This is a genomic window from Streptomyces sp. I05A-00742, assembly GCF_013055795.1.
In the GTDB taxonomy this organism is placed as follows: Bacteria; Actinomycetota; Actinomycetes; order Streptomycetales; family Streptomycetaceae; genus Streptomyces.
Genome location: NZ_JABETO010000010.1, coordinates 56,220 through 169,111 on the forward strand (window position 1 = coordinate 56,220; position 112,892 = coordinate 169,111).

Sequence of the window (112,892 nt, forward strand, 5' to 3'; positions counted from 1 at the left end):
TTGCCGCAGGTGTCGTCCAGGACCGCGACGGTGACCGGGCCCATCTCCTGCGGCTCCTGGGTGAAGCGGACCCCGAGCCCGCGCAGCCGGTCGAACTCCGCCCGTACGTCGTCCACGGCGAAGGAGGCGGCCGGGATGCCGTCCGCGACCAGCGCCTCCTTGTACGGCTTCACCGCGGGGTGGCCGGAGGGCTCAAGCAGCAGTTCGGGCCCGTCGGGGTCCTCCGGCGAGACGACGGTCAGCCACCGGTCCGGGCCCGCCGGGACGTCGTGCTTCGTGACGAAGCCCAGCACGTCGGTGTAGAAGCGCTGGGCCTTGGCCTGGTCATCGACGAAGACGCTGGTCAGGTGGATCTTCATGGGTTGTTCTCCCGGTGGGTCGGGCTCGGCTCCAGGCGTATGCCGTGCTGAGGGAGGGGCGGCTGCCCCTCCCTCTCCGGCGTCCCTCGCGTCACATGTGGACGTCGACGCAGGTCTTGCCGATGGCCCGCTTGACGGCACCGGAGGAGTCGTTCTCGAAGCCCTCGGCACAGATCTTGGTGTGGTTGTTCACGCCGTGGCCCACCGCGACGCCGTACCGCGAGCCCTTGTGCCAGTGCTGTACCGCGCTCTGGCCGCTGATGCCGGGGCCGGAGAGGCGGAAGTGGCCGTAGAACTGGGAGCCGGGCGCCGGGGTGACCGTGAGCCGTGCCACGTACAGCCCCGAGCCCTCGACCTCCAGACAGGTCTGGCCCGCGCACCCTCCCCAGTTCGCGGACGCCGGGCCCGCCGTGAAGGTGAACATGGCCGCGGCTCCCACCGTCGCGACGGCTGCCCGGAGGGCCCAGCGAATCTTTGCAGCGATGTGGTTCATCTACTCCACTTTCTTCCGATTCGTCCGCCGCGTCTAACGATTGGAACGTGGACGGGTCACATGAACCGGGGGGCCGGGTCCGGCTCCGCGCGTGCGTGTTCCGGTGGGGCGGGTGGGTGTCACCGCCGTGAGCTGGGCGTTCGACTCAACTTCCGGCTGTCGGGGCCGGGTTCCCGCTCGACCGCCTCACCAAGAGGCAGGATTCGGGCGCACCACCTCCGCACTGCCCGCCACTTTCACCGTACTGCCGGGAGGGGGAGTTGCCGCAAGGCCCTGTCGAGGGTTCAGAATCGGGTCCTGACCTGCACGGTTGTGGCACGTCCGAGGCTGGTTCCAGGGGGAGTTCTGATGCGTGTGCTGCTGTCGACCATCGGATCGCGGGGCGAAGTACAGCCCATGGTGGGGCTGGCGATGCGGTTGAGGGAGCTCGGGCAGGAGGTACGCCTGTGTGTACCGCCGGACTTCGCCGAGTGGATCGAGGGACTCGGGTTCCCGGTGGTGCCCATCGGGCCGGAGTTGGACGCAGTTCGCCACGGTTCCGGAGGCGGCCCGGGACTGTGACGTCGTCGTGGCGGGCGGGGGCCTCCAGATCGCCGCCCGCTCGGTGGCCGAGCTGCGGGGGGTCCCGTACGTCCACGTCAGCTACTGCCCCACCGTCCTGCCGTCCCCGCACCACGCGCCGCCCCCACTGTCGCTGCCGGGACAGAAGCCGGCGCCGGAGCCGACGGACAACCGCGCCCTCTGGGACGAGGACGCGCGGCGTCTGAACGCCACGTTCGGCGCCGCCCTCAACTCCCACCGCGCGGCGGCCGGTCTGGACCCGGTCGCCGATGTGCGGAGCCACATCGTGACCGGCCTGCCCTGGCTGGCCGCCGATCCGACGCTGGGGCCGTGGCCCGGCCCGGACGACCCGGACGGGCGGACCGTGTTCCGGACGGGCGCCTGGCTCGTGCCGGACGACCGTCCGCTCGCCCCCGAGTTGGAGGCGTTCCTCGCCGCCGGCGAACCGCCCGTCTTCTTCGGTTTCGGCAGCATGCGCGCGACGCCGGACCTCGGCCGGGTGATGACCCGGGCGGCCCGCGCCCTCGGGCGCCGCGCGGTCGTCTCGCGCGGGTGGGCCGGTCTGTCCCCGGTGGACGACGCGCCGGACTGCCTGGCCCTCGGCGAGGTCAACCAACAGGCGCTCTTCCGGCGGGTGGCGGCCGTCGTCCACCACGGCGGCGCGGGCACCACCACCACGGCCGCGCTGGCCGGGGCTCCCCAAGTCGTCGTCCCGCAGATGTACGACCAGCACTACTGGGCCGGGCGCGTCCACGGCCTCGGCATCGGCACCGCCCACCCGCCCGTTCCCCCGACCACCGACTCCCTCACCGACGCCCTCCGCCGCACCCTCCACCCGGACACGACCGCCCGCGCCCGCTCCGTCGCCGCCGCCGTCCGCACGGACGGCACCCTGGTGGCCGCCCGGCGACTTCTGGCGATGGCAGAGTAAGTCGACCGCATGCCTTCGGTACTTGTCATCGGATACGACCCGCACAAGCTGCCCGGCATCGACGGGGACGCGCTCCGCGCGGTGCTCGACAAGGAGCCGGCCCGATTCGGCGAGCACGGCATCGACGCGGCCATCACGCTGGTCGTGTTCGACGACACGGCCGAGCCCGCCATCGTCGCGTCGCTCACCGAGCGGCCGTGGGACGTGGTCGTCATCGGCGGCGGGATCCGCAGGACGGAGGCGCTGTTCCCGCTCTTCGAGCAGACCGTGAACCTGGTCCACCGGCACGCGCCGCAGGCCGCCATCGCGTTCGACACCAGCGGCGGCGACAGCGTTGAAGCGGCACTGCGCCGGCTCCGGGACGCCATGAACCCACTGCCCGCATCGCCCGCACTGCCCGCATCGCCCGCACTGCCCGCACTGCCCGCGCTGTCGGCCGCGGAGATCATTACGGACCGGCTCCGGCTGCGCAAAGCACACGACAGCGACAGCGACCGCGACGGACTCATCGAGCTGCAGACGGATCCGCGGGTCCGGCTGTACCTCGGCGGCCCGAGGCCCCGGAGCGCTGTCGAACAGCGTCTCGACGCGATCGGCACGGCCAACGCGACCAGCAATCCGGGCACGTTCGTCATCGCCGACAGGATGACCGACCGGCTCGTCGGGACGCTCGTGCTCGACCGACGCTCCGCCTCCCTCCCCGGGCACGTCACCGCGGAGGGCGAGGAGCTCGAACTGACCTACCTGCTACGGCGCAGCGCCTGGGGCGCGGGGCTGGCGTTCGAGGCCGCCACGGCCGCGTTGCGCACCGCCGCCGCGGAGCTTCCCGACCAGCCGGTGCTGGTCGTGACCCAGACGGCCAACGAGCGTTCGCTCGCGCTGGCCGCCCGCCTCGGCTTCCGGCGCGTGAGCACCTTCCGAGCGCATGACGCGGAGCAGGCTCTCGCCGTGGCCAACCTGCATACGTTCAAGGCCTCATAGCCGTCCGCGTGCCCGAACCGGGTTCAGGGGCTCCCCGTTGCCCGGCCGGTCCGTACAAGGTTCCGTGCGGCATGCACCAGCGCGGCGTTGCCGCCGGCAGGAGAGCCGTCGGGCAGCACCAGGACGTCCTCCAGGCCGATCCGGCAGTCCAGGCCCTGCCGTGCGGCGGCCCGCAGCACCGGCCATGCTCCGCCCTCCTCCCCGTGCAGCAGCACGGGCACCGTCACCCCTTCGCCCAGCTCCTTCATCAGGTCCGCGGCCGTGGCCTCCGCCGTCCCGGGGTCGGTGTCGGTGACCTCGGCGAGCACTCTCAACACCCGGGCCGCCAGCGGCGAGGCGAGGAACGCGCGGGCCGCTCCGGTACCGGAGTAGATGCCCGCCTCGACACCGACCCCGAGGTCCAGCAGCACACCGGCCACCGTCTCGGCACCCTCCTCGTGCCAGTTGACCGACGCGTGATCGGGCAGCACCGGCCAGGAGCGGATGAGGTCGGCCCGGCGCCGCGGATCCGGGACCGTCCACGCCCCGGTGGTCACCCCGATCCGCACCTCCTTCGGCACGGCAGCACGCACCGCCGTGACCGCCTCGGCCACCAGCTCGGGAGCCAGGGAATCGTGGCCCTCGCCGTCCTTGGGGTGGAGATGGATGTCCTCGGCGCCGGCCTCGACAGCTCGTCTCGCCTCGGCGGCCAGCTCCTCGGCCGTCACCGGAAAGGCCGTTATGGGGAGGGCGCGGAACTCGGTCCGGTCGCGGGCCCCGTTCAAGCACGCTTGCAGCATGGGGAAACCCTGCCATGCGCCACTGACATTCGCCCTGGCGAGCGCCGCCCGGGTCCGCGCCCGTCCTTGTCACGGCCGGGCGTCGGGCGGTGTGGTCTCCACCAGGCGCGGGGCGGCGAAGCACCAGCGCAGCCACAGCACCGATTCGATGTCCCAGAAGGGCGCCGCGGCCAGGCCGCCGGCCACCGGGATGCGAAACCCCTGGGCGGCGACGATCGCGCGCAGGGTCATGTGCACCCCGGCGAAGTCCCGGGCGGCCTTCGTCCAGTCGGGGTAGACGTCGTCGCCGCGGACCAGCGGGTAGCGCCCGAGGAAAGCCGCCCAGTCGACCGCGCCGCCGATGCCGAGGACTTCGGCGGTGGGGTCGGTGACCGACAGCTCCCAGGTCTGCCAGGGCCGGGGGTGGAGACTCGACCCCAGGTCGAGATACATCCGCCACATGCACGGCCCGTCGCGCCGCGCCGTGGACGTGTAGAGCCCCAGGTGGAACGGCTTCGTGCTCGGCGGTTGGCCGGGATCCCCGCCGGGCGGGACGAACCGCTCCCGGTCCAGGGCGGACCGCCGGTGCGGCACCAGCTCGTGCGGGCCGGTGCCGATCCAGTGCTGTCGCGTCCGGTCGAGCGGCCCTCGGACAAGGCACTCCTGGTCACGGGCGAGCCTGCCCAGCAGCAGGCAGCTGTCGGCCATCTCGTCCGCCTCCGCCGCCTCGGACGGGGCGAGGACGGCCGGACCGCCCGCCAGGGCCGTCGTTTCGGGCTCGGTCCACCCGGTCATGACGGAGGTGAAGTGGCGCAGCCCGGCGTCCGCGCCGGCGGTCGGGTCCGCCACCGCGTCGAGCTGTGCCACGCGCCGGCGCAGGATCCGGGCAGGGGTGGGGTGCACACCGTGATCCTCCCCCGGTGGCGTCCTCCTGCAACAGGGTGCCGTCCCGTCCTTCCGGCGCCCGCGGCTCAGCAGGAGATGGGAACCTCCTGGCCGAGACCGTTGGCGGAGCCGGTCGGCGGGTTGTAGCCGGGCGGGAAGACGACCTTGAAGTACATCCAGCCCCGGTACTTGCCGGGGCTGCACCGCACGGCCGCGTTGTTCTGGGCGCCGCGGGTGTTCCTCTGCGTCCTCAGCGCCGACTGATTGACGAGCTGCCCGTTCTTGTACAGGGCCGCGCGGGTGGTGATCTCCGGCACCGCGGCCGAGCACGAGACCGTCACGACGACGTTGACGGTCCCGGGCACATGGGTGGAGTTGTGCGGGCGCTGCACCTGGCCCTGGCATCGGATCACCGCGGACGCGTCGGCGTCCGAACCAGCCTTGCCGGCTTCCACACTGCCGCCGGGGTCGTCGGCGCGCCCCTGCGGCGCAGTGGCAGGGGCGGACGGGTCACCGGCCGTTCCTCCCGCCGCGACGGGAGAGGTGCCGCCGACGAATGCCAGGGCTGCCATCGACGCGGCGGCGACCGCCGTCCTCCATGCGCGCATATCTGCTCCTCCAGGTGTGCCGGCTCCGGGATTGGGTGTGAGCACACCAAGAAGAGACTGTATAAAAGGTAATCGATTCATCACCTACGGTGACATTTGTTCGAGTGCCGATACCCCGGGGCGGCAGGACGGGCGGAGCGCCGGCTATCCGATGAGGCCGAGCCAGTGCCGGTACACCGAGGTGAAGGGTTCGACGCCGTCACCTTCGCGACGGCCGGCCTCCATCAACCAGTCGCAGGCCTGCCGGGCCTTGTCGACGACGCCGTCGGGGTAGCCGTAGCGCACCCGGTGTTCGGCGAACTCGTCCTCGTCCTCGACGTGGGCCTCGCCGCCGCGCGGCCGCACGACGTCGAGATCGAGGTCCACCGTGCGCAGGACGGTCCCGTCCGCGTCCCACTCGGGCACCGTGCACACGTCGCAGTACATCTCGGGGCCCGGGTCCGCGCAGAACGTGGCCGTCCACCACTCACCGCGCGGAACCAGCATCACGTACGCGTACCGGCTCGTCCGGCCGCCCTTGGCCGAGTCGACGGAAACCCCCCGCGGGGTGCCCAGCCACACGCCGTACCCGTCCTCACCGAGCCGGGTGGCGGTCCACCGCGCGCTGAGGGTGCCGTCGTACTTCCGGATGTCGACCAGCACGGAGGTGCTCTCTGTGGTCATGCCAAGACGGTAGCCCGGCGGAGCCCGGGTTTTCAGGACCCGGACCGCCGCACCCGGTCGAGGAACGACACGACGGTCCCGGTGAAGTGGCCGGGGTCGTCGAGCCACGGGAAGTGGCCCGCTCCCGGCTGGACGGCCACCTCGCTTCCCGGGACCGACTCCGCGACGGCGGAGGCGATCCGCGGGAGCGGGCCGCTGTCCAGTTCCCCGGCGAGGATCAGGATCCGCTCCCCCAGCGGGGCCAGGGCCGCGCGGGTCGCGGCCGGGTCGAACCCGCCTGCCGCCGCGTACACCTCCGCCGCCTCCTCGTTGCTCTGCCCCGCCTCGGCCGCGGCGTGCGCCTGCGCCTCCGCGTCCCACCTGCCGTAGAAGAAGGGCACCACGGCGTCCCAGTCGGCGTCGGTTGCCGTCCCCTCCTCCCACGCGGCCCGCCAGGAGGGGAACACCGCTTCGAACCACGGTTCGTCCGCCCGCAGCGCCGCCACCTCCATGCGGTGCTCCCCGGTGAACCGGACGCCGACGGCCCGCGCCCTGGGCGTCACCAGGACGAGGCCCCGGACGCGGTCCGGGTACCGGGCCGCGTGCAGCAGCGCCAAGTCGCCCGCCGCGGAGTGCGCCAGGGCGTCCGCCCGCTCCAGGCCGAGGTGATCCCACAGCGCCTCGACGTCCTCCACCTGCCGGTCGGGGCGGTACGTGGCCGGGTCGTCCGGCGTACCTGAGTCACCCGTGCCCCGCAGGTCCAGCTTGATCAGCCGACGGTGCTTCGCCAGTCCGCCGAGGTCGCCGAGGTAGACGGACGCCCGCATGGGCCCGCCGGGCAGGCAGAGCAGCGGCTCGCCCTCGCCGAGGGAGTGGTAGGCGAGGGTGGTTCCGTCGTGGGCTGTGAAGGTGGGCATGGGGCATCCTTGTGAGGTTGTGACGGCTGCGGCAAGCGGATTTTCTTTGCACGCAGGCCGGTTGAGCGTTCAGTGCGTCCATTGCCGCGCCCGAATCCACCACTTCGCGCCCTTCCGCGCGTACGCTCGGCAGCGGTCACTGCTGTGACCTGTGGCTTTGCCGAGCATGACCCGGCGGGCGCGCGGCAATCGGTGGATCCGGGCGCGGGGCCGCTCCCGTCACGGCCACCGTACGAACACGTACTTCCGGCGCCGCCCGTCAAAGCTCAGCACGCCGGTCCCGGTCGCGGACGCCGTCGGGCCCACCTCCGCCGGTCCGGGCACCTCGCGCCACAGCGCCCCGTACGCGGTGAAGCGGCGCACCCCGCAGCGGCAGCAGGTCGCCACCCCGCCCCGGGTGACCACCCAGGCCCCGGGCGCATGCCCGCACCCCATCAGTGCACCCACCGGTGGTGCCGGCCCATCGCCGCGATCCACTGCTGCGCCTCGGTGCGGTTCCCTGCGCGGGAGGCGGCGTAGTAGGCCTCCTTGATGCGGCGGCACTCCGCGCAGGGGGCTGGGCGGGGGGTGGGGGCCTTGGGCGGGAGGGCGGCCGAGGGCATGCGGGTACCTCTTCCGGTGGGCAATTACCTGGTGTGCTCCCAGCGTTGCGGTCCGCGAGTACGCTCAGGAAGAGGGGAGCCCATAACCCTGCGGAAGTTATGGATGGAAGGACGCCCACCGTGGCCGCCGAGACCGACTCACCGCCCGACCCCAACTCGTCGCTGCTTGCCTTCTTCGGATCCGAGCTGCGCCGCGTGCGCACGGAGGCGGGCAAGTCCCAGCGGGAGACGGCCGCGCTCGCCCACTCGACGCAGGCGATGATCTCCTACGTGGAGGCGGCGAAGAGGGTGCCGTCGGAGGATCTGGCGCGGGATCTGGACACGGGGTTCGGGACGGGTGGGCACTTCGGGCGGTTGTACCCGCTGGTGATCAAGTTCGCGTATCCGAGTTGGTTCCTGCCGTTCGTGGAACTGGAACGGGAGGCATCTTCCATGCGAGTCTTCGAGAGCCAAGTCATCCCGGGGCTGCTACAGACCGAGAGTTATGCAAGAGCCATGCTGAGTTCCGTACGGCCGGAAAACCTCGAAGACTTGGTCGCCGCGCGGATGACGCGCCGCGACCTCCTTGAGCAGGACTCCCCTCCACGCACTTGGTTCGTCATTGACGAGCAGGCACTGCTCCGGCACATCGGTGGGCCGGGTGTCATGCGGCCCCAGTTGGAAGCGCTGCTGCTGGCAGGCCGACGCCCCCGAACGGTGATCCAGGTCATCCCCCGAGCGGTGGCGTCCCACCCCGGTCTCGCAGGGCCCTTCACGGTCCTCAGCTTCGACAAAGGACAGGATGTGCTGTTCGTGGACGGTTTCTCCCAAGGCCGCATCGCTCTTGATGCAAACGAGGTGGCAGCAGCCGAACACGCATACGATCTGCTACGGGCGCTAGCCCTGTCACCGGAAGCGTCCGCCGAATTGATCAGCACCCACTTGAAGGAGCTAGGTCCGTGATCAGCTCTACCAAACTTCCCGTGCTCACATGGCGGAAGAGTAGCTACAGCACCAATGGCGGAAACTGCTTGGAGGTGGGCGACCTCCTGCGCACCGCCTGGAGTAAGTCCAGCTACAGCAGTAGCAACGGCGGGAACTGTCTTGAGGTCGGTGACCTCATACATGCTGGCTGGACGAAATCCAGTTACAGCGGGCCAAACGGCGGCCAGTGCCTGGAGTGGCAACCTTCGGCCACAGGAGCCGGCGCCGTCCCCATAAGGGACAGCAAACGGCCCGCCGGCGCAGCCCTCCTCTTCCCCGCCGCCGCATGGCGATCCTTCGTCGCCGCCGTCAACGGTGCGCGACTGGCGGACCGCTGAGGCCGCAGACAGGCCTACCGGTACGACGAGAAGCCCGGCTCGACCCCCAGGGACTTCAACCAGCGCATCTCGCCGAAGTGCACGATTTCCGTGCCGTTGGCGGCCAGCAGGTCCAGGACGTCGTCCCCGTCCGCGCCGCCGAGCGCGGTGACGACCAGGGGGATCTCGTCCGGCTTGACGGAGAGCATGTACTCGTATTCTCCCCGGCTGAGGTCCTGCCCCTCGATGTGCAGCCTGCCGTCGGCGTCAAGGCGTGCGTTCACGTACAGGCGGTTCGCCGCGTACAGGCTGACCCGTCGGTCGTTTGCGGTCATGGCAGCTCCTCACGTCGGCGGCCGATGCATCTCGTCATGCAACGGATCATGTACTGGGCACGACGGTGAGCGCGGCGCTTCCGGTTCCCGGCCGACGGGGCACGTGATCGGGTTCACGGCGGCCCTCCGCCCCCATGGGGGACGGGCAAGTGCGAGGGCGGAGGGACGGCGCGACCGGGGGGACTCGGGGGAAGCGGACTTCCGGCCATCCTCATCCGTTGACGGTGGCCCCTCAACTCCTGCGCGTGTTACCGCTGGTGCGTTGTCGGCCACTCCCGTGATCCGCGCGCCAGTCGATCCGATTCACCAACGGATGTCCCGATCGGTCAGGGATTGAGAAGCGCGGTGCAGGAGCCGCCTCTAGCCTGCTCACCATGGACATCACCATTCACACGACTTCTCTCCCGCACGACGACGCGGACGCGTCGCTCGCCTTCTACCGCGACGTCCTCGGCTTCGAGGTCCGCAGCGATGTCGGGCAGGGCAGGATGCGCTGGATCACGGTCGGCCCGCCCGGTCAGCCGGGCACGTCGATCCTTCTGGCGCCGCCTGCCGCCGATCCCGGGATCACCGAGGACGAGCGCCGCACGATCACCGAGATGATGGCCAAGGGCACCTACGGCTGGATCCTGCTGGCCACCTCGGACCTCGACGCCACGTTCGAGAAGGTGCAGGCCGGTGACACCGAGGTCGTCCAGGAGCCGACCGAGCAGCCGTACGGCGTCCGCGACTGCGCGTTCCGCGACCCCGCGGGCAACCTGATCCGGATCCAGGAGCTGCGCTGAGCTGTGCGGGTATCGGTGCGGCCGTGCGCGCCGACATCGCGACCACCCCGGCGGGCCGCTCGAAGACGTCGAGGGACAGGGAAGACGAAAGGCGAAGGGGAGAGTTCCCATGTGTAAGCCCGAATGGCGGCGTGCACGCGTCCAGGCGCAGCGTCTGGCCGACCTCGCGCGGCTGCGCCGCGTCCGCGACCGGATCGACAGGGAGTACGCGCGGCCGCTGAACGTGGAGGCGCTCGCCCGCGATGTGAACATGTCCGCCGGGCATCTGAGTCGGCAGTTCCGGGCCGCCTACGGTGAGTCGCCGTACGCGTACCTGATGACGCGTCGCATCGAACGGGCGGCGGCGCTGCTGCGGCGGGGCGACCTCAGCGTCACCGAGGTCTGCTTCGAGGTCGGCTGCGCGTCGCTGGGAACGTTCACCACCCGCTTCACCGAGCTGGTCGGCATGCCGCCCGGGGCCTTCCGGCGCCGGGCGGCGGATGCGGCGTCCGACGATGCCGAAGCCGCGGGTAGGGCCGGCGATGCGGGGCCGGCGATCAAGGTGGAGGGGATGCCGGCGTGCGTGGCGAAGCAGGTCTCAAGACCGGTCAGGAATCGAGAAGCCCCGCCGCCGCGCAGCCCCTAGCGTGATGGTCATGGCAACCAGCACACGCGCCGATGTGACAGCCGGGCCCTGGCCCGGATGTCCGGCACATATACCTCCGCAGTGCAAGGAGCAAGGCATGAAAGCGCACGTCAGCTCGATCCTCCTCGGTGTCCGGGACATGGACCGGGCCAAGCGGTTCTATACCGAGGGGCTCGGCTGGAAGATCCGGAACGACTACGGCATCTCGGTGTTCTTCGACTCGGACGGCGCCTCGCCGATCGGCTTCTACGGTCGCGAGGGTCTGGCCGGCCAGGTGGGCACGGACCCGGAAGGCAGTGGCTTCAGCGGGCTGGTTCTGACCTACGTCGTCCGCAGCGAGGCACGGGTCGACGAGATCATGGCGGAGGCCCGGAAGGCCGGCGCCACGATTCTCAAGCCCGCCGATGCTCTGCCGTGGGGCGGGTACGGCGGCACCTTCGCCGACCCGGACGGCTACGTCTGGAGCCTCGGCTACAGCGCCCAGGGAACCGACCAGCCCTACGCCGAGTAGCCGCGATCCCTTGCCTCACAGCCGTCCAGGACACGGCGACGGCCCCGGTGTGGAATGTGGGAGCGGCTATCGGAGCCGGGCGGGCAAGCACCGCCGCGAGGAGCGCTTCCTCTTCGATGCCCGTCCCCCCTGAACCCGGCTCATTCGTCTGGTGCCGCTGGTGACCTGCCCGGCCTCTGCGGGCCGGCGCGTCAGCCCGTCTCGTCCACGTCCTTCGGCACGCTCACCTTCACCGGTGCGCCGAAGTCCTTGAGGACCGTGACCCTGCGCAATCCGTCGGGCGTCCGCTGCTCCGCCCGCACGACGCGGCCCGCCTTGTTGATCCAGACGTCGCAGTCGATCCACTTCTTCTTCGTGACCGACATCTGGAGGTGCAGGAATTGGTCGGCCGGACGGACCCGTTCCAGGGTGAGGGTGCCGGAAAGCCGGTAGGCGGGCTCGCCGCCCTGCTGCTCGACGCCCTTACGGACGCTGGGGCCCATGCCCAGCAGCGTGTGCGTGTAACTGTCGACATCCTGGCTGCCGAAATCACTGACGCCGGGCGGGACCTTCCGCCACCGGCCACCGGAACCCTTGGAGCCGGGCTGGTAGAGCATGTAGTCCGCGTCGGAGGTCACGACCTCCTGGTAATCCACCGGGGACTTGCCTACGAGATGCCGTATCCGCAACGTGCCGGCCTTCGGGGCGTTGTAGTTGACCCGGCCTGTCATGGTCGACCACGGCTGACCGATGAACGTCTGGATTTCGACCTGCGCCGAGTACGGCGCCTTGTCCGCCTTGCGGACCGCATCCTCGACGTCGAACGACGGCGCGGAGTCGTCCGACCCACAGCCGCCGAGGACGGCGACGGCCGCAGCCGCCACGACGACGCCACCGGGACGGCGCATGCGCATGAGCGTTTCCCCCCACAGGAAAGACAAGGCCGTCATCCTTTCCTGGGAAACCCCCTACGGGCAACGGGATTTGGTGCCGGTGGAAGAAGACATGCGATCCCTTGGCCGAAGGCCATCCTCGGCTCAGCACCGCCGCGCCCAGGGCGCTCCCCCGCGCCGCCGACCGCGCCGCCATCACAGCGGCGGTCGCCCCGGCGCGGGGGTCACTGAGAAACGATCAGCGATGAAACGTCACTGCGCGCCGAAGACCTGCGTCCAACGGGGGCCGCCCGGCGCGTTGTTGATGCCGACACCTATCTCCTTGAAGGAGCAGTTGAGTATGTTCGCGCGGTGGCCGGAGCTGTTCATCCAGGTGTCCATCACGGAGGCGGGGGTCTGCTGCCCGTAGGCGATGTTCTCGCCGTAGGTGCTCCACCGGTAGCCGGCGGCGGTGACGCGGTCGCCGGGGCCCTTGCCGTCGGGGTTGGTGTGGTCGAAGAAGTTGCGGGCGGCCATGTCGTCGGAGTGGCCCTGGGCGGCCTGGGTGAGCTGGGAGTTGGCCCGCACGGGCGAGCAGCCGGCCTTGGCGCGCTCGGCGTTGACGAGGGCGGTGACCTGCTGCTGGAGCGATCCGCCGGGGTTGCCGGCGGCGGGGGCGGGGACCTTGGCGGACCGCTTGGCGGGGGTGCGGGAGGCGGCGCCGGACTGACGGGTCTCCTGGGAGCGGCTCTCCGCCCGGGTACTGGTCGTGGACTGCGAGCCGGAGCCGGATGCGGAGGAGGAACGTTCCTTCTTCGCCTCGCCCTTCCCGGAGGCGGACTCGGAGGCGTCGCCCTTCTTGGCGGACTTCTCCCCCTTGCCGTCCTTGCCGTCCTTGTCGGCCTTGTTCTTGGCGTCCTTCGTCGCCTTCGCGGAGGCGGACGGGCGGGCGCTCGGCGTGGGGTCCGCGGTCGTCGCCCGGTCGCCGAGCGGGGCCGCGTCCCCGCCGGTGGTGACCTTGGAGCTCGCCTCGGTCCCGGAGGACGAGTCGGAGAAGAGGTCCGAGCCGCCGATCACGGCGCCTCCGGCCACCACGGCGAGGACGGCCGCGCCGATCGCGGCCCGCTTGCCCTTCGTGCCGTGCTTCGACTTCGCCCTGGGGTTGGTCCGCTTCGCGTTCGTCACGCCGTGCTTCCCTTTCGTCGTCTTCGCTGAGTGCATCGTGTGGGTGGGTGAGGTGGGGTGTGTGGGGTGTGTGGGGTGCGTGTGGTGCATGGGGTCCGCTGTAGCGCCCGAGGTTCCCGAGGTTTCGGGACCGCCCGGTGGCGGGGCCGTCACCGCCACCGCCGACTCCGTCCGCAGCACCGTGGCGCTGCCCCACCAGCCCAGCAGCGCCCCCGCGACGGGGACGAGGCCGAAGCCGACGAGCAGCCCCTCGGCGGGGACGAGCGCCGACCAGGCCCCGTCGCAGCGGCCGCAGCCGCGCGCGTGGCGGGCGACGCGCTTGCGCCAGAGGGCGGAGGGGACGCCGTCCCAGGGGGCGACGAGCCCGGCGAGGGCGGGACAGCGCGGGGTGGCGGAGAGGGCGCGGACGACGCCGCGGGCCGTGTCGAGCCGGTCCTTGATGCGCTGGACGCGGACGGCGGTGTGCTGCGGGGTGAGGCCGAGCGCCCCGGCGACCTCGGCGCGGGTCAGCTCGCCCGCGGCCTCCAGCCACCAGAGCGAGAGCACTTCGCGCTCCCCCGCGTCGAGCCAGCGCGTGGCCTCGGCGACCTCCTTGCGCTGGCCCTCCAGGCCGAGCCGGACGATGGTGACGGCGACGAAGTCGGCCGCGGGGTCGGGTACGTCCGCGCCGGTCCCGGGCAGCCCTTCGAGGGGGGTTTCGGGGCGGCGCTCCCGCCAGTGGGTGCGTATCTGGTTGGTGGTGATCGCGACCAGCCACGAACGGAAGCCGGCCGGGTCGCGCAGTTCCCCCAGTCCGTTGATGACGCGCAGCATCGTCTCCTGGACGACGTCGTCGACGTCGGCGTGGCCGTTGAGGGCCCGTCCGACGATGTTGTAGACGAGCGGCAGGCAGTCGGCGACGAGCTCGTCCTGTGCCGCCGTGTCACCGGCCCGCGCCGCCTCGACCAGCGCAGCGTTATCGGTACTCACGCCCCACGCACCTCTCTCCGTTCGCTTCCGACACTTGGGAGACGGAGGGCTCCCGGCCGGATAACAAAAATTGCAAGATTCTTGCATCACGCCGACGGGCGCGTCGGCGGGGGCCGAATCGCGGCCTCCGCGCGAGCCTCGGCAGGAGGGTGGGGAAGGGTGCGCGCAGGAGGAAGGACGGGCAGGCCGGCTGCCCTGGCTTCGGTGCCGGTGGTGGCCGCGCTGGTGCTGACCAGCTGTGGCGGAGGGGACTCCGGTGAGGGGGCCCGGAGCGAGAAGGACACCGCCGGGGCCTACGTCGCGGCGCTCAACGCCCGAGACGTGGACGCCCTGGTGCGGCTGGGGCCCTCGGGGCACGAGGGGGCGGCGGAGGACGCCCGGCGGATCGTCGCGGAGAAGGGCGGGCGGGGGCTCAGCGTCACGTCGGTGGACGTCAGTCACGAGTTCGGGCCCGACACCGCCGACGCGGTCGTCTCGGCGACGGACGGCGGGGGAACCGTCCGGCGGGAGACCGTGACGCTGGTCCGGGACGGGGAGCGGTGGTGCGTGCCGCTCGGCCGGAAGGAGGGGGCCGCTCCCAAGCAGACGTCGGGCGTGGGGCGGTAGCGGAGGAGGGAGTTGGAGGGTGGGGGTGCGCCGGGTTCCGGTGGATCGGGGCGGTTTTTCGGCCCGACACGCCGTAGTGGGCGCCCCGATCCACCGGTTCCGCCACGGGGCGGGCAGCCGGGGTGCCCCGGTCCCTCCACCGGAGGGCTCCCCCAACGAGCTGAACAGCCTGGGACAGAGACCGGTGATGGCCCGGCTCCGGGTCCGTGTCGGCGGGACCGGCAAGTGGCCCGGCCCGCCGGGCCGCCGCACCCCCGTGGCGGCGGCCCGGTCCCGGCTCAGCGCAGCCGAGTCGAGGCGTACGCCTCGATGGCGGCCCGCTGGTATGCGGCCAGGCCCGGCGCGATCGCCTCGTACGCCGCGCGCCAGTGCTCGTTCTCCACGCAGGTACGCCCGATCGCGCGGTACTCCCCGGCGGTGGCTGCCCGGATCCGGGCCAGCGTCCGGTACTGGGTGTCGACCTCGGCCTGCACCGCGTCGGCGTCGGCGGGCAGGCCGGCGGCCAGCAGCTCGGCCAGGCGGACCAGCTGCGCCGTGCGCTCGCGCTCGTCGGCCTCGCTCTCGGCCTCGCTCATCGTGGAGGCGTGCCGTCCGGCGGCTTCGACCAGCTCCGGGAAGCCGTGCAGGACCTTCAGGCAATGGGTGGACCGGATGCCCTCGAAGAGGTTCTCCGGCCGGCTGATGGTGATCACGTCGGTGCCGTCCTTCCTGGACTGTTCCAGTTCGGCGATCGTGCGGGCGACGGTGGCGGCCAGGGCGTCGAGCCGGTCGCGCTCGGCGAGCAGCCGGCGGTGGTGGCCGCGGAGGGCGTCCAGCTCGTCGACCTGGGCGGCCAGGATCCGGCCGATGTCGGGCAGTCCCAGGCCCAGCGCCCGCAGCACGAGGATCTGCTGCAGCCGCAGCAGTTGGCGGTCCTCGTAGTAGCGGTGGCCGTTGGCCCCGGTCCGGGCCGGCGGCAGCAGGCCGATCTCGTCGTAGTGCCGCAGGGTCCGGGCCGTCACACCCGACATCCGGGCGACCTCCGCGATCGGCCAGGCCATCGCCGCCTCCCTCTCTCACATGCTTCACCGGGCCGGGATTTCCGGCTCTGTTCAGGACGGTAGGGGCTTCCGCTGCGGCAGCTTCAAGCCCCATTCCCCGCTTCTCGCGCGCCGATCGGCGGCCGCACGGGCGGTGATCACGATCGGCCTGCCTGCACACCCGTCGGCCCGCCTGCACAACCCGTCGGCCTGCCTGCGCATCCCGGCGGACTCCCTTGGAGGGAGCACCCACCCCACCCCTCACCCCCGCACCAGGAACTCCCCCACCATCCCCGGCGTCACCGCCTCCGCGAGCGCCGCCGCCTCGTCGGCCGCCATGTCCCGGACGCGGTACGCCTCTTCGCCCGCCGCGACGGCGGCCGTGGCGGTGATGACGCCGGCGCGACGGGAGAACGGGGTCCGGGTGAACGTCCAGGCGAGGACCGCGCTCCGGTCCAGGAGGACGGTGTCCTGGGTGAGGGCGCCGGATCGGATGACGAGGTGGCGGCCGCGGACGGCATGGCCGAGGGCGCGGTAGGCGCGGTCGGCGAGGACGTACGCGACGGGGGCGGCGAGCAGCAGCCAGCCGGCCGCGCAGTACAGCAGCACCGGGGTGAGCAGGGCGCCGAGCACCGCGAGGACGACGGCCGGCGGGAGGACGCCCCAGACCACCGCGCGGACCATGCGCCGCCGCCGGGCCGCCCGGGGGTGGGCGCGGAGCCCGTCCAGGTCCGGGGCCCCGCCGAGGACCCCGGCGCAGACGCGCAGCGCCTCGGAGCGCGGGGCGGGCGGGAGGAGGGTGCTGCGTTTGCGGTTCTCCTCGCGGTTGCCGAGGCCACTGGCGACGGCCCGCACCGTGGCGCCGCCGCCCGAGCGGAGCAGCAGGGGCTCGCGGAGGACGACGCCGCGCAGGCGGGAGCGTTCGAGGGAGACGGACCGGGTGGTGAACAGGCCGTGCCGGACGCGCAACGTCGTCGCGTCCGTCCATTCCAGCCGGTACCGCCACCACGTCTCGGCGTAGAGGGCGACGGCGCCGACCGAGCCCACGGCGGTGACCGCGAGGAGGGCGAGGGGGATGGTGATCCAGAGGGCGCTGTTGCCGAACTCGTCGAAGGAGCGGCGGACGAGGCCGATGCGCCAGGGCTTGATGCCCATGCCGTCGAGCGCCCGCCAGACCGCGCCGGCGACGGCGAGGACGCCGCCGAACACCCAGAAGGTGAGCGGCGCGTAGCGCAGCCAGCGGGGGTCGGCGGTGGACAGCAGCGGGTCGTCGGCGTCCACTCCGCCCGCGCGGGCGAGGAGTTCGGCCCGCAGCCGCTCCGCGTCGGGGCGGGACAGGGCGTCCAGCGACACCTCGCCGTGGCCGCCCGTGCCGGCCCGGAGGACGACGAGGCGCAGGACGCGCTGGACGGGGTTGGCGGTGAGGTCGACGTTGCGGACGCGGTGCAGGGGGACGGACGTGGTGCGCCGGAGGAGCAGGCCGGTGCGGAGTTCGAGGGCGTCGGGTGTGACGCGGTAGCGGGTGCGGTACCAGGTGACGGCACCGGCGGCGGTGAGGGCCGCGAAGACGGCGGCGATGATCCCGAGGGTGATCCACACCCGGGCGTCCGGCCTGCCGCCGGTGGCGAGGACGGCCAGGGCGAGCGAGCCGAGGGGTGCGCCGAGCCAGGAGCAGTGGGCGAGCAGGGTGCGGGGGGCGAGGCGGCGCCAGCCGCGTGCGGTGGTCATGCGGCGTCCTCCCGGACGTACCGGGCGGCCCGGCCGACGCGTTCCGCCATCCGCCGGGCGTCGTCCAGGGCCAGGCCCGAGATCTTCACCGCGCCGGCGGTGGAGGCGGTGGTGACGACGACGGTGGCGAGTCCGTAGCGGCGCTGGAGCGGGCCGATCGTGGTGTCGACGGTCTGGACCCGGGAGAGCGGGGCGATGCGGTTCCGCTGCCGGAACCAGCCGTGCGCGGTGTGGACGGCGACCTCTCCCACCTCCCAGGCGTGGACCCGGTAGCGCAGGGCGGGCATGGCCAGTTGGTAGGCGACCGCCGGGGCGACCAGGGTCACCGCGACGAGGGGGGCGAGCCAGGGCAGGGCGCCGGGGAAGAACAGGGCGGACAGCACGAGCAGCGCCGCCGCCGTCAGCAGCAGCGGGCCGCTGACGGTCAGCACCGCCTGGACCGCCCACCAGCGGCGGGCCCGGGGGGCGACGCGGTGGCGCGGCGGCCGGAGCGTGATGTGTGTGCCGGATATGCCGTGTACGCCGGCGGATGTGCCGGGTGTGCCCGGTGTGCCGGTGGTCATGAGGTGCCCCCTGAAGGCCTTTCCCGACCTTTCCAGGTCAGTCGTATTGCTACACCATGGGTAAGGTATAGCAATACGAACGACTTGCAAAACGGGAAGGTGACCGCCACAGTGCCCAAGCGCGTGGACCACGGGGAACGCCGCCGCCTGATCGCCGAGGCGCTGTGGCGCCTCGCGAGCACCCGCGGCCTGGAGGGCGTGAGCCTGCGGGACGTCGCCGCCGAGGCGGGCATCTCGCTCGGGCAGTTGCAGCACTACTTCTCGGACAAGGACGAGATGCTCGTCTTCGCCTTGGAGCACATCAACGGCCTCGCCGAGAACCGCATCCGCAACCGCATCCTGGCCCTCTCCGACGACCCCGCGCCGCGCACGGTGCTGCGCGAGTGCGCCGCCGAGATGCTGCCCCTGGACGCCGAGACCCGCACCGGCCTCCTCGTCGGCATCGCCTACTTCGTCCGGGCCCTCAACGACGAGCGCGTCCGCCGCCACGTCCAGGAGGGCCTGCCCGCACTGCGGGCCTTCTTCGCCGACCAGTTCCGGCGGGCCGTCGAACGCGGTGAGGCCGTGTCCGGCCTCGACCCCGACATGGAGGCCGTGCTGCTCATCGCCCTGACGGACGGTCTGACGTCCTCCGCCCTGCTGGACGTGATCACGCCGGAGGAGGCGATGGGCTGGGTCGACCGGCATCTGGACCGGTTGTTCACGGCGTGAGGGCGCCGGGGCGTGGGGCCCGGACGCCGGGCTCCGCTCAAGAAGCCCGGCGCGTCGCCCTGTTCCGGCCGCCCGGCCCCGGCGACAGGGCCGCCTCCAGCTCGTCGAGGGCGTCCGCCAGCAGCTCCGCGCCGCGGACCGCCACGCCCGTGTCGCCCTCCGCGGCGGTCCAGTCGGTGAGCTTCTTCCGCAGCGGGGTCCAGTCGGGCGGGCGGCGGTCGCGCACCGCCTCGACGGCGTCCGGGAGGGTGTCGCGCAGGGCGGTGGCGAACTCGCCCGCGCCCGGGGAGGGTTCGGCCCCGGCGTCCGGGAGGTGGGCCTCCATCAGCATCGTCACGCGGCCCATGGTGGCGAGCGCGGCCTCCGCCGCGCGCTCCGCGCTGCGGGAGAGGCCGCGGTGGCGGACGGGCTCCTTCTGGGCCCGCTCGGCGGTGTCCTCCCACTCCCGCCGGGCCGCGCGCGAGTCGAGCAGGGCCTCGCGGACGCGGCGGGAGCGGGGCTCGTCGGGACGGGCGTAGGCGCCGAGGACGGCGAGGCTGTACTCGCCGTTGGCGCGCAGCCACTCCGCGAGGCGGTCGCGCAGCCGGCGCGTCTCCCAGACCGGGAAGAGGGCGTAGGCGGCCATCGCCAGCAGCCCGCCCAGGAGGGTCAGCGCCACGCGGGCCTGCACGGTCTGGGACCAGCCCTCGCCGACGACCCCGAGCAGGAACACGACGTACCCGCCGATGCAGGCGGACGCCACGATGTAGCCGGTGCCGGTCAGCAGGTAGAGCAGCCCGACGCAGGCCACCGCCAGCGCCGCGCACACGTACGGGTCCGGGTGCAGCAGCGCGGTGACGGCCGCGCCGAGGAGGACGCCCACGACGGTGCCCACGAAGCGGGCGACGCCGCGCGAGTAGGTCTGCGCGAAGTCCGGCCGCATGACCATCACCGAGGCCATCGGCGCCCAGTAGCCGTGCCCGAGCGGCAGCGCGGTGCCCAGCACGTAACCGACGCTCGCCACGGCCGAGACGCGCACCGCGTGCCGGCCGATCGGGGACGACCAGCGGGCCTCGCGCCGGACCGCCCGCAGGGCGACCGGGACCAGGCGGTAGACCGTGGGCCGCAGCAGATGGCGGTACTCGCCCGACGACCGGCCGCCGGCCTTCACCGGCTCGTCGCTGCCCTCGACCGCGTCGCCGAGCAGGGCGATCAGCCGGTACGCGGAACGGCGCGCCGGGCCGCTGAGCATCGGGCCGGACTCCGGCACCTGCAGGACGTCCAGCGCCTCCGACGGCAGCCGTACCGGCCCGCCCCTGCGGACCGAGCGGGCGACCGCGTCCAGCACCGTCGCCGCGGCGCCCAGCAGGTCGCGGACGCGGTCCCGTTCGGGGCCCTCGGCGGGCGCCCCGACCACCGGGTCGGCGAGCGCCGCCAGTACCGGCCGCAGCCGCTCGGCCAGGCCGCGCGGGCCGCCCAGTTGGCGGGGGCGGCTGCGGGCCTGACGGGGTGTGAGCTCGGCCGCGCTGCGCGCCTCCATCAGCGGCTGCGGGTCGAAGTGCGCCACCGGGTCGTGCCGCAGCCTGCGCGCGTAGTCCGCCTCAGCGGCCAGCGCGTCCGCGAGCACGTCCCGTTGTCTGCCCCACGGTCTGATCGGGAGCACCACGATGAGCAGGGCCTGTACCAGGCCGCCGAAGGCGATGAGGCCGGCGTGCTCCGCCGCTCCCGCGACGGACGTCGGCAGCGTCACGGTGATCAGCATCACCGCCACGGTCTGGGTGGCGACGAGGCCCGAGACCGGGCCCACCGCCCAGGCCATGCCCGCCAGGAGGGTCCAGGCGGCCAGCAGCACGACGAACAGGACGTGGCTGGAGGCCGCCAGATAGCCCAGGAACGTGCTGACGCCCAGGCCGACCGCCACGCCCAGGGCGAGGACCGGGCGGGGGCGCCAGCTGCGCTGGAAGGTGGCGAGGCCGGCGGCGAAGGCGCCGAAGGCGGAGGAGACGGCGAGGGCGGGGCTGCCGTAGGTGAGCATGAGCGTCATGACGACGGCCACGCCGGCTGTACTGCGTACGGCTACGAGGGGTTCGAGGGTGGGGCGTTCGATGGCCAGCCCGGCGCGGGTGGTTTCTTTGAGGGCGCTCAACCAGGGCATGGCTTTGAGCTTACGTTCCGGAGGGGCCGGTTCCGGGGGTGGGTTTGCCCCGGTCCCACCCTTTCACCGTTTCTTGCGGGGGCAAGCCCCCGCACCCCCGAAAGCGGCTTCGCCGCTTGTCCTCAAACGCCGGACGGGCTACTTGTGGCTCGGGAATCCCAGATCCACCCCGCCGTCCTCCGGGTCCGGCCAGCGCGTCGTCACGACCTTCCCCCGCGTGTAGAAGTGGATGCCGTCGTTGCCGTAGATGTGGTGGTCCCCGAAGAGGGAGTCCTTCCAGCCGCCGAAGGAGTGGTAGCCCACCGGCACGGGGATCGGGACGTTCACGCCCACCATCCCGGCCTGCACCTCCAGCTGGAAGCGGCGCGCGGCACCCCCGTCGCGGGTGAAGACGGCCGTGCCGTTGCCCCACGGAGAGGCGTTGATGAGGGCCACGCCGTCCTCGTAGGTCTCCGCGCGCAGCACGCACAGCACCGGGCCGAAGATCTCGTCGCGGTAGGCGTCCGAGTCCGTGGAGACCTTGTCGAGCAGGGACAGACCGATCCAGTGGCCCTTCTCGTGACCCTCGACCGTGAAGCCGGTGCCGTCCAGAACCACCTCGGCGCCCTGCGCGGCCGCGCCCGTCACGTACGAGGCGACGCGGTCGCGGTGCTCGGCGGTGATCAGCGGGCCCATCTCGGACGTGGGGTCGGAGCCCGGGCCGATCTTGATCTTCTCGGCGCGGTCGCGGATCTTGGCAACGAGGGCGTCGGCCGTGTCCCCGACCGCCACCACCGCCGAGACGGCCATGCAGCGCTCCCCCGCCGAGCCGTAGGCGGCGGACACCGCGGCGTCGGCGGCGGCGTCGAGGTCGGCGTCGGGCAGGACGAGCATATGGTTCTTGGCGCCGCCGAGGGCCTGGACGCGCTTGCCGTGGGCGGAGGCGGTGGCGTGGATGTGGCGGGCGATGGGGGTGGAGCCGACGAAGGAGACGGCGGCGATGTCAGGGTGCTCCAGCAGCCGCTCGACCGCCACGCGGTCGCCGTTGACGACGTTGAGGACGCCGGCCGGAAGTCCGGCCTCCGCGGCGAGTTCCGCCAGCAACAGCGCCGCCGAGGGGTCCTTCTCGCTCGGCTTCAGCACGAACGTGTTGCCGCAGGCGATCGCCAGCGGGAACATCCACATCGGCACCATCGCCGGGAAGTTGAAGGGCGTGATGCCCGCCACCACGCCCAGCGGCTGCCGGATCGCCGACACGTCCACCCGGTTGGAGACCTGGGTGGAGAGCTCGCCCTTGAGCTGGGTGGTGATGCCGCAGGCGAGTTCGACGATCTCCAGGCCGCGGGCGACCTCGCCGAGCGCGTCGGCGTGCACCTTGCCGTGCTCGGCGGTGATCAGCCGGGCCAGGTCCTCGCGGCGGGCGTCGAGCAGTGCCCGGTAGGCGAAGAGGACGGACGTGCGGGCGGCGAGCGAGGAGGTGCCCCAGTCGGCGTACGCGGCCTTCGCCGCCGCCACGGCGGTGTCCACCTCCTCCGCCGACGCCAGCGCGACCCGCGTCGTCACCTCGCCCGTCGCCGGGTCGGTGACCGGGCCGTACGCGCCGGACGTGCCCTCGACGGTCCGGCCGCCGATCCAGTGGTTGACGGTCTTCATCTCTTCAGCGCCTCTCTCGCGTCAGAGGCAGCGGCGGCGGGCCGCGGCCCTGCGGTCGTACTCCTCCCGGGCCCTGACGGCGGCCGGGCGGGTCGCGGTGCGGGCGACGGGCACATCCCACCACGCCTGGGCGGGGGGCGCGCCCGGCACACTGTCGGGCGTTGCGGTCTCGACGTGGACACATGTGGGCCGGGTGGCGGCCCGGGCGGCGGCCAGCGCCTCGTCCAGTTCGCCGGCCTCGCGGACGCGGAGGACGTCCAGGCCGAGGGAGGCCGCGTTGGCGGCGAGGTCGACGGGGAGCGGGTCGCCGGTGTACGTGCCGTCGGGCGCCCGGAACCGGTAGGCGGTGCCGAAGCCCTCGGCGCCGACCGCCTCGGAGAGGCCGCCGATGGAGGCGTAGCCGTGGTTCTGGAGGATCACCACCTTGATGTCCAGGCCCTCCTGCACCGCCGTCACCAGTTCCGTCGGCATCATCAGGTACGTGCCGTCGCCGACCAGCGCCCACACCGGGCCGCGGCCCGCCAGCCGGACGCCGATCGCGGCCGGGATCTCGTAGCCCATGCAGGAGTAGCCGTACTCGACGTGGTAGTCGCCGCCGCGCGAGCGCCACAGCTTGTGCAGGTCGCCCGGGAGCGAACCCGCCGCGTTGACGAGCACGTCGGTGCCGTCGTCCGCGACGAGCCGGTCGAGCGCGCCGAGCACCTGCGTCTGGGTCGGGCGGGCGGCCGGGTCGGGGTGGGGCGCGAAGGCGCGGGTGACCGTCCGGTCCCACTCCTCCCGGCCCGCCGCGTACTCGCGCGCGTACTCCTCCGGCACCCGGTACCCGGCCAGTTCGCCCGCCAGCGCCTCCAGGCCGGCGCGCGCGTCGGCCGTCACGGCGAGGCCGGCGAGCTTGTGGGCGTCCGCGGCCGAGATGTTGAGGTTGACGAAGCGGACGCCGGGGGCGGCGAAGAGGGTGGAGGAGGCGGTGGTGAAGTCGGTGTAGCGGGTGCCGACGCCGACGACCACGTCCGCCGTGCGGGCCAGCCGGTCGGCGACGGCCGTACCGGTGTGGCCGACGCCGCCGACGTCCGTGGGCGTCGAGTGGTGCACGGCGCCCTTGCCCGCCTGGGTGAAGGCCATCGGGATGCCCGTGGCCTCCGCGAGGGACCGCAGCGCCTCCTGGGCGCCGCTGTGCCGTACGCCGCCGCCGCAGACCAGCAGCGGGCGGCGGGCCGCCCGGATCAGCTCCGCCGCCTCGGTCACGGCCGCCGGGTCGGGGGCGGGGCGGCGGACGTGCCAGACGCGGTCGGCGAAGAACTCCTCCGGCCAGTCGAACGCCTCGGTCTGAACGTCCTGCGGCAGGGCGAGGGTCACGGCGCCCGTCTCGGCCGGGTCGGCCAGCACCCGCATCGCCTGGAGCGCGGCGGGGATCAGCGCCTCCGGGCGGGTGATCCGGTCGAAATAGCGCGAGACCGGGCGGAGGCAGTCGTTCACCGACACGTCGCCCGCGCCCGGGTGTTCGAGCTGTTGCAGTACGGGGTCGGCGGGGCGGGTGGCGAAGGTGTCGCCGGGGAGCAGCAGGACGGGCAGGTGGTTGACGGTGGCGAGGGCGGCGCCGGTGACGAGGTTGGTGGCGCCGGGGCCGATGGACGTGGTGACGGCGTGCGCGGACATCCGGTCCGCCGTCCGGGCGTAGCCGACGGCCGCGTGCACCATGGCCTGTTCGTTGCGCCCCTGGTGGAACGGCATGGCGTCGCGGCCGGTCTCCAGGAGCGCCTGGCCGATCCCGGCGACGTTGCCGTGGCCGAAGATGCCCCAGCAGGCGGCGATCAGGCGCCGCCGCCGTCCGTCGCGCTCGGTGTGCTGGTGCGCCAGGAACTCCACCAGGGCCTGGGCGACGGTGAGCCGTCGGGTCATCGGGCGTCTCCCGCGGGGTAGAGCGGCAGCCGGGGGTCGGCCGGCTGCCGGGGCCAGGTGGTGCGGATCCAGGCGTGGTCGGGGTGGTCGCGGATCAGCCACTCCCGGGGGCCGGGGCCCGCCATGACGTTGAGGTAGTACATGGCGTGGCCCGGCGCGGCGACCGACGGGCCGTGCCAGCCGTCGGGGATCAGCACCGCGTCCCCGGTGCGGACCTCCGCGAGGACATCGGTTCCCCGCTCGCGGGAGGGCGACACCCGCTGGTAGCCGAGACCGGGTTCACCCCCGGGCGCCGCGGCGATCTCGAAGTAGTAGATCTCCTCCAGTTCCGACTCCTCCCCCGGCCGGTGCTCGTCGTGCTTGTGGGGCGGGTACGAGGACCAGTTGCCGCCGGGGGTGAGGACTTCGACGGCGATGAGCCGGTCGCAGTCGAACACGTCCGCCGCGGCGAAGTTGTTGACCTGCCGTGAGCAGGTGCCCGCGCCGCGCAGTTCGACGGGGACGGCGGGGGCCGGGCCGTACCGGGCGGGGAGGCGGCGCTCGCAGCGGGCACCGGCGAGGGCGAAGCGGCCCCCGGCGGGCGCGGTGACGGTGACGTGCGCGTCGCGCGGGGCGTAGGCGAAGTCCGTGACGGCGGTGAAGACGCTGTCCCTGCCGTGCAGTTCGAAGACCCCGCCGCCACTGCCACTGCCACTCCCGCCGTCGGCGACGGCGACCGTGCAGCCGCCCGCCAGCGGCAGCACGATCCATTCGCTGTCCCCGGTGGGGAAGGTGTGGGTGCCGCCGGGGGGCAGGGCGAGGACGCGGAGGGACGAGCGGTCCCATCCGGCGCGGGCGGGGCCGATGTCCACGGCGTAGGGGCCGTGGGCGGTGGTTCCGGCCGGGAGGTGGGTCATGGGGTGTGCGCTCCTTGGTCGCGAGGGGGCGTGGCCGAGGTGTTCCCGTGGGCCGGCCCGGCCCTCCGCCGTCTCCTCACAGCAGTCCCACCACCCGGTCCACCGCCCCCGCCACGTCCCCGTCCGGCGGGTACAGCAGCGCCCGTCCCACCACCATCCCCCGCACCCCGGGCAACCGCAGCACCGCGCCCCACCGTTCGTACGCCCGTTCCGCGTCCTCGGGGGCCGTTCCGGCGTCGCCGCCCAGCAGCACCACGGGCAGCGTCGTGGCCCGCAGCACCCGTTCCATGGCGCCGGCGTCCTCGGTCACCGGCACCTTGAGCCAGGTGTACGCGGAGGTGGCGCCGAGGCCGGACGCGATGGCGAGGGAGGCGGTGACGGCCTCCGCGCCCAGGTCGTTGCGGAGGAGGCCGCCGTCCCTGCGGCAGAGGAACGGCTCGACGAAGACGGGCAGCCGCTGGGCGGCCATGGCGTCGACGGCCCGGGCGGCGGACTCCAGGGTGCGCAGCGAACCCGGGTCCTCGGGGTCGATGCGCAGCAGCAGCTTGCCCGCGTCGAAGCCGCGCCGGGCCAGGTCCCCGGCGCTCGGGCCGGTGAAGCGGTCGTCCAGCTCGAAGGAGGCGCCGAGGAGCCCGCCGCGGTTCATGGACCCCATGACGACCTTGTTCTCCAGCGCGCCGAGCAGCAGCAGGTCGTCGAGGATATCGGCGGTGGCCAGCACGCCGTCCACGCCGGGCCGGGAGAGCGCGGCGCAGAGCCGTTCCAGCAGGTCGGCGCGGTCGGCCATGGCGAGGCGGCGGCCTCCGGCGTCGAGGGCGCCGCGCGCGGTGTGGTCGGCGGCGACGACCAGCAGCCGGCCGGAGGGGCCGAGCAGCGGGCGGCGGGCCCGGCGCGCGGCGGCCTCGGCGATGGCCTCCGGGTGGCGGCTGCGGACACCGGTGAGGTCGGAGATGCGCATGGTCACGACCGGCTGCCCGCCGCCGCGAGCAGCGCCTCGACCTCGTCCGGCCCGGGCATGGCCGACGAGCAGGCGAGCCGTGAGGCGACGAGCGCGCCCGCGGCGTTGGCGTAGCGGAGGACGTCCGTCAGGTCCCGGCCGGCGAGCAGCCCGTGGCAGAGGGCGCCGCCGAACGCGTCGCCCGCGCCGAGGCCGTTGAGGACCTCGACCCGCACGGGCGGCACCTCCGCGCGCCTGCCGTCGCGGTGCAGGGCGAGGACGCCGTCCGGTCCGCGCTTCACGACGGCGAGTTCGACACCGGCGTCGAGCAACGCCCGGGCGGCGGCTTCGGGTTCGCGCTCGCCGGTGGCGACCTCGCACTCGTCCGCGTTGCCGACGGCCACCGTCGCGTGCCGGAGCGCCGCCGCGTAGTGCGGGCGGGCGGCGGCCGTCGCGGCGGGGCCCGTCCGGCCGCCCGCGCCGGAGGCGCCGCCCTCGCCGCCCCAGAAGAGCGGCCGCCAGTCGAGGTCGAAGACGGTGATGCCGCGCTTCCCGCGCGCCGCGAGCGCGGCGAGCGTCGCGCCGCGGCTCGGCTCCTCGCACAGGCCCGTGCCGGTGACCCACAGGACCCGCGCGGCGCGGATCGCCGCCAGGTCCAGCTCCTCCGTACGGATCTCCAGGTCGGGCGCCTTGGGGCGGCGGTAGAAGTACAGCGGGAAGTCGTCGGGCGGGAAGATCTCGCAGAAGGTGATGGGCGTCGGGTACGCGGCCACGGGCGTCACCCAGCGGTCGTCGACGCCGAAGCGGCGGAGCTCCGCGTGCAGGTAGTCGCCGAACGGGTCGGCACCGGTGCGGCTGACCAGTGCCGCGCGGCGGCCCAGCCGGGCGGCGGCGACGGTGACGTTGGCGGCCGACCCGCCGAGGAACTTCCCGAAGGTCTCGGCCTCCGCCAGCGGCACCCCGGCCCGGAGCGGATAGAGGTCCACACCCAGCCGGCCCAGGGCGATCAGGTCGTACGGTCCGTCCGGCTCGCTCATGGCTCAGGTCTAACGGGGGCCGGCCGGGACTGTCAAGGAATTGTCCTTACATATTGACGTCATCGCCGGGTGCTTGACGTTACGTCCGTATGTCCTGTCGAAGTCTTGACACCCCTTCACCGGGCCTGGAAGCTACGGGCATCCCCCCTCGTCGAGAGGAGAGCCGCATGCTCGACCGCATCCGCATCGGTTCCGCGCCCGACTCCTGGGGCGTCTGGTTCGCCGACGATCCCGCACAGGTGCCGTGGCGGCGCTTCCTCGACGAGGTCGCCGAGGCGGGCTACGCGTGGATCGAGCTGGGCCCCTACGGCTATCTGCCCACCGATCCCGCCCGGCTGCGAGACGAGACCGAACGGCGCGGCCTCCGCGTCTCCGCCGGGACCGTCTTCACCGCCCTCCACCGCGGGCCCGCCGTCTGGGACGCCACCTGGGACCACGTCTCCCGCGTCGCCGCCCTCGCCCGCGACACCGGCGCCCGCCACCTCGTCGTCATCCCCTCCTTCTGGCGCGACGACCGCACCGCCGAGGCCGTCGAGGACCCCGAACTCACCGCCGAGCAGTGGCACCACCTCGCCGCCGGCACCGAACGGCTCGCCCGCTCGGTCCGCGACGCGTACGGGCTGGAGATCGTCGTCCATCCCCACGCCGACACCCATATCGACACCGAGGAGCACGTCGCCCGCTTCCTCGACGCGACCGATCCCTCGCTGGTGCGGCTCTGTCTGGACACCGGGCACTACGCCTACTGCGGCGGCGACAGCGTCAAGCTGATCGAGACCTACGGGGAGCGGATCGGGTACCTCCACCTCAAGCAGGTGGATCCGGATGTGCTCGCCGACGTCGTCGCCCGGGGGACGCCCTTCGGGCCTGCCGTCCGGCAGGGGGTGATGTGTGAGCCGCCGCTCGGGGTGCCCGCGCTGGAGCCCGTTCTTGCGGCGGCCTCGCGGCTCGATGCCGATCTGTTCGCCATCGTCGAGCAGGATATGTATCCGTGTGCGCCGGATGTGCCGTTGCCGATCGCTCGGCGGACGCGGGCGTTCTTGCGGTCGTGCGGGGCTTAGGCCCGCGTTGAGTTCGCCCCGGTCCCTCCCCCAGAGGGGGCACCCCCATTTCACCGCTTCTTGCGGGGGCAAGCCCCCGCACCCCCAACAGACGGGCTGATTCAGCCCGTCCGGCGTTTGAGGACGCCGCGCGCAGCGCGGCTCGGGGGCGCGGGGCCCTCCCCGCAGAAACGGTGAAAGGGAGGGACCGGGGCACCTCCCCCTCCCACAAGGAAAGCACCATGACAGACCTCCGCATCGCCCTCCTCGGCGCAGGCCGCATCGGCTCCCTCCACGCCGCCACCCTCACCACCACCCCCGGCGTAGCCGACCTCCTCATCGCCGACGCCGACCCCACCCGCGCAGCGGCCCTCGCCGCCCGCGTGCACGCGAAGGCCCTCGACGCCCCCGAGGACGCGTTCACGGCGGGCGTCGACGCCGTCGTCATCGCGACGGCGACAGCGGCCCACGCCGACCTGATCGTCCGAGCAGCCCACGCCGGCGTCCCCGCGTTCTGCGAGAAGCCGATCGCCCTGGACCTCCCCGGCACGGCCCGCGCGCTGGCGGAGGTGGAAAAAGCCGGGACGCTGCTGCAGATCGGCTTCCAGCGGCGCTTCGACGCGGGCTACCGGAGAGCGCGCGAGGCGCTCAGGGCGGGGCGGCTGGGACGGGTGCACACGATCAGGGCCGTCACCTCGGACCCGGCGCCGCCGCCGGCGGAGTTCCTGCCGCTGTCGGGCGGGCTGTTCAGGGACTGCATGGTGCATGACTTCGACACGGTGCGGTGGCTGACGGGGCGCGAGGTGGTGGAGGTCTATGCGCGGGGGTCGGACGCGGGGGCGGCGGTGTTCCGGGAGCAGGGGGACGTGGACACGGCGTGCGCGCTGCTCACGCTGGACGACGGGACGCTGGTCTCGGCGACGGCGACCCGGTACAACGGCGCGGGCTACGACGTCCGTACGGAGCTGTGCGGCGAGCGTGACCAGTGGGTGGTGGGGCTGGACGGGCGAGCGCCGCTGACGTCGGCCGAGCCGGGCGGGCCGGGGGCGCCGGAGCGGCCGTGGCCCGGGTTCCTGGAACGGTTCGAGGGCGCGTACCGCGCGGAGCTGGACGCCTTCGTGCGCGCCGTGCGCGGCGCGCTGGACAGCCCCTGCCCCGGCCGCGAGGGTCTGAACGCCCTGCTGATCGCCGAGGCGTGCGAGCTCTCGCGCGCGCGGAACCGGCCGGTGGGGCCGGCGGAGGCGGCCGCGGCGGCGGGGCTCGGCTGATCCACCGGACGGCATCCGTCCGAACACCACGTCGCCGGCGGGTTACGAGCGTCACGACCCGGTCAGCCTTCCTCGACAGCCGTTCGACAGCCCGCCCGCCCGGCTCCCGTGCGCCGTTCGCCGGGCGAGGCTGCTCGATCAAGAACGGCAGCGCCGCGGGCCCCCCGACGGAACCCCCTCCGTGGCCGCGGCGCAGCGGAGAGGCGCGAGAGATGACCGACCGTCGACTCTGGTCCTACAAGGAGATCGCCGCGCATATCGGGGTACAGACCGACACCGTGCGGTCGTACCGCAAGCACGGCCTGCTGCCGGTTCCCGACCTGACCGAGGACGGGAAACCGTACTGGTTCGCCGACACCATCCGGCTCTGGGTCGCCGAGCGCCCCGGCAACCGGGCGCGGCGCGATCGCAGGGGGTGACGGTGACGGCATACCCCCTGGGGGTACTATGAGGTCGCAGTCGCCAACCGGTCCACCTTCACCGAGGAGCACAGCATGACGCACGGAACGACCGCCGGGACCACCACCGTCTACCGGGTGACCGGTATGACCTGCGGCCACTGCGAGAGCGCGGTCGGCAGCGAGCTCTCCGCCCTCCCCGGGGTGACCTCCGTCCGGGCCGACGCGTCCGCCGGACAGGTCACCGTCGTCTCCGGGGGCCCGCTGGACGACGAGGCCGTACGGGCCGCCGTCGACGAGGCGGGGTACGAGCTGGTCGGCCGCGCCTGATCCGGCGCCGCCGGGCGGACTGACGGCCTGACGGTCCGACGGCCGCCATTACCCCTCGGGCAAGGACCTTGATTTCCGTTCAGGGTCCTTGCCCTTTTACGTCCCTGTTTGGCGGACGAAAACAAGAGACCTAGATCACAGCAATTTGGGGGTAACCATTCCGGGCCTCGATTGGTCTAACCATGCAGTGCTGGATCGTCTTGGGGGACGGGCCGGCCACGCGTGGCCGGGACACGTACCCGGGGAGCTTTGAGCGGCCCTCCCGTCCGTACGTTGTCCCGGCAGATCGCGTCCGAAGGCGGCCCGTCGCACGGGCCGCCGGCACAGTGAGCGCATGGCGCGCATTTGAGCTCCCGGACGGATCCCGTGGGGGGAATCCGTTTCGGGACGGAAAGCGTCCCGCTCCGACCCGTGGGGGGATCGGAGCCGGGGCGCTTTTCATTGATGCCCTGCACAACTAAGTCGGATGCCCTGTACACGTGTCACGTACACGCTTATTAGGGGTCCGTTCTCCGGACACCATGCCCCGAACAAGCCCCGGACCACACGAAGGCGCCCCCGCCGCCCCTCGTGGAGGGGTGGCGGGGGCGCCGTGACGCAGAAGGGTCAGCGGGCCTCGACGGGCACGAAGTCGCGCTCGACGACGCCGGTGTAGATCTGGCGCGGGCGGCCGATGCGGGAGCCCGGCTCCTTGATCATCTCGTGCCACTGGGCGATCCAGCCGGGCAGCCGGCCGAGCGCGAAGAGCACGGTGAACATCTCGGTCGGGAAGCCCATGGCCCGGTAGATGAGACCGGTGTAGAAGTCGACGTTCGGGTAGAGCTTGCGCTCGACGAAGTAGTCGTCGGCCAGCGCGTGCTCCTCCAGCTTGAGGGCGATGTCGAGGAGCTCGTCGTCCTTGCCCAGGGCGGAGAGGACATCGTGCGCCGCGGCCTTGATGATCTTCGCCCGGGGGTCGAAGTTCTTGTAGACGCGGTGCCCGAAGCCCATGAGCTTCACGCCGTCTTCCTTGTTCTTCACCTTGCGGATGAAGGTGTCGACGTCGCCGCCGGAGTTCTTGATGGACTCCAGCATCTCCAGCACCGACTGGTTGGCGCCGCCGTGCAGCGGGCCCCACAGGGCGTTGATGCCCGCGGAGATCGACGCGAAGAGGTTGGCCTGCGAGGAGCCCACCAGGCGCACGGTCGAGGTGGAGCAGTTCTGCTCGTGGTCGGCGTGCAGGATGAGCAGCTTGTCCAGGGCGCTGACGACGACCGGGTCCAGGTCGTACTCGGCGGCCGGCACCGAGAAGGTCATCCGCAGGAAGTTCTCGACGTAGCCGAGGTCGTTACGCGGGTAGACCACCGGGTGGCCGACGGACTTCTTGTACGCGTAGGCCGCGATCGTCGGCAGCTTGGCGAGCAGCCGGATGGTGGAGAGGTCGCGCTGCTTGGCGTCGAAGGGGTTGTGGCTGTCCTGGTAGAACGTGGACAGGGCGCTGACCACGGAGGACAGCATCGCCATCGGGTGGGCGTCGCGCGGGAAGCCGTCGTAGAACCGCTTGACGTCCTCGTGCAGCAGGGTGTGGCGGGTGATCTCGTCCTGGAAGCGCGACAGCTCGTCGACGGTCGGCAGCTCACCGTTGATCAGCAGGTACGCCGTCTCCAGGAAGGTGCTGCGCTCGGCCAGCTGCTCGATGGGGTAGCCGCGGTAGCGCAGGATGCCCTGCTCGCCGTCCAGGTAGGTGATGGCGGACTTGTAGGCGGCGGTGTTGCCGTAACCGGAGTCCAGGGTCACCAGACCGGTCTGGGCACGCAGCTTGCCGATATCGAAGCCCTTGTCGCCGACGGTGCTGTCGACCACCGGGTAGGTGTACTCGCCGTCCCCGTAACGCACTACTACAGAGTTGTCGCTCACGTCATCCCTCACCGACGTTGTGCCTCTTCTTCGAGGTGCCCTGACTACCCCTACCTTCCCCCATTTGGACGCGGTACGTGCACTCGGGGTCGGCCATAGGGCCCAAGAGCGGCACTGAGTGCCGTCCAGCTGGCCATCCTGCCCCCTTCGCCCCGATTGGTAAACCGCTCAGAGACGAACACCACCTCCCATGACGAGCCGGTGATCGAGGGCGGTACAGCGACGGCCGGCCCCCACCGTACGGACCGCCTGACCCAGGGCGCGCCGCGAGCCGACCAGGACGACGAGGCGCTTTGCCCGGGTTACGGCCGTATAGAGGAGATTGCGCTGGAGCATCATCCAGGCGCCGGTGGTCACCGGGATCACCACGGCCGGGTACTCGCTGCCCTGGGAGCGGTGGATCGTGACCGCGTAGGCGTGCGCCAGTTCGTCGAGTTCGTCGAAGTCATAGCCCACTTCCTCGTCCTCGTCGGTGCGCACGGTCAGCCGCTGCTCGACCGGGTCCAGCGCGGTGACCACCCCGACCGTGCCGTTGAAGACGCCGTTCTCGCCCTTCTCGTAGTTGTTGCGGATCTGTGTCACCTTGTCGCCGACCCGGAAGACGCGGCCGCCGAAGCGGCGCTCGGGCAGGTCGGGCCGGGCGGGGGTGACGGCCTGCTGGAGCAGGCCGTTGAGGGCGGCCGCGCCGGCCGGGCCGCGGTGCATCGGGGCGAGCACCTGGACGTCCCGGCGGGGGTCGAGCCCGAACTTGGCGGGGATCCGCCGGGCCGCCACGTCCACGGTGAGCCGGCCGGCCTCCTCGGTGTCCTCCTCGGCGAAGAGGAAGAAGTCGGCGAGGCCCGTGGTGATGGGCGGGACACCGGAGTTGATGCGGTGGGCGTTGGTGACGACGCCGGACTGCTGGGCCTGCCGGAAGATACGGGTGAGCCGCACGGCGGGGACGGGGCTCCCGGGGGCCAGGAGGTCGCGCAGCACCTCGCCGGCGCCCACGGAGGGCAGCTGGTCCACATCCCCGACGAGCAGCAGGTGGGCGCCCGGCGCCACGGCCTTGGCCAGCTTGTTGGCCAGCAACAGGTCCAGCATGGACGCCTCGTCGACGACGACCAGGTCGGCGTCGAGCGGCCGGTCCCGGTCGTACGCGGCGTCGCCGCCGGGCTTGAGCTCCAGCAGCCGGTGGACGGTGGACGCCTCGGCGCCGGTGAGCTCCGACAGACGCTTGGCGGCGCGGCCGGTGGGGGCGGCGAGCACCACCTTCGCCCGCTTGGCCCGGGCCAGCTCGACCACCGACCGGACGGTGAAGGACTTGCCGCAGCCGGGCCCGCCGGTGAGGACGGCGACCTTGCTCGTCAGCGCCAGCCGGACGGCGTCCCGCTGCTCGGGGGCGAGCTCCGCGCCGGTCCGCCCGGCCAGCCAGGTCAGGGCCTTGTCCCAGTCGACGTCCGCGAAGGCCGACAGCCGGTCCTCCCCGGCCCGCAGCAGCCGGGACAGCTGTCCGGACAGGGAGAGTTCGGCCCGGTGGAAGGGGACGAGGTAGACGGCGGTGACGGGCTGCCCGTCCTCCGGTCCCGGTACGGTCTCCCGGACCACCCCCTCGTCGTCCGCGGCGAGTTCGGCCAGGCACTCGATCACCAGGCCGGTGTCGACCTGGAGGAGCTTCACCGCGTCGGCGATCAGCCGCTCCTCGGGCAGGAAGCAGTGCCCCTGGTCGGACGACTGCGAAAGGGCGTACTGGAGGCCCGCCTTGACCCGCTCGGGGCTGTCGTGCGGGATGCCGACGGACTGGGCGATCCGGTCGGCGGTGAGGAAGCCGATGCCCCAGACGTCGGCCGCCAGCCGGTACGGCTCGTTCTTCACCACGGAGATGGAGGCGTCCCCGTACTTCTTGTAGATGCGCACGGCGATGGAGGTGGAGACCTCGACGGTCTGGAGGAAGAGCATCACTTCCTTGATCGCCTTCTGTTCCTCCCATGCCTCGGCGATCTTCTTGGTGCGTTTGGGGCCGAGTCCCGGCACCTCGATCAGCCGCTTCGGCTCCTCCTCGATGATCTGCAGGGTGTCGACGCCGAAGTGCTGGGTGATCCGGTCGGCGAACACCGGGCCGATGCCCTTGACCAGGCCGGAGCCGAGGTAGCGGCGGATGCCCTGGATGGTGGCGGGCAGCACCGTCGTGTAGTTCTCCACCGTGAACTGCCGTCCGTACTGCGGGTGCGAGCCCCAACGGCCCTCCATCCGCAGCGACTCACCGGCCTGGGCGCCGAGGAGCGAACCGACGACCGTGAGCAGATCGCCGGAGCCGCGGCCGGTGTCCACCCGCGCGACCGTGTACCCGTTCTCCTCGTTGGCGTAGGTGATGCGTTCGAGCACCCCTTCGACCACTGCCAGTTGCGCCATGGGCCGACAGTACCGCCGGGGTCCGACAGCCCCGCCCCGGACGCGATTCGAGGGGCCCGGTCCGCGACCGAGCCCCTCGCTTCCCCCCGGCCGGCCTCCCCTTGATCCCCCCGGATACCTCCCCCGGGAAGCCGGATGCCACATACGACAGCCGGGGGCGCCGAGAGGTTGCAGCCGACTCGAAGCGTTATCGATCCGTTACCCAAGGTGGCGAGAAGTCCGTTACGCACGGGGAAGCCGGTTCACTGTGAAACTGGCTTTCTCCACTCTCGGTGTCCCTGGTCTCCCGATCCCCGACGTCACCCGGCTGGCCGCCGCCCACGGCTGGGACGGCGTCGAGCTCCGCGCCCACCCCGAGGAGCCGCTCCACCCGGGCAGCGGACCCGCCGAACGGGCGGCCGCGGTACGGCGGTTCGACGCCGACGGGGTACGGATCCTCGCGGTGGCCGGATACGTCCGGGCCGCCTCCCCCGGCCCCGACGAGCCGGTGCTGACGGAGCTGGACGCGCTCGTCCGGCTCGCCGCCGACCTCGGGGCGCCGTTCGTGCGGGTGTTCCCGGGCGCCGGGGAGCAGCCGGCGGAGGAGAGCGACGCCACCGCCGCGCGCCGCCTCGCGTGGGTCGCGCCGCTCGCCGCCGACCTCGGCGTCCGGGTCCTGCTGGAGACCCACGACTCGCACCCCCGCGCCCAGGACACGGCCCGGGTGCTGGGCCCGGTGGGCCACCGGAACGTCGGCGCGCTGTGGGACGTCCTGCACACCTGGCGCAACGGCGAGCCCCCCTCCGTCACCCTGCCCACGCTCGCCCCGCATCTGGGCTATGTCCAGGTCAAGGACGTCGTCTCGGAACACGACACCGCGCCCCTGACGCTGGGCGCGGGCGCGGTGCCGCTCGCGGCGTGTGTGCGGGAGCTCGCCGCGGCCGGGTGGGACGGCTGGCTGTGCTGGGAGTACGAGAAGCGCTGGCACCCCGAGGCGCCGGACTTCGCGGGCGTGTCCGCGGCGGGCCGGGAGTTCCTGCGGGACCTGCTCGACCGGTCCGCCTGACGCGCGTCAGTCCACGGCCACGGTCACGGCGATGCCCGCGAGGGCCGTCCCCATCACATACCGCTGGGTGCGCAGCCACCGGGGGCGCCCCCGGAGGAACGTCGAGACGGATCCGGCGGACACGGCGATCAGGCCGTTCACGGTGACCGCCACGACGATCTGGGTGAGTCCGATGAGGAGGCTCTGGAGCGGCACGGAGCCCCGGTCGGGGTCGACGAACTGCGGCAGCACCGAGACGTAGAGGATCGCGATCTTCGGGTTGAGCAGATTGGTGACCAGCCCCATGGTGAAGAGCTTGCGCGGCGGGTCCGGGGGCAGCGGCTTGGGGTCGAAGGCCGAGGTCCCGCCGGGCCGCAGGGCCTGCCAGGCGAGCCAGGCCAGGTAGGCCGCGCCGGCCAGCTTCACGGTGGTGTAGACGGCCGGCACCAGGGCGAAGAGGGTGGCGATGCCCGCCACCGCCGCCAGCAGGTAGACGAAGAAGCCCACGGCGACGCCCAGCAGGGAGATCAGCCCGGCCCGCCGCCCCTGGGTCACCGATCTGGACACCAGGTACATCATGTTCGGACCGGGGGTGAGCACCAGCCCCAGCGCCACGAGCGCCATACCGGCGACATCGTGCAGGGTGACCACGGGGAACTCCTTGGGGAAGCGTCAGGGGAAAGCAGGGGACAGAGGGGGTTTCCGGGGAGGCCCCGGGCGTCACCGGGAAACGGGCGACGGCTCGGCCGCCCGTACCTCGGGCCCGGCGGCGGGCCCGGCCGCCGCGGACACCGCCCGCCGCCGCGTTCCCGACAGCGACGCCAGCGCGATACCACCGACCAGCAGCACCGCCGCGCACCAGCGCAGCGGGCTCACGCCCTCGCCCAGCAGCAGCGCCGCGGACGACATCCCGAAGACGGGCACGAGGAGCGCGTAGGGGGCGACGGCCGAGGCGTCGTACGTGCGCAGCAGGTGGCCCCAGATGCCGAAGCCGAGCAGCGTGCTGATCCAGGCGACGAACAGCAGCGCCCCGACGCCGCTCATGTCGAGCGAGCCCAGCGCCTCCGCGTCGGCGCCCGGGCCCTCCAGGACGAGGGAGAGCAGCAGCAGCGGCAGGACCGGGACGGCGCTCACCCAGACGATGAACCGGAAGGCGTCCGGTGCGGCGGCCTTGCGGGTGAGGATGTTGGAGACGCCCCAGAAGGCGGCCGCGACCACGACGAGGACGAAGCCGAGGAACGGCCCGGACATCCCTTCGTCGACCGCCGCGACCACGATCCCGGCGACCGCCACGGCCATGCCCACCGCCCGGGCCCCGCGGACCCGCTCGCCCAGCGCGAGGATGGCGAAGAGGGCGGTGAACACCGCCTGGACCTGGATGACCAGCGAGGACAGCCCGGCGGGCATCCCGGAGTGCATACCGACGAACAGCAGCCCGAACTTGCCCACGCCCAGCGTCAGCCCGACGCCGATGATCCAGCGCCACTTCACCGGCGGCCGGCCGATGAAGAAGAGGGCGGGCACCGCCGCCGCGAGGAAGCGCAGGGCACCGAAGAACAGGGGCGGGAAGTGGTCGAGTCCGACGTCGATGACGACGAAGTTGACGCCCCACAGAGCGGCGACGAAGACGGCGAGGAGAAGGTGGTGCGGACGCATGCGACCAGCATCACGGCACCGGACCATGTAGCACCAGTTCATCTTTCTTCAGTATGTGATTGAGCAATGCTTCAATGAGCAGGGCTTCGACGTAAGGCTTCGCCGTAGGGCTTCGACGAATGGAGGTGATCACGTGCTGGACCTGTCCCGGATGCGCGCCCTGCACGCCGTGTCCGTGCACGGCTCGGTCAGCGCGGCGGCGATCGCCCTGGGCTACACGCCGTCCGCCGTGTCCCAGGCGATCACCAAGCTGGAGCGGGAGACCCGCACCCCCCTGCTGGAACGGCGCGGCCGGGGCGTGGCGCTCACCGACGCCGCCGTACGGCTCGCGGAGACCGCGCGGGAGCTGCTGGTGCTGGTCGAGCGGGCCGAGACCGAGCTCGACGAGCGCCGCGGGCTGCCCACCGGGCGGCTGACCATCGGCGCGTTCCCCACGGCCGCCCGGGACCTGCTCCCCGGCGTCCTGGCCCGGCTCGCCCGGGAGCACCCCACCGTGGACGCCCGGCTGTCGGAGATCGACCCGCACCTGTCGATGGGGCTGGTCGCCCAGGGGGCGATCGACCTGGCCGTGGCCCACGACTGGGACATCAACCCGCTGCCCGCGCCGGAGGGCATGGAACGGGTGACGCTGGGCGAGGACCGGTGCGAGGTGCTCGTCCCCGAGGGCCATCCGCTGACCGGACGCGACGCGATCGCGGCGACGGACCTGGTGGACGAGCGCTGGATCTGCCAGCCGCCCGGCACGGTCTGCCACGACTGGCTGGTGCGGACCCTGCGCGAGACCGGCCACGAGCCGAACCTCGCGCACCAGGTGGCCGAGTACCAGACCCAACTGGCCCTGGTCGAGGCGGGGCTGGGCGTCGCCCTGATCCCCCGGCTGGGCCGCGGGCCGCTGCCGCCCGGCGTGGCGGTCCTGCGGCTCGAACCGGTGCCCGTACGGCGGCTGTTCGCCTACTGGCGGATCGGCGCGGCGCGGCGGCCCGCGATCACCGAGACCGTGCGGCTGCTGCGGGCGGCGGCCAGGGAAGGCTGTGCGGCCGAGGAACCGGCGGACGGCGTCCTCCGTCCAAGGGCCGTGCCGTCGGCGAGTCCCCGCGGTGCGGTGCCGGGACCGTCGCACGCCGCGTAGCCCGGCCTCCCTCTCCACCGTCCGCGGCCGTCGGCACGCCGCCGCCTGTGCGCGCCCTCCCGGGCACCGGCGGCGGCTCTCCGCCGCCCGGCCGGGGGCGTGCGGCACGGGACGCACACCCCGGGGAACACCCCGCGCTCCTGGCGCACGCCGGGCCCCTCCGGTAACTCTGGACGGAATCCGTGGGGTTGCGGACATCGAGGGGGTTCCATGCGTCAACCGGCGCTGCGTGCGGCGCTGTTCGCGGTGGCCGTGCTCTCCGGGCCGCTCGCGCTCACCGCGTGTCACGCGCCGGACAGCCCGGATCCGGGGGCCGCGGGCCGGACCGGTACGGCCGGCGGCCGGGACGGGACCGCCGCCCCGGCCCGCCCGGTGACCGCCGCGCGGTTCCTCGGCCGGGGCTCCTGCGCGGACCGGGGGCCGGGCTACGACGAGGTGGACTGCGCGGGCGCCCGGGCCGCCGCCCGGGTCCTCGCCCGCTGGAACGGCCCGCAGGCGTCAGGACCCCGCTGCCCCTCCCTCACCGACTTCGTCCTGCACCTCTCCGCCGTCGACACCGGCAGCTCGGAGGAGGAGAGCGCGCCGGAGGGGTACGCCTGTATGCGCAACCTGCGCCCGCCGCACCCCGGCGACCCGGGCCGGGGCGGCGGCCCGCTGACGGTCGTCGGCGACTGCGTCCGCACCACCGCGCGGCCGGGCGTGGTGAAGGAGACCGCCTGCGACGGCTCCCGGCCCGAGGCCCCGGAGTACGAGGTGACGCACGAGGCCGCCACCCGCGCCGGCTGCCCCGCCGGCACCGACCTCTACGTACAGCTCGGCGGCGGGGCACCCGTCGGGTGCGCCCGCCGCCTCGGCTGAACTCCGGTACTCCCGCGCCCTACGGACGCAGGGCGGTCTGCCGGTCGATCCTGGCGCGGTCGAGCTTCGCGTCGAACGTGGCCAGCGGCTTGGCCGCCTTCTCGTCCCGCTGGACGGCCTGCGGCGCCACACCGGCCCACTTCAGGACCTCGGCCGTGGCCTTGGCCCGCTCGTCGGCCACGAGCTGCGAGATATTCGAACCGTGGTTGCCGCCCGGCGCGTAGAAGCGGAAGTCGTGCCGCGCCGCGGCGCCCCGGCCCAGGCGGAACGGCTCACCGCTCCACGGGTCGTTCTGCCCGTAGACGAACAGCATGTTCCGGCTGTCCTCGCGCACCCAGCGGTCGACGTCCGCCATCGCGCCGTTCCGGAACGTCATGGGGATGTCCCGCGGCACGTACGAGCGCGGCTGGTTGATCCCGGGGTACCGCAACAGGCCCTTGAGGTGCGGGTTCCTCACCGTGGGGGCGCCCAGCTCGGTGCCCGCCTGGTAGTAGTACGGCGTGTACCGCTCCAGGCCCTGGTCGGTGTAGGCGTCGAAGCCCGAGATGTCGTCGACGAACTTGTACAGGTCGTCGGTGGACGCCTTGGTGGCGGGGACGGAGGCGCAGTCGCTCTGCAGGTGGTACTGCCAGAAGGACCAGACGAGGTCCAGCACGACGTTCTCGTACGCCTTGTCGGCGCTGCCGACGACCTTGAACGTCTTGCCGTTCTCCTTCGCCCACTTCTCGTACCGGGCCACGATCTCGTCGCGCCGGACCAGCGCCTCGCGCTGCACCGAGTTGAGCTGGGTGCGGCAGGCCTTGTCGCCGACGCCCGCGAAGAAGCGGTCGTAGGCCACGTCCTCCTTGTCGTTCACGTCGTTGGGCGCGACGTAGGCGACCGTGCCGTTCATGTCGTTCGGGTAGAAACGGCGGAAGTAGGTGGCCGTCATACCGCCCTTGCTGCCGCCCGTGGCCAGCCAGTTCTTGTTGTAGACGGGCTTGAGGGCCGCGAAGAGGCGGTGCTGGTCGCTCGCCGCCTGCCAGATGTCCAGCTTGGACCAGTCGGCGGGCTGCGGACGGGACGGGGTGAAGAAGCGGTACTCCATCGACACCTGGTTGCCGTCGACGATGCGCGTGGGCTCGCTGCGGCTGGGGTTGGTGGAGACGTTGTAGCCCGAGGTGAAGAAGACCGTGGGACGGTCGGTGTCCTTGTGCAGCAGGGTGAAACGCTGCTCGAAGGTGCCCTTCTTGGGATTCCGGTGGTCGACCGGCTGCCGGTACGTCATCACGAGGTAGCGGTAGCCCGCGTAGGGCTTCTCCTCGACGAACTTCATCCCGGGAATCCTCAGGATGCGGTCCTTGATGTCGGCCTGCGGGGCGGTGGTCGCCGCCCCTGCCGTGGCGCTGCCGGCGCCGATCGCTCCTATGAGCATCGTCGCCGCCAGCAGCGATCTGAGAGCCTTGCGCATGCGCCCTCCCCTGGGTTCGCAAAGGTCGCCGCGAACCTACCGGGGGTGACATGCGTTGCGCCAGACCCTTTGTCCCCGCACTTCACATCACTTCACAGCCCGTGCCGCCTTGTCCGGGACGGCCCGCATTCGGCCGGTCCGCCCCGGGCCGGGGCTCAGCGGCCGGTCAACCGCCGCATGATCGCCATCAGTTCGTCGGGCGGCGCGATCCCGAACTCCTTGGTCTCGTGGTCGATCACGGTCAGCGAGGTGAGGACGCCGTCCCGCCACCAGTAGAGCCGGGGCGAGATATGGGTGTCGGGGTTGTCCTGGTACGCGCCGAGGCCGAACATGGCCAGCTCGTTGACGGCACTGACGACCGTGGCGTCCACGACCGGATGGAAGGCGAGGTTGTGCCGGCTCGGCACGGTCACCAGCACGCCCTCGGCCGGGGGCTCCTGACCGGTCGTCGCCCGGATCAGCTCCCCCAGTACCAGGACCTTGCTCGCCGCGTGGATCGAGCCGCCGCCGACGATGTGCAGGACCGTGCCGTCGGGCCGGTCCACCGTGTCGTGCTCCATGGGCAGCTCGACGAGGTTGGCGCGCGCCGCCGCCCACAGGGCCGCCGGGTCGCCGGCCTCCGCCACGCCCCCGTCGTCCAGGAGCAGCACCGCGTCGGGGGTGTCGAGGGCGATGCCCGCCAGCAGCCCCTCGGCCACCGGGCGGAGGTAGCCGAAGCGGTCGGCCACCTCGGCCGGGATGTGATCGTCGGGTATGAGGCGCAGGACGGGCATGTTCTGAGGGTTCGAGAGATCAGGTGTCACCCGGCCACCCTATGATCAGAGCGCCGCCCCGAGCGGCTCCCCCTTGTCGCTCCCACCGGCTCCCCCGCCCACGAACGTCCGCCACAGCGCCGCGTACCGCCCGTCCAGGGCCAGCAGTTCCGTGTGCGTCCCGTCCTCCACGACGCGGCCCGCGTCGAGCACGACCACCCGGTCCGCCCGGGCCGCCGTGGTCAGCCGGTGCGCCACGACGAGCGTCGTCCGCCGGCCGGCCAGCCGGTCCGTGGCCTCGTTGACGAGGGCCTCGGTGGCGAGGTCGAGCGCCGCCGTGGCCTCGTCGAGCAGCAGGACGTCCGGGTCGACGAGCTCCGCGCGCGCCAGGGCGATCAACTGCCGCTGTCCCGCGGACAGATTGCGGCCGCGCTCGGTCACCGGGTGCAGATAGCCCCCGTCGAGCGTGGCGATCATGGCGTGCGCGCCCACCGCCCGCGCGGCCGCCTCGACCTCGGCGTCGCTCGCGTCCGGACGGCCGTACGCGATGGCGTCGCGTACCGTGCCCGGGAAGAGGTACGGCTCCTGCGGGACCACGCCGAGCCGGTGCCGGTACTCGACCGGGTCCAGGGTGCGCAGGTCCCGCCCGTCCACCAGGACCGCGCCGCCGGTCGGGTCGTAGAACCGGGCGACCATCTTGACCAGCGTGGACTTGCCCGCGCCGGTCTCGCCGACGAAGGCGACCGTCTGCCCGGCCGGAATGGTCAGCCGGACCCCGGACAGGGCCTGCGCCCGGCCGCCGGCCGCACCCTCGGGGGCCTCGGCGCCCGCGATGCCCTTGGCGGCCTCGGCGTCCGCCCCGCCGTACCGGAAGTGCACGTCGTCGAAGACGATCTCGCCCCGCAGCGCGGGCACCGGGCGCGGGTCCGCCGCCACCGGGGTGGACGTCCGCTCGCGCAGCAGCGACTGGATCCGGCCGAGGGAGACCGCCGCCTGCTGGTAGCCGTCGAAGACCTGGGAGAGCTGCTGCACCGGGGCGAAGAACAGGTCGATGTAGAGCAGGTAGGCCACCAGCGCGCCGGCGGTGAGCGTGCCGTCGTCCACCCGGCCCGCGCCCACGATCAGCACGGCGGCCGCGGCCACCGACGACAGCAGCTGGACGAACGGGAAGTACACGGATATCAGCCACTGGCCGCGCACCCGCGCCCGCCGGTAGTCGTCGCTCCGCTCGGCGAACCGGTCGGCGCCCGCCTCCTCGCGGCGGAACGCCTGCACGATCCGCAGCCCCGCCACGCTCTCCTGGAGGTCGGCGTTGACCAGGCCGACCCGCTCCCGGGCGAGCTCGTACGCCTTGACGCTCTGCCGCCGGAAGAAGAACGTCCCGACGACCAGCAGCGGCAGCGTCGCGAAGACCACCAGGGCCAGCTGGACGTCGATGACCAGCAGGGCCACGAGGATGCCGAGGAAGGTGAGGACCGAGACGAAGGCGGTGACCAGGCCCGTCTGGAGGAACGTCGACAGGGCGTCGACGTCGGTGGTCATCCGGGTCATGATCTTGCCGGTGAGCTCGCGCTCGTAGTAGTCGAGCCCGAGCCGCTGGAGCTGGGCGAAGATCTTCAACCGGAGCGCGTAGAGGACGCGTTCACCGGTCCGCCCGGTCACCCGGGTCTCACCGATCTGGGCCGCCCACTGGACGACGACCACCAGCAGCGCCAGCCCGGACGCGGCCCACACCGCGCCGAGCGCCAGCCGCTCCACGCCCTGGTCGATGCCGTGCCGGATCAGGACGGGCAGCAGCAGCCCGGCGACCGCGTCGACGGCCACCAGCAGCAGGCTCACCGCGAGCGGCGCGCCGAAGCCGCGCAGCAACTGGCGCAGGCCGTAGGCCCGTTCGGGGCGGGCGGCCTGCTCCTCGTCGATCGCGGGGGTGTCGGTGGCGGGCGGCAGGGCGTCGACCTGTGCGAGGAGTTCGGGGGTGGCGGGCATCCCGGTGAGGGAGCCGTGCGGGTCGGCGGGCGCCTTGTCCGCGTCACGGACCCAGAGCGCGGGGGTGACACCATCCGCCTGCTCCGCCTCGTCCGCCACGGTGTCCACGGGCGGTTCCGTGGCACCCGCCGGATCCCTGGGCACCCCGCCCAGCTCGTCGGGGTCGGTCAGCAGCCGCCGGTAGAGCGCGGACCGCTCCTGGAGCTCGTCCGCCGTGCCGACGTCCGCCAGCCGGCCGCCGTCCAGCACGGCGATCCGGTCCGCGAGCCCCAGCGTGGAGGCCCGGTGGGCGATGAGGAGCGTCGTCCGGCCCGCCATGACCCCGCGCAGCGCCTCGTGGATCTCGTGCTCGACGCGGGCGTCGACCGCCGAGGTCGCGTCGTCGAGGAGCAGCAGCCGGGGATCGGCGAGGATCGCTCGGGCCAGGGCGATGCGCTGGCGCTGGCCGCCGGAGAGGGTGAGGCCCTGCTCGCCGACCTTGGTGTCGTACCCCTCGGGCAGCGCCGAGATGAAGCCGTCGGCCTGCGCGGCCCGCGCGGCGGTGCGCACCTGCTCGTCGGTCGCTCCCGGCATGCCGTAGGCGATGTTGTCACGGACGCTGTCGGAGAAGAGGAAGCTGTCCTCGGGCACCAGCCCGATCGCGGCCCGCAGCGAGGCATGGGTGAGGTCGCGGACGTCGTGCCCGCCGATCCGGACGGCGCCGGACGTCACGTCGTAGAAGCGCGGGAGCAGCAGCGACAGCGTCGACTTGCCGCTGCCCGAGGCGCCGACGACGGCGACCGTCTCGCCGGGCTCGATCCGCAGCGAGACCCCGTCGAGGACGGGCCGCTCGGGGTCGTAGCCGAAGGAGACGTCGTCGAACTCGACGGTCGCGGGGGCGTCGGCGGGCAGTTCGTGGGCGTCGGGGCGCTCGTCGATCACCGGCTCGGTGTCGATCAGTTCGAGGACCCGCTCGACGCCGGCGCGGGCCTGCTGCCCGACCGTGAGGATCATGGTGAGCATCCGGACCGGGCCGACGAGCTGCGCCAGGTAGGTGGAGAAGGCGACGAACGTGCCGAGGGTGATCTGCCCGCGGGTGGCCATCCAGCCGCCCAGCGCCAGCATGGCCACCTGGCCGAGCGCGGGGACGGCCTGGAGCGCCGGGGTGTAGCGCGCGTTGAGGCGGACGGTGCGCAGCCGTCCCGCGAACAGCCTGCGGCTGACCTCGCGGAGCTTGCCGGCCTCCTGGGCCTCCTGCCCGAAGCCCTTGACGACCCGGACGCCGGTGACCGCCCCGTCCACGACCCCCGCGACGGCGGCGGCCTGCCCCTGGGCGTACCAGGTGGCGGGGAAGAGCTTGGTGCGGCTGCGGGAGGCGAGGAACCAGAGGGCGGGGGCGACAGCGAGGGCGACGACGGTCAGCAGCGGGGAGAGGACCGCCATCACGACCAGGGATATCAGGAAGAGGAGGATGTTGCCGATCATCATCGGCAGCATGAACAGCAGCCCCTGGATCAGCTGGAGGTCGCTGGTGGCGCGGCCCACCACCTGGCCGGTGGAGAGCTCGTCCTGCCGCTTGCCGTCGAGGCGCGCTATGGACGCGTACATCTCGGTCCGCAGGTCGTGCTGGACGTCGAGCGCGAGCCGGCCGCCGTAGTAGCGGCGGACGTAGGTGAGGCCGTAGACGACGACCGCGGCGACGATCAGGAGGGTCGCCCAGGGGGCGAGCGGGCGGGCGTGACCACCGATGACGTCATCGATGATCACCTTGGGTATCAGCGGGACGAGGGCCGTCACCGCCATGCCCCCGAGCGAGGACCCCAGGGCGAGCAGCACGGCCCGCCGGTACCGCCAGCAATAGCCCGTGAGCCGCCTGGCCCACCCCTGTCCGTCCGCTGCCTTCGCCGCCACCCCGGTCCTCCCGCCTCATATGCCTACCGGAAGGACCGAACGTTCGGAACGGCGGATTTCATCCCGCCGCAACAAACGGGGGTGGGTCAGCCCTGGGACCGCGCCGCCGCGCTGTGCCTACTGACCCGACCTGGCGGCCGCGATCTGCCGCGACATGATCGTCGTCAGCTCGTACGCGGTGTGGGAGGCGGCCACGGCCGTGATCTCGGCGTGGTCGTAGGCGGGGGCGACCTCGACGACGTCCGCGGAGACCAGGTTGCAGGAGGCGAGCCCGCGCAGGATCTCCAGGAGCTCGCGCGAGGTCATGCCGCCGGCCTCGGGGGTGCCGGTGCCGGGGGCGTGGGCCGGGTCGAGGCAGTCGATGTCGATCGATATGTAGAGCGGGCGGTCGCCGATGCGCTGGCGCAGCTGGTCGGCGACCTCGTCGGCGCCGCGGCGGTAGACGTCCGCGGAGGTGACGATGCCGAAGCCCATCTTCTCGTCGTCGGTCAGGTCCTGCTTGCCGTACAGCGGGCCGCGGGTGCCGACGTGGGAGAGGGCGGAGGTGTCGAGGATGCCCTCCTCGACGGCCCGGCGGAACGGCGTGCCGTGGGTGTACTCGGCGCCGAAGTAGGTGTCCCAGGTGTCCAGGTGGGCGTCGAAGTGCAGCAGGGCGACCGGGCCGTGCTTCTTGGCGACCGAGCGGAGCAGCGGCAGCGCGATGGTGTGGTCGCCGCCCAGGGTCATCATGCGGGCGCCGGTGCCGAGGAGGTCGTCGGCCGCGGCCTCGATCGTCTCGACGGCCTCGTCGATGTTGAACGGGTTCGCGGCGATGTCCCCGGCGTCCGCGACCTGCGCGAGGGCGAAGGGCGACGCGTCCTGGGCCGGGTTGTAGGGGCGCAGCAGGCGGGAGGCCTCGCGGATGGCGTTGCCGCCGAAGCGGGCGCCGGGGCGGTAGGAGACGCCGGTGTCGAAGGGCACGCCGACGACGGCGACGTCGGTGGTGCCGACCTCGTCGAGGCGGGGCAGCCGGGCGAAGGTCGCGGGGCCCGCGTAGCGCGGGATGCGGGACGAGTCGACGGGGCCGCGCGGTTCACGGGGGGCGTCGGTGGTCATGCGGGGAGCCTCTCGGATCGCTGCCTGGGACGTACCCGAGGGTAGGCAGGGGAGGGTGTTCCGCACATGTACGGAACTGTGCGTCCGGGCTCCTCTTATGGACATGCCGTCCATCGCGCGCCCGCCCTGGGGGAGAATGACCGCATGCCCACGCCGCAGCGCATACCCAGCCGTGCCGAGCTCATCGACCATCTGGTCCGGACCCGGATCGCGGGGGCCGTCGCGACGCCCCGGCAGAACAGCCTGGACCACTACCGCAAACTCGCGCACGGCGACCGGCTGTACTGGCTGGGCGTGGAGCTGGGTGACCGCTGGCGGGACGAGCAGGACGTGCTGGCCGTGATGGCCGAGCGGTGCGGGGTCAGCGACGACCCCGGGCTGCGCACCGGGCAGGACTCCATCGACCCCGGCCTGACCGTGGCCGCGCTGGAGCGCGCGGCCGTCCTCCTGCGCAAGGCGGCGGACGCCCGGCAGCGGGTGCTGTTCGCCACCGGCCACCCCGGCGGCCTGCTCGACGTGCACCGGACGACGGCCGCGGCCCTGCGCGCCGTCGGCTGCGAGATCGTCTCGGTGCCGAGCGGGACCGGAGCGGACGAGGGCATGGTGTACCAGGTCGCGGACGTGGCCGTGTTCGAGCGCGGGGCCACGCTGTGGCACACCCACTCCCCCGCCCCGATGGCGGCGGTCCTGGACGGCCTGGCCCGGGAGGGCCGCCCGCTGCCCGACCTGGTGGTCGCCGACCACGGCTGGGCGGGGTGCGCGGCGCAGCGCGGTATCGACACCGTCGGGTACGCGGACTGCAACGACCCGGCGCTGTTCCTGGCGGAGGCCGAGGGGCTGCTGCGGGTGGCGGTGCCGCTCGACGACCATGTCGTCGACCCGCGGTTCTACGAGCCGATGACGGCGTACCTGCTGGAGGCGGCGGGGCTGCCGGCGGCGGGCTGAGCCGCCGGCAGGCCCCGGTCCAAGGCGGTGGCTCAGGCCGTCCGCCGCCCGTTCCATCCCCGGACGCACAGCCAGGTGCCTCCGTACAGCACGGCGCCCTCCGCGACGCGCCAACCGAGCCCGGACATCAACCGGGCGTCCCCGGTGAGGTCCACGAGGTGCCGGTGCCAGAGGAACAGCAGCAGGGCCCCGAGGACGATGACGACGGCCCCACCGGCCATCAGCAGTATGTTGCGCATGAGTTCTCCCCTCCTCCGCCGAAGCGTACGGGGAAGATCACCGTGTTTCAGTCCCGCGGGCGGGGCACCCGTACCAGCCCCTCCTGGATCACCGACACCGCCAACTGCCCGTCCTGGGTGAAGATCCGGCCCCGGGCCAGCGCCCGGCCGCCCTGGGAGGTCGGGCTCTCCTGGTCGTAGAGCAGCCATTCGTCCGCGCGGAAGGGCCGGTGGAACCACATGGCGTGGTCGAGGCTGGCGCCGACGACGTCGCCGACCGCCCAGCCGCCGCGCCCGTGGGCGAGCAGGACGGAGTCCAGGAGCGTCATGTCGGAGACGTAGGTGGCCAGGCAGACGTGGAGCAGCGGGTCGTCGGCGAGTTTGCCGTTGGTCCGGAACCACACCTGCGACTTCGGCTCGCGCGGCTCGCCGAACCGGGCGAACGGCGGGTCGTCCACGTACCGCAGGTCGACCGCCGCCCGGGCCTCCAGCAGCCGGTCCACGACGTCCGGGCTCGCGAACCGGTCCGCGTAACGCGGCAGCATCTCGGCGGCCGTCGGCAGGGTGAGCGGATCGGGCGCGTACGGTGCCCGCTCCTGGTGCTCCAGACCCTCCTCGTGGGTCTGGAAGGACGCCGAGAGGTGGAAGATCGGGCGGCCGCGCTGGACGGCGACCACCCGCCGGGTGGTGAAGGAGCGGCCGTCGCGGATGCGGTCCACCGTGTAGACGATGGGGGCACCGGGGTCGCCGGGCCGCAGGAAGTAGGCGTGCAGGGAGTGCGGGAGCCGGTCGCCCGGGACCGTCCGGCCGGCCGCGACCAGCGCCTGCGCGGCGACCTGGCCGCCGAAGACGCGCGGGATCAGCGCGGGCCGGCTGGTGCCGCGGAAGATGTCCTCCTCGACGCGTTCGAGGTCGAGCAGGAGGAGGAGGTCCTGCAGCGGGGTGATCGGCTCGCTCACGTGCTGTTCCGGTCCGTTCCTCAGAGGCCCATGGACTTGGCGACGATGGAGCGCATGACCTCGCTCGTGCCGCCGTAGATCCTGCTGACCCGGGTGTCCGCGTACAGCCGGGCGATGGGGTACTCCATCATGTAGCCGTAACCGCCGTGCAGCTGGAGGCACTTGTCGATGACCACGGCGGCCCGCTCGGTGGTGAAGAGCTTGGCGGAGGCCGCGTCGGCGGCGCTCAGCTCGCCCGCGTCGTGCGCGTCCAGCGCCCGGTCGACGACGGCCTGCATGGCGTCGACCTCGGACTTGCAGTCGGCGAGGACGAACTTGGTGTTCTGGAACGCGGCCACCGGCTGCCCGAAGACGCTGCGGTCGCGCACGTACTGCTTGGCGAACTCCAGCGCGGCGGCGGACTGCGCGTACGCCCCCACGGCGATGCCCAGCCGCTCCTGCGGCAGGTTGTGGGCGAGGTAGGAGAACGCCTTGCCCTCCTCGCCGAGCAGGTCCTCGACGGGCACCTTGACGTCGGCGAAGGAGAGTTCGGCGGTGTCGGAGGTCTTCAGGCCCAGCTTCTCCAGCTTGCGGCCGACCGCGTACCCCTCGGACCGGGTGTCCACGACGAGCAGCGAGATGCCGCCGCGGCGGTCCTCGGGGGTGGGCGGCGCGGTGCGGGCGCAGACGATCACCCGGTCGGCGAGGACGCCGCCGGTAATGAAGGTCTTGGCGCCGTTGAGGACGTAGTGGGTGCCGTCCGCGGAAAGCTTGGCGGTGGTCTTCATTCCGGCCAGGTCGGAGCCGGTGCCGGGCTCGGTCATGGCGATGGCGGTCATCATGTCGCCGGTGACGAAGGACGGCAGCCAGCGCCGCTTCTGCTCCTCGTTCGCGTACGCGAGGAGGTACGGGAGGCAGAGCGCGGTGTGCACATTGCTGCCGCCGAAGCTGACGGCCGCCCGGGCGCACTCCTCGATGATGACGGCCTGGTACTTGAAGCCGGACTCGCCCGCGCCGCCGTACTCCTCGGGGACCTCGATGCCGAAGACGCCCAGCTCACCGAGCTTCTTGTAGAAGTCGCGCGGGGCCTGCCCGGCCTCGCGCCACTCGTCGTAGTACGGCACGACCTCCGCGGCGATGAAGTCGCGGATGGTCCCACGGAACGCCTCGTGGTCCTCGTTGAACACCGTCCGACGCACAACTACCCCCTCAACGGGGCCGGTTCCACCGTTCCCCCGGTCGGCTAAGCGCTTGCTCAGCGAAAGTTACCCGGCGGTCTCCTCGGCTGTCCAGATCCCGCCGGGCCCGGATGCCACCGGGCCGGGATGCCACCGGGCCCGGATCCCGTCCACCGCCCGTCCGGCCGGCTCACGCCCGCCCGGGGTCCGACAGCGCCCCGAGCGCGCCGTGCGCCAGCCGCCGCAGCAGCGCCGCGGTGGCCTCGCGGCCGGGCAGCCCGCCGGGGCGGCCGAGGTGCGGGGTGGAGTTGAGCAGGCCGAAGACCGCGTGCACGGCGGCCCGGGTGTCCGTCTCGGCGGCGCCGGGGTGGAGCGCGCGCACCACCTCGACCCACAGCTCGACGTACTGCCGCTGGAGCGAGCGCACCAGCTTGCGGTCCTCGTCGCGGAGCTGACCCAGCTCCCGGTCGTGGAGGATGATCAGCGCCCGGTCGTCCAGCGCGAAGTCGATGTGCCCGTCGATCAGCGAGCCCAGCACGACGGCCGGTCCCGCCCCCGCCACCTCGGCACCCGCCCGGCGCTCGCGCCCGCTCGCCAGGAGCCGGCCGCTGATGCCCACCAGCAACTCGGCGAGCATCGCGTCCTTCCCCGCGAAGTGGCGGTAGAGCCCCGGGCCGCTGATGCCGACCGCGGCCCCTATCTCGTCCACCCCGACCCCGTGGAACCCGCGCTCGGCGAAGAGCCGCGCGGCCTCCCGGAGGATCTGCTCACGGCGGGTGGGAGCGGGGACGGGCGCCCTGACGGCGGCGCCCTCTGCTGCTGCGGCGGGGCCGGCCGCCGCACGGGCCTGGTTGACGGGGTTCGCGCGGTTCACGAACCAAATTGTAGACAGCGCCGTTAGCGGGCGTTAACCTGAAGAAGATCTGTTAACGCTTATTAACAGCACGTGGAAACGGGCAAGGGAGCTTCGAGTCCATGCAGCAGGCACCGGCGCTGGTCAGCGCCGCAGATCCGGCGTCCGACGGCTGGCGCGGCAATGAGGCCGCGCACCACCGGCTGGTGACGGAGTTGCGCGAGAAACTCGCGACGGCCCGGCTGGGCGGCGGCGAGCGGGCGCGCGCCCGGCACACCGCCCGCGGCAAGCTCCTGCCGCGCGACCGGGTGGACACCCTGCTGGATCCCGGTTCGCCGTTCCTGGAGATCGCCCCGCTGGCGGCCGAGGGGATGTACGGCGGGGCCGCCCCCGCCGCCGGGGTGATCGCCGGCATCGGCCGGGTCTCGGGCCGCGAGGTGGTGATCGTCGCCAACGACGCGACGGTCAAGGGCGGCACGTACTACCCGATGACGGTGAAGAAGCACCTCCGCGCACAGGAGATCGCGCTGGAGAACCGGCTCCCCTGCCTCTACCTGGTGGACTCGGGCGGTGCCTTCCTGCCGATGCAGGACGAGGTCTTCCCCGACCGCGAGCACTTCGGCCGGATCTTCTACAACCAGGCCCGGATGTCCGGCGCGGGCATCCCGCAGATCGCCGCCGTCCTGGGCTCCTGCACCGCCGGCGGGGCGTACGTCCCCGCGATGAGCGACGAGGCGGTCATCGTGCGCGGCCAGGGCACGATCTTCCTCGGCGGGCCGCCGCTGGTGAAGGCGGCCACCGGCGAGGTCGTCACCGCGGAGGAACTGGGCGGCGGCGAGGTGCACTCCAAGGTGTCGGGCGTCACCGACCACCTCGCGGAGGACGACGCGCACGCCCTGCGGATCGTCCGCACGATCGTCTCGACGCTCGGCGACCGCGGCCCGCTGCCCTGGCGGGTGGAGCCCGTGGAGGAGCCCAAGGCCGACCCTGCCGGGCTCTACGGCGCCGTCCCCGTCGACTCCCGTACCCCCTACGACGTCCGCGAGGTCATCGCGCGGGTGGTGGACGGCTCCCGGTTCGCCGAGTTCAAGGCCGAGTTCGGGCAGACGCTGGTGACCGGCTTCGCCCGGATCCACGGCCACCCGGTCGGCATCGTCGCCAACAACGGCATCCTGTTCTCCGAATCCGCCCAGAAGGGCGCCCACTTCATCGAGCTGTGCGACCAGCGCGGCATACCCCTGGTCTTCCTCCAGAACATCTCCGGCTTCATGGTCGGCCGGCAGTACGAGGCCGGCGGCATCGCCAAGCACGGCGCCAAGATGGTGACGGCCGTGGCCTGCACGCGCGTCCCCAAGCTGACGGTGGTGATCGGCGGCTCGTACGGCGCCGGCAACTACTCGATGTGCGGCCGGGCCTACTCGCCCCGCTTCCTGTGGATGTGGCCCAACGCCAAGATCTCCGTCATGGGCGGCGAACAGGCCGCCTCCGTCCTCGCGACCGTCAAACGCGACCAGCTGGAGGCGCGCGGCGAGGAGTGGAGCGCCGAGGACGAGGAGGCGTTCAAGTCCCCGGTCCGCGAGCAGTACGAGACCCAGGGCAACGCCTACTACGCGACCGCCCGGCTGTGGGACGACGGCGTCATCGACCCGCTGGAGACCCGCCGGGTCCTCGGCCTCGCCCTCACCGCCTGTGCCAACTCCCCCCTGCCCGAACGCGACCCGAACGCGCCCGGCTACGGCGTCTTCAGGATGTGAGAGGAGACGTGACGATGTTCGAGAGTGTCCTGGTCGCCAACCGCGGCGAGATCGCCGTCCGGGTCATCCGCACCCTGCGGGAACTGGGCGTCCGCTCGGTCGCCGTGTACAGCGACGCGGACGCCGACGCCCGGCACGTGCGCGAGGCCGACACGGCCGTCCGCATCGGCCCGGCCGCCGCCGCGGAGAGCTACCTGTCCGCCGAGCGCCTGCTGGAGGCCGCCGCGCGCTCCGGCGCGCAGGCCGTCCACCCCGGCTACGGCTTCCTCGCCGAGAACGCCGCCTTCGCCCGCGCCTGCGAGGCCGCCGGGCTGGTCTTCATCGGCCCGCCCGCCGACGCCATCGACCTCATGGGCGACAAGATCCGCGCCAAGGCGACGGTCCGGGCCGCGGGCGTCCCGGTCGTCCCCGGCTCCTCGGGAAGCGGCCTGTCCGACGCCGAACTCATCGACGCCGCACGGGAGATCGGCACGCCCGTGCTGCTCAAGCCGTCGGCCGGCGGCGGCGGCAAGGGCATGCGGCTGGTCCGCGACGAGGCGCTGCTCGCGGAGGAGATCGCGGCCGCCCGGCGCGAGGCGCGCGGTTCCTTCGGCGACGACACGCTCCTCGTCGAGCGCTGGATCGACCGCCCCCGCCATATCGAGATCCAGGTCCTGGCCGACGGCCACGGCACCGTCCTCCACCTCGGCGAGCGCGAGTGCTCGCTCCAGCGCCGCCACCAGAAGATCATCGAAGAGGCGCCGAGCGTCCTGCTGGACGAGGCCACCCGGGCCGCGATGGGCGCCGCCGCCGTCCAGGCCGCCCGTTCCTGCGGCTACACGGGCGCCGGCACGGTGGAGTTCATCGTCCCCGGCGACGACCCGTCCGCCTACTACTTCATGGAGATGAACACCCGCCTCCAGGTCGAGCACCCGGTGACGGAGCTGATCACCGGCCTGGACCTGGTGGAATGGCAGCTCCGCGTGGCGGCGGGCGAGCACCTGGCCTTCACCCAGGAGGACGTCACCCTCACCGGCCACGCCATGGAGGCCCGCATCTGCGCCGAGGTCCCGGCCCGCGGCTTCCTCCCCTCCGCCGGCACCGTCCTCGCCCTCCACGAGCCGGAGGGCCCCGGCGTCCGCGTCGATTCCGGACTCACCGTCGGCACCGAGGTCGGCACCCACTACGACCCCATGCTCGCCAAGGTCATCGCCCACGGCCCCGACCGCCCCACGGCCCTCCGCCGCCTCCGCGCCGCCCTCGCCGAGACCACCGTCCTCGGCCTCGACACCAACACCGGCTTCCTCCGCCGCCTCCTCGCCCACCCCTCGGTCGTCTCCGGCAACCTCGACACCGGCCTCGTCGACCGCGACGGCCCGTCCCTCCTCGCGGACACAGTCCCCGACGAGGTCTACACCGCCGCCGCCCTCACCCGCCAGGCATCCCTCCAGCCCGCCCTCCCCCCGAACACCTGGACCGACCCCTTCTCCGTCCCCGACGGCTGGCGCCAGGGCGGCGAACCGGCCTGGACCCACCACCACCTGCGGGTGCCTGGGCAGGAGCCGGTGACGGTACGGGTGCGGGGGGCCGCGTCGGACGCGGAGGTGGTGCTGGACGCCGCATCCGCGCCGGGGGCGCAGGCCGCCCCTCCGGGCGGGGGCGGTGACGAGCCCTCGGGCGGCACGCCGCCCGGAGCCGGCGCGGAGCAGCCGGGCGGGACGGTCCCGGGGCGGCCGGGCCTCGTCGCTTCGACAGCCCCTCACGGCGGAGGCCCGAGCGCCTCCGGCGCGGAGCAGCCGGGCGGTGCCGCCGTCCCGTCCGCCGGCACCCGGCCCGAGGGCCGGGACCTCCCCGGCGACGGGCGGGAGCGGCCCGGCCCGGCGCCGTCCGCGAGCGGCCACGGCCGAGGAACGGCGCAGCCGGAACCGGCCGGAGCACCCGGAGCACCCGGAGCACCCGGAGCACCCGGAGCACCCGGAGCACCCGGAGCACCCGGAGCACCCGGAGCGAACGCCGTGCCCGCGCAGCAGGACACCGCCGCCCAGGCCGGTGCGGACGCCGGCGCTCCCGCCGCCGCCCGTCCCGGGGCCGCGGGTACCCCCGGCGCGGAGCGGTCGGCCGGTACGGTCCCGGCGCAGCCGGGTACCGCCGGGGCGGCCGCCCCGCCGCCCGCGCAGCAGGGCGGTCCCGGGGGCTCCGGGGGCTTGCCCCCGGTTTCGGGAAGGGGTGGGGCTGGGGAGCAAGCCGCCGCAGGCACCCCCCGCAAGGCCCGCCTCGTCCGTACCGCCCCGCACCGCCTCACCCTCCACCTCGACGGCCGCACCATCCCCTTCACCACCGGCCCCACCGAAGCCCCGCCCGGCGCCGGAACGTGGCTCGCCCACGAAGGCGACACCTGGCACATCGCCGACCACGACCCCATAGGACCCCGCGGCGCCGGAGCCGACGCACACGCCGGCGCGCTCACGGCGCCGATGCCGGGCACGGTCACCGTCGTCAAGGCGTCCGTCGGCGACAAGGTCACCGCGGGCCAGAGCCTGCTCGTCGTGGAGGCGATGAAGATGGAGCACGTCATCGCCGCCCCCCACGACGGCACGGTCACGGAGCTCGACGTCACCCCCGGCAGCACGGTCGCCATGGACCAGGTCCTCGCCGTGGTCACCCCGGACCTGCCCGCCCAGGAGGAAGCATGACGGCCGACGGCCTGCCCATGCCCGTACGGGACCCCGCCCTCCCGGAGCACGTCCGCATCCACGAGGTCGGCCCCCGCGACGGCCTGCAGAACGAGAAGGCGATCGTCCCGGTGGAGGTCAAGGCGGACTTCATCCGCCGCCTCGCCGCCGCGGGCCTGGGCACGATCGAGGCGACGAGCTTCGTCCGCCCGGAGTGGGTGCCGCAGCTCGCCGACGCCGAGCAGCTCCTGCCGCTCGTCGAGGACGTCGCCGCAGGCGTCCGGCTCCCCGTCCTCGTCCCCAACGAGCGCGGCCTCGACCGCGCCCTCGCCCTGGGCGCGCGGGAGGTCGCGGTCTTCGCCAGCGCCACCGAGTCGTTCGCCAAGGCCAACCTCAACCGGACGGTCGACGCGTCGCTGGCCATGTTCGAGCCGGTGGTGCGGCGGGCGAAGGACGAGGGCGCCCGCGTCCGCGGCTATCTGTCGATGTGCTTCGGGGACCCCTGGGAAGGCCCGGTGCCGGTCGAACGGGTCGCGGACGTCGGCCGCCGCCTGTACGAGATGGGCTGCGACGAGCTGAGCCTCGGCGACACCATCGGCGTGGGCACCCCCGGCCACGTCTCCGCCCTGCTGCGGGCCGTCAACGAGGCGGGCGTCCCCACCGACCGCCTCGCCGTGCACTTCCACGACACCTACGGCCAAGCGCTGGCCAACACCCTCGCGGCGCTGCACCACGGCGTGACCACCGTCGACTCCTCGGCGGGCGGCCTCGGCGGCTGCCCGTACGCGAAGAGCGCCACCGGCAACCTCGCCACGGAAGACCTCGTCTGGATGCTCCACGGCCTCGGCGTCGAAACCGGGGTCGACCTCGGCCGGCTCACCGCCACAAGCGTGTGGATGGCCGCCCACCTGGGACGGCCGAGCCCGTCCCGCACCGTTCGCGCCATCTCCCACCAGGAGTCATGAGCCATGCTGGACCACCGCCTCACCCCAGAGCACGAAGAACTCCGGCGCACCGTCGAGGAGTTCGCCCATGACGTGATCGCCCCGAAGATCGGGGAGTTCTACGAGCACCACGAGTTCCCCTACGAGATCGTCCGCGACATGGGCCGCATGGGCCTGTTCGGGCTGCCGTTCCCCGAGGAGTACGGCGGGATGGGCGGCGACTACCTGGCCCTGGGCATCGTCCTGGAGGAGCTGGCCCGCGTCGACTCCTCGGTGGCGATCACCCTGGAGGCGGGCGTCTCCCTCGGCGCCATGCCGATCTACCACTTCGGGACCGAGGAGCAGAAGCGGGAGTGGCTGCCCCGGCTGTGCTCCGGCGAGATACTGGGCGGCTTCGGGCTGACGGAGCCCGACTGCGGCTCGGACGCCGGCGGCACCCGCACCACCGCCCGGCTGGACGAGGCCACGGACGAGTGGGTCATCAACGGCACCAAGTGCTTCATCACCAACTCGGGCACCGACATCACCGCCCTGGTCACCGTCACCGCGGTCACCGGCCGCACCGCGGAGGGCAAGCCGCTGATCTCCTCGATCATCGTGCCGTCCGGCACGCCCGGCTTCACGGTCGCGGCCCCCTACTCCAAGGTCGGCTGGAACGCCTCGGACACCCGCGAGCTGTCCTTCTCCGACGTCCGGGTGCCGCGCGCCAACCTGCTGGGCGAGGAGGGCCGCGGGTACGCCCAGTTCCTGCGCATCCTCGACGAGGGCCGGATCGCCATCTCGGCGCTGGCGACGGGCCTCGCACAGGGCTGCGTCGACGAGTCGCTGGCGTACGCGAAGGAGCGGCGCGCCTTCGGCCGGCCGATCGGCGCCAACCAGGCCATCCAGTTCAAGATCGCGGACATGGAGATGCGGGCCCACACCGCCCGGCTCGCCTGGCGCGACGCGGCGTCCCGGCTGGTGCACGGCGAGCCCTTCAAGAAGCAGGCGGCGCTGGCCAAGCTCTACTCGTCGGAGATCGCGGTGGACAACGCCCGGGAGGCCACCCAGATCCACGGCGGCTACGGCTTTATGAACGAGTACCCGGTGGCCCGTATGTGGCGCGACGCCAAGATCCTGGAGATCGGCGAGGGCACCAGCGAGGTCCAGCGGATGCTGATCGCCCGGGAGCTGGGGCTCGCGGGCTGACCCGCGCGGCGGGCCGGACGAATCGGAGGTCACCCCTCCGTCCGGCCTGCCGCAACCCCCTTCCGGCCTGCGAGAATTCACCCATGGCAGAGATCTTCCAGAAGGACGGCACCTGGACCTTCGACGGCAGCGCGATACGCGTCGTGCCGGGCGGGGAGCGCGGGGTGCACCTGGTCCGCCGGACGCTGGGTGAACTGACCGTGCCGCTGGAGGCCGTGGCCGGCATCGCCTTCGAGCCGGGCCGCAAGAACGGCCGGCTGCGGCTGCGGCTGCGCGAGGGGGCCGACCCCCTCTCCCAGGTCACCCGCGGCCGGATGTCCGACGCGATCGACCCGTACCAGCTGCGGACCGAACCGGACCGGTCCGGGGTCGCCGAGTATTTCGCGGAAGAGGTGCGCACCGCCCTGCTGCTGGAACAGGTGCCGGACGGGCCCGCCGACCGCTACCTGCTGTCCGGCCCGGCCGTCCCGATGGCGGTCGGCGCCGGGGACGGCACCGCCTCCTTCGACGGCGAGCGCGTCCGCCTGGACTGGAACTGGGTCACCGACGAGGGCAAGGCCTCGGGCGGCCCGCGCGAGCTCGCGCTGTCCGACATCCGCGCCGTGGAGTGGCTGCCGAGCATCGGCCTGGAGAACGGCTATCTGCGGTTCGTCGTCCCCGGCGCGCCCGCGAAGGGAGCCGCCAAGTACGACCCGAACGCCATCGAGCTCTTCGGCTTCAAGAAGGACGGGCTGATGGCCCTGCTGGGCGCCGCCGTCGCGGCCCGCCTGCCGCACCCGTCCGCCCCGGCCCACGAGACGCCCGCGCCTCCCGCGCTCCCCCGGGCGGCGGCCGATACCTCCCCCGCCTCCCCCGCGGACCCGGCCGACGATCACGACACCCTGCTCCGCCGGCTCCGCGAGCTGGGCGAGCTCCACCGGTCGGGGATCCTCACCGACGAGGAGTTCACCGCGGCGAAACAGGCGATTCTCCAGCGTTTCTAGGCAAAACGATCATCGATTCGCATCCTTCCTGCCCGAAATCGGGCAGGATTCTTGCGAAACACTCCGATACCCCTCAGTATCAACGGGTGCTCGAACGCCGTACGTCCCATGACGACCTGGTGGATCACCTGGTGCGCAGCACGCCGCTCCAGCGCGGCGAGGCCGCCCGGGTGGTCCTGGACGTCCTGGCGTACTTCGACGAGACGACCGAGGAGTTCGTCCGCCGCCGCCACCGTGAGCTCCAGTCCGGCGGCCTGGCCAACGCGGAGATCTTCGAGCGGATCGCGGCCGAGCTGCCGCACCGCGCGGTCGCACCGCCCCGGCTCTCGCTGCGCCAGCTCCGGCGCATCGTCTACGGCTGAGGCACCGGCGCCGGGACGGCGTCCACGGCGGAACGGCGGCTGCTGCCGCCCGCGGGCATCATCGATCGTTTGTCTGGGAGGGTCATCACCATGTGCGGAATCGTCGGTTACATCGGCAAGCGGGACGTCGCCCCGCTGCTGCTGGAGGGGCTCCAGCGCCTGGAGTACCGCGGCTACGACTCGGCCGGCATCGCCCTGCACGCGAGCGGCAAGGCCGGCGGCCTGAAGACCGCCAAGGCCAAGGGCCGCGTCCGTGAGCTGGAGGCCCGGCTGCCCAAGCGCTTCAACGGCACCACCGGCATCGCGCACACCCGCTGGGCCACCCACGGCGCCCCCAACGACGTCAACGCGCACCCGCACGTGGACGCCGAGGAGAAGGTCGCGGTCGTCCACAACGGCATCATCGACAACGCCTCCGAGCTGCGCGCCAAGCTGACCGCCGACGGCGTGACGTTCCTCTCCGACACCGACACCGAGGTGCTCGCCCACCTCATCGGGCGCTCGCAGGCCGCCACCCTGGAGGAGAAGGTCCGCGAGGCCGTCCGGCACATCGAGGGCACATACGGCATCGCCGTGCTGCACGCCGACTTCCCCGACCGCATCGTCGTCGCCCGCAACGGCTCGCCGGTCGTCCTCGGCATAGGCGAGAAGGAGATGTTCGTCTCCTCCGACGTCGCCGCGCTGGTCAGCCACACCCGTCAGGTCGTCACCCTGGACGACGGCGAGATGGCCACCCTCAAGGCGGACGACTACCGCACCTACACCACCGAGGGCTCCACCACCTCGTCGCAGCCCACCACCGTGGAGTGGGAGGCCGAGTCGTACGACATGGGCGGCCACGACACGTATATGCACAAGGAGATCCACGAGCAGGCCGACGCCGTGGACCGCGCGCTGCGCGGCCGCATCGACGACCGCTTCTCCACCGTGCACCTGGGCGGCCTCAACCTCGACGCCCGCGACGCCCGCGCCGTGCGCCGGGTGAAGATCCTGGGCTGCGGCACCTCGTACCACGCCGGTCAGATCGGCGCCCAGATGATCGAGGAGTTGGCCCGCATCCCCGCCGATGCCGAGCCCGCCTCCGAGTTCCGCTACCGCAACCCGGTCGTGGACCCCGACACCCTCTACATCGCGGTGTCCCAGTCCGGCGAGACCTACGACGTCCTCGCCGCCGTCCAGGAGCTCAAGCGCAAGGGCGCCCGCGTCCTCGGCCTGGTCAACGTGGTCGGCTCCGCGATCGCCCGCGAGACCGACGGCGGCATCTACGTGCACGCCGGTCCCGAGGTCTGCGTCGTCTCCACCAAGTGCTTCACCAACATGGTGGTCTCCTTCGGCCTGCTCGCCCTGCACCTGGGCCGCACCCGCGACCTGTCCGTCGCCGACGGCAAGCGGATCATCGCGGGCCTGCGCAGGCTGCCCGGCCAGATCGAGGAGATCCTGGCGAACGAGGCGCAGATCGAGAAGCTGGCGGGCGAGTACGCCGACGCCAAGTCGATGATGTTCATCGGCCGCGTCCGGGGCTACCCGGTGGCCCGCGAGGCCTCGCTCAAGCTGAAGGAGGTCTCGTACATCCACGCCGAGGCCTACCCGGCGTCGGAGCTCAAGCACGGCCCGCTGGCCCTGATCGAGCCCGCCATGCCGACCGTCGCGATCGTCCCCGACGACGAGCTGCTGGAGAAGAACCGCGCCGCGCTGGAGGAGATCAAGGCCCGCAGCGGCCGTATCCTCGCCGTCGCGCACCAGGAGCAGGAGAAGGCCGACCACACGATCGTGGTGCCGAAGAACGAGGACGAGCTGGACCCGATCCTCATGGGCATCCCGCTCCAGCTCCTCGCGTACTACACGGCCAAGGCGATGGGCCGCGACATCGACAAGCCGCGCAACCTCGCCAAGTCGGTCACGGTCGAGTAGTCCTCCGGGCCGACGGTCTCCCGGCGACGACGGCTCTCCCCGCACGTGTCACCCGCGTGCGGGGAGAGCCGTTTTCCGGTGCCGGCGTCGCCCTCGCGCCGGCGGCGGTGCCACCGGTCCCCGGGAGCCGTCACCTCCCGCCCGGCGGCACGTCACTCACCGGTGTGATACCCGGAGCGGAAGCCCTGTGCACATGTGTTCGCGGGGAGATGGCGCCAAAAGCTCCGCGGGCAGCGGAAGTTGATCCTTCGGACGGCAGACGCGGGCGCGGCAGACGCGGGCGCCCGCCACGGGGTGACGGGCGCTGCGGAACGACGGGCGCTACGGGATGACGAACGTTTACGGGATCACGACGACGGGCCGCTGCGCCCGGCGGGCCAGCCGCCCGGCCACCGAGCCGAAGATCCGGCCCACGATCCCATGGGTGGACCCCACCACGATGGCGTCGGCCGCGTACTCCCGCCCGACCTCCTCCAGCTCATGGCAGATGTCGCCGCCCCGCTCGACGAGGATCCAGGGCACCTCGGAGAGGTGGTCGGCACAGGCCAGCTCCAGGCCCAGAACCTCGGTGCGGTGATCGGGGACGTCCACGAAGACCGGCGGCTCGCAGCCCGCCCAGACGGTCGTCGGCAGCCGGTTGGCCACATGGACGATGATCAGGCCCGAGCCGGAGCGCCGGGCCATGCCGATTGCATAAGCAAGCGCCCGTTCGCTCGACATGGAGCCGTCGAATCCCACCACGACGCCGTGCCGGAACGCGGGATCGCAGGAGTGACGTGGTTCTTCCACCGCTTCGGGAAGCGCCGTCTGATCGGCGATCCGCTTGCGGTCCGCGGGTTCGGAGAATTCGTGACCGGCCATCGGTGTCTCGGCGAAGGAAGTCCTCTTGCGGAGGGTCGGCGGTGGGCTGGTGGGACATTTCCCGCCGTACAGGACACCGCGCGGGCGCATGGATGTCAGTACGGCGACAAAAATCCGTCCGGGATTCATCTTTTCAAGGACTTACCCCCCAGGGTACGGCCCCATGCGCCGGGTGCCCAGAGGCCGGCCCGCCGAACGGGGCCGGAAGACGCCGGCGGTCACCGGCCGGTGCGGTCCGGCCCCTGCGGGCGGACGTCCGGACGACGGGTGCGGCACGCGGTGTCCCCTCGACGGGTGTGGCGGCTGACGGGTGAGCGTTCCCCGGAGCATGCACGAGGGCAGCCCCCAGCGCAATGCCCCGTGTGTTCCCGCCTACCCGCTCCGTGTGTTCCCGCCCGCCCGCTCCGGCTGTTCCCGCCCGGCCGCCCGGCGGGCCCCGCTCCCGCCCGTCCGGCGAGTGACCCACACGCCCGGCCCGCGTTGTACTACCGCCAGCAGCCGCCATCAGGGAGCCGCTCCAGTGCCCGGAACCCACGAGGACGCCCACGCCGCCGACACCGACCGGGAATCGCCCGATCCGGTGAGCGACGTGGTGCGCTGGGCGGCGTTCAGCTGCGCCCTGGTCCCCGTCGTGCTGCTGATGTGCGGTCAGTCCTTCGGCGGCGCGGCCGGCAGCGCCGCCGGCCTCGTGGCGGTCACCTGTGCCTGCCGCGCCCTGCTCCGCCGCTCCGAGCGCACTCCCGACGAACGTCCCGGCCGGGGCGTCAGGGCCCTCGAAGGAGCCGTCGAACCGGTCTCCCCCCATCGCGGCCGGCACGGCCGTACGGGCACCGGTACGCACCGCGGCTCCCGCCATCCGGGCACCAGTACGCACGTCGACTGATTTTTTGTACGACGACACCCGTAGGTTTTCGGCCAACTTCAGGCCGAAGGCCTTCGCTTGGCCTGACCAGCCCCCAACAGCCGGGCGACCAGCAAGGAAGGGACCGCTGAGGGCGGTTGATCCCTACGGCGATGGGGCAGTGGCGAGAGGCGTACTTTTCAGCGGGGCCTGCAAGTGCAACGCTTCGTGATCGAACGCTTCGCGCCAAGTTGTCATGTCGACATAGAGCCGGATGGTGAACTGGTCACCGCGACTTCATCCGACACAGTAGATTCGATCTTGGCCATGACCGGCGGGGGAACCGTTCAGGACCGAGGGGAAACGTGCAGGACCGAGAGGACTCGACCGCCGAGGGGGGCTTAGCGCCATGAGCCAGGACTCCACGACCGTACCGGAGACCGTGCGCAAGCTCTCCGGACGCCGCCGCCGGGAGATCGTCGCCGTACTGCTCTTCAGCGGCGGCCCGATCTTCGAAAGCTCCATTCCGCTCTCCGTATTCGGGATCGACCGGCAGGACGCCGGGGTCCCCCGTTATCGCCTGCTCGTCTGCGCGGGCGAAGATGTGCCATTGCGAACGACCGGCGGCCTGGAACTGACCGCACCGTACGGCCTGGAGGCACTCTCCAGGGCCGGCACCGTCGTCGTACCGGCCTGGCGGTCCATCACCCAGCCACCGCCACCGGCCGCTCTCGACGCACTGCGCCGGGCCCACGAGGAGGGCGCCCGCATCGTCGGGCTGTGCACCGGGGCCTTCGTACTGGCCGCCGCGGGGCTGCTCGACGGCAGACCCGCCACCACCCACTGGATGTACGCGCCGACGCTCGCCAAGCGCTATCCCTCGGTCCATGTGGACCCGCGGGAGCTCTTCGTGGACGACGGTGACGTCCTGACCTCCGCGGGCACCGCCGCGGGCATCGATCTGTGCCTGCACATCGTCCGCACCGACCACGGCGCGGACGCCGCCGGGGCGCTCGCCCGACGCCTCGTCGTACCACCGCGCCGCAGTGGCGGGCAGGAGCGCTATCTCGACCGGTCTTTACCGGAGGAGATCGGCGCCGACCCGCTCGCCGAGGTCGTCGCCTGGGCGCTGGAGCATCTCCACGAGCAGTTCGATGTGGAGACCCTGGCCGCCCGCGCCTATATGAGCCGCCGCACCTTCGACCGCAGGTTCCGTTCGCTCACCGGCAGCGCACCGCTCCAGTGGCTGATCACCCAGCGGGTGCTCCAGGCGCAGCGGCTGCTGGAGACCTCGGACTACTCCGTGGACGAGGTCGCCGGACGCTGTGGTTTCCGTTCTCCCGTCGCCCTGCGCGGCCACTTCCGGCGGCAGCTGGGGTCCTCCCCGGCCGCCTACCGGGCGGCCTACCGGGCGCGGCGGCCGCAGGGCGGTCCCGACGGCCGGCCGGACCGCCCCGAGCGGCCCGACCGGGACGGACGGGGCGACCGCTTCGGCGGTCCCGAGCCGGTGGAACCCCGGTCCGGGGAACCGTCGGTCGTGGGCCTCAGACGCACGGCCCTGGCCGCCGCCCATGCCGCGCCCGGTCCGCTCGGCGGTCCGGCGCACCACGGGCACGGCGGGCATCCCGGGCACGGGATGTCCCTCGGGCACGGACCGGGGAATCCCGGGTTCGGCCACGGCCCGGGCGCCGTGGAACCGGGCAAGCCGGAGTCCGACCTGTACAGCCCGCACCTGCCCGGCCAGCGGGAACGCCCCGTAGGGTGACGTCCATGAACGATCGCATGGTGTGGATCGACTGCGAGATGACCGGGCTCTCGCTGTCGACCGACGCGCTCATCGAGGTGGCCGCCCTGGTCACCGACTCCGAGCTGAACATCCTCGGCGACGGTGTGGACATCGTCGTCCGGCCGCCCGCCGAGGCCCTGACCACCATGCCCGAGGTGGTGCGCCAGATGCACACGGCCTCCGGGCTGCTCGACGAGCTGGACGGCGGGACGACGCTCCAGGAAGCGGAGCGGCAGGTCCTGGCGTACATCCGTGAGTACGTCCCGGAGCCGGGCAAGGCCCCGCTGTGCGGAAACTCGGTCGGCACCGACCGCGGCTTCCTGCTGCGGGACATGCCGGAGCTGGAGAAGCACCTGCACTACCGCATCGTCGACGTCTCGTCGGTGAAGGAGCTGTCCCGGCGCTGGTTCCCGCGGGCCTACTTCGCCAGCCCGAAGAAGACCGGCAACCACCGGGCCCTCTCCGACATCCGCGAGTCGATCGCCGAGCTCCGCTACTACCGCGAGGCGATCTTCGTGCCGCAGCCCGGCCCGGACTCCGACACGGCGAAGACGATCGCGGCCAAGCACGTCCTTCCTGCTCAGCCATAGTTCCGTCCCTGGTTCGGATGGAGTGACGCAGCTCGCTCCCGGCCCGGCGAAAGCCGGGAGCGAGCACCCCTCCGGACCCTGTACACTTTTTCTCGGCCGGTGGGAAACACGGAAACGAACGCCGGACGTGGTGGGTATAGCTCAGCTGGTAGAGCACCTGGTTGTGGTCCAGGATGTCGCGGGTTCGAGTCCCGTTACTCACCCTCAGAGGTGAAGGCCCTGATCTGGGAAACCAGATCGGGGCCTTCGTCGTTTCCGCCCCCATGGGCACCACCGGTTCCACCCGACGGGCCGTCAGCCCCGCCGCGACACGCCGAACGATCGTCCCTTCCTCGGTCGCCCTCAGAACCCGTCACGCACCGCATCCTTGACACTACGCCAGGTTGCGGCGAGTCTCGGGGCTGTTCCGAAGCCCCAATGCTCCACGCCGCCGCGCCCCTTGGGCGGGCCGGCGCGTCAGAAGGCATCACGAGACACCAGGACGCTTCAGGAGGAGCGCATGCGGAGGGCACGGGCGGCACTGGCGGCCGGGGTCCTCCTGTGCGCGGCGCTCACCGGCTGCACGGCGGACGACGGTGCCGGGCGGACCACGCTCTCCGTCGGCACCTTCGGGGTCTTCGGCTACCGGCAGGCCGGTCTCTACGCGGAGTACGAGCGGCTGCACCCGGAGATCCGGATCAAGGAGAGCGTGATCGAGCGGAACGACACCTACTTCCCGCAGTTCCTGACGCACCTGGTGACCGGCAGCGGTCTGGCGGACGTCCAGGCCGTCGAGGTCGGCACCGTCCACGACCTGGCGGCGGGCCAGGGCCACCGGCTGGAGGACCTGTCCCGGGCGCCGGGCGTGCGCCGGCAGGACTGGCTCGGGTGGAAGTGGGCGCAGGCCACCACCGCCGACGGCCGGACGGTCGGGCTCGGCACGGACATCGGGCCGATCGCCGTCTGCTACCGCAAGGACCTCTTCCGCCGGGCCGGACTGCCCACCGGCCGGGAGGCCGTCGGCCGGCTGTGGGCCGGCGACTGGCGGAAGTACCTGGACGTCGGCCGGGCCTACCGGAAGCGGGCCCCGGAGGGGACGGTCTTCACCGACTCGGCGGCCGGGGTCTACAACGCCGCGATCCACGGCCATCCGGAGCGCTACTACGACCGGGCCGGCCGCCGGCTCTGGACCGGCGGCCCGGCCGTCCGGGAGGCGTGGGACCTGGCGGTGCGGGCGGCGCGCGAGGGGCTGACCGCGCGGCTGAAGCAGTTCGAGAAGCCCTGGGACCAGGCGTACGCGAACGGCCGCTTCGCGACCGTCGCCTGTCCGCCGTGGATGCTCGGCTACATCAAGGAGAAGTCGGGGGACGCGGCCCGGGGGCAGTGGGACGTGGCGACGGCACCCCGGCCCGCCAGCTGGGGCGGCTCCTTCCTCACCGTGCCGAAGGCGGCCCGGCACCGGGCGGCCGCCGTGGCACTCGCGGCCTGGCTGACGGCGCCCGAGCAGCAGGCCAAGCTCTTCGCGCGGCAGTCGAGCTTCCCCTCCACCCCGGCCTCGTACGGCATGCCGGAGCTCAGGAACGCGCGGAACCCCTACTTCGGCGGGGCCCCGGTCGGGGAGATCTTCGCCCGGGCGGCCCGGGGCGCTCCGACGCTGGTGATCGGGGACCGGGAGCAGCAGATCGGTACCGCCTTCACGGACGTCGGCATCCCCCAGGTCGAACAGCAGGGCAGGGCTCCGGAGGCGGCCTGGAAGGCGGCGCAGAAGGAGATCCGGAACGCGGTGGACGAATGACGGCCGCGCCGCCCGCCACCACCGTCGGCGACCCGGCCACCGGGCCGGAGCCGGGCCCGGGCCGGAGGCCCCGCCCGCCCGGGCCCCGCTCCGCCTGGCGGACCCGCCGCCACCGGTGGGACGTGCGCTGGAGCCCGTACGCCTTCGTGGCGCCGTTCTTCCTCTTCTTCGCCGCATTCGGGATCTTCCCCCTCCTCTGGACCGGCTGGGCGTCGCTCCACCGGCTGGAGCTCACGGACCCGGACCGCATGGAGTGGACCGGGCTGCACAACTACGTCCGGCTGCTGGACGACGAGTTCTTCTGGAACGCCCTGCGCAACACCGTCACCATCGGGATCCTCTCGACCGTCCCCCAGCTCCTCATGGCCCTCGGCCTGGCCCATCTGCTGCACCACCGGATGCGGGCGGCGACCTTCTGGCGCGTCGCGCTGCTCACCCCGTACGCCACCTCGGTCGCGGCGGCCACGCTCGTCTTCGTCCTCCTCTACGGCCGCGACTACGGGATGATCAACTGGGCGCTGGGGCTGGTCGGTGCCGACCCGGTGGACTGGCAGAACGGCACCTGGAGCGCGCAGCTGGCCGTCTCGTCGATCGTGGTCTGGCGGTGGACGGGCTACAACGCGCTGATCTATCTGGCGGCCATGCAGGCGATCCCGGACGAGCTGTACGAGTCGGCGGCGCTGGACGGCGCCTCGCGCTTCCGGCAGTTCCGGCACGTCACCGTCCCGTCGCTGCGGCCGACGATCCTCTTCACGGTCGTCGTCTCGACGATCGGGGCCACGCAACTGTTCGGCGAGCCACTGCTGTTCGGCGGGGCGGCCGGGCAGAAGGGCGGGGCCTCGCACCAGTTCCAGACCCTGGGTCTCTATCTGTACGAACAGGGCTGGTTCAGCTTCCACTTGGGTCGCGCGTCCGCCGTGGCCTGGGCCATGTTCCTGATCCTGCTGCTGGTCGCCGCCGTGGGCGGGCTGCTCGCCCGCCGGCTGCGCGCGGACCGGTGAGGAGCCGCCGTGACGACCACCGTGAGGCCCGACGGGGAGGTACCCGTACCCGTCCCTGTACTGTCGGCGGCCCGCCCGGTCCCGCGTCCGGGCCGCCGCCGGGGCGCCCGACGGCAACTGCGCGCCGGGCCCGTCGCGTACGCCGTGCTCGTGCTCTTCACCGCGGGCTCGGTCCTGCCCCTGGTGTGGACGGCCGTGGCCGCCTCGCGCGACAACACCCGGCTGGCGCACACGCCCCCGCCGCTCTGGTTCGGCGGCAACCTGCCGCGCAACCTCGGCGCGGCGTGGACCGACGCCAACCTGGGCCTGGCCCTGCTGAACACGACGCTGGTCGCCGGGAGCGTCGCCCTGGGCACGGTGTTCTTCTGCACGCTGGCCGGGTTCGCCTTCGCCAAGCTGCGGTTCCGGGGGAAGAACGTGCTGCTGACGCTGACCGTCGGCACGATGATGGTGCCCGCGCAGCTCTCCGTCGTCCCCCTCTTCATGCTGATCGCCGAGCTGGGCTGGACCGACCGGCTCCAGACGGTGGTACTGCCCACCCTGGTCAGCGCGTTCGGCGTGTTCTTCATGCGGCAGTACCTCGTGGAGGCGCTGCCCACCGAGCTGATCGAGGCCGCCCGCGTCGACGGCGCGAACAGCCTGCGCGTCGTACGGCACGTGGTCGTTCCGGTCGCGCGGCCCGCGATGGCCGTGCTGGGCATGCTCTCCTTCGTCCAGGCCTGGAACGACTTCTTCTGGCCGGTCATCGCGCTGACCCAGGACAACCCGACCGTCCAGGTGGCCCTCACCGGCCTCGGCCGCGGCTACGTCCCCGACCAGGCCGTCGTCATGGCCGGGGCACTGCTCGGCACCCTGCCGCTGCTGCTGGTCCTCGCCCTCTTCGGCCGGCACATCGTCGGCGGCATCATGCGCGGCGCGGTGAAGGGCTGACGCCGGCCCGTGCGACCCTCCCATCCACCTCTCCTCCCCCTGGAGCGCTTCCATGCCCACCTCCTTCCCGCCCGGTTTCGTCTGGGGTGCCGCGACCGCCGCGTACCAGGTGGAGGGGGCGGTCCACGAGGACGGCCGCACCCCCTCCATCTGGGACACCTTCTGCCGCACGCCCGGCAAGGTCCTGAACGGTGACACCGGCGACACGGCCACCGACCACTACCACCGCCGCGCCGAGGACGTGCGCCTGATGTCCGAACTCGGCCTCGGCGCCTATCGCTTCTCCGTCTCCTGGCCCCGCGTCCAGCCCACCGGCAAGGGCGCCGCCTCCCGGAGCGGCCTCGACTTCTACCGCCGCCTCGTCGACGACCTCCTCGCCCACGGCATCAAGCCCGTGCTCACCCTCTACCACTGGGACCTCCCCCAGGAGCTGGAGACGGCGGGCGGCTGGCCCGCCCGCGACACCGCCCACCGCTTCGCCGACTACGCCGAGCTCGTCGCCCGGGCCCTGGGCGACCGCGTCGACTCCTGGGCCACCCTCAACGAGCCCTGGTGCAGCGCCTTCCTCGGCTACGCGGCCGGTATCCACGCCCCGGGCCGCACCGACGACGCCGCCGCCCTGCGCGCCGCCCACCACCTCAACCTCGCCCACGGCCTCGGCGCCCGGGCGCTCCGCGCCACCCTGCCGAGAGGCGCGCGGATCGCCGTCGTCCTCAACCCGAACGCCGTCCGCGCCCGCACCACGTCACCCGGCGACCTCGACGCCCAGCGGCGCATCGACGCCCTCTCCACCCGTATCTTCACCGGCCCCATGCTCCGCGGCGCGTACCCCGCCGACCTGATCGCCGACACCGCCGGGATCACGGACTGGTCCTTCGTCCACGACGGCGACACCTCCGTCATCAAGCACCCCCTCGACTGGCTGGGCATCAACTACTACGCACCCTCAGTGGTATCAGCCACCACTGACAACCACCCCTCACCTGCACCTTCCCCCTACCCCGGCGCCCAGTCCGTCACCTTCCACCAGCCCCCCGGCCCCCGCACCGCCATGGACTGGACCGTCGACCCCACCGGCCTCCACGACCTCCTCATGCGCTTCACCCACGAGGCGCCCGGTCTGCCCCTCGCCGTCTCCGAGAACGGCGCCGCCTATGACGACACGGTCGATGCGCGGGGGGCCGTGCGCGATCCCGATCGCATCGCTTATCTGCACGGCCACTTCGACGCCGTGCTGCGAGCGCTGGGGGACGGTGCGGATGTGTGGGGGTACTTCGTGTGGTCACTGATGGACAACTTCGAGTGGGCGTACGGGTACAGCAAGCGGTTCGGGATCGTGTACGTGGATTACTCGACGCTGGCGCGGACGCCGAAGGCCAGCGCCGGGTGGTACCGGGATGTGATCCGGGCGGGGCGGGTGCTGCCGGTGCCCACGGGGTGAGTTTGCCCCGGTCCCGCCCTTTCACCGTTTCTTGCGGGGGCAAGCCCCCGCACCCCCTGAGCGCGCCTGCGGCGCGCGTCCTCAATCGCCGGACGGGCTGTCTCAGCCCGTCCGGCGTTTGAGGACAACCGCGCGGAGCGCGGTTTCAAGGGGGTTGCGGGGGCACCCCCCGCAGAAACGGTGAAAGGGCGGGACCGGGGCACCCTCACCGAAACACCGACGGCGGCGGCTCCGGCGAAGGCNGTCTCAGCCCGTCCGGCGTTTGAGGACAACCGCGCGGAGCGCGGTTTCAAGGGGGTTGCGGGGGCACCCCCCGCAGAAACGGTGAAAGGGCGGGACCGGGGCACCCTCACCGAAACACCGACGGCGGCGGCTCCGGCGAAGGCCGCGCACTCGCGTCCGTCACGGCCGCGGCCCCGCCGCAGAAGTCGTCCAAGGACGAGCCGTGCTCAACACGCCCCTGCTGCGGATCCGTCGCACAGCGGCGCGTCAACTCGGCCACCGGAAGCGGAACATCCGACGCCACAAGAATCGCGTTGCCGAACCGCCGCCCCCGCAGAACAGCCGGCTCCGCCGCCAGGCACAGCTCGGGAAAGACCGTCCGCACGGTCGCCACCTGCGACTTGACGAAGGCGAGGGGCGAACCGTCGGCCAGATTGGCCGCGTAGCAGCCGCCGGGCCGCAAGACCCGCCGCACATCGGCGACGAACTCGGCGCTGGTGAGATGGGCGGGGGTGCGGGCGCCGGCGAAGACGTCGGCGATGATGAGGTCGGCCCAGGCGTCGGGCACCTTGGCGAGTACCGAGCGCGCGTCGCCGCCGCGGACGCGGATCCGCCAGGCGGGGTCGAGGGGCAGTTCGCGCCGGACGAAGGCGACGAGGGGTGCGTCGATCTCGACGACCTGCTGGGTGGAGCGCGGCCGGGTGGCGGCGACGTAGCGGGCGAGGGTGAAGGCGCCGCCGCCGAGGTGGAGGGCGTGGACCGGGCGGCCGGGCGGGGCCACGAGGTCGGCGACGTGGCCGAGCCGCCGCTGGTAGGAGAAGTCGAGGTGGGTGGGATCGTCGGGGTCCACGTGGGACTGGGGGGCGCCGTCGATCAGCAGGGTCCGGGCGCGCGGCCGGTCACGGTCCGGCTCCAGCTCCGCGAGACCACCCGCCACCTGCGCGGTGACCGGTTCCGCGGCGCGTCCGCGCCCTGTTCTCTGCTTGCCCTTTGCCACCCGGCAAGTATCGCCCGACGGCCGGCAGCGGAGGTCAGCGGCAGCGGTCCACGGCCTCGATGGTGCGGGCCGCCTCCCCGAGCGCGGCCCGCAGCACGACCGGGTCGGTGGCCTCGGAGAGCGCCGCGTCCGGGGCGACGAGCCAGCCGCTGCCGGTGACGGGCGGTTCCTGGCGGCCGGCGCGCAGGCCGCGCCCGTACGTCTGGGTGCAGGCGCTGCCGGGGACGTCCCAGCCGGCCGCGGTACCGGCGGGGACGAGGAAGCCGAGGGTGTGGCACTCGCCGTCGTGCAGCACGGGCCCGACGCCGTCGCGGAGCCGGAGGATGTCGACCGCCTCCAGGCCCTGTCGGGCGGGCACGGTGACCAGGTCGCACGGGGTGACCTCGCCCGGCCCCCGGGCGGGGCGCGCGGCCGGGCCGTGTCCGGGGCGCGCCTGGTGCGGGGGCGCCGTCCGCGAGCCGCCGATGTTCACTCCGGCTTCCGCCAAGGGGAACGCCTCCTCCGCACGTTTCGCTGACCTGTCGCTGCCGCTCCGAGCCGGGTCGGCCACCGCCTGGCACGGTCGGCCGGCACACGCTCGTACTGTTCAACTCCCCTGGCCTGTCAACGGCTACGGCGCCACGCCGCCATAAAGGATGGCAGTTCATGGCGGATCGCGAGTGGGATATCCGTTTTGTAGGCAAACCGGACGTACCGGCTGTCGGGGAGCCGGTACGGTCATCTCCGCCGCACGGCAGCACCACCGTCCGTCCCGGGTGTCGGCGGGACGGTACTCGCCAGGAGAGGGCCCGGCCATGGCGTCGCCCCACGCGTCCCCTTCACCTCGTCCCCCCCGCCCGAACACCGCCTTCCGGGAGCTGCGCGGACCGCGCTCACCTGGGGAGTTCGCGGCCGCGGTCCGGCGTGCGGCACGCGAGATCGGGGAACAAGTGGCGTGCGACGCCCGCTACATCGGACGCGTCGAATCCGGCGAGATCCGATGCCCCAACTACGCCTACGAGCGGGTATTCCGTCATATGTTCCCCGGTCTCGAACCGGCCGACATGGGCTTCCCGCCCCGCGAGACCGTGCGGGGACGGGGGGCGCGCAAGAAGGGCGGCGCGCCGTCCGCACACACCGAAAGCCCCGCCGACGCCTGTGACGACGCGGGTCCCGGCACGTCCGGCCCCGGGTACGTCGGCACCTCCGACACCGGCGGCATCAGCGACGAGGAGAGCGACGTGTTGCGTCGCGCGTTCATGACCCATGGCACGGCCGCGGTGGCCGTCGTCTCGCTGGGGGGCGTCGCGGGCGCCCGCCCGCAGCGCCACGCCGGGGAGGCGGAGGCCGCCGCGGTGGAACAGGCCGTCCGGCGGATCCGGCTGCTCGACGACCGGCACGGCGCGGACAGCCTCTACCGGCGCGCGGGACGGCCCCTGCGGGCGGCGTACGACCTGCTCGACGCCGAGACGCGGCGGCAGTCGGTCGCCGACCGGCTGCACACGGGCGCCGGTGAACTGGCGATCTCGGTGGGCTGGCTGGCGCACGATTCCGGCCGCTTCTCCGACGCCCGCTCGCACTACGCGGAGGCCCTGGCGACCGCCCGGGTCGCCGGGGACCCGGCGCTGGAGGCGCACGCCTTCTGCAACACCGCGTTCCTGGCCCGGGACGCGGGCCGGCCCCGGGAGGCGGTACGGGCCGCGCAGGCCGCGCAGCACGCCGGCCGGCGGCTGGGCTCGGCGCGGCTGATGTCCCTGCTGGCCCTGCGGGAGGCGGGCGGCTGGGCCCGGCTGGGCGACCGGGCGGCGTGCGAGGGGGCCCTGCTGCGGGCCCGGACGCTCTTCGGGCGGGGTGCGGGCGACGCCGACCCCGAGTGGATGACGTTTTTCGGCGAGGCGGAGCTGGAGGGCCTGGAGGCCCAGTGCTGGTCCGCCCTCGGCGACCGGACCCGGGCGGCCGAGCACGGCGAGCGGGCCGTGGCCCTGGCAGATCCGCACTTCGCGCGGAACATCGCGCTCTACACCGCGCAGCTCGCGGACGACCTCGCGGGAGGCGGGGCACCGGACGCCGCCGCGGCGGCGGCGGGCCGGGTGCTGGACCTGCTGACCCAGGTCCAGTCCAGCCGTATCCGGGCGATGCTCGCCGCCACCGCCCGGACCCTCCGTCCGCGTACGGACGCCCCGGGGGTGGCGTCGTTCCTCGAACGGCACGACGCGGCGCGGCTGTCCGCCTGACGGGTCCCGGGGGCCGCGTCAGCCCAGGTGGCCGGTGTCGTTCCACCGCTCGATCGCGGGCTCGCCGTACGCCCAGCCCAGGATCGACAGCGAGGTCGGCTCCAGCCGGACGCGCGCCGCGAACGACGCGTCGTAGCCGAGCCAGCGGGCGCCGAGGACGCGCAGGATGTGGCCGTGGGCGAAGACCAGGACGTCGCGGTCGGCCGAGCGCGCCCAGGCGACGACCTCGTCGGCGCGGGCGGAGACCTCGGCGAGCGTCTCGCCCCCGGGGACGCCGTCGCGCCAGATCAGCCAGCCGGGGCGGCGCTCCTTGATCTCGGCGGGGGTCATGCCCTCGTAGGCGCCGTAGTCGAACTCCATGAGCGCGTCCCAGTCGGCGGCCCGCTCGCCGAAGCCCGCGAGCTCACAGGTCTCCCTGGCGCGGACGAGGGGACTGGTGCGGACCTCGACGTCCGGCAGTCCGTCCCAGGGCGCGCGGTGCAGGCGCTCGCCCAGGAGCTTCGCCCCGCGCCGGCCCTCGTCGAGGAGCGGGATGTCCGTGCGGCCGGTGTGCTTGCCGGACAGCGACCACTCGGTCTGTCCGTGCCGGGCCAGCAGGATGCGCGGTGCCATGGAGCGGGCTCCCTCGGATGTCTCGGTGAATTGCGCCACAAAGGTGGCTTCGATCGGCGATTCCACGGCGTACACGGTGTATCGGCGTGGATCGTGCGGAGCCCTTTCGGACCCGACGGAACTATCATCACTCACTTGCGCCACAGGCAACCCAGGGCCCGGTGAGGACGTCTTCCTCCTCACGCGCCGGACCCCAGAACCGAACACGGGATGACCGCGGTCTTTCCGGGGAGCCACGGGGCGGTGTGCGACACATGCGGCGTACACCGTACGGTTGCATGCGCGCTTGTTGGCCGCCTGAACACATGGAGAGCGTCCGGATGTACCGCACCGCACCACTCGGTAAGCGGCCGCGCTGGTGGACCGAACTGCCGCTGATCGCCGCCGTCTACGCGATGTACTCGGCAGGCCGCCTGCTCGTCCGGGGTGACGAGGCATCCGCAGTCGATCACGGTCTGTCCATACTCGACTTCGAGAAGCAGTTCCGAATAAATTTCGAGAGCCCGCTCAACCGGCTGTTCACGGAGCACGCGAGCCTCGGCGTCCCCGCGGACTTCGCGTACGCCTCCCTGCACTACATCCTCACCCCGGCCGTCCTCGTCTGGATGTTCCGGCGCCGCCCGGAGCACTACCGCCGGGTCAGGACCTGGCTGATGACCTCCACACTCATCGGCCTGGTGGGCTTCACCCTCCTGCCCACCTGCCCGCCCCGCCTCCTCGACGACGTGTACGGCTTTCGCGACACCATGGAGCAGTACTCCGCGTACGGCTGGTGGGGCGGCGAGGCCAGCGCGCCGCGCGGCCTCGGCGGGCTCACCAACCAGTTCGCGGCCATGCCGAGCCTGCATGTCGGCTGGGCCCTGTGGTGCGGCGTCGTGCTGTGGCGGTACGGGCGCGGCCCGTTGTCGAAGATCATCGGCGTGGCGTACCCGCTCGCCATCACGCTCGTGGTCATGGGCACCGCCAACCACTACTTCCTGGACGCCGTCGCCGGTGTCGCCGTCATGGGCGTCGGCCTCCTGCTGACCCGGCCCGCGCTGCGGCTCGGCGAGCGGATCCGCGGCCGGTCCCCCCGGTCCCTGCCGTCCCTCGACACCGTCCGGCCGGCGGAATCGCCGGAGACCCCGGCGATTGTCAGTGGCGGATGCGAGACTTCGCCAGGTACTGCGCGCCCGCGCCGGACCGCTCCCGGCACGCCCGTCGGGGCCGGCCTGCCGGGTGCGCCGGAGAGACAGCGCGAGGCGGACGGCAGTGACCACATCCCTTCGGAACTCCCCCGGCAGGCGACCCGCGAAGGAGCCGGCGACAGCCGGCCCGACGGCGCTCCGGCAGCGGCTCACTGAGCTGCGCGGCCCGGCCGTCGCGGCGCGCCCGCTCGACGCGCGCGCCCTGGCGGCCCTGGCCGCCAACCCCGGCTGCCGCCGCCGCGCCCTGCTCGACGGCGCCGGGGTCGACAAGGCGGCGCTCGCCCAGGCCCTCGGCACGCCGGCCGCGTTCGGCCAGTCGCAGTTCGCCATCGCCCGCGGCAACGCCTTCGAGGCCCGCGTCAAGGCCGACGGCGGTGCCGAGCTCGTCCGGCTGCTGCGCGCGGCGCTCCCCGCCGAAGAGGCGGCCGAACCCCCGGAGTCCGTCGGCGCCCCCGACCTCTCCGCCGCCGGCCCCGAGGGCCGCACCGCCCGCACCGCCCTGGCCCTGCGCGACGCCACGGCGGCCGGGCGCTGGACGGTGCTCGACCACCCCCTGCTGGCGCTCACCGTCGCCGGCACCCCGGCCTACCTGGAGCCGGACGCCGTCGTCGTCCACCCGGACGGCACCTGGACCGTGGTCGAGATCAAGTCCTTCGCCATGATCGACGGCTCGGCCGACGCCGCGAAGGCCGGGGCCGCGGCCCGCCAGGCGGCGGTCTACGCGCTCGCCCTGGAGACGGTCGCCGACCGGCTGCCGGGGCCCGCCCCCGAAGGCGGCCGGGTGCGCCACCGGGCGCTGCTCGTCTGCCCGAAGGACTTCTCCAACCTGCCGGCCGGCGCGCTCCTCGACCTCCGCAAGCAGCGGGCCACCACCCGCCGCCAGCTCGGCCGGCTGACCCGCGTCGAGGAGATCGCCGCCGCCCTCCCGCCCGGCACCACGTTCGACCCGGACCGCCCCGCGGCGGAGCTGACCGCCGCCGTCGAGGCGGTCGACGCCGCGTACGCGCCGGACTGCCTCGCCGCCTGCGAGCTTGCCTTCCACTGCCGCGACCGGGCCCGGGAGGCGGGCGAGGTCGGGCACCTGGGCCGGGCGGTCCGCTCCGGGCTGGGCGGGCTCACCACGGTCGGGGAGGTCCTCGCCGCGGCCCAAGGGCAGGACGCCTCCGACGACCCCGCCGTCGCCGCCCTCCGCCGGGCCGCCGCCCTGCGGGCCGAGGCCCTGGCGTGCGCGGGCGGGCAACGGCCCGGGAGCGGGGCGGCATGTCGCTGATCACCTCGCTCGCCCGGCTGGAGGCGCTGCACGCCGGCCGCGCCCGCCCCCTCGCCACCGTCCGCCACCGGCACCTCTCCGAGCGGCCGCTCGTCCTCGTCCCCCTGACCACCTCCGGCGAGACGGGCGCGCCGCTCGGCGCCCTCGTCGGCACCGACCGGGACGCGCCGCGCCTGCTGACCGTCCCCCAGCCGCGCGACCGCACCCTGCGGTTCACCTTCCTCGCGGAGCTCGCCGAGGCGGTGCTGCCGTATGTGGAGGGGTATGCGGACGACACGGTGACCGAGGAGCGCAAGGAGACCGACCCGGCGACCGGCCGCAGGACGACCGTCGAGGCCGAGCTGTGCGCGGACGCCCCGCAACTGCTCGTCCCCGGCCCGGCGGCGGTGGAGTACGTGCGGCTGCTCGGCCGGTCCATGCGCTTCCGGCGCACCGCCGAGGAGGACCCGTCCGCCGACTGGCCCGCGCCGCCCCGCGTCCCGCTGCTCGGCCGCTGGTTCACCCACTACGGGGAGCGGGCCCACATCCCCGGCACCTCCCTGCTGCTCCCCGTGACCCAGCTGCTGTCCCGGCACTGGGCCACCGGCCAGAGCCACCTGGAGGACCAGCACCTGGGTGCCCTGCTGGCCTGGATCGACCCGCCCGAGGGCAGCACCGGCCAGGAGGCGGCCCGGCAGGCCGAGACGGCGCGCGACACCGACGGGCTGCTGCTCCACCCTCCCGCCGGGCCCGCCACCGACCCGGCGTTCGACAACAAGCTGCTGGCACCCGCCATCGCCCGCTACGACCGCGCCCGCACCGCGGTACTGGAGACCGGTCGCGGAAACGCCGCGCTGCGCGCCGCCGACACCGGCATACGCGCCCTGCTCGAAGCGCAGCTGCGCCCGACCTGGGACGCCGTGTGGCGCGGCGTCGACCTGCTGCGCGCCCTCCCCGAGGCGGCCTCGGTCCCCGAGCGGTGGAAGCGCGACCGCTGGTCGTACACCGGCCACCGCGACCGGCTGCGGGCCGGCGAGCCGCCGCAGCCGCGCCGGGACGACGCGGTCACCGCTGCGCGCAAGCTCGCCGCCCGGGAGACCGCCCAGGCCCGGCTGGACGCGCGGGAGGCACTGGACGATCCGCTGGTCATGGCCGGGCGGCGGCTGGCGGGCGAGGCGTTCGCCGGGGAGGTCGCCGAGGTGGTCATGGCGTACTCGGAGGCGAAGGTCCCGCGCCCGCGCCCGCTCGTCACCGTCCGCACGGAGGACACGCCGCTGCTGGAGGACGGCGTCCGGGTGCACCGCGTACTGGCCGACGGCCGGGCGCAGACCGGTGAGTTCGTGGCGGCCGGTCCGGACGGGCTCACCGTCCGGCTGACCGGCGGCATGGGCCGCGGCAAGGTCCCCGACGAGGGGTCGGTGCCCGCGCCCGGTGATCATGTGTGCTGGACCCTGTTCGACCCCGTGCCCAGGGGCGGCCCGGAGCTGCCCGACCCCGAGCGGACGCCTTGGACCCACGGCGGCCCGCCGGGCGCCCCGGCCGAGGAGCCCGACCCGGTGACCGCGGAGGACTACCTGTGAGCCAGGACATCGCCCCGCGCGGGCCGGCGCCGGAGCCGCCCGCCTTCGACCCGCCCTCGTTCGATCCGTCCGCCTTCGATCCGTCCGCCGCCGCGGCCGCCGCCACGGACGCGATCCTGCGCGACACCCTCGACGGCCGCCACCGCGGCGTCGTCGTCGACTCGCCGCCCGGCGCCGGCAAGTCGACGCTGGTCGTCCGGGCCGCCCTGGAGCTCGCCCGGGCCGGCCGCCCGCTGATGGTCGTCGCCCAGACCAACGCCCAGGTGGACGACCTGGTGCTGCGCCTCGCCGAGCAGGACCCCGAGCTCCCGGTCGGCCGGCTGCACAGCAGCGACCCGCAGCCGTACGACCCGGCGCTGGACGGCCTGGACCGGGTGATGACCTCCACGAAGGCCGCGGAGCTCGCCGGGCTGGACGTGGTGGTCTCCACCGCCGCGAAGTGGGCCCACACCAAGGTCGCCGAGCCCTGGGGCCAGGCGATCGTCGACGAGGCGTACCAAATGCGCTCGGACGCGCTGCTGGCCGTGGCGGGGCTGTTCGACCGGGCGCTGTTCGTCGGCGATCCGGGCCAGCTCGACCCGTTCAGCGTGGTGGGGGCCGAGGGGACGGCCCAGTGGGCCGGGCTGTCGTACGACCCGTCGGTGAGCGCGGTGAGCACGCTCCTCGCCCACAACCCCGGGCTGCCGCAGCACCGGCTGCCGGTCTCCTGGCGGCTCCCGGCGTCCGCCGCCCGGCTGGTCTCCGACGCGTTCTACCCGTACACGCGCTTCCGCAGCGGCACCGACCACGGCGACCGACTGCTGGCCTTCGGCGTCCGACCGGACGGTTCCGCGGTGGACCGGGTGCTGGACGAGGCCGCCGCCTCGGGGTGGGGGCTGCTGGAGCTGCCCGAGCGGCACGTGCCGCGCACCGACCCGGAGGCGGTCGAGGCGGTGGCCCTGGTGGTGCGCCGGATGCTCGACCGGGGCGGTGCCGTGACCAGCGAGCGCTCCCCCGACGCCGTACCGCTCACCCCCGCCCGGATCGCCGTGGGCACCGCCCACCGGGACCAGGCGGCCGCCGTCCGGGCGGCCCTCGCGGGGCACGGCGTGAGCGGCGTCACGGTGGACACCGCCAACCGGCTCCAGGGCCGCGAGTTCGACCTCACCGTGATCCTGCACCCGCTCTCCGGCCGCCCCGACGCGACCGCCTTCCACCTGGAGACGGGCCGGCTGTGCGTCCTGGCCTCCCGCCACCGGCACGCCTGCGTGGTGGTGTGCCGCGCGGGCGTGGACCGGCTGCTGGACGAGCACCCGTCGACGGAGCCGGTGCGGCTGGGGGTGGCGGTGAAGTTCCCGGATGGTTGGGAGGCGAACTTCGCGGTGCTCACCCACCTGAGCGAGCACCGGGTGCGATGGCGACCCTGACCAGCGGACGCCCGCCAAGCCGCCGCCCCGCCCGCCGGACGGAGTCCGGCACACCGCCGGAGGCGGCCGACGGATACAGCCCGGATGGCTGGGAGGCGAACTTCGCGGTACTCACCCACCTGAGCGAGCACCGGGTGCGATGGCGACCCTGACCAGCACACGACCACCAACCCGCCACCCCGCCCGCCGGAGGCGGCCGTAATACGCCTGGCCCCCTCCCGCCCGTGCCCCCTTGCGCGCGGCGCGACAATGGATGGCGGCGCAGACGATCCTGGAGGTATGTACATGTGCGAGTGCGAGCCGACACAGGCTCCCGGCCCGGGCGGTGGCGCGACCCGCCGTCTGAAGCCCGCGCCGCTGCTCTTCGAGCCGCCCGAGGCCGTCTCGGAGGCCGAGCACTTCTTCGACCTCGAATCGATCGAGGACCCGCGCGAGCTGCTCGCGCGCTCGACCGAGCTCGCGCTGGCCTTCCGCGCGGCGGCGGACCGGGCGGTGGAGTTCCAGGCGGTGGCGGCGGCGCAGCTCGCCGATCCCCGGCGGTTCGACCGGCTGCCCATGGCGGTGATCGCGGAGCGCGCCGAGTGGAGCGAGGACTATGCCAAGAAGATGGTGGAGTTCGGCCGCGAACTGCTGCGCGGCAGCAGAACGGCCGACTGACCGGCTCGTTCCCACGACGGCCCATGCCCCGGCTCATGGGCCGTTGGCATATGCGGCGCACAACCTAGCGCACCGCCGGCGCCGCTGTCCCGAGTTCGCCGAACTGCGGCCGCCGGCCCCCGGTCCGGAGCCGACCATGGGGGCATGAACTCCAGGCCACGCGATCCGCACCCCACCCGCTCCCCGCAGCCGCCCGTCCAGGTCGCGCCCGCCGGTGCCGACTGGCTCGCCTCGGCCAGTCCGTTCCCCCGCAGCGTCCTGGCACTGTGGTCGGACAACCCGCGGACGACCCTGGTGCTGCCCTGCGGGCGGGCGTTCGACGTGATCGGCGTTCCGTCGCTGTTCGGCCGCCGGATGCTCGACCGGCTGTGGTCGGCCGGGCCCGGCTCCGGCCCGGTGGCCGCCCAGCAGGGCCGGCTCCTGCTGTTCGCCGCCCCCGGGACGGCGCAGCGGCTGCCGGCGCTGCTGCGCTGGGAGGAGTGGGCCCGGGCCATTCCTCCCCTGCTGTGTCTGGGGACGGGCGACGCCGTGACCGTCCCCCCGCTGTATCCGCCGGACGAGACCGAGCCGACACCGCCCACGGCGCGCTGGGTGGTCGCCCCGGACGTCCGCCATCCGTGGCTGCCGGGGCCCGACACCCTGCTCTGGGCCTGCGTCCGTACCGCCCGTTCCGGTCTCAAACATACGGATTTTCTTTCCACCGGATCAGGGTGCTAGAGTTTCTCCGTCAGCAGGCGCCGCTAGCTCAGTTGGTTAGAGCAGCTGACTCTTAATCAGCGGGTCCGGGGTTCGAGTCCCTGGCGGCGCACAGACAGGGAAGATCCCCTCACTTCGGTGAGGGGATCTTTTCGTTTGCCCGTATGCCGACATATGCCCGTATGCCCGGAGTACGTCCGGAGAAGGTCAGCCCCGGGTCACCCGGACCGTCCACGCCCCGTCCGCCGCGCGCCCCCGGACGTCCACCCGCACCCCGTTCGGCCCCACGGACAGGGACTCCCCCACCCCGAGCGGCGCGTCGGCCAGCGGTGGGTAGACGGCCTCGCCGGGGCAGGCCAGGCTGTCGGGATGGCCGTCCAGCACCTGGACGGGCCCGCCGCCGGAGGGCGTCTCGCTGTCCACCCGGTAGACCAGCACCCCTTCCGTGCAGGTGGCGGCGTCGTTGCCGGACGCGGTGCGCGCCTCGACGACGACGGCGCTCGTCGGCCCGGTCCTGGCCACCACCAGCCGGGTACGGGTGTCCTGCCCCGGCCGCATCGGGGCCTCCAGCGGCTGGAGGGTGTGCACTCCGCTGCCCCGCCCGGCGACGCAGTCCACCTGCCGGGCGTCGAGCCAGCCCAGCTTCCACTTGTGCCAGCCGAAGGGGTCGGACGCCAGCCCGAACTGGCTGCCCATGAGGTCCCAGTCGCCGACATGGGTGTCCCAGTCGCCCTTGCCCTCGGACGGCCGGTGGTAGAGGTCGGGCAGGTCCAGGACGTGTCCGGTCTCGTGGGCGAGGACGTTGCGGTCGGGCGGGTGGTGTTCGAAGACGGTGACGACCCGGCGCAGCTCGGCGCCGTCCACGTCCAGCGGCCGGTCGAGGTTGACGACCTTGGTCGCGTCGGAGTCCACCCCGGGGGCGTCGGGGTCGGCGACCAGGTAGACCAGCCCGTAGCGGCCGAAGTCGACGGCTCCGCGCGCGGCGGTGATGGCGTCCCGCAGGTAGGCGGTGCGCAGCTCGCCGTCCCAGTCGCGCTGTATCCGGTACGCGGTGGAGGGCCGGGGCATCCGGAACCACCGGTCCACCGCGTGGGGGCGGACGGAGAACCGGCCGTAGGAGGCCCGCTCGAAGAAACGGGAGGTGCCGGGGAAGTGGTCCGCCGTGAGCTGGGCCGGGGTGGCGACGGGCCGGGAGTCGGGGAACGAGAGGAAGACCAGGACGGCGTCCAGCCGGCCCACGGCGCGCGGGTAGGACGGGTTCCAGGTGTCCAGTCCCTCGGAGTGGTGGGCGTCGCTGCGCGGCAGTGCGCAGGGGCCGCCCGGTCCCGCCGCCCGGGCGGGGCCCGCCACCAGGGTGGCGGCGATGGCGCACAGGCAGGTCAGCATGGCGCCCAGCCGGCGCAGCCCTGACCGTTCCACCCCCATGGGTGTCTGCGGACGCACCACGTCGACCTCCCGGGAAGGATTCGGGACACCTCTCCCACCCTCGGGCGATTTGTAGCGTTATGCCCTGTTCCGGTCCCCCGGTCGAGTGACGGGGCCGACTTCTGGGTACATCACACTCAGTCACGGACGGTCAATCGAGATGACATCGAGATGCACGCCCTTGCAGCCTCGGCCCAGAGCGGGCATGGACGTGCAGAAACGGTCGGATCCAGGACCGCGGCTCCCCTGATCGAGACCCGGCCGCTGGAACGGGCCCCGTACGAGCCCTATGATCGCCACATTTGCAGCATGGATTGCCCCAACCGGCGGCCATATGCCGTCAATTCGACCACGCGTACGAGTCTCATGAAAGCCGCACGGCACTGTGCGGAACGATTGCCACGCGGGAGCGAGCGGTGAGCGGAACCCTCGACGGCCAGGGCGGCGTGCCGGGTGCGGCGGCGCCCGTCGTCACACAACGTCACGTCAACGCGGATGATTTCCGCGCTGCCTTCCGGGCCGCGCATCTGGGGATGGCCGTCGTCGGGTCCGACGGCCTGGTGCGCGTCGCCAACGACGCCCTCGGAGCGCTGCTGGGCACCGACCCGGCCCGGCTCCACGACTGTCCCGCCGCGGAGTTCACCGGACTGCGCGAGGACTCCCGGACCTGGAACGCGTACCGGGAAGTGCTGGCAGGACGCAGGGCCAGGCTCAACTGCACGCGCCGTCTCCGGCGCCCCGGCGGACGGTCGGTCTGGGCCGAGGTCACCGTCACCCCGCTGCCCGGCACCCGTGACACCCTGCTGTCGGTCGCCGACATCAGCGAACGCCGCGATCTGCGCGCCCGGCTGCGCCATCTGCGGATGCACGACCCGGTGACCCGGCTGCCCAACCGCAGCCTGTTCTTCGAGCGGCTGGCCGCGGCGCTGGCGGCGGCGTCCCTCGCGGAGGACGGCCGGGGCCGGATCGGCCTGTGCTACCTGGACCTCGACGGTTTCAAGGCCGTCAACGACACCCTCGGTCACCGCGCCGGCGACCGGCTGCTCGGCGCGGTGGCCCGGCGGCTGCGCGACTGCGCGGCCGAGGGCGGCCACCTGGTGGCGCGGCTGGGCGGCGACGAGTTCGCGCTGCTCGTCGAGGAGTCGGCCGGCACGGAGCAGTTGGTCGCCCTCGCCGGGGCCGTCCAGGCCGCGCTCCAGCGGCCGTTCGAGGTGGACGGGCAGCGGCTGGCGGTCTCGGCGAGCATCGGCGTCGTCGAGCGCGAGGCCGCAGGGACGCACGCCACCGAGCTGATGCAGGCCGCCGACACCACGCTGTACTGGGCGAAGGCGGACGGCAAGGCACGCTGGGCGCTCTTCGACCCGGAGCGCAACGCCCACCGGATGACCCGCCAGGCGCTCTCCAGCACCCTCCGGCCCGCCGTCGAGCGCGGCGAGTTCGTCCTCCAGTACCAGCCGCTGGTCGGGCTGGGCGACGGGGTGGTCCGCGGTGTGGAGGCCCTGGTGCGCTGGCACCACCCGCAGTTCGGCACCCTCTCGCCGAATCGGTTCATCGGACTGGCCGAGGAGACCGGCGCGATCGTGCCGCTCGGCCGCTGGGTGCTGGAGACCGCCTGCCGCCAGGCCCGCCGCTGGCAGCTCGACCGGCCGGACGAACCGCTCGTGGTGAGCGTGAACGTGGCGGTCCGTCAGGTCTGGGACTCGGACCTGGTCGCGGACGTGGCGGCGATCCTCGCCGAGACCGGGCTGCCGCCGCGCCTGCTCCAACTGGAGCTGACCGAATCGGCGGTGATGGGCTCGGCGGGCCGGCCGCTCCAACAGCTGCGCCGGCTCAGCGACATGGGCGTCGCCATCGCCATCGACGACTTCGGCACCGGCTACTCCAACCTCTCCTACCTCAGCAGACTCCCGGTCTCCACGCTGAAGCTGGACGGCTCGTTCGTGCACGGCTTCCGCACCGACGAACCGCCGAACCCGGCCGACGAGACCATCGTCGAGGCCCTGGTGCAACTGGCGCACCGGCTGGGGCTGACCGTGACGGCGGAGTGCGTGGAGAACGCGGAACAGGCGGAGCGGCTGGGGCGGATCGGGTGCGACACGGGACAGGGCTGGTTCTACTCACGGCCGGTGGCGGCGGAGCGGATCTCCGCCCTGCTGGGAGCGGGGGCGGGTGCCCGGCCGCCCGCCCCTGCCCCTGCCCCCGTCCGCTAGGGACGTATCACGCCGCGCGCGCTGTCCTCGGGCTCGGGGTTCGGGCCCCCGTCGCGGCTGGAGGACGCGTACCGCGCTGTCCTCGGGCTCGGGGGTTCGGGGGCGGAGCCCCCGAGAAACGGTGAAAGGGTGGGCCAGGGGCCAAGTCCCCCCACCCCCGACAGCGCGCCACCGACCCACCCCACCGGACTAGCCCTGGGCCTCCGCGCCGCCCGGCATCCCGTACGCGTCCGCGATCAGGTCGTAGCTGCGCAGCCGGGCGTCCGCGCCGTGCACGTTCGCCGTGATCATCAGCTCGTCGGCGCCCGTCCGGCGCACCAGGGCGTCCAGCCCCTCCCGGACCTCGTCCGGCGTGCCGTAGACGACGTTCCGCAGCCAGTCGTCGACGAAGTCCCGCTCCACGTCGGTGAATTCGTACGCCGCCGCCTCCTCGGGCGACGGCACCAGGCCCGGCCGTCCGCGGCGCAGCCGCAGCATGGACAGGGCCCCGGTGAGCACCTGCCGCCGTGCCTCCGCCGGGTCGTCCGCCGCGAGCGCCTGGACGCCGATCTTGGCGTAGGGGCGGTCGAGGACGGCCGACGGCCGGAAGGAGGAGCGGTAGAGGTCGAGGGCGGGCACGGTGTTCGCCGCCGAGAAGTGGTGGGCGAAGGAGAAGGGCAGCCCGAGCGCCCCGGCCAGCCGGGCGCTGAAGCCGGAGGAGCCGAGCAGCCAGACGGAGGGCCGGTCGGCCCGCTGGACCCCGCCGGGCACCCGGCCCTGGACCGGTCCCGGCACGGCGTGGATCCGTGCGTAGGGGTGCCCGTCCGGGAAGTCGTCGTCGAGGAAGCGGATCAGCTCGGAGAGCTGCTGCGGGAACTCGTCCGCCCCCTCCGCGAGCTGGTCCGCCCGGCGCAGGGCGGCGGCGGTGGCGCCGTCCGTGCCGGGTGCGCGCCCGAGGCCCAGATCGATCCGCCCCGGCGCGAACGCCTCCAGCGTGCCGAACTGCTCGGCGATCACCAGCGGCGCGTGGTTGGGCAGCATCACCCCGCCGGAACCGAGCCGGATCCGCTCCGTCCGGGCCGCCAGGTGGGCCAGGATCACGGCGGGCGAGGAACTGGCGACGCCCGGCATCGAGTGGTGCTCGGCGACCCAGTAGCGGTGGAATCCGCGCCGCTCGGTGCGGTGGGCGAGCTCGACGGTGGTCCCCAGCGCCTGCCGCGCGGTCCTGCCGCTGCCCACGGTGGCCAGGTCCAGCACGGACAGCGGTACGGGCGCCCGTCCCCGAGGGGTCGCCCGGATGATCTCGTCGTGCGCGTCGGCCACGGTGGCCCGCCTCCCTGCTCGTGTCGCGCGGTGCGCGTCGCCCGCTGCCGGGTCCCCTGTTCCCTGCACCGGGCGCGCTGCTCCGCCGGTCTCGCGGAAGGCAACCGGAGAGAGACTCCGCTTTATTCCCGCCGCCCCGCCCGCCCGCTTCATGCTGTCGGCATATGCCGCCGACCAGCGCCACAGCCCAGAGCGGTAGGGTCCGCTTCCGTTCTCCGCAACACCCTCTCCGGACGGGCCCGTTCGTCCTATCGTGAGAAGCGGAACACCCGCGCGACCAGCCAAGGGGAGACCGTGGCGCTCAAGCCCGAGCCGATCACACCGTTCCACTCGGTGCAGCACGCCCTGCGCGTCCTGGAGACGGTCACCAAGTACACGGGAGGGGTGAGCGAGGCCCAGCTCGCCCGGGAGACCGGCCTGCCCCCGGGCCGCCTGGCCCACCTGCTGGCGATGCTCCACCGCGAGCGGTACGTGGTACGGGCCGGCGACGACGCGTACGCCGCCGGACCGGCGCTCGCCCTGCTCGGCACGGGCGGCGACCGCGACGCGGCCCTCACCGACCGGCTCCAGCGGGCGCTCACCCGGCTGCGCGACACCATCGGGGCGGCCGTCTACCTCAGCGGGTACGTCGACGGCGAGGTCCGGATCACCCAGTACGCGGACGGGCCCGGCACGCCCCGCGTGAACGAGTGGGTGGACTTCCGCACGGCCGCCCACGCGAGCGCCCTCGGCAAGTGCCTGCTCACCCAGCTCGACCACGACGACCGGCGCGACCACCTCTCCCGGCACCGGACCGCCCGGTTCACCTCCCGGACGATCACCGACGAGAAGACGCTGCTCACCCGGCTCGCCGCCCAGCCCGCCAGCGTGCCCGTCCTCGACCTCCAGGAGTACGCGCTGGGCACGGTCTGCGCCGCCGTCCCGATCACCGCTGGCAAGCGGGTCGGCTCGCTCGCCCTCTCCCTCCCGCTCGCCCACGCCCACCGGCTGCGCCAGGCGGCGGACGCGCTGAACCGGCACGCCGCCCCGATGCTGCTCTCCCTCGCCCTGCACTGAAGGGGCCCACGGGGCTCGCGGGGCCCTGAGCAGCGGCTGGTGCGAAGCACCGCTCGGGACCAGGTAGTATTTATCCCGTCAGCGAGCGCCGCTAGCTCAGTTGGTTAGAGCAGCTGACTCTTAATCAGCGGGTCCGGGGTTCGAGTCCCTGGCGGCGCACCGACAGCAGAAGGCCCCTCACTCAGGTGAGGGGCCTTCTGCGTAGTGTGTGCGGGAACCGGTCATGGAGAAAGGAGCAGCCACGTGCCCCAGCGGCGCCGCCCCTCGGCAGCCGGCCTGATGCTGCTGCTCCTCGTGGCCCTCTTCGGCTTCACGGGCCTCACCGGCGTCTCCGCCGCGGCCCCGGCCGCCTCCGACGGCACCATCCGGGCCGACGCGTCCCGGCCGCTCGCCGCGTCACGCACCCAGGACGGACCCGCCGTCCACGCCGCGCCCGGCGCGGTCGCCCACGACGGTGACGGCGGGAGTTGCCGCCCCCACGACGTGCCGCTGAAGGGCACGGAGGCCGTCGTCCCGCACGCCCCCACCGACCCGCTCACCGCGTCCGCCACCGCGCGCACGCCGCTCCCCCGGACTCCGGCACCCCGGGCCCGCGCACCCCGGGCCCCGCCCGTACCGGTCGCCGGCTGCGCCGAGCTCCTCCCCGTCCTGCGGATCTAGACCCGCCCGTACGGCCCGCGCCGGGCCGTACTCCGGCATGCCTGGATTCGCCGAGACCCACGGAGCTTTGACCCTCATGTCGCCTTCCCCCGAGCAGTTGTCCCCCAAGAAGCAGCCGGCTTCCCAGAAGAACCAGAAGAGTCAGAAGGACCAGCAGAACCAAAAGTCCCAGAAGGCCCAGAAGAGCACGAAGAACCAGAAGTCCCGAAAGGGCCCACAGCCCAAGAAGGGCCCGCAGACCCCCGGCACCACCACCCGCCGCCTCGCCGCCGCCGGCGCGGGCGTCGCCCTGGTCGTGGCCGCCGTCGCCGCGGGCATCGCCATCGCCGACGGCTCGGGCGACGGCAGCCGCAAACCGTCCGCCTCGGCGTCGTCCGGGCCCTCCGCCGACCCCCAGCAGCCCCTCTTCGACGAGGCCGAACAGGCCACCAGCCGGCGCGCCAAGGACGACCCGCTCGCCGTCGGCAGGCCCGACGCGCCCGTGGTGCTCGTCGAGTACGCGGACTACCAGTGCTCGTTCTGCGGCAAGTTCACCCGTGACAGCCAGCCGGAACTGATCAAGAAGTATGTGGACCAGGGCGTCCTGCGGATCGAGTTCCGCAACTTCCCGATCTTCGGCGATCCCTCGCAGCGCGCCGCCCGTGCCTCCTGGGCGGCCGGCCGGCAGGGCCGCTTCTGGCAGTTCCACGACGAGCTGTACGCCAAGACCCGCAAGGGGGACGCCCTCGCCGAGGGCAGGCTCGTCGACATGGCCCGGACGGCGGGCGTCCGCGACCTCGACCGTTTCCGCGCCGACATGAACAGCTCCGCGTCCGAAGACGCCGTCAAGAAGGACCAGTCGGAGGGCTACCGGCTCGGGGTCAGCAGCACCCCGTCCTTCCTCGTCGGGGGCCGGCCCCTCGCCGGCGCCCAGCCGCTGAAGGAGTTCGAGGCCGCCATCGCGCAGGCGAAGGCCGCGAAGGAAGCGAAGGACGCCAAGAAGGCGAAGGGCCGGGCGGGCGAATGACCGACATCGGCTACCTCGCCGCGTTCCTCGGCGGCGTCCTCGCCCTGGTCAGCCCGTGCAGCGCCCTGCTGCTGCCGGCGTTCTTCGCCTACTCGCTCGCGAGCCCGGGCCGGCTGCTGGCCCGGACCGGCGTCTTCTACCTCGGCCTGGCCACCACGCTCGTCCCGCTGGGCGCGGCCTCCTCCGCCGCCAGCCGGCTCTTCAACGGCCACCGGGAGGCGCTCGTGGCGGCCGGCGGGTGGATCGTCATCGCCCTGGGCGCCGCCCAGATCCTCGGCCTCGGCTTCGCGTCGCGGACGGCACAGGCGGCGGCCGGCCGCATCACCCCGCGCACCGCGGCCTCCACCTACCTGCTGGGCTGTGTGTACGGACTGGCCGGCTTCTGCGCGGGACCGATCCTCGGCTCGGTCCTGGCCATGACGGCCATGCGCGGCGAGGCGGTACAGGGAGCCGCCATGCTCGCCGTCTACGCCCTCGGCATGGCGCTGCCGCTGTTCGTCCTCGCCGTGTTCTGGGACCGCTTCCGGCTGGGCACCCGGCCCTGGCTGCGCGGCCGAGAGCTGCGGCTGGGACGGCTGCGCCTGCACACGACGTCCCTCCTGTCCGGCCTGTTCTTCATCGGGATCGGCGTCCTCTTCCTGTGCTACGACGGGACGACCGGCCTGTCCGGTCCGCTCGACGCCGACCAGGAGGCGAGCCTGGAGGAGACCGTCTCCCGCGTCGGCAACGCCGTGCCCGACCAGGTCCTGCTGATCGTGGTCGCGCTCGTCGTGGCGGGCGTGCTGGCCCGGATCGCGTTCCGGCGCCCCAAGGCCGGGGAGGAACCCGAAAAGGTCCGGGAGGAGTCGGCATGAGCCCGCGGGGGTGGGGCCGCCCCCCTCACCCGCCGGACGGGCCGTGCTCCAGCGCGAAGTGCCCGATGACCCGGTCGCTGTTCCCCCGGGCCGCCTTCACCAGCTCCGCGTTGGGCTCGTCGTTGCCCCGCACCCACGCCCGCGCCCCCGCCACGTCCCGGCCGCCCGCCAGCTGCCGTTCCACCAGGCGCCCCGCGCGCAGCTCGTCGGCCGTCTCCAGGTACCAGACCGCGGCCAGCCACCGGCGGGCCTCCCGCCACCCCGGGATGTCGCAGGCCAGGTAGTTCCCCTCCGTCACGACCAGCCGCGCCGCGGGCCGCACGACGTGGCGCGCGGCGACCGGCTCGTGCAGCGTGCGGTCGTAGTCCGGTACGTAGACGTCGTGCCCGCGCTCCTCGGCGACCCGCCGGAGCAGCGCCGCGTAGCCCCGGACGTCGAAGCTCGGCGCGGAGCCCTTGCGGTCGGTCAGCCCGAGCCGGGCGAGCTGGGCGTTGGAGAGGTGGAAGCCGTCCAGCGGCAGGTAGGCGGCCGTGCCCGCGCCGTGGCGCCGCTCCAGCTCCGCGACGAGGGCGCGGGCGAACGTGGACTTCCCGGCGCCGGGCGGTCCCGCGATGCCGAGGAGGGCGCGGCCGTCACCGTCACCGGTCAGCCGCCAGGCGTCGGCGGCGAGCTCGTCGAGTGCCATCCCGGCAGCGTACGGGCGGGGCGGACGGGGCAGGGACCGGGGGCCGTCACTTCTTCGGCAGCCGCACCCGCCCGAACAGGTTCGGGTTGTAGCGCGAGAAGGTGGAGACCCTGACCTTGGTGCCCGGCCGGGCCGCCTCCAGGTACTGGCTGCCGCCCAGGTAGATCGCCACATGGTGGACCCCGGCCGCCTTGCCGTCCCGCGACCAGAAGACCAGGTCCCCCCGGCGCAGGGCGCTCCGCGGAATCCGTGCCGTGGCCCGGTACTGATCCGCGGCGATACGCGGCAGTCGTACGCCCGCCCGGCGGTACGCCTCCTGTACGAGTCCGGAGCAGTCCCAGCGGTGCGGCCCCTTCCCGCCCAGGGCGTACGGGTCGCCGACGTGCGCCAGCGCGTATGTGACGGCCGCCTCCAGGCCCTTGGCGGCGGCCGCGGCGTCCGCTTCTCCGGGAGCCGCCCAGGCCTCCGGGGCCGACGGCTCGTCCGGGAAGGCCTCCTGGCCGGGCAGGACCGGCTCGGCGGGAACGGCCTCCGCGTCCGGCGCCGCCTCCGGGAACTCCGGGGAATCAGGCGCCTCCGGAAGCACCCCCGTCTCCCCCTCAGTCCCCTCCGCGCCCTCCACCTCTTCCGCCCCGGACTCCGGCAGGCCCACGGTCCCGTCCCCGGCGCGCTCCCCCTCCTCGACGCCCCCCTCGACGCCCTCCTCGACGCCCTCCTCGGCCCCGTCCCCGTCCGCCGCCGCGGCCGTCCCGTCCCCGAGCGTCCCGTCGTCCGGGGACGGGACGGCGATCGTCCCCCCGTAAACGCCCCGGGCCGGCGCCGACGCCCCGTGCGGGACCGCGTCCTGCGCGGCGGGGACGAGGCCCGGCGGACCGTCCGCCGGGGCGGGGGCCGGACCCGAGCCGGCTATCACGGCCGCGCCCACCGCCGCCACGACGGCACCCCGGACGCCGCGTTTCCGGAAGCTCCGCCCGCCGTCACTCTGTGCAGCGCTCCGGGCCGTGCGGGGCAGCCGCCCCGGCCGTGCGCACCCGTCGCGCGCACGGCCACCGGGTATCGGTTCACTCGCCCGTGTCCGCACCTTCCGCCGCCTTTCGCTCTCGCCCGGGGTCGCCGCCGGGCTCGCGTCCGAGGGCCCGGTGCGCCGTTCGGACAGCTTCTCAACGGTCCGCGCCCCCCGCACCTCGCGCCGCACCGCCGGGCCTCCGACCTGGGCGGGGACGGAACCGCCGGCCGGCGGGCGGGCCCTGTACTCCGCCAGGGTGGTCATCGGCACCCTCAGGAGTGAGGTAGAGTTTTCTCCGTCAGCAGGCGCCGCTAGCTCAGTTGGTTAGAGCAGCTGACTCTTAATCAGCGGGTCCGGGGTTCGAGTCCCTGGCGGCGCACAGACAGCCGAGAGGCCCCTCACTCACCGTGAGGGGCCTCTCGGCATTCCCCAAGGCTTTCGTGTGCTGGCCAAGCGCCCTGCGGCAGGGCACTGTCTCCCAATGGCCAGTGACCTTCTGGAACGGATCAAGAAGCTCATCATCGACGGCCGGCTGCCCCCGGGAGCGCCCCTGCCCACCGAACGGGAGCTGACCGAGCTGCTGGGGACGGGCCGCACCTGTGTGCGCGAGGCGCTGAAGGCGCTCCAGGCGATGGGCATCGTGGAGATCCGGCACGGCTACGGCACCTACGTGGGCCCGATGACCATGGCCCCCGTGGTCGACGGGCTCGTGTTCCGCACCGTCGCGGGCCACCACCGCGGCGAGGACAGCCTGCTCCAGCTGCTGGAGCTGCGGGAGGCGGTGGAGGCGGGGCTGGCCCCCCGGCTCGCCGGGCAGGTGCGCGAGGCGGACCTGGCCGAGCTCGACGCGATCGTCGCCCGGATGGAGGACGAGACCCTGGCGGGCCCGGTCCGCACGGAGACCGACCGGGCCTTCCACGCGGCCCTCTGCCGGGGGCTGGACAACCCCCTGCTCGACGCGGTGCCGGAGGCGTACTGGCACGCCTTCCGCCAGGTGCGGGCCGGACTGACCCAGCAGGCCGCCGACCCGCGGGCCGTCTGCGCCCGGCACCGGGAGATCGTCTCGGCGGTGCGGGCCGGTGACACCGCACGAACGGAAAAGGCCATCCGCGATCACTTCTGCGACATTCGTACGCGTCTCCGACTGGAGTACCGCTTTGCCCGGTAAACACCTCGTTTAACCCTTGCGATCATGAAGTGGCGTCCGAGATCCTGAACGGCGGTTGTGATCCCGATCTCACTGCGCGAGCCGTGAGCCGGGAGGCACCGGAGGGAGCCGGTGCCGGAGCATCCGCGCCCGGCCGAGGGGGGTCGGCCCGGGTTCATGTACTGGCGTACCACGCAGGGCTCCTGCGTGTGGGGGGAATGAATCATGACGTCCACGCCTGCCGACGCGCGGCGGCAGATCCCGTACGATCCGCACGATCCGCCCCGCGATCCGGAGATCACCACCCGGCTGCGCATCCCCGCGCCGCCGGGCCCGGACGACGCGCGCCGGAGATCCCCGGCCGGGCCGCCCGGACGGCTCCGCCCGGCCCGGCCCGGCCACCCCCGGTACGACTACGAGCACTACAGCCGGCTGGCCGGCCCGCTCACCCGCCCGGGGGACGGTCCGTACACCGTGCGCTACCGCAGCCTGCTGGCCGACGAGCCGCACCGCGTCCGGGCCGCGCTCCTGCTGGGCGCGGCCCCCGTCGTCTCCGTGGTCCTGCTGCTCTGGCTGATGCAGCCCGCCCACTGGACCCAGCGCGACCACGCCACCCCGCTGATGCGCGCCCTCGACCTGGTGATGCTGGTGTCCATCGGCCTCATCGAGCTCTTCCGCACCCTGAACGTCGTCTCCAACGCCCACGCCACCCTGGTCGCGCGCGACCCGATACCCGTCGTCCCCGAGACCGGGACCCGGGTCGCCTTCCTCACCTCGTTCGTGCCGGGCAAGGAGCCGATCGGGATGGTCACCCGGACCCTGGAGGCCGCGGTCCGGGTCCGCCACCGCGGCCCCGTACACGTCTGGCTCCTCGACGAGGGCGACGACCCGGAGGTCAAGGCGGTGTGCGCCCGGCTGGGGGTGCGTCACTTCACCCGCAAGGGGGTGGAGAAGTGGAACCGGCCCAAGGGCCCGCACCGGGCCAGGACCAAGCACGGCAACTACAACGCCTGGCTGGACGCGCACGGCGACGACTACGACTTCTTCGCCTCCGTCGACACCGATCATGTGCCGCTGCCCAACTTCCTGGAGCGCATGCTCGGTTACTTCCGTGACCCTGATGTCGCCTTTGTCGTTGGACCACAGGTGTACGGGAACTACGACGGGGCGGTCACCAAGGCCGCCGAGAGCCAGCAGTTCCTCTTCCATGCCCTCATCCAGCGCGCGGGCAACCGTTACGGCGCCCCCATGTTCGTCGGCACCAACAACGTGGTGCGCATCAGCGCTCTCAAGGGCATCGGCGGCCTCTACGACTCCATCACCGAGGACATGGCCACCGGCTTCGAGCTCCACCGCCACCGCAACCCGGCCACCCGACGCAAATGGCGCTCCGTCTACACGCCCGACGTGCTGGCCGTCGGGGAGGGCCCGAACGCCTGGACCGACTTCTTCACCCAGCAGCTGCGCTGGTCCCGGGGCACCTACGAGACGATCATCAAGCAGTACTGGAAGGGCCCCTTCACCCTGTCGCCCGGCACCTTCCTCAACTACACCCTGATGGTCATCTACTACCCGATGACTGCGGTCAACTGGATGCTCGGCGCCCTCAGTTGCACGCTCTTCCTGGGCATGGGCGCCGCCGGCATCCAGATCGACTCCCAGATCTGGATGATGCTCTACAGCGACGCCGCCGCCCTCCAGATCGGCCTCTACATCTGGAACCGCCGGCACAACGTCTCCCCGCACGAGCCCGAGGGCTCCGGCGGGGTCGCCGGAATGGTGATGTCCGCGCTCTCCGCCCCGATCTACGCCCGCTCGCTCCTGGACGCGGTGCTGCGTCGCAGGAGCAGGTTCGTGGTGACACCCAAGGGCGACTCGGCCAGTCCGGACACCCTCTTCGGCACCTTCCGCATCCATCTGTTCTTTCTTCTGATCTTCGGCGGTTCACTGGTGGCCTCGGTCTTCCTCGGCCACACCCATGTGGCGATGCGCACCTGGGCGGCCCTGGCCGTCGTCATCACGGTCGCGCCGGTCGTCGCCTGGTGGTGGACCGCGCGCCACGGCAAGCAGCCCGAGGGGGCCCAGACATGAGACTCCGGCACCTGTCCGACGGGCGGGCCAGGTTCGGCATCAGCCGCCGCACCCGCCGCACGGCGGTGGGCGCGGCGGTCGTCCTCGCCCTGGCGGGCATGAACGGGCCGGCCATCTGGGGCTACGCCTCGGACCAGTACTACGACTACAAGATCAACCAGCCGGAGTACAAGGAGAAGAACGGCCACTGGGACGTCGTGGACGTCCCGGACGAGTACCGGATCAACACGATCCACGCGGCCCTGCTCCACACCGGCAAGGTGCTGCTGGTGGCCGGCTCGGGGAACAACGCGGCCAACTTCGCGGCGAAGACCTTCCGGACGGTCCTGTGGGACCCCGAGAAGAACACCTTCAAGGACGTCCCCACCCCCAAGGACCTGTTCTGCGCCGGCCACACCCAGCTGCCGGACGGAAAGCTGCTGGTGGCGGGCGGCACCCAGCGCTACGAGAAGCTGGAGGGCGATGTCACCCGGGCCGGCGGGCTGATGGTCGTCCACAACGAGAACCCCGACAAGCCCATGACCTTCCCGGCCGGCACCCGGTTCACCGGGAAGCAGAGCGGCAAGACCTTCGAGTCCAAGGACAGCGTCCTCGTCCCGCGCGCCAAGAAGGAACAGGGCAAGGACGGCAAGGTCAAGGTCACCGTCAGCACCGCCCGGGTCTATGTGGAGGCGCTGCGACAGGGCCAGGAGTACGAGACCGGGCTCACCGACAACTACCGCATCGAGGGCCTCAAGGGCGACGACAGCCGCAACTTCTACGGCATCGCCAACAAGCTCTCGTTCGACAAGAAGGACTTCCAGGGCATCAAGGACGCCTTCGAGTTCGACCCGGTCGCCGAGCGCTACATCACCGTCGACCCGATGAACGAGGCCCGCTGGTACCCGACGCTGACCACCCTTCAGGACGGCAAGGTCCTCTCCGTCTCGGGCCTGGACGAGATCGGGCAGGTCGTCCCGGGCAAGAACGAGGTCTACGACCCGAAGACCAAGAAGTGGACCTACCTCCCGCAGGAGCGGTTCTTCCCCACCTACCCGGCCCTCTTCCTCACCGACAAGGGGAAGATCTTCTACACCGGTTCCAACGCCGGGTACGGTCCGGCCGACAAGGGCCGCGACCCCGGCGTATGGGACCTGGGGAACAACTCCTTCATCCCGGTCCCCGGCATCAGCGACCCGGACGTGCTGGAGACCTCCATGTCCGTCCTGCTGCCGCCCGCCCAGGCCCAGCGCTACATGGTGCTGGGCGGCGGCGGGGTCGGCGAGGACAAGAAGTCCACGGCGAAGACCCGCATCGTCGACCTGCACACCGAGCGCCCCCGCTTCCGCGACGGCCCCGACCTCTACGCCAAGGCCCGCTACCCCAGCAGCGTCATCCTCCCCGACGACACGGTGCTCACCACCAATGGCTCGGGCGACTACCGGGGCCGCGGCAACTCCAACATCCTCAAGGCCGAGCTCTACGACCCCAGGGCCAACACGTCCCACCGGGTGGCCGATCCGCTGGTGGGCCGCAACTACCACTCCGGCGCGCTGCTGCTGCCCGACGGACGGGTGATGACCTTCGGCTCCGACTCGCTCTTCCGGGACAAGGACAACACCCAGCCCGGCGTCTTCCAGCAGCAGATCGACCTCTACACCCCGCCCTATCTGTTCCGTAAGGGCAGCCGTCCCGAGATCAAGGACACCGACCGGCGGACGGTGAAGCTCGGGGAGAAGACCACCTACCGGATCACCTCCGCGCACGGAGTCGCCAAGGCGCGGCTGCTCCGTCCGGGATCCTTCACCCACGTCACCAATATCGAGCAGCGGTCGATCGCGCTGGACCTCAAGAAGGAGGGGGCGGACCGCTACACCGTGACCCTCCCGAAGGACCCCTCCCTGGTGCCGCCCGGGTGGTACATGGTCATGGTGCTCGACGAGCGGGACACCCCGTCGGGGGCGGTGTGGGTGAAGGTGCCGACGGCGGAGAAGAAGGCCGAGGAGAAGGAAGAGAAGGAAGAGAAGAAGGAGAAGGAGTAGGAGCCCCGGGGCTCAGGAGCGCGCGTTGCGGGCCAGCTCCAGGGCGTAGGTCTCCCACCACTCCCCCGCGTCGGGGCCGCCCTTGCAGGCGCCGTCCGACTCACCGGGCCGCTTGACCCACAGATAGGCGTCCACCAGCTTGTCGCCGGTGCGGGTGGTCGGCGGCTCCCCGAGCGCCCGCCCGGAGGGGTTGCACCAGGCCTTCTCGTGGTCGCCGTCGGAGAGCGGCCCGTTCCCGTTGCGGCTGGTGTCGATGACGAAGTGCTTGTAGCCCACCAGCGCCGAGAGCGTATGCCCGTACTCCTTGCTGGCCCGGGTGGTCTGGAAGTTGGAGACGTTGAGCGCGAAGCCGTCCGCCCGGTCGATGCCCGCGCGGCGCAGCGGTTCCGCCATCCGGTCGGCCGGGGTGACCCAGCTGGGGTTGCCCGCGTCCAGGTAGACCTTGGTCCGCGGCAGCGCCTTCAGCTTGTGGACGGCCTCCTTGAGCAGCGCGTACCGCTCCTCGTGGAATTGCTGGGGCGTACAGCCGTCCTCCATGTGCGGCAGCGCGTCGGGCTCCAGGATCACGGTGGCGCTGCGGTCGCCGATGCCGCTCGCCGCCCGGTCCAGCCAGGCCCGGTAGGAGTCGCCGTCGGCGGCACCGCCCTGCGAGTACTGGCCGCAGTCGCGGTGCGGGATGTTGTAGAGCACCAGCAGCGCGTCCCGGTCGGCCCGGTCGGCCGCCTCGGTGAAGCCGCGGGTCTGGCTCTCGGGGTCGTCCACGCCGATCCACTCGGCGACCGGCTGCTGGGCGATCCGCCCGATCAGCCGGGCGTCCTGCTCCTTGCCGTCCTTGCGGAGCCGGGACACCTGCTGGGCGGCGGTGCCGTTGGGGTTCACCCAGAACGGGGACTGCGCCCGGGGGATCTGCGAGGGGGAGGCCGCGGAGGGTTCCGGGCGGGGGGCCGCCTCGTCGTCGGAGGAGGAGCAGCCGGCCAGGAGCGTCAGCGCGCCCACCGCGGTGGCCGTACGGATCAGGGCCGTACGGGCTCGGCGGGTGTGGCCGGTGTGACTGCCGTACATCCACTCCCCCTTGGAAGTACTTCCGGGAGACGCCTCGGGTCCCCTCGGGACAATGAACCGGTCGTCCCCATGCTGGCACAGCGTGTCCACGATCGTGGGCAGTCATCTCATGACATGACGACAGATCGCTCTGTCGGAGCACAATTGCCGGTTCCCGTCCGGTTCAGGCCCGTCCGCTTCCGGTCAGGTAGGCGGAGACGACCACATTGGCGCTGTACTCGCGCCGGGTCCGGTCGTAGTCGCCGCCGCAGGTGATCAGCCGGAGTTCGGCCCGGGTGGCGTCACGGGGGCCGTAGACCTTCGCCGCGTCGAACCGGTCCTTGGTGAAGACGGTGACGTCCTCGACGGTGAAGTCGGCGGTGGAGCCGTCCACCCGGGTGACGGTGACCGTCTCGCCGCGCTGGAGGCCGGCGAGGTCGTAGAAGACGGCGGGCGACCGTTCGGTGTCCACGTGTCCGACGAGCACGGCCGCGCCGAGGCTGCCGGGCTGCGGGCCGCCCCGGTACCAGGCGACGGTGCCGGCCCGGTCGTACGCCGGGGGCTCCACGGCCCCCTGCGGCGTCAGGCCGTGGCCCTCGATCGGGGCGCTCAGCCCCATGGCCCGGACGGCCAGCCGCTCCGGCTGGGCGCCGGGCAGCGGGGCGTGCGGCGGGGGCAGCTCCCGCACGGGCGGGCGGCCGGCGGCGGCCACATCGCCGGTGGCGGGCCAGGTCGTGGCGGGCACCTCGGTGGCCTCGCGGCCCCACAGCCACAGGGCGAGCAGCAGGGCGGCCCAGGCCAGGCCCGTCAACAGGCGGCCGTGGCCGCTGGCACGTGGTTCGGACATGGCACCCGGTCGCTTCCGCTCACCGCCTGCCCGCTTCGGTACGTCGGCGGTACCAGATCAGACCGCCGGCGATCGCCACGCCGACACCGCCGACCACGAGGCCCGGGGTGCCGGGCGAGCCGGAGGCGGCGAGGGGCGCGGTGCCACCGCCCCCGGCCGGGACCGGTGCGACGGGGACGCCGTGGTCGTGGTCGTGGTCCGCCCCGGCGAGCGTGCCGTGGCCGTCCAGGCCCTCGTGGCCCCGCCCGTCATGGCCGTCGTGACCGTCGCGCCCGTCACGGCCCTCGGTGAGGGAGGCGGCGCCGGCGTCCGGGACGATGATCAGCTGCCCTTCGGCGACGCCGTCCCGCCCGTCGCAGCTGATCTTGACCGGGTAGGTCCCGGCGGTGGTGGTGGAGCGGACCGTGGCCTCGGCGACGTGGCCGGTGGTGTCCCTGGTGAGCTTGGCATCGGTCACGAACGCCTCCGAGACGGCCGTGGCGCGATCGCCGGTGCACCCGGCGACGCGCACTCGCACGTCGGCCCCGGGCTTGGTGGTGACGGGGATGATTTCGACCGTTCCGGTCCTGGCGGTCACGGGATCATCGAGGGCATGGGCGGGAGCGGCACCGACGGCGACCGCCGCCAGCGCACCACAGAGTGCGGAGCGGACTGAAACCATGATGAACCTCCTGATACCTCAGAAGTTCACCTGTCGGGGACGCGCTCCGCATCCGCTCCGTGCACCCGTTACTCCAATCGGTGACGAACCGGATGTCCGTACCGCCCGGACGGCGGGCATCCGGTCCCCCCGGCCGGAGCAACGGGGGGGACCGGCTCGGGAGCCTCAGATCAGCTCGGTGAGGTCCGCGATCGAGTCGACGACCCGGGACGGCCGGAACGGGTACCGGTCGATCTCGTCCGGCCGGGTCAGCCCGGTGAGCACCAGGAACGTCTCCATGCCGGCTTCCAGGCCGGCGAGCACGTCGGTGTCCATCCGGTCGCCGATCATGGCGCTGGTCTCCGAGTGGGCGCCGATCACATTGAGCCCGGCGCGCATCATCAGCGAGTTCGGCTTGCCGACGAAGTAGGGCTCGCGCCCGGTCGCCTTGGTGATCAGCGCGGCGACGGATCCGGTGGCGGGCAGGGCGCCCTCGGCGGACGGGCCGGTCTCGTCGGGGTTGGTGGCGATGAACCGGGCGCCCGCGTTGATCAGACGGATGGCCTTGGTGAGCGCTTCGAACGAGTACGTCCGGGTCTCCCCCAGGACGACGTAGTCGGGGTCGGCGTCGGTGAGGACGTAGCCGATGTCGTGCAGGGCGGTGGTCAGCCCGGCCTCGCCGATGACGTACGCGGAGCCGCCCGGGCGCTGGTCGTCCAGGAACTGGGCGGTGGCCAGGGCGGAGGTCCAGATGTTGCCGACGGGCACGTCCAGGCCGATCCGCTGGAGGCGGGCGTGCAGGTCGCGCGGGGTGTAGATGGAGTTGTTGGTCAGCACGAGGAAGGGCTTCCCGGAGTCCCGGAGCCGGGCGATGAAGGCGTCCGCCCCCGGCACCGGGATGCCTTCGTGCATCAGCACACCGTCCATGTCGGTGAGCCAGGACTCGATGGGCTTGCGCTCTGCCACTGCGGAACTCCTGCCGTGCTGGGCCCGCCGCCGGGCCCGCGGGCCCTCGCCGGATGTCGGGGACGAACCGGAACCGGCGGGGCTCGCCCGCCGGACCGGCACCTCCAGCCTAGTCAGCCCGTGGTGGCGGCCTTCCAGGCGTCGACGTAGGAGGTGAGGTTGCGGTCGATGTCCGCCCAGTCCGGGCGGAAGATCTCGGTTCCCTTCATGATCTCCGCGAGCGCCGCCGCGTTCCTGTCGGTCGCCTTCACATCCGTACGGGCCGCGAAGCCGCCCGCCGCCGAGGAGACCTGCCGCTGCACGTCCTCGGAGAGCAGGAAGTCGAGGAACTTCTTGGCGTTCCCGCTGTGCGGTGCCTTCCGCACCAGCCCGGCGGCGTACGGGAGGGAGAACGTGGTGGGCTTCCCGGCAGCGCCCGCGGGGAAGAAGATGCCCTGGTCGCGCAGGGTCGTCATCCGGGCGAAGTTCATCTGGACGTCGCCGTTGGCGACCAGGAGTTCGCCCTTGTCCGTCTTGGGGGCGAGCTGGCCGGTGGAGGAGGACGGGCCGACGTTGTTCTTCTGGAGCTTCCCGAGGAAGTCCATCGCCGCGTCCTTGCCGCCGAAGTCGTGCATCGCCTTGACCAGCACGGCCGTTCCGTCGCCCGCGACGCCGGGGGTGGAGTACTGGAGCTTGCCCTTGAACTTCGCGTCCAGCAGGTCGTTCCAGGTCTTCGGCGGGGACTTCAGCTGCTTCGTGTTGTAGATGAAGCAGAAGTAGTTGTTGACGACCGACGTCCACTTCCCCGCGGGGTCCTTGTCCCCTGCGGCGACCTTGTCGGACCCCTGGGGCCGGTACTCCTGGAGGAGTCCCTTGCCGTCGGCCTGCTGGATGAACGGCGGGAGCGTGACGATCACGTCGGCCTTGGTGTTGCTCCGCTCCCGGGCCAGGCGCTGCACCATCTCGCCCGAGCCGCCCTCGACGTACTTCACCTTGACGCCGGTCCTCTTCTCGAAGTCCCGGAACACCCGGTCGTAGAACCCGGATCCGTCCTCGGCCCGCAGGCCGTCCGCGCTGTAGACGGTGATCTCCTTGGCGTCGGGGTCCGTGCCGCCGCCGCAGGCGGTGAGGGAGGCGCCCAGGGCAAGGACGACGGCGATCGGTCCGGGGGATCTGCGAGGCATGGCGGAACTCCTGTTGCGGGAGGGCACGGTGGGGTCGGGGTTCAGCGGTACGAGGCCCGGGTGCGGATCCGGCCGACGGCGAGCAGCGCCAGCAGCGTCGTGCCCGTGAGGACGACGGCGAGGGCCGCGCCGGGGAAGAGCGCGCCGCGGTCGGTGAAGGCGAAGATCTTCACGGGGAGGGGCAGCCAGTCGGGCGGGTAGAGCATCATGGTGGCGCTCAACTCGCCCATGGACAGGGCGAAGCAGAGCCCGCCGGCGGCGGTCAGGGACGGCAGCAGCAAAGGCAGTTTCACCCACAGCAGGACGTACGCCGGGGAGGCGCCGAGGCTCGCGGCGGCCTGTTCGTACGCCGGGTCGAGGCGGGCGAGCGCCGCCGTCACCGACTGGTACGCGAAGGCCGTCACCAGGACGGTGTGCGCGACGACGACGATCTGCGGCGTCCCGTTGAGCAGCAGGGGCGGCTCGGAGAAGGCGACCAGCAGCGACAGCCCGACGACGACGGACGGGACGGCCACGGGCAGCAGGAACAGCCCGTCGACCACCCGCCGCCCGCGCGCCCGCAGGCCGCCGGCCGCGAGGGCCGCCCAGGTGCCCAGGACGAGCGCGAGCGCGCTCGCGGCGAGGGCGGTGAGCAGGCTGGTGGTGAGGGCGTCGAGGGCGTCGCCCCGGAGGGCGGCCCGGTAGTGCGCCGTCGTCGCGCCGGAGGGCAGGGCGCCGCTCCAGCGCGTCGCGAACGAGGCGGCGACGATCACCAGGAAGGGCAGTGCGAAGACCGGCAGGAAGAGCACGAAGAAGACGGCCCACGCCAGGCAGCGGGCGGCGCGGCTATGCACGAGCACGGCGGATGCCTCCTGGTTCTGCGGCGCCCCGGCGGGCGTTCCCGCGGAGCACGAGGGCGCGGTAGAGGGAATAGAGGGCCACGGAGAGGGCGATGTTGACGACCGCGACGACGCACGCGCCGGTCCAGTCGCCGTCGAGGATCGCCTTGCCGTAGACGAGCATCGGGAGCGTGGTGACGTCCTTGGCGCCCGTGAACAGCACGATCCCGAACTCGTTCAGGCACATCACCAGCACCAGCGAGCCGCCGGCGGCCAGGGAGGGCAGCGCCTCGGGCAGGATCACCTGCCGCACGATGCGCGGCGCCCGCGCGCCGAGCGAGGCCGCCGCCTCCACCTGTGCCGTCTCCACCTGGGAGAAGGCAGCCAGCAGCGGCCTCATGACGAACGGTGTGAAGTAGGTGACCTCGGCGAGCAGGACGCCCCACGGCGTGTGGAGGAAGGCGAACGGCCCGGTGGCGGCGCCGGTGACGTCGGTCCAGAGGCCGTTGGCCATGCCGACGGTGCCGTAGATGAAGAGCAGGGCGAGAGTGATGAGGAAGGAGGGGAAGGAGAGGAAGACATCGATGAACCGGCTGACCGCCCTGCTCCCGGGGAAGGGCACGAACGCGACCACCAGCGCCAGCACGAAGCCGGCCAACAGGGCCCCGGCGGTGGCCCCGAGAGCGATGAGCACGGTGGTGACGAGGGCGTCGAGGAACGCCGGCTGGGCGAGGACGTCCCGGTAGGCGGCCACGGACAGGCCGTCGGAGCCGTCGGGGGTGAGGGACTGCCGGACGAGCAGGGCGAGCGGGTAGAGGAAGAACAGCCCGAGGACGGCGAGGGGCGGCAGCAGCGGCGCGAGCCGGAGCAGCCGTCTCCCGGAGGGTGCGGAACCGGTCGTCCGGGGCGCGGGAACCGCCCGTTCCCCGGTGTGCTCCCGCCCCGGACCACCGGTTCCGGTCTCCACGCGGACGCTACTCATGCCGTGTCCCCGGAGGGAGGAGCGCCGCGTCCTCGGAGGCGAAGTGCAGGGTCACCGAGGCGCCAGGCCGCGGCGCCTCCCGCAGTTCCCTTACGTCGGCGGTCACTTGGTGGCCGGCCGCGTCCACGGTCAGCCGGTGGTGGGTGCCCCGCCACTGGGCCTCGACGAGCGTGCCCGGCAGCGCGTTCGGCCCGTCGCCGAGCCCGACGAGGTGGGGCCGCAGGCACAGGGTGGCCGTGTCGCCGGGGGACGCTGCGCCGGCCGGTACGTCCGGCAGCGCGACGCCGCCGAGCCGCACCCCCCGTTCGGCCACCGTCACCGGCAGGAGGTTCGCGCCGCCGACGAAGGCGGCCGTGAAGGCGGTGCGCGGGCGGCGGTAGAGGTCCTGCGGGGTGCCGCAGTCCCGCAGCCGGGCACGGTCCATGATCGCGATGCGGTCGGCGAGGGTGAGGGCCTCGGTCTGGTCGTGGGTGACGTAGAGCATCGAGACGCCGGGCATCTCGCGGTGCAGCCGGGCCAGTTCGGCGAGCATGCCGGAGCGCAGCTGCGCGTCGAGCGCGGACAGCGGTTCGTCGAGCAGCAGGACGTCCGGACGGACGGCCAGCGCCCGGGCGATGGCGACGCGCTGCTGCTGGCCGCCGGACAGTTCGCGCGGGTAGCGGCGGGCGTAGGCGGTCATCCCGGTCATCTCCAGCGCCTCGGCGACCCGCCGGGCGATATCGGCGCGCGAGGTCTTCGGGCCCTGGGGGCGGGTCCGTTGTGCCTTCGGTCCGAAGGCGACGTTGGCGTCGACGCGCAGGTGCGGGAAGAGGGCGTACTGCTGCACGACCATCCCCACCCCGCGCCGGTGCGGTGCCAGCCCGGTCACGTCGCGGTCGCCGATGAACACCCGCCCGGCGGACGGCCGGACGAAGCCGGCGACGGCCCGCAGGGCAGTGGTCTTGCCCGAGCCGGAGGGGCCGAGGAGGGCCATGACCTCGCCGGGTTCGACGGTGAGGTCGAGGCCGTCGAGGACGGTCGTGCGGCCGTAGGCGACGGAGACGCCGTCGAAGCGGATGCCGCTGCCGCCGCTCACGTGACGGCTCCCGTCGCGGTCGGGCGCTCGAACGCGGCGATGGCGGCCGGCAGTTCGGCGACCGAGCCGAGCACATGCGTCGCACCCGCCCCGCGCAGCGCGTCGGCACCGTGCGCACCGGTCAGCACGCCCGCCACCAGCGAGGCTCCGGCGCGGCGGCCGCTCAGCACGTCGTACGCGGTGTCGCCGGCCACCGCGACGTCCGCCACCGCCTCCGCGCCACGGGTGCGCAGCAGCGCCGTGAGGACGAGGTCGGGGTACGGGCGGCCGCGGCCGCCGGCGTCGGCCGGGCAGAGGGTGAGGTCGGCGAGGCCGTCCCAGCCCAGGGCGGAGAGCAGGGCGTCCTGGGTGCCCCGAGCGAATCCGGTGGTCAGCACCACCGTCCGGCCCTCGGCGCGCAGCCGTTCGACGGCCTGCCGGGCGCCGGGGACGGGTGCGCAGTGGCCGTCGGCCACCAGCCGCCCGTACGCCTCCTCGAACACCGCGTTGGCGTGCCGGGCCCGGGCCTCGTCGCCCCCGCAGAGGTGACGGAAGACGGAGATCTTCGACTCGCCCATCGTGGCGCGGACATGGGCGAGGTGGCCGGCGTACGCCGCCGAACCGGGCCCGGCGCCGAGCGCGCGGGCCGACGCCTCGCCGAAGACCCGTTCCACGAGGCCGTCGTCGGCGACGGTGGTCCCGGCCATGTCCAGGACGACCAGGGTGATACGCCTGTTCCCGGCTTCTTCCGGTGCCCTCTGCTCGTTCACTCCCGCCTCACCAGCCCAACTCGTCCGCGGTCGCCTCGGCGATCGCGGGGGAACAGGTCATACCGCGCCCGCCGGGCCCGGTCACCAGCCACACGCCGTCGCGCACCCGCTGCCGGTGCACGACCCGTCCGGCGTCCAGGCACTGCGCGTACACCCCGGCCCAGCGGCGCCGGACCGCCGGGAGCGGGCGGCCGAGGAGCGCGGTGGCGACGGCCGTCAGGTGCTCGTACGGCTCCTCGTCCACGTCGAACGCGAAGGGCGCCGCGTACTCGTGGGTGTCGCCGATGGTCAGCCCGCCGTCCGCGCGCTGGACCATCAGCAGCTGCATCGCGTGCGCGGCGGCGACGGGCGGCTGCCGCCGCGCGGCGGTCAGCGCGTCCAGGGCCGGGGAGCGGTAGGCGGGGTAGTAGCGGAAGCTGTCGGCGTCCGCGACGGAGGTGGTCAGCCGTTCGCCGAGCGGCGCGGTCTGCATCATCTGCAGCCGCACCCTGCGTACGGGCAGGTCGGGGGCCAGCTCGCGGACGAGGCCGCCGAGCCATGCCCCGGTGGCGAGGACGACGGCGTCCCCGGTGTGGACGGTGCCGTGGTCGTCGCGCACGCCGCGCTCGCCGACGACCTCGCGGACCTCGCGTCCGCCGAGGAAGGTGTAGCGGCCGGTGGTGAGGAGCGCGTCCCGCAACGCCCGCTGGGCGGGCCGGGGTTCGACCGCGGCGTCCCGTGCGCACCACAGGGCGCCCAGGTAACTGCCGCGCAGGGCCGGGTTGCGGCGGCGCGTCTCGTCCGCGTCGAGGAGCGCGTAGCCGCGGGCCGCCGCGTCCGGGCGGGCCACGGCGGCGCGGGCGACGGCGAGTTCGTCCTCGTTCGTGACGACCGTCAGCGATCCGTTGGCCCGGAACCCGAGGGCGGGGACACGGGCGCCCAGCTCCTCCCAGAGTTCGCGGGCCCGTAGGGCGGTCTCCAGTTCGGCACCGGCGGCCCGGCCTCCGACCCAGACCAGACCGAAGTTGCGGACGGAGGCGCCCCGGGCCTCGGTCTCGCGCTCGATGTGGACGACCTCGTGGCCGCGTTGGACTGCGTGCCAGGCGTGCAGGGTTCCCAGCACGCCGGCTCCGACGACGATGACTCGCATGGCCCGAACGGTCCTCGGGGCGGGTGGCGCCGGGGAGGACGGACGGCGACGGGGTGGTGAACCGGGCCTCAATCTTGGACCAGACCCGTTATCTTTCTGTTACTTGAGCTGATTCGGTCCGGCCCGTCGACGGACTCAGCCGCGCAAGTGCGCGGTGAAGGAGAAGCGGTCACCCCGGTACAGCGACCGGACGCGCTCCAGCGGCCTGCCCCCGGCGTCCCGGGAGACCCGGTGGATCAGCAGCATCGGCAGCGCGGGCGGCGTCCCGACGAGCAACGCCTCGCGGGGCGTGGCCAGTACGGTCTCCAGCCGCTCGTCCGCGTCCCCGAACACGATGCCCAGGCGCTCGCGCAGATAGCCGTAGAAGGACGTGTCCGGCTCGAAGTCCGCGTCCAGGCGCGGCGCGCGCCCGACCGCCACGTACGTGCTCTCCAGCCCGACCCGCTCGTCGTCCGCGCACAGCACCCGCTCCATGTGCCAGACGGGCTCACCGGCCCGGACCCCCAGGTCGGGGGCGAGCGCCTCCGGGCAGGGGAAGCGTTCGAGCCCGACCAGGGCACGCCCGGGCCGCCGCCCCTGACGGCGGACGCCCTCCGTGTAACTGGCCAGGGACAGCGGCTGCTCCAGCTTCGGCCCCGCCACGATCGTGCCGCGCCCCGACCGCCGCAGCCGTCCCTCCAGCAGCAGGTCGCGCAGCGCCTGCCGTACGGTCTCCCGCGCCACCCCGAACCGGACGGCGAGGTCGCGTTCGGCCGGCAGCGCCCGCCCCTCACCCAAGTCGTCGAGCAGCTCGGACACTTGGGCCTTGACGGCGTAGTACTTGGGGACGCGGCCGTGCTCGGGGATTCCGTCCCTCACGGGTGCGCCGGGCGCCCGGCCCATGGCCGCGCGGCCGGTGCAGTGCGTGTAGTCCACGGGGTGATCCTCGCACCCGGGGGGAGTGGTCGATCGGGGTGGGGCCGCCGTCTCCGCGGGTCACCGCTTCATCCGCCGGGCCCACAGCATCAGGCCCACGCCTCCCCCGAGACAGACACAGGCGAGGGCGCCGAGCACGGGCACGGCGTACGAGCCGCCGGTGGCGGCGAGGACGGGCGGCCCGGGGTCCTGCCCGGGCGCCGGCACGGCGGGCGGGGTCGGACCCGGGGTGACGGGGGCGGGGGCGGGGACCGCGGCGGGGCCGACGGCGAACGTGTAGTCGCCGGACTCCCCGACCCATGCGCCGTCCGCGCCGCGCCGCTGCACCGCCGTGACGTTGGCGGTGACGGGCCCTTCCGGGGCCGCCTCGGTGAAGCCGAGGCGCAGCGGGACGACGACCGTGCGGTGGGCGGGGACTGCGAAGCCCCGGAAGCCGGGGGAAGCCTTCCCCTTCCCGCCCGGGGCCTTGCCCGCGGGACCGCCCGGGCCGCCGTCCGCGTCCCCGCCGAGGACGCCCACGTTCTCCGCCTCCTCCGTCCGCTCGAACCGCACCGGCCGCCAGCGGGCCCCGTCCTTGTCGTAGAACTCCAGACGGATGTGCTCCGGCCTGAGCGCCCGGTTCCGGTCGGACAGGACCGCGACGGGGTGCACGTCCCGGCACTCGGCGCCCGTGACGTTGCGCAACTCCAGCTCCCACGCCGGTCCGTCGGCCCCGCGCTCGTACACGTCGGAACCGCCGCTGAGCCGCGAGGCGATCGGGAACTCGGGCCCTGCCACGTCCGCGCACCCCGCGGGGGCGGCGGCACCGGCGGGCGCGGCCGGGCCGAGGAGGAGGGCGGACAGGACGAGCGCCCCTACGGCTACGGCGTGAACCGGGAGCGCACGGAACTGCGGCATCGTGGGACCTTTACGCATGGGAACTCCTGTCGGCCGGGAGCATCCCCGCCGCGCGCCCGACGGCGACGGACACGACGGACATGTCCCCCGGCCGGCGGCAGACTTCCGCCCGTTGGGCGGAGTACGGCTCCTCCGGACGGGTTGCGCGGGGCCGACGGGCTCCGCCCGTCAGGCGCAGAGGACGTAGAGCGTGACCGTCCTGCCCTGCTTGTTGCCCGGCAGCGGCTCGGTCGTGATCGTCCACCCGCGACGGTCGCCCGTGGGGTGCGAGTCCACGATGTAGTTGTGAGGCTCATGCACCTGCACCCCGCCGCTGTGCGCATGCTCCTTCGTCGGGCAGTACAGCGTGTGCGTGGCCGCCTTCCCCGCCGGGTCCTTGAACGTCCTGCTGATGCCGTGCGGCGCGGCGCCGGCGGGAGCGGCGGCGGTGAGGAGCAGGGCCGCGGCGAGGGCGGAGACGAGGGCGGCTGTTCTCATGGGGTTCCCCTTCACAGTGGGCCGAAAAGTCGTCATCACATGAGAAACAACGTAGTTCGGCGAGAAGGGTGCAATTCGTTCCCTCGGAAGAGTGAGCACGGGGGCGCGCGGACGGCTCTTCGTGGGGCGCGGTGTCGTGCGGGGTCCGGGCAGCCGACCCCGCGTGCGCGGGGACTGCACCACGATCGAGCCGTTCGGCTCCATGCGGGTGGGGCCATCCCCGCGCGCGGGGACCATGACGAGGACGGCAACGTCCCACAGGTCGGCCAGGGATCACCCCGGCTTGCGCGGGGACCTCGTCCGGACCACACGGCTCGAACTGGCCGGCCAGGGACCATCCACGCGCACGTGGGGACCACACGGATGTGCCCTCGTTGGAGACCGCCAGCATGGGGCCACCCCCGCACACGCGGGGACCACCGACCCGTCTGTGGCGAGGACAACGGGTTCGTCGGGCCACCCCGGCGCACGCGGGGACCGCTCGAGGAACGGGCCAGGCTCGAATTTAGCGTTCGGACCATCCCCGCACACGCGGGGACCACGTCACCGTCGGCACCTTCGTCTCGTTCGTGACCGGACCATCCCCGCACACGCGGGGACCACTCCAGGCACTTGTGCGGCCGGTCGCTGGCTTCGGGACCATCCCCGCACACGCGGGGACCACAGTCCGCCACCTGGCCAACTGTCCTGCCGAAGCGGCAATTTTACTCACTTGCCGAAGAGGGGCGCGAGCACCAGCTCCGCCGCGCCCCCCACCACGAGCCGCGCACCCCCCGGAGCGACGTCCACCGGCGTCGTGGGGCCGAGCACGGCGCGGACGCCGTCCGCGTAGGGGCCGGGGCGGGCGAGGATCGTGCCGCCGCCGAGCAGGACGTGGTCGATGTCCAGGAGGCGTACGAGGTTGAGGGCGCCGATGCCGAGGAGGCGGGCGGCGCGGGGGGTGTCGCCGTCGGCGACGGCGGCGAGGCAGAGTGCTTCGAGGCAGCCGCGGTCGCCGCAGGCGCACAGGGGGCCGTCGACGAGGACGACCTGGTGGCCGAATTCTCCGGCGCCCGTGCGGGGGCCCCGGTGGACGCCGCCGTCGAGGACGAGTCCGGCGCCGAGGCCGGTCCCGAGGTGCAGGTAGGCGAAGGAACCGGTGGCGCGGGGGGTGCGGAGGGCGAGGCCGAGGGCGGCGGCGCTGGTGTCCTTGTCGACGACGACGGGCAGGCCGAGCCGGTCGCTCAGCGCGTCGCGCAGCGGGAAGCCGTCCCACTGCGGGAAGCCGGTGACCCGGTGCAGGACGCCGCTGCGGTGGTCGAGCGGGCCGGGGACGGCGACGCCGGCGCCGAGCACACCGCCGGTGGCGTGGTCGGCGAGCAGCGCGGTCACCGCGTCGGCGACGGCGTCCAGTACGGCCTCCGCGCCCGCCCCGAAGGCGAGGGGCGCGGTACGGGTGGCGGCCTCGGTACCCGTGAGGTCGACGAGGGTGACGGTCAGCGCGTCCCGGTCGAGGTGGAGTCCGACGGCGTGGGCCGCGCCGGGGACGAGCCGCAGGGCCGTGGCCGGCTTGCCGCCCGTGGAGAGGCGGCGGCCCGCCTCGGCGGCCAGCCCGGACTCCCGCAGCCGACCCGTGATCTTGCTGACGGCCTGCGGCGTCAGCCCGGCGCGGGCGGCCAGCTCCGCCCGGCTGGCACCGGCCGGTCCGGCGCCGCGCAGCAGGCCGAGGACGACGGCGGTGTTGTGGTCGCGCAACGCGGCCAGGTTGACTCCTGGATCGGTCCTGTTCACGGGACCATTGTCGTGGCCGCTTGCACTTTTGCAACACTGTTGCCAAAGTGGCGGCCATGGATGGCTCCCCCGACACCTCCGGCACCTCCGGCCCCCCTCTCCGCGTCGGCCTGATCGGCTACGGCGTCGCGGGGTCGTTCTTCCACGCTCCACTGATCGCCGCTTCCGAGGACCTGGCCCTCGACACGGTCGTCACCGCCGACCCGGAACGGCAGCGGAAGGTCCTCGCCGAGCACCCCGGCGCCCGGACCGTCCCCGGCACGGACGAACTGTTCGCCCGTGCCGACGAGCTCGACCTGATCGTCGTCGCGTCCCCGAACCGCACCCACGTCCCGCTCGCCCGGCGTGCCCTGGAGGCCGGGCTGCCCGTGGTCGTCGACAAGCCCCTCGCCGCGACCGCCGCCGAGGCGGAGGAGCTGGGCGCGCTCGCCGAGGAGCGCGGGCTGCTGCTGAGCGTCTTCCAGAACCGCCGCTGGGACAACGACTTCCGCACGGTCCAGGACATCGTCGCCGACGGGACCCTCGGCCGCGTCCTGCGCTTCGAGTCCCGCTTCGAACGGTGGCGCCCCCAGCCCAAGGGCGGCTGGCGCGAGTCCGGCGACCCCGCCGAACTCGGCGGGCTGCTCTACGACTTGGGGAGCCACCTGGTCGACCAGGCGCTGACCCTCTTCGGCCCGGCCGTCACCGTCTACGCCGAGGCGGACGTGCGCCGCCCGGGCGCCGAGACGGACGACGACACCTTCATCGCCCTGCGCCACGCCAACGGCGTCCGCTCCCACCTCTGGATGAGCGCCACCGCGGCCCAACTCGGCCCCCGCTTCCGGGTGCTGGGCAGCGACGGCGGCTACGTCAAGTACGGCCTCGACCCGCAGGAGGGCGCCCTCCGGGAGGGCCTGCGGCCCGATACCGACACCCCCTGGGGCGTCGAGCCGCGGTCGATCTGGGGCCGGCTCGGCGAGGGCGAGTCCCCGCTGACCGGTGGCGGCGAACCACTGCCCACCCTCCCCGGCGACTACCCCGCCTACTACGCGGCGGTCGCCGCGGCCCTGCGCGACGGCGGACGTCCGCCGGTCACCGCCACCGAGGCCGCGGCCGCGCTCCGCGTCCTGGAGGCGGCGCGGACGTCGGCGGCGGAGGACCGGACGATCACCCTCTGACGTTCACCGGCCGCCGGTCGTGCGCGACGCCCGCTCCGACCGCCGGCACGACGTCAGCTTCCGTTCCCGGCGGGGCCGGAGAGGGCGGCCACGTTCCCCACCTGTCCCGTCGGTTTTCCGATCAGTACCGCCGAGGACGGTGACATGCTGGAATGGCGGCCATGAGCCAACAGGACCTCCCCACCGTGGAGATCATGGATGGCCCGGCCGCGGCCCGCGCCGAGGACGCGTTCCGCCTGGTCTACGCCGAGACGTTCGCCGAACCGCCCTACGGCGAGACGGAAGCCGACGTCGACGTCACCTTCGACCGCTTCCGCACCGAAACCCGGCACCCGGCCTTCCGCGCCGCCCTCGCCCGCACCCCCTCCGGCGAGCCCGTCGGCATGGCCCTCGGCAGAACGCTCGACGCTCTTCCGGGCCGGTGGGACGCCTGCGTCGCCCCCGCCGACCGGTCCCGCACCTTCTTCCTGATGGAACTGGCGGTGCGCGCCGGCCACCGACGGCACGGCCTCGCCCGGCGACTGCACGGCACACTCCTCGACAGCACGACCACCGAGCGGGTCATCCTCGCCGTCCAACTCGCCGCGACCCCCGCCCTCACGGCCTACCACGCCTGGGGCTACCGGAAGCTCGCCGAGACCGACCCCTGGGGCAACGGCACCCACGCCGTGATGCTGCTGGACCGGCGCGGCGGTCACTGACCTCGGCTGCCTCCGGGCCCGGCGGACGGCACCGCCGACCGTGCCGGTGGGCGGGCGGGGCGGCATCGGTGGGCGATTTACATGGCGGGTGCTCGGCCGACCGTCCGCTTCGTCGTTGCGCGCGTCGAAAGGCGGCGGCTACGGGGGAGGGGGCGCCACGGCTCCGCGCAGGTCCGCGTGGGATGGGCTGGCGGGGGCCGTGGAGCCGGCAGTGCGGGTGGGGTGGTTCGGCCTTCAAGAGTGGTGGAATGGGGCGGGGAAATAGGGCAAATCGCCGTCTGGGGCGCCCACTTCCACCAATTGCGGCCGGACGCCGACGGACCGCCTTCCGGCCGCGCGCTCAGGCCCTCCCGCCCGCACCCGAGGGACGGGCCCCGCTCCGCGTAGCCCGCCGCCTTGGGCCCGCAGGGCCCGAGACGATACCGGCAGCCGGACGAGCAGCATGCCGCCCCACCCGCCCCAACGCCCCCTGTCGGCAAGCGTCGGCTCAGCCCTCCGCCCGGGAGCGGTACAGGACGCCCAGGGCCAGGCCCGAGCCGAGGAGGACGAGGCTGCCGCCAAAGACCATGTCGCCGCTCATGGGCGGTCCGCTGTGGCCCTGTTCGTGGGCGTCGCCGGTGGTGCGGGCGGCGGCGAGGGGTGCGACGGTGATGGGGAGGCGGGCTCGGAGGGCCGGGTCGGTGGGGAGGGCGGTGGGGGTTGCCGAGCGGAAGGACCAGGAGGAGAGGCCGTCCTCCTGGACCTGGTCCGCGCCGGTGAGGGGCGCACCGCCGACGCAGGCGCCCGGGGCGCCGGCCGCGCAGAGGGCGGCGGAGTCCGGTTCCGGTGCGCCGGGGGTGGTGAAGGCGCAGAGGAGCAGGGCGCCGCTGATCGTCGTCGCCACGACCGTCGCGGTCGCGGCGACGGTGGCCCTGGCGGTGGGGCGGGCGCGCAGACGAGCCCGCTGCTTTCTGTGCCGCATATCCGAAAATAAGCACATCGGAACCGACCCCCTCGGGCAGCACACGCGCCCGTTCCCCCGAACGCACCGTCCCACCGGACCGGTCGGCCGGTCGGCCCATCGGCCTCAGCGCCACGAGGCCGGGCGCCGCCCCCTCACCCGTCCTTGATGTGCTGCCGCTGACGGCCCAGTCCGTCGATCGCGAGCTCGACGACATCTCCGGAGCGGAGGTACGGCTTGGGCTCGGGCCTGCCGAGGGCGACGCCCGCCGGTGTGCCGGTGTTGATGACGTCTCCAGGGTAGAGCGTCATGAACTCGCTCACGTAGCGCACGACATGAGCGACGGGAAAGATCTGGTCCGCCGTGCCGCCGTGCTGCATCAGCTCGCCGTTGACCCAGGTGCGGATCGTCAGCGCCTGGGGGTCGGGCACCTCGTCGGCGGTGACGAGCCAGGGGCCGAGGGGGTTGAACGTCTCGCAGTTCTTGCCCTTGTCCCACTGGCCGCCGCGTTCGAGCTGGTACGCGCGTTCGGAGACGTCGTTGCTGATGGTGTAGCCGGCGACGACGTCCCTCGCATCCTCGTCGGTGCCC

Annotated in this window: 106 protein-coding genes, 4 tRNA genes and 1 pseudogene (2 of these 111 cut by a window edge); 54 read left to right on the plus strand and 57 right to left on the minus strand. The window is 73.1% G+C overall.

The features are described 5' to 3' along the window. Together HN013_RS12450 and HN013_RS12455 are read right to left on the minus strand one after the other, a co-directional pair. Positions 1-359 carry the 5' portion of a VOC family protein gene (locus HN013_RS12450; RefSeq protein WP_171166154.1) on the minus strand. Its footprint begins 28 nt before the window's first position, so the window shows 359 of its 387 coding nt (coding positions 1-359); it begins with the start codon at positions 357-359; its stop codon lies beyond the left edge, outside the window. Between the two features lie 91 nt (positions 360-450). Continuing rightward, positions 451-852 carry a hypothetical protein gene (locus tag HN013_RS12455; RefSeq protein WP_171166155.1) on the minus strand — a complete coding sequence of 134 codons (402 nt, stop codon included), beginning with the start codon at positions 850-852 and terminating at the stop codon, positions 451-453. A 348-nt stretch (positions 853-1,200) separates the two neighbouring features. On the opposite strand from HN013_RS12455, the gene HN013_RS34120 reads away from it, so the two are divergent. The 4 genes and pseudogenes from HN013_RS34120 to HN013_RS32950 all read left to right on the plus strand — a co-directional run bounded on the left by HN013_RS34120 (position 1,201) and on the right by HN013_RS32950 (position 3,325). Then, the gene (locus HN013_RS34120) at positions 1,201-1,413 is read left to right on the plus strand and encodes a glycosyltransferase (RefSeq protein WP_398979390.1); all 213 of its coding nucleotides are present in this window, start codon (positions 1,201-1,203) and stop codon (positions 1,411-1,413) included. Between the two features lie 7 nt (positions 1,414-1,420). Next, complete coding sequence (locus HN013_RS12460; protein WP_398979393.1) at positions 1,421-2,344, plus strand: glycosyltransferase; 924 nt, start codon at positions 1,421-1,423, stop codon at positions 2,342-2,344. Between the two features lie 9 nt (positions 2,345-2,353). Continuing rightward, positions 2,354-2,701: pseudogene (locus HN013_RS32945) on the plus strand (hypothetical protein); the annotation flags it as partial. A 9-nt stretch (positions 2,702-2,710) separates the two neighbouring features. Beyond that, positions 2,711-3,325, plus strand: coding sequence for a GNAT family N-acetyltransferase (locus HN013_RS32950; protein ID WP_171166277.1), 615 nt, complete (start codon positions 2,711-2,713; stop codon positions 3,323-3,325). 23 nt (positions 3,326-3,348) lie between these two features. On the opposite strand, the gene HN013_RS12475 is transcribed toward HN013_RS32950, so the two are convergent. From HN013_RS12475 to HN013_RS12505, 7 genes are all read right to left on the minus strand, one after another. Then, positions 3,349-4,104 carry a 3-keto-5-aminohexanoate cleavage protein gene (locus HN013_RS12475; protein ID WP_171166156.1) on the minus strand — a complete coding sequence of 252 codons (756 nt, stop codon included), beginning with the start codon at positions 4,102-4,104 and terminating at the stop codon, positions 3,349-3,351. Between the two features lie 69 nt (positions 4,105-4,173). After that, positions 4,174-4,986, minus strand: a complete 813-nt coding sequence (locus HN013_RS12480) for a hypothetical protein (protein WP_171166157.1) — start codon at positions 4,984-4,986, stop codon at positions 4,174-4,176. A 68-nt stretch (positions 4,987-5,054) separates the two neighbouring features. Next, positions 5,055-5,576, minus strand: a complete 522-nt coding sequence (locus tag HN013_RS12485) for a hypothetical protein (RefSeq protein ID WP_171166158.1) — start codon at positions 5,574-5,576, stop codon at positions 5,055-5,057. A gap of 144 nt (positions 5,577-5,720) precedes the next feature. Beyond that, positions 5,721-6,239 carry a DUF402 domain-containing protein gene (locus tag HN013_RS12490; RefSeq protein WP_171166159.1) on the minus strand — a complete coding sequence of 173 codons (519 nt, stop codon included), beginning with the start codon at positions 6,237-6,239 and terminating at the stop codon, positions 5,721-5,723. A gap of 32 nt (positions 6,240-6,271) precedes the next feature. Continuing rightward, complete coding sequence (locus tag HN013_RS12495) at positions 6,272-7,135, minus strand: alpha/beta fold hydrolase (RefSeq protein ID WP_171166160.1); 864 nt, start codon at positions 7,133-7,135, stop codon at positions 6,272-6,274. A 219-nt stretch (positions 7,136-7,354) separates the two neighbouring features. Beyond that, complete coding sequence (locus HN013_RS12500) at positions 7,355-7,570, minus strand: DUF6255 family natural product biosynthesis protein (protein WP_171166161.1); 216 nt, start codon at positions 7,568-7,570, stop codon at positions 7,355-7,357. Further along, positions 7,570-7,737: a hypothetical protein gene (locus tag HN013_RS12505; protein WP_171166162.1), complete on the minus strand. Its 168-nt coding sequence runs from the start codon at positions 7,735-7,737 to the stop codon at positions 7,570-7,572. Before HN013_RS12505 ends, HN013_RS12500 begins: the two co-directional genes overlap by 1 nt. Before the next feature lie 120 nt (positions 7,738-7,857). Here HN013_RS12505 and HN013_RS12510 point away from each other — a divergent pair, with 120 nt between their 5' ends. Both HN013_RS12510 and HN013_RS12515 read left to right on the plus strand, forming a co-directional pair. After that, positions 7,858-8,679, plus strand: a complete 822-nt coding sequence (locus tag HN013_RS12510; RefSeq protein WP_171166163.1) for a helix-turn-helix transcriptional regulator — start codon at positions 7,858-7,860, stop codon at positions 8,677-8,679. Continuing rightward, entirely contained in the window at positions 8,676-9,038 is a 363-nt protein-coding gene (locus HN013_RS12515; RefSeq protein ID WP_171166164.1) for a DUF397 domain-containing protein, read from the plus strand. Before HN013_RS12510 ends, HN013_RS12515 begins: the two co-directional genes overlap by 4 nt. A 14-nt stretch (positions 9,039-9,052) precedes the next feature. Here the strand turns inward: HN013_RS12515 and HN013_RS12520 are convergent, their stop codons facing one another. Beyond that, positions 9,053-9,352: a hypothetical protein gene (locus HN013_RS12520; protein WP_171166165.1), complete on the minus strand. Its 300-nt coding sequence runs from the start codon at positions 9,350-9,352 to the stop codon at positions 9,053-9,055. A gap of 374 nt (positions 9,353-9,726) precedes the next feature. Here HN013_RS12520 and HN013_RS12525 point away from each other — a divergent pair, with 374 nt between their 5' ends. The 3 genes from HN013_RS12525 (at position 9,727) to HN013_RS12535 (ending at position 11,273) form a co-directional block, all read left to right on the plus strand. Beyond that, a complete protein-coding gene (locus HN013_RS12525) occupies positions 9,727-10,137 on the plus strand; it encodes a VOC family protein (RefSeq protein WP_171166166.1) in 411 nt (136 codons plus the stop codon). A 109-nt stretch (positions 10,138-10,246) separates the two neighbouring features. Then, positions 10,247-10,762 carry a helix-turn-helix transcriptional regulator gene (locus HN013_RS12530; RefSeq protein WP_171166167.1) on the plus strand — a complete coding sequence of 172 codons (516 nt, stop codon included), beginning with the start codon at positions 10,247-10,249 and terminating at the stop codon, positions 10,760-10,762. Positions 10,763-10,859: 97 nt separating this feature from the next. After that, a complete protein-coding gene (locus HN013_RS12535) occupies positions 10,860-11,273 on the plus strand; it encodes a VOC family protein (protein ID WP_171166168.1) in 414 nt (137 codons plus the stop codon). 191 nt (positions 11,274-11,464) lie between these two features. On the opposite strand, the gene HN013_RS12540 is transcribed toward HN013_RS12535, so the two are convergent. Then, positions 11,465-12,160, minus strand: a complete 696-nt coding sequence (locus HN013_RS12540) for a hypothetical protein (RefSeq protein WP_171166111.1) — start codon at positions 12,158-12,160, stop codon at positions 11,465-11,467. A 237-nt stretch (positions 12,161-12,397) separates the two neighbouring features. Beyond that, entirely contained in the window at positions 12,398-14,278 is a 1,881-nt protein-coding gene (locus tag HN013_RS12545) for a sigma-70 family RNA polymerase sigma factor (RefSeq protein ID WP_312018586.1), read from the minus strand. Positions 14,279-14,437: 159 nt separating this feature from the next. Here HN013_RS12545 and HN013_RS12550 point away from each other — a divergent pair, with 159 nt between their 5' ends. After that, the gene (locus tag HN013_RS12550; RefSeq protein WP_171166169.1) at positions 14,438-14,884 is read left to right on the plus strand and encodes a hypothetical protein; all 447 of its coding nucleotides are present in this window, start codon (positions 14,438-14,440) and stop codon (positions 14,882-14,884) included. 278 nt (positions 14,885-15,162) lie between these two features. Here HN013_RS12550 and HN013_RS12555 read toward each other — a convergent pair whose 3' ends face one another. The 3 genes from HN013_RS12555 to HN013_RS12565 form a co-directional block, all read right to left on the minus strand. Beyond that, positions 15,163-15,924 carry a MerR family transcriptional regulator gene (locus HN013_RS12555; RefSeq protein WP_171166170.1) on the minus strand — a complete coding sequence of 254 codons (762 nt, stop codon included), beginning with the start codon at positions 15,922-15,924 and terminating at the stop codon, positions 15,163-15,165. Between the two features lie 240 nt (positions 15,925-16,164). Beyond that, positions 16,165-17,631, minus strand: coding sequence for a PH domain-containing protein (locus HN013_RS12560; protein WP_171166171.1), 1,467 nt, complete (start codon positions 17,629-17,631; stop codon positions 16,165-16,167). Continuing rightward, a complete protein-coding gene (locus HN013_RS12565) occupies positions 17,628-18,194 on the minus strand; it encodes a PH domain-containing protein (RefSeq protein WP_171166172.1) in 567 nt (188 codons plus the stop codon). The genes HN013_RS12560 and HN013_RS12565 overlap by 4 nt, the downstream gene beginning before the upstream one ends. 99 nt (positions 18,195-18,293) lie before the next feature. On the opposite strand from HN013_RS12565, the gene HN013_RS12570 reads away from it, so the two are divergent. After that, on the plus strand, positions 18,294-18,905 hold the full coding sequence (locus tag HN013_RS12570) for a TetR/AcrR family transcriptional regulator (protein WP_312018587.1): 612 nt from the start codon (positions 18,294-18,296) through the stop codon (positions 18,903-18,905). A 37-nt stretch (positions 18,906-18,942) separates the two neighbouring features. On the opposite strand, the gene HN013_RS12575 is transcribed toward HN013_RS12570, so the two are convergent. From HN013_RS12575 to iolC, 6 genes are all read right to left on the minus strand, one after another. Further along, entirely contained in the window at positions 18,943-21,039 is a 2,097-nt protein-coding gene (locus HN013_RS12575; RefSeq protein ID WP_171166173.1) for an FUSC family protein, read from the minus strand. A gap of 138 nt (positions 21,040-21,177) precedes the next feature. Beyond that, positions 21,178-22,671 (minus strand): CoA-acylating methylmalonate-semialdehyde dehydrogenase, encoded by a 1,494-nt coding sequence (locus tag HN013_RS12580; RefSeq protein WP_171166174.1) that lies wholly within the window; start codon positions 22,669-22,671, stop codon positions 21,178-21,180. A 21-nt stretch (positions 22,672-22,692) separates the two neighbouring features. Further along, positions 22,693-24,570 carry a 3D-(3,5/4)-trihydroxycyclohexane-1,2-dione acylhydrolase (decyclizing) gene (gene iolD, locus HN013_RS12585; protein ID WP_171166175.1) on the minus strand — a complete coding sequence of 626 codons (1,878 nt, stop codon included), beginning with the start codon at positions 24,568-24,570 and terminating at the stop codon, positions 22,693-22,695. Beyond that, on the minus strand, positions 24,567-25,466 hold the full coding sequence (iolB, locus tag HN013_RS12590) for a 5-deoxy-glucuronate isomerase (protein ID WP_171166176.1): 900 nt from the start codon (positions 25,464-25,466) through the stop codon (positions 24,567-24,569). Before iolB ends, iolD begins: the two co-directional genes overlap by 4 nt. A 76-nt stretch (positions 25,467-25,542) precedes the next feature. Beyond that, positions 25,543-26,424, minus strand: coding sequence for a deoxyribose-phosphate aldolase (locus HN013_RS12595; protein WP_212764285.1), 882 nt, complete (start codon positions 26,422-26,424; stop codon positions 25,543-25,545). A 2-nt stretch (positions 26,425-26,426) separates the two neighbouring features. Then, complete coding sequence (gene iolC / locus HN013_RS12600) at positions 26,427-27,440, minus strand: 5-dehydro-2-deoxygluconokinase (protein WP_171166178.1); 1,014 nt, start codon at positions 27,438-27,440, stop codon at positions 26,427-26,429. 167 nt (positions 27,441-27,607) lie between these two features. Here iolC and HN013_RS12605 point away from each other — a divergent pair, with 167 nt between their 5' ends. The 4 genes from HN013_RS12605 to HN013_RS12620 all read left to right on the plus strand — a co-directional run bounded on the left by HN013_RS12605 (position 27,608) and on the right by HN013_RS12620 (position 30,476). After that, positions 27,608-28,501, plus strand: a complete 894-nt coding sequence (locus HN013_RS12605; RefSeq protein ID WP_171166179.1) for a sugar phosphate isomerase/epimerase — start codon at positions 27,608-27,610, stop codon at positions 28,499-28,501. 221 nt (positions 28,502-28,722) lie between these two features. Next, positions 28,723-29,748 carry a Gfo/Idh/MocA family oxidoreductase gene (locus HN013_RS12610; RefSeq protein WP_171166180.1) on the plus strand — a complete coding sequence of 342 codons (1,026 nt, stop codon included), beginning with the start codon at positions 28,723-28,725 and terminating at the stop codon, positions 29,746-29,748. A gap of 212 nt (positions 29,749-29,960) precedes the next feature. Further along, on the plus strand, positions 29,961-30,167 hold the full coding sequence (locus HN013_RS12615) for an AlpA family transcriptional regulator (RefSeq protein WP_171166181.1): 207 nt from the start codon (positions 29,961-29,963) through the stop codon (positions 30,165-30,167). A 75-nt stretch (positions 30,168-30,242) separates the two neighbouring features. Further along, positions 30,243-30,476, plus strand: a complete 234-nt coding sequence (locus HN013_RS12620; protein WP_171166182.1) for a heavy-metal-associated domain-containing protein — start codon at positions 30,243-30,245, stop codon at positions 30,474-30,476. A gap of 606 nt (positions 30,477-31,082) precedes the next feature. Here HN013_RS12620 and HN013_RS12625 read toward each other — a convergent pair. Both HN013_RS12625 and HN013_RS12630 read right to left on the minus strand, forming a co-directional pair. Next, positions 31,083-32,372, minus strand: coding sequence for a citrate synthase (locus HN013_RS12625; RefSeq protein ID WP_171166183.1), 1,290 nt, complete (start codon positions 32,370-32,372; stop codon positions 31,083-31,085). 168 nt (positions 32,373-32,540) lie between these two features. Next, on the minus strand, positions 32,541-34,763 hold the full coding sequence (locus HN013_RS12630; protein WP_171166184.1) for an ATP-dependent RecD-like DNA helicase: 2,223 nt from the start codon (positions 34,761-34,763) through the stop codon (positions 32,541-32,543). 247 nt (positions 34,764-35,010) lie between these two features. On the opposite strand from HN013_RS12630, the gene HN013_RS12635 reads away from it, so the two are divergent. Further along, positions 35,011-35,808, plus strand: coding sequence for a sugar phosphate isomerase/epimerase (locus HN013_RS12635; protein WP_171166185.1), 798 nt, complete (start codon positions 35,011-35,013; stop codon positions 35,806-35,808). A 6-nt stretch (positions 35,809-35,814) separates the two neighbouring features. On the opposite strand, the gene HN013_RS12640 is transcribed toward HN013_RS12635, so the two are convergent. Then, entirely contained in the window at positions 35,815-36,438 is a 624-nt protein-coding gene (locus HN013_RS12640) for a LysE family translocator (protein WP_171166186.1), read from the minus strand. A 69-nt stretch (positions 36,439-36,507) separates the two neighbouring features. Continuing rightward, complete coding sequence (locus tag HN013_RS12645) at positions 36,508-37,443, minus strand: EamA family transporter (RefSeq protein WP_171166187.1); 936 nt, start codon at positions 37,441-37,443, stop codon at positions 36,508-36,510. 133 nt (positions 37,444-37,576) lie between these two features. On the opposite strand from HN013_RS12645, the gene HN013_RS12650 reads away from it, so the two are divergent. Together HN013_RS12650 and HN013_RS12655 are read left to right on the plus strand one after the other, a co-directional pair. Then, positions 37,577-38,572 carry a LysR substrate-binding domain-containing protein gene (locus HN013_RS12650; RefSeq protein ID WP_171166188.1) on the plus strand — a complete coding sequence of 332 codons (996 nt, stop codon included), beginning with the start codon at positions 37,577-37,579 and terminating at the stop codon, positions 38,570-38,572. Between the two features lie 210 nt (positions 38,573-38,782). Further along, on the plus strand, positions 38,783-39,430 hold the full coding sequence (locus tag HN013_RS12655; protein ID WP_249374974.1) for a hypothetical protein: 648 nt from the start codon (positions 38,783-38,785) through the stop codon (positions 39,428-39,430). A gap of 19 nt (positions 39,431-39,449) precedes the next feature. Here the strand turns inward: HN013_RS12655 and HN013_RS12660 are convergent, their stop codons facing one another. The 4 genes from HN013_RS12660 to speB all read right to left on the minus strand — a co-directional run bounded on the left by HN013_RS12660 (position 39,450) and on the right by speB (position 46,603). Next, positions 39,450-40,880, minus strand: coding sequence for a S28 family serine protease (locus HN013_RS12660; RefSeq protein WP_171166189.1), 1,431 nt, complete (start codon positions 40,878-40,880; stop codon positions 39,450-39,452). Positions 40,881-41,035: 155 nt separating this feature from the next. After that, positions 41,036-41,653, minus strand: coding sequence for a hypothetical protein (locus HN013_RS12665; protein WP_171166190.1), 618 nt, complete (start codon positions 41,651-41,653; stop codon positions 41,036-41,038). A 45-nt stretch (positions 41,654-41,698) separates the two neighbouring features. Further along, positions 41,699-45,508, minus strand: a complete 3,810-nt coding sequence (locus tag HN013_RS12670) for an ABC transporter ATP-binding protein (protein ID WP_171166191.1) — start codon at positions 45,506-45,508, stop codon at positions 41,699-41,701. A gap of 117 nt (positions 45,509-45,625) precedes the next feature. Then, a complete protein-coding gene (gene speB, locus HN013_RS12675; RefSeq protein ID WP_171166192.1) occupies positions 45,626-46,603 on the minus strand; it encodes an agmatinase in 978 nt (325 codons plus the stop codon). Positions 46,604-46,747: 144 nt separating this feature from the next. On the opposite strand from speB, the gene HN013_RS12680 reads away from it, so the two are divergent. Then, on the plus strand, positions 46,748-47,548 hold the full coding sequence (locus tag HN013_RS12680) for a phosphatase (RefSeq protein WP_171166193.1): 801 nt from the start codon (positions 46,748-46,750) through the stop codon (positions 47,546-47,548). 32 nt (positions 47,549-47,580) lie between these two features. Here the strand turns inward: HN013_RS12680 and HN013_RS12685 are convergent, their stop codons facing one another. The 4 genes from HN013_RS12685 to HN013_RS12700 form a co-directional block, all read right to left on the minus strand. Then, the gene (locus tag HN013_RS12685) at positions 47,581-47,787 is read right to left on the minus strand and encodes a hypothetical protein (RefSeq protein WP_171166194.1); all 207 of its coding nucleotides are present in this window, start codon (positions 47,785-47,787) and stop codon (positions 47,581-47,583) included. A 47-nt stretch (positions 47,788-47,834) separates the two neighbouring features. Next, on the minus strand, positions 47,835-48,725 hold the full coding sequence (locus HN013_RS12690; protein WP_171166195.1) for an acyl-CoA thioesterase II: 891 nt from the start codon (positions 48,723-48,725) through the stop codon (positions 47,835-47,837). Between the two features lie 20 nt (positions 48,726-48,745). Beyond that, entirely contained in the window at positions 48,746-49,903 is a 1,158-nt protein-coding gene (locus HN013_RS12695) for an acyl-CoA dehydrogenase family protein (protein WP_171166196.1), read from the minus strand. A 169-nt stretch (positions 49,904-50,072) separates the two neighbouring features. Next, a complete protein-coding gene (locus HN013_RS12700) occupies positions 50,073-50,645 on the minus strand; it encodes a TetR family transcriptional regulator (protein ID WP_171166281.1) in 573 nt (190 codons plus the stop codon). A gap of 212 nt (positions 50,646-50,857) precedes the next feature. Between HN013_RS12700 and HN013_RS12705 the strand changes: the two genes are divergently transcribed. The 7 genes from HN013_RS12705 (at position 50,858) to glmS (ending at position 60,528) form a co-directional block, all read left to right on the plus strand. Continuing rightward, complete coding sequence (locus tag HN013_RS12705) at positions 50,858-52,489, plus strand: carboxyl transferase domain-containing protein (protein ID WP_171166197.1); 1,632 nt, start codon at positions 50,858-50,860, stop codon at positions 52,487-52,489. 14 nt (positions 52,490-52,503) lie between these two features. Then, on the plus strand, positions 52,504-55,161 hold the full coding sequence (locus HN013_RS32955) for an acetyl-CoA carboxylase biotin carboxylase subunit (RefSeq protein WP_249374976.1): 2,658 nt from the start codon (positions 52,504-52,506) through the stop codon (positions 55,159-55,161). Continuing rightward, positions 55,158-56,105: a hydroxymethylglutaryl-CoA lyase gene (locus tag HN013_RS12720; RefSeq protein ID WP_171166198.1), complete on the plus strand. Its 948-nt coding sequence runs from the start codon at positions 55,158-55,160 to the stop codon at positions 56,103-56,105. The genes HN013_RS32955 and HN013_RS12720 overlap by 4 nt, the downstream gene beginning before the upstream one ends. A gap of 6 nt (positions 56,106-56,111) precedes the next feature. After that, positions 56,112-57,272 (plus strand): acyl-CoA dehydrogenase family protein, encoded by a 1,161-nt coding sequence (locus HN013_RS12725; RefSeq protein ID WP_171166283.1) that lies wholly within the window; start codon positions 56,112-56,114, stop codon positions 57,270-57,272. 83 nt (positions 57,273-57,355) lie between these two features. After that, positions 57,356-58,255 carry a DUF4429 domain-containing protein gene (locus tag HN013_RS12730; protein WP_171166199.1) on the plus strand — a complete coding sequence of 300 codons (900 nt, stop codon included), beginning with the start codon at positions 57,356-57,358 and terminating at the stop codon, positions 58,253-58,255. An 86-nt stretch (positions 58,256-58,341) separates the two neighbouring features. Next, positions 58,342-58,617, plus strand: coding sequence for a hypothetical protein (locus tag HN013_RS12735; RefSeq protein WP_171166200.1), 276 nt, complete (start codon positions 58,342-58,344; stop codon positions 58,615-58,617). Between the two features lie 90 nt (positions 58,618-58,707). After that, complete coding sequence (gene glmS / locus HN013_RS12740) at positions 58,708-60,528, plus strand: glutamine--fructose-6-phosphate transaminase (isomerizing) (protein WP_171166201.1); 1,821 nt, start codon at positions 58,708-58,710, stop codon at positions 60,526-60,528. Positions 60,529-60,867: 339 nt separating this feature from the next. Here glmS and HN013_RS12745 read toward each other — a convergent pair whose 3' ends face one another. After that, a complete protein-coding gene (locus HN013_RS12745) occupies positions 60,868-61,389 on the minus strand; it encodes a universal stress protein (RefSeq protein ID WP_171166202.1) in 522 nt (173 codons plus the stop codon). Between the two features lie 520 nt (positions 61,390-61,909). Here HN013_RS12745 and HN013_RS12750 point away from each other — a divergent pair. The 8 genes from HN013_RS12750 (at position 61,910) to HN013_RS12785 (ending at position 69,752) form a co-directional block, all read left to right on the plus strand. Continuing rightward, positions 61,910-62,272, plus strand: a complete 363-nt coding sequence (locus HN013_RS12750) for a hypothetical protein (protein WP_312018588.1) — start codon at positions 61,910-61,912, stop codon at positions 62,270-62,272. A 367-nt stretch (positions 62,273-62,639) separates the two neighbouring features. Beyond that, complete coding sequence (locus HN013_RS12755; protein WP_249374978.1) at positions 62,640-63,995, plus strand: GlxA family transcriptional regulator; 1,356 nt, start codon at positions 62,640-62,642, stop codon at positions 63,993-63,995. 5 nt (positions 63,996-64,000) lie between these two features. Then, a complete protein-coding gene (gene orn, locus HN013_RS12760) occupies positions 64,001-64,606 on the plus strand; it encodes an oligoribonuclease (protein WP_171166203.1) in 606 nt (201 codons plus the stop codon). A gap of 130 nt (positions 64,607-64,736) precedes the next feature. Then, positions 64,737-64,809: transfer RNA gene (locus HN013_RS12765), tRNA-His, on the plus strand. A 296-nt stretch (positions 64,810-65,105) separates the two neighbouring features. Then, complete coding sequence (locus tag HN013_RS12770; protein WP_171166204.1) at positions 65,106-66,380, plus strand: ABC transporter substrate-binding protein; 1,275 nt, start codon at positions 65,106-65,108, stop codon at positions 66,378-66,380. Then, entirely contained in the window at positions 66,377-67,381 is a 1,005-nt protein-coding gene (locus tag HN013_RS12775; protein WP_171166205.1) for a carbohydrate ABC transporter permease, read from the plus strand. Before HN013_RS12770 ends, HN013_RS12775 begins: the two co-directional genes overlap by 4 nt. 9 nt (positions 67,382-67,390) lie before the next feature. After that, positions 67,391-68,311 (plus strand): carbohydrate ABC transporter permease, encoded by a 921-nt coding sequence (locus HN013_RS12780; RefSeq protein WP_398979429.1) that lies wholly within the window; start codon positions 67,391-67,393, stop codon positions 68,309-68,311. A gap of 52 nt (positions 68,312-68,363) precedes the next feature. Continuing rightward, the gene (locus tag HN013_RS12785; RefSeq protein WP_171166206.1) at positions 68,364-69,752 is read left to right on the plus strand and encodes a GH1 family beta-glucosidase; all 1,389 of its coding nucleotides are present in this window, start codon (positions 68,364-68,366) and stop codon (positions 69,750-69,752) included. A 349-nt stretch (positions 69,753-70,101) separates the two neighbouring features. Here HN013_RS12785 and HN013_RS12790 read toward each other — a convergent pair whose 3' ends face one another. Next, positions 70,102-70,971 carry a spermidine synthase gene (locus HN013_RS12790; protein WP_171166207.1) on the minus strand — a complete coding sequence of 290 codons (870 nt, stop codon included), beginning with the start codon at positions 70,969-70,971 and terminating at the stop codon, positions 70,102-70,104. A 34-nt stretch (positions 70,972-71,005) separates the two neighbouring features. Further along, positions 71,006-71,458, minus strand: coding sequence for a hypothetical protein (locus HN013_RS12795; protein ID WP_171166208.1), 453 nt, complete (start codon positions 71,456-71,458; stop codon positions 71,006-71,008). 307 nt (positions 71,459-71,765) lie between these two features. On the opposite strand from HN013_RS12795, the gene HN013_RS12800 reads away from it, so the two are divergent. Next, positions 71,766-73,184, plus strand: coding sequence for a tetratricopeptide repeat protein (locus tag HN013_RS12800; protein ID WP_171166209.1), 1,419 nt, complete (start codon positions 71,766-71,768; stop codon positions 73,182-73,184). A gap of 18 nt (positions 73,185-73,202) precedes the next feature. Here the strand turns inward: HN013_RS12800 and HN013_RS12805 are convergent, their stop codons facing one another. Beyond that, on the minus strand, positions 73,203-73,796 hold the full coding sequence (locus HN013_RS12805) for a histidine phosphatase family protein (RefSeq protein ID WP_171166210.1): 594 nt from the start codon (positions 73,794-73,796) through the stop codon (positions 73,203-73,205). A gap of 320 nt (positions 73,797-74,116) precedes the next feature. Here HN013_RS12805 and HN013_RS12810 point away from each other — a divergent pair, with 320 nt between their 5' ends. The 7 genes from HN013_RS12810 to HN013_RS12840 all read left to right on the plus strand — a co-directional run bounded on the left by HN013_RS12810 (position 74,117) and on the right by HN013_RS12840 (position 80,683). Next, entirely contained in the window at positions 74,117-75,139 is a 1,023-nt protein-coding gene (locus HN013_RS12810) for a phosphatase PAP2 family protein (RefSeq protein ID WP_171166211.1), read from the plus strand. Beyond that, the gene (locus HN013_RS12815; protein WP_398979435.1) at positions 75,048-76,253 is read left to right on the plus strand and encodes a hypothetical protein; all 1,206 of its coding nucleotides are present in this window, start codon (positions 75,048-75,050) and stop codon (positions 76,251-76,253) included. Before HN013_RS12810 ends, HN013_RS12815 begins: the two co-directional genes overlap by 92 nt. Next, the gene (locus HN013_RS12820; RefSeq protein WP_171166212.1) at positions 76,244-77,812 is read left to right on the plus strand and encodes a hypothetical protein; all 1,569 of its coding nucleotides are present in this window, start codon (positions 76,244-76,246) and stop codon (positions 77,810-77,812) included. Before HN013_RS12815 ends, HN013_RS12820 begins: the two co-directional genes overlap by 10 nt. Positions 77,813-77,925: 113 nt before the next feature. Beyond that, positions 77,926-79,218 carry an AAA domain-containing protein gene (locus HN013_RS12825; RefSeq protein ID WP_171166286.1) on the plus strand — a complete coding sequence of 431 codons (1,293 nt, stop codon included), beginning with the start codon at positions 77,926-77,928 and terminating at the stop codon, positions 79,216-79,218. Positions 79,219-79,497: 279 nt separating this feature from the next. Beyond that, the gene (locus HN013_RS12830; RefSeq protein WP_171166213.1) at positions 79,498-79,875 is read left to right on the plus strand and encodes a hypothetical protein; all 378 of its coding nucleotides are present in this window, start codon (positions 79,498-79,500) and stop codon (positions 79,873-79,875) included. A 144-nt stretch (positions 79,876-80,019) separates the two neighbouring features. Next, positions 80,020-80,592 carry a bifunctional DNA primase/polymerase gene (locus HN013_RS12835; protein ID WP_171166214.1) on the plus strand — a complete coding sequence of 191 codons (573 nt, stop codon included), beginning with the start codon at positions 80,020-80,022 and terminating at the stop codon, positions 80,590-80,592. A gap of 17 nt (positions 80,593-80,609) precedes the next feature. Then, positions 80,610-80,683, plus strand: a tRNA-Lys gene (locus HN013_RS12840). Positions 80,684-80,778: 95 nt separating this feature from the next. Here the strand turns inward: HN013_RS12840 and HN013_RS12845 are convergent. Next, a complete protein-coding gene (locus HN013_RS12845) occupies positions 80,779-81,996 on the minus strand; it encodes a M6 family metalloprotease domain-containing protein (RefSeq protein ID WP_171166288.1) in 1,218 nt (405 codons plus the stop codon). Positions 81,997-82,412: 416 nt separating this feature from the next. Between HN013_RS12845 and HN013_RS12850 the strand changes: the two genes are divergently transcribed. Continuing rightward, on the plus strand, positions 82,413-84,206 hold the full coding sequence (locus tag HN013_RS12850; protein WP_171166215.1) for an EAL domain-containing protein: 1,794 nt from the start codon (positions 82,413-82,415) through the stop codon (positions 84,204-84,206). A gap of 189 nt (positions 84,207-84,395) precedes the next feature. On the opposite strand, the gene HN013_RS12855 is transcribed toward HN013_RS12850, so the two are convergent. Then, positions 84,396-85,508: an LLM class flavin-dependent oxidoreductase gene (locus tag HN013_RS12855; RefSeq protein ID WP_171166216.1), complete on the minus strand. Its 1,113-nt coding sequence runs from the start codon at positions 85,506-85,508 to the stop codon at positions 84,396-84,398. A gap of 294 nt (positions 85,509-85,802) precedes the next feature. Here HN013_RS12855 and HN013_RS12860 point away from each other — a divergent pair, with 294 nt between their 5' ends. From HN013_RS12860 to HN013_RS12880, 5 genes are all read left to right on the plus strand, one after another. After that, positions 85,803-86,564, plus strand: coding sequence for an IclR family transcriptional regulator C-terminal domain-containing protein (locus tag HN013_RS12860; protein WP_171166217.1), 762 nt, complete (start codon positions 85,803-85,805; stop codon positions 86,562-86,564). Positions 86,565-86,649: 85 nt separating this feature from the next. Further along, positions 86,650-86,723, plus strand: a tRNA-Lys gene (locus HN013_RS12865). An 84-nt stretch (positions 86,724-86,807) separates the two neighbouring features. Further along, positions 86,808-87,224 (plus strand): hypothetical protein, encoded by a 417-nt coding sequence (locus HN013_RS12870; RefSeq protein ID WP_171166218.1) that lies wholly within the window; start codon positions 86,808-86,810, stop codon positions 87,222-87,224. Positions 87,225-87,300: 76 nt separating this feature from the next. After that, the gene (locus HN013_RS12875) at positions 87,301-88,230 is read left to right on the plus strand and encodes a thioredoxin domain-containing protein (protein WP_171166219.1); all 930 of its coding nucleotides are present in this window, start codon (positions 87,301-87,303) and stop codon (positions 88,228-88,230) included. After that, entirely contained in the window at positions 88,227-89,084 is an 858-nt protein-coding gene (locus HN013_RS12880) for a cytochrome c biogenesis CcdA family protein (RefSeq protein WP_171166220.1), read from the plus strand. Before HN013_RS12875 ends, HN013_RS12880 begins: the two co-directional genes overlap by 4 nt. A gap of 25 nt (positions 89,085-89,109) precedes the next feature. On the opposite strand, the gene HN013_RS12885 is transcribed toward HN013_RS12880, so the two are convergent. Both HN013_RS12885 and HN013_RS12890 read right to left on the minus strand, forming a co-directional pair. Next, positions 89,110-89,769, minus strand: a complete 660-nt coding sequence (locus tag HN013_RS12885; protein WP_171166221.1) for a nucleoside/nucleotide kinase family protein — start codon at positions 89,767-89,769, stop codon at positions 89,110-89,112. A 46-nt stretch (positions 89,770-89,815) separates the two neighbouring features. After that, on the minus strand, positions 89,816-90,703 hold the full coding sequence (locus HN013_RS12890) for a C40 family peptidase (protein WP_171166222.1): 888 nt from the start codon (positions 90,701-90,703) through the stop codon (positions 89,816-89,818). Between the two features lie 377 nt (positions 90,704-91,080). Between HN013_RS12890 and HN013_RS12895 the strand changes: the two genes are divergently transcribed. The 4 genes from HN013_RS12895 to HN013_RS12910 all read left to right on the plus strand — a co-directional run bounded on the left by HN013_RS12895 (position 91,081) and on the right by HN013_RS12910 (position 96,034). Beyond that, positions 91,081-91,154: transfer RNA gene (locus tag HN013_RS12895), tRNA-Lys, on the plus strand. 102 nt (positions 91,155-91,256) lie between these two features. Continuing rightward, on the plus strand, positions 91,257-91,943 hold the full coding sequence (locus HN013_RS12900) for a FadR/GntR family transcriptional regulator (protein ID WP_171166223.1): 687 nt from the start codon (positions 91,257-91,259) through the stop codon (positions 91,941-91,943). A 204-nt stretch (positions 91,944-92,147) separates the two neighbouring features. After that, positions 92,148-94,013: a glycosyltransferase family 2 protein gene (locus HN013_RS12905; protein WP_171166224.1), complete on the plus strand. Its 1,866-nt coding sequence runs from the start codon at positions 92,148-92,150 to the stop codon at positions 94,011-94,013. Then, positions 94,010-96,034: a kelch motif-containing protein gene (locus HN013_RS12910; protein WP_171166225.1), complete on the plus strand. Its 2,025-nt coding sequence runs from the start codon at positions 94,010-94,012 to the stop codon at positions 96,032-96,034. Before HN013_RS12905 ends, HN013_RS12910 begins: the two co-directional genes overlap by 4 nt. A gap of 12 nt (positions 96,035-96,046) precedes the next feature. On the opposite strand, the gene HN013_RS12915 is transcribed toward HN013_RS12910, so the two are convergent. From HN013_RS12915 to HN013_RS12980, 14 genes are all read right to left on the minus strand, one after another. Further along, positions 96,047-97,096 carry a glycoside hydrolase family 6 protein gene (locus tag HN013_RS12915; protein WP_171166226.1) on the minus strand — a complete coding sequence of 350 codons (1,050 nt, stop codon included), beginning with the start codon at positions 97,094-97,096 and terminating at the stop codon, positions 96,047-96,049. 163 nt (positions 97,097-97,259) lie between these two features. Next, on the minus strand, positions 97,260-97,922 hold the full coding sequence (locus HN013_RS12920) for a class F sortase (RefSeq protein ID WP_171166227.1): 663 nt from the start codon (positions 97,920-97,922) through the stop codon (positions 97,260-97,262). A gap of 19 nt (positions 97,923-97,941) precedes the next feature. Next, positions 97,942-98,583: a hypothetical protein gene (locus HN013_RS12925; RefSeq protein WP_171166228.1), complete on the minus strand. Its 642-nt coding sequence runs from the start codon at positions 98,581-98,583 to the stop codon at positions 97,942-97,944. A gap of 165 nt (positions 98,584-98,748) precedes the next feature. Beyond that, positions 98,749-99,528 carry an HAD-IIA family hydrolase gene (locus HN013_RS12930; protein ID WP_171166229.1) on the minus strand — a complete coding sequence of 260 codons (780 nt, stop codon included), beginning with the start codon at positions 99,526-99,528 and terminating at the stop codon, positions 98,749-98,751. Between the two features lie 113 nt (positions 99,529-99,641). After that, on the minus strand, positions 99,642-100,691 hold the full coding sequence (locus tag HN013_RS12935; RefSeq protein ID WP_171166230.1) for a 2-aminoethylphosphonate ABC transporter substrate-binding protein: 1,050 nt from the start codon (positions 100,689-100,691) through the stop codon (positions 99,642-99,644). Between the two features lie 41 nt (positions 100,692-100,732). Further along, positions 100,733-101,530, minus strand: a complete 798-nt coding sequence (locus HN013_RS12940; protein WP_171166231.1) for an ABC transporter permease — start codon at positions 101,528-101,530, stop codon at positions 100,733-100,735. Further along, positions 101,517-102,491 carry a 2-aminoethylphosphonate ABC transporter permease subunit gene (locus HN013_RS12945; protein WP_171166232.1) on the minus strand — a complete coding sequence of 325 codons (975 nt, stop codon included), beginning with the start codon at positions 102,489-102,491 and terminating at the stop codon, positions 101,517-101,519. Before HN013_RS12945 ends, HN013_RS12940 begins: the two co-directional genes overlap by 14 nt. Then, a complete protein-coding gene (locus HN013_RS12950) occupies positions 102,484-103,566 on the minus strand; it encodes an ABC transporter ATP-binding protein (RefSeq protein ID WP_312018589.1) in 1,083 nt (360 codons plus the stop codon). The genes HN013_RS12945 and HN013_RS12950 overlap by 8 nt, the downstream gene beginning before the upstream one ends. Beyond that, positions 103,563-104,315, minus strand: a complete 753-nt coding sequence (locus tag HN013_RS12955; RefSeq protein ID WP_312018590.1) for an HAD family hydrolase — start codon at positions 104,313-104,315, stop codon at positions 103,563-103,565. Before HN013_RS12955 ends, HN013_RS12950 begins: the two co-directional genes overlap by 4 nt. Before the next feature lie 7 nt (positions 104,316-104,322). Continuing rightward, positions 104,323-105,444 (minus strand): TIGR03364 family FAD-dependent oxidoreductase, encoded by a 1,122-nt coding sequence (locus tag HN013_RS12960; protein ID WP_171166233.1) that lies wholly within the window; start codon positions 105,442-105,444, stop codon positions 104,323-104,325. 135 nt (positions 105,445-105,579) lie between these two features. Continuing rightward, entirely contained in the window at positions 105,580-106,326 is a 747-nt protein-coding gene (locus HN013_RS12965; protein WP_171166291.1) for a GntR family transcriptional regulator, read from the minus strand. A gap of 93 nt (positions 106,327-106,419) precedes the next feature. After that, positions 106,420-107,274, minus strand: a complete 855-nt coding sequence (locus tag HN013_RS12970; protein WP_171166234.1) for a hypothetical protein — start codon at positions 107,272-107,274, stop codon at positions 106,420-106,422. A 150-nt stretch (positions 107,275-107,424) separates the two neighbouring features. Then, positions 107,425-107,733 carry a hypothetical protein gene (locus HN013_RS12975; RefSeq protein WP_171166235.1) on the minus strand — a complete coding sequence of 103 codons (309 nt, stop codon included), beginning with the start codon at positions 107,731-107,733 and terminating at the stop codon, positions 107,425-107,427. Between the two features lie 708 nt (positions 107,734-108,441). Further along, entirely contained in the window at positions 108,442-109,503 is a 1,062-nt protein-coding gene (locus tag HN013_RS12980) for an ROK family transcriptional regulator (protein ID WP_171166236.1), read from the minus strand. 56 nt (positions 109,504-109,559) lie between these two features. On the opposite strand from HN013_RS12980, the gene HN013_RS12985 reads away from it, so the two are divergent. After that, the gene (locus tag HN013_RS12985; RefSeq protein ID WP_171166237.1) at positions 109,560-110,660 is read left to right on the plus strand and encodes a Gfo/Idh/MocA family oxidoreductase; all 1,101 of its coding nucleotides are present in this window, start codon (positions 109,560-109,562) and stop codon (positions 110,658-110,660) included. Between the two features lie 161 nt (positions 110,661-110,821). After that, entirely contained in the window at positions 110,822-111,361 is a 540-nt protein-coding gene (locus tag HN013_RS12990) for a GNAT family N-acetyltransferase (RefSeq protein ID WP_171166238.1), read from the plus strand. 487 nt (positions 111,362-111,848) lie between these two features. Here HN013_RS12990 and HN013_RS12995 read toward each other — a convergent pair whose 3' ends face one another. Further along, positions 111,849-112,322: a hypothetical protein gene (locus HN013_RS12995; RefSeq protein ID WP_171166239.1), complete on the minus strand. Its 474-nt coding sequence runs from the start codon at positions 112,320-112,322 to the stop codon at positions 111,849-111,851. A gap of 134 nt (positions 112,323-112,456) precedes the next feature. After that, positions 112,457-112,892, minus strand: partial view of a fumarylacetoacetate hydrolase family protein gene (locus HN013_RS13000; protein WP_171166240.1) — the 3' portion only. It continues 422 nt past the right edge of the window; 436 of the gene's 858 nt are visible here — the last part of the coding sequence; its start codon lies off the right edge, out of view; the stop codon is at positions 112,457-112,459.

Excerpts from the sequence above, each read along its gene's own strand:
- HN013_RS12755 (WP_249374978.1), top strand. The coding sequence starts at position 62,640 with ATGAGCCAGGACTCCACGACCGTACCGGAGACCGTGCGCAAGCTCTCC.
- HN013_RS12875 (WP_171166219.1), top strand. The coding sequence starts at position 87,301 with ATGTCGCCTTCCCCCGAGCAGTTGTCCCCCAAGAAGCAGCCGGCTTCC.
- HN013_RS12655 (WP_249374974.1), top strand. The coding sequence starts at position 38,783 with ATGCGTCAACCGGCGCTGCGTGCGGCGCTGTTCGCGGTGGCCGTGCTC.
- HN013_RS12985 (WP_171166237.1), top strand. The coding sequence starts at position 109,560 with ATGGATGGCTCCCCCGACACCTCCGGCACCTCCGGCCCCCCTCTCCGC.
- HN013_RS12960 (WP_171166233.1), bottom strand. The coding sequence starts at position 105,444 with ATGCGAGTCATCGTCGTCGGAGCCGGCGTGCTGGGAACCCTGCACGCC.
- glmS (WP_171166201.1), top strand. The coding sequence starts at position 58,708 with ATGTGCGGAATCGTCGGTTACATCGGCAAGCGGGACGTCGCCCCGCTG.
- HN013_RS12830 (WP_171166213.1), top strand. The coding sequence starts at position 79,498 with ATGTACATGTGCGAGTGCGAGCCGACACAGGCTCCCGGCCCGGGCGGT.
- HN013_RS12535 (WP_171166168.1), top strand. The coding sequence starts at position 10,860 with ATGAAAGCGCACGTCAGCTCGATCCTCCTCGGTGTCCGGGACATGGAC.
- HN013_RS12505 (WP_171166162.1), bottom strand. The coding sequence starts at position 7,737 with ATGCCCTCGGCCGCCCTCCCGCCCAAGGCCCCCACCCCCCGCCCAGCC.
- HN013_RS34120 (WP_398979390.1), top strand. The coding sequence starts at position 1,201 with ATGCGTGTGCTGCTGTCGACCATCGGATCGCGGGGCGAAGTACAGCCC.
- HN013_RS12905 (WP_171166224.1), top strand. The coding sequence starts at position 92,148 with ATGACGTCCACGCCTGCCGACGCGCGGCGGCAGATCCCGTACGATCCG.
- iolB (WP_171166176.1), bottom strand. The coding sequence starts at position 25,466 with ATGACCCACCTCCCGGCCGGAACCACCGCCCACGGCCCCTACGCCGTG.
- HN013_RS12615 (WP_171166181.1), top strand. The coding sequence starts at position 29,961 with ATGACCGACCGTCGACTCTGGTCCTACAAGGAGATCGCCGCGCATATC.
- HN013_RS12660 (WP_171166189.1), bottom strand. The coding sequence starts at position 40,880 with ATGCGCAAGGCTCTCAGATCGCTGCTGGCGGCGACGATGCTCATAGGA.
- HN013_RS12580 (WP_171166174.1), bottom strand. The coding sequence starts at position 22,671 with ATGAAGACCGTCAACCACTGGATCGGCGGCCGGACCGTCGAGGGCACG.
- HN013_RS32955 (WP_249374976.1), top strand. The coding sequence starts at position 52,504 with ATGTTCGAGAGTGTCCTGGTCGCCAACCGCGGCGAGATCGCCGTCCGG.
- HN013_RS12610 (WP_171166180.1), top strand. The coding sequence starts at position 28,723 with ATGACAGACCTCCGCATCGCCCTCCTCGGCGCAGGCCGCATCGGCTCC.
- HN013_RS12925 (WP_171166228.1), bottom strand. The coding sequence starts at position 98,583 with ATGGTTTCAGTCCGCTCCGCACTCTGTGGTGCGCTGGCGGCGGTCGCC.
- speB (WP_171166192.1), bottom strand. The coding sequence starts at position 46,603 with ATGACCACCGACGCCCCCCGTGAACCGCGCGGCCCCGTCGACTCGTCC.
- HN013_RS12575 (WP_171166173.1), bottom strand. The coding sequence starts at position 21,039 with ATGCCCTGGTTGAGCGCCCTCAAAGAAACCACCCGCGCCGGGCTGGCC.
- HN013_RS12915 (WP_171166226.1), bottom strand. The coding sequence starts at position 97,096 with ATGTACGGCAGTCACACCGGCCACACCCGCCGAGCCCGTACGGCCCTG.
- HN013_RS12520 (WP_171166165.1), bottom strand. The coding sequence starts at position 9,352 with ATGACCGCAAACGACCGACGGGTCAGCCTGTACGCGGCGAACCGCCTG.
- HN013_RS12495 (WP_171166160.1), bottom strand. The coding sequence starts at position 7,135 with ATGCCCACCTTCACAGCCCACGACGGAACCACCCTCGCCTACCACTCC.
- HN013_RS12530 (WP_171166167.1), top strand. The coding sequence starts at position 10,247 with ATGTGTAAGCCCGAATGGCGGCGTGCACGCGTCCAGGCGCAGCGTCTG.
- HN013_RS12800 (WP_171166209.1), top strand. The coding sequence starts at position 71,766 with ATGGCGTCGCCCCACGCGTCCCCTTCACCTCGTCCCCCCCGCCCGAAC.
- HN013_RS12835 (WP_171166214.1), top strand. The coding sequence starts at position 80,020 with ATGAACTCCAGGCCACGCGATCCGCACCCCACCCGCTCCCCGCAGCCG.
- HN013_RS12485 (WP_171166158.1), bottom strand. The coding sequence starts at position 5,576 with ATGCGCGCATGGAGGACGGCGGTCGCCGCCGCGTCGATGGCAGCCCTG.
- HN013_RS32950 (WP_171166277.1), top strand. The coding sequence starts at position 2,711 with ATGAACCCACTGCCCGCATCGCCCGCACTGCCCGCATCGCCCGCACTG.
- HN013_RS12945 (WP_171166232.1), bottom strand. The coding sequence starts at position 102,491 with ATGAGTAGCGTCCGCGTGGAGACCGGAACCGGTGGTCCGGGGCGGGAG.
- HN013_RS12770 (WP_171166204.1), top strand. The coding sequence starts at position 65,106 with ATGCGGAGGGCACGGGCGGCACTGGCGGCCGGGGTCCTCCTGTGCGCG.
- HN013_RS12805 (WP_171166210.1), bottom strand. The coding sequence starts at position 73,796 with ATGGCACCGCGCATCCTGCTGGCCCGGCACGGACAGACCGAGTGGTCG.
- HN013_RS12540 (WP_171166111.1), bottom strand. The coding sequence starts at position 12,160 with ATGCGCCGTCCCGGTGGCGTCGTCGTGGCGGCTGCGGCCGTCGCCGTC.
- HN013_RS12970 (WP_171166234.1), bottom strand. The coding sequence starts at position 107,274 with ATGCGTAAAGGTCCCACGATGCCGCAGTTCCGTGCGCTCCCGGTTCAC.
- HN013_RS12560 (WP_171166171.1), bottom strand. The coding sequence starts at position 17,631 with ATGACCACCGCACGCGGCTGGCGCCGCCTCGCCCCCCGCACCCTGCTC.
- HN013_RS12965 (WP_171166291.1), bottom strand. The coding sequence starts at position 106,326 with ATGGGCCGGGCGCCCGGCGCACCCGTGAGGGACGGAATCCCCGAGCAC.
- HN013_RS12745 (WP_171166202.1), bottom strand. The coding sequence starts at position 61,389 with ATGGCCGGTCACGAATTCTCCGAACCCGCGGACCGCAAGCGGATCGCC.
- HN013_RS12935 (WP_171166230.1), bottom strand. The coding sequence starts at position 100,691 with ATGCCTCGCAGATCCCCCGGACCGATCGCCGTCGTCCTTGCCCTGGGC.
- HN013_RS12680 (WP_171166193.1), top strand. The coding sequence starts at position 46,748 with ATGCCCACGCCGCAGCGCATACCCAGCCGTGCCGAGCTCATCGACCAT.
- HN013_RS12990 (WP_171166238.1), top strand. The coding sequence starts at position 110,822 with ATGAGCCAACAGGACCTCCCCACCGTGGAGATCATGGATGGCCCGGCC.
- HN013_RS12490 (WP_171166159.1), bottom strand. The coding sequence starts at position 6,239 with ATGACCACAGAGAGCACCTCCGTGCTGGTCGACATCCGGAAGTACGAC.
- HN013_RS12820 (WP_171166212.1), top strand. The coding sequence starts at position 76,244 with ATGTCGCTGATCACCTCGCTCGCCCGGCTGGAGGCGCTGCACGCCGGC.
- HN013_RS12975 (WP_171166235.1), bottom strand. The coding sequence starts at position 107,733 with ATGAGAACAGCCGCCCTCGTCTCCGCCCTCGCCGCGGCCCTGCTCCTC.
- HN013_RS12775 (WP_171166205.1), top strand. The coding sequence starts at position 66,377 with ATGACGGCCGCGCCGCCCGCCACCACCGTCGGCGACCCGGCCACCGGG.
- HN013_RS12455 (WP_171166155.1), bottom strand. The coding sequence starts at position 852 with ATGAACCACATCGCTGCAAAGATTCGCTGGGCCCTCCGGGCAGCCGTC.
- HN013_RS12500 (WP_171166161.1), bottom strand. The coding sequence starts at position 7,570 with ATGGGGTGCGGGCATGCGCCCGGGGCCTGGGTGGTCACCCGGGGCGGG.
- HN013_RS12685 (WP_171166194.1), bottom strand. The coding sequence starts at position 47,787 with ATGCGCAACATACTGCTGATGGCCGGTGGGGCCGTCGTCATCGTCCTC.
- HN013_RS12885 (WP_171166221.1), bottom strand. The coding sequence starts at position 89,769 with ATGGCACTCGACGAGCTCGCCGCCGACGCCTGGCGGCTGACCGGTGAC.
- HN013_RS12565 (WP_171166172.1), bottom strand. The coding sequence starts at position 18,194 with ATGACCACCGGCACACCGGGCACACCCGGCACATCCGCCGGCGTACAC.
- iolD (WP_171166175.1), bottom strand. The coding sequence starts at position 24,570 with ATGACCCGACGGCTCACCGTCGCCCAGGCCCTGGTGGAGTTCCTGGCG.
- HN013_RS12910 (WP_171166225.1), top strand. The coding sequence starts at position 94,010 with ATGAGACTCCGGCACCTGTCCGACGGGCGGGCCAGGTTCGGCATCAGC.
- HN013_RS12620 (WP_171166182.1), top strand. The coding sequence starts at position 30,243 with ATGACGCACGGAACGACCGCCGGGACCACCACCGTCTACCGGGTGACC.
- HN013_RS12595 (WP_212764285.1), bottom strand. The coding sequence starts at position 26,424 with ATGCGCATCTCCGACCTCACCGGTGTCCGCAGCCGCCACCCGGAGGCC.
- HN013_RS12645 (WP_171166187.1), bottom strand. The coding sequence starts at position 37,443 with ATGCGTCCGCACCACCTTCTCCTCGCCGTCTTCGTCGCCGCTCTGTGG.
- HN013_RS12730 (WP_171166199.1), top strand. The coding sequence starts at position 57,356 with ATGGCAGAGATCTTCCAGAAGGACGGCACCTGGACCTTCGACGGCAGC.
- HN013_RS12810 (WP_171166211.1), top strand. The coding sequence starts at position 74,117 with ATGTACCGCACCGCACCACTCGGTAAGCGGCCGCGCTGGTGGACCGAA.
- HN013_RS12880 (WP_171166220.1), top strand. The coding sequence starts at position 88,227 with ATGACCGACATCGGCTACCTCGCCGCGTTCCTCGGCGGCGTCCTCGCC.
- HN013_RS12555 (WP_171166170.1), bottom strand. The coding sequence starts at position 15,924 with ATGGCCTGGCCGATCGCGGAGGTCGCCCGGATGTCGGGTGTGACGGCC.
- HN013_RS12525 (WP_171166166.1), top strand. The coding sequence starts at position 9,727 with ATGGACATCACCATTCACACGACTTCTCTCCCGCACGACGACGCGGAC.
- HN013_RS12995 (WP_171166239.1), bottom strand. The coding sequence starts at position 112,322 with ATGCGGCACAGAAAGCAGCGGGCTCGTCTGCGCGCCCGCCCCACCGCC.
- HN013_RS12720 (WP_171166198.1), top strand. The coding sequence starts at position 55,158 with ATGACGGCCGACGGCCTGCCCATGCCCGTACGGGACCCCGCCCTCCCG.
- HN013_RS12605 (WP_171166179.1), top strand. The coding sequence starts at position 27,608 with ATGCTCGACCGCATCCGCATCGGTTCCGCGCCCGACTCCTGGGGCGTC.
- HN013_RS12475 (WP_171166156.1), bottom strand. The coding sequence starts at position 4,104 with ATGCTGCAAGCGTGCTTGAACGGGGCCCGCGACCGGACCGAGTTCCGC.
- orn (WP_171166203.1), top strand. The coding sequence starts at position 64,001 with ATGAACGATCGCATGGTGTGGATCGACTGCGAGATGACCGGGCTCTCG.
- HN013_RS12705 (WP_171166197.1), top strand. The coding sequence starts at position 50,858 with ATGCAGCAGGCACCGGCGCTGGTCAGCGCCGCAGATCCGGCGTCCGAC.
- HN013_RS12900 (WP_171166223.1), top strand. The coding sequence starts at position 91,257 with ATGGCCAGTGACCTTCTGGAACGGATCAAGAAGCTCATCATCGACGGC.
- HN013_RS12630 (WP_171166184.1), bottom strand. The coding sequence starts at position 34,763 with ATGGCGCAACTGGCAGTGGTCGAAGGGGTGCTCGAACGCATCACCTAC.
- HN013_RS12845 (WP_171166288.1), bottom strand. The coding sequence starts at position 81,996 with ATGGGGGTGGAACGGTCAGGGCTGCGCCGGCTGGGCGCCATGCTGACC.
- HN013_RS12665 (WP_171166190.1), bottom strand. The coding sequence starts at position 41,653 with ATGCCCGTCCTGCGCCTCATACCCGACGATCACATCCCGGCCGAGGTG.
- iolC (WP_171166178.1), bottom strand. The coding sequence starts at position 27,440 with ATGAGCGAGCCGGACGGACCGTACGACCTGATCGCCCTGGGCCGGCTG.
- HN013_RS12920 (WP_171166227.1), bottom strand. The coding sequence starts at position 97,922 with ATGTCCGAACCACGTGCCAGCGGCCACGGCCGCCTGTTGACGGGCCTG.
- HN013_RS12785 (WP_171166206.1), top strand. The coding sequence starts at position 68,364 with ATGCCCACCTCCTTCCCGCCCGGTTTCGTCTGGGGTGCCGCGACCGCC.